The sequence below is a fragment of the Pseudomonas moorei genome (genome assembly GCF_008801475.1).
Taxonomy (GTDB): Bacteria; Pseudomonadota; Gammaproteobacteria; order Pseudomonadales; family Pseudomonadaceae; genus Aquipseudomonas; species Aquipseudomonas moorei.
This window is the reverse complement of record NZ_VZPP01000004.1, coordinates 226,871-341,105: the sequence shown is the minus strand read 5'-3', so window position 1 is coordinate 341,105 and position 114,235 is coordinate 226,871. Positions and strand designations below refer to the sequence as shown.

General features: G+C 60.1%; 106 protein-coding genes, 1 tRNA gene and 3 pseudogenes (2 of these 110 cut by a window edge). 57 read left to right on the top strand and 53 right to left on the bottom strand.

The window, feature by feature from the left end; all coding sequences use genetic code 11:
* From xdhB to guaD, 3 genes are all read left to right on the top strand, one after another.
* Window positions 1–1,911, top strand: partial view of a xanthine dehydrogenase molybdopterin binding subunit gene (gene xdhB, locus F7R06_RS09395; RefSeq protein WP_090323939.1) — the 3' portion only. The gene continues 489 nt to the left of window position 1, outside the view; the window shows 1,911 of its 2,400 coding nt (coding positions 490–2,400); its start codon lies beyond the left edge, outside the window; the stop codon is at window positions 1,909–1,911.
* A 139-nt stretch (window positions 1,912–2,050) separates the two neighbouring features.
* Entirely contained in the window at window positions 2,051–2,908 is an 858-nt protein-coding gene (xdhC, locus tag F7R06_RS09390; protein ID WP_090323940.1) for a xanthine dehydrogenase accessory protein XdhC, read from the top strand.
* 25 nt (window positions 2,909–2,933) lie between these two features.
* A complete protein-coding gene (guaD, locus tag F7R06_RS09385) occupies window positions 2,934–4,238 on the top strand; it encodes a guanine deaminase (RefSeq protein WP_090323942.1) in 1,305 nt (434 codons plus the stop codon).
* A gap of 79 nt (window positions 4,239–4,317) precedes the next feature.
* Here the strand turns inward: guaD and F7R06_RS09380 are convergent, their stop codons facing one another.
* Window positions 4,318–5,082 carry a GntR family transcriptional regulator gene (locus tag F7R06_RS09380; RefSeq protein WP_090323944.1) on the bottom strand — a complete coding sequence of 255 codons (765 nt, stop codon included), beginning with the start codon at window positions 5,080–5,082 and terminating at the stop codon, window positions 4,318–4,320.
* A 356-nt stretch (window positions 5,083–5,438) separates the two neighbouring features.
* On the opposite strand from F7R06_RS09380, the gene F7R06_RS09375 reads away from it, so the two are divergent.
* Window positions 5,439–6,632, top strand: coding sequence for a benzoate/H(+) symporter BenE family transporter (locus F7R06_RS09375; RefSeq protein ID WP_090323945.1), 1,194 nt, complete (start codon window positions 5,439–5,441; stop codon window positions 6,630–6,632).
* A 124-nt stretch (window positions 6,633–6,756) separates the two neighbouring features.
* Here the strand turns inward: F7R06_RS09375 and F7R06_RS09370 are convergent, their stop codons facing one another.
* Window positions 6,757–7,101, bottom strand: a complete 345-nt coding sequence (locus F7R06_RS09370; protein WP_007941073.1) for a YggL family protein — start codon at window positions 7,099–7,101, stop codon at window positions 6,757–6,759.
* Between the two features lie 232 nt (window positions 7,102–7,333).
* On the opposite strand from F7R06_RS09370, the gene dacB reads away from it, so the two are divergent.
* The gene (dacB, locus tag F7R06_RS09365) at window positions 7,334–8,794 is read left to right on the top strand and encodes a D-alanyl-D-alanine carboxypeptidase/D-alanyl-D-alanine endopeptidase (RefSeq protein WP_090323947.1); all 1,461 of its coding nucleotides are present in this window, start codon (window positions 7,334–7,336) and stop codon (window positions 8,792–8,794) included.
* Window positions 8,795–8,908: 114 nt separating this feature from the next.
* On the opposite strand, the gene F7R06_RS09360 is transcribed toward dacB, so the two are convergent.
* Both F7R06_RS09360 and rlmKL read right to left on the bottom strand, forming a co-directional pair.
* Complete coding sequence (locus F7R06_RS09360) at window positions 8,909–11,320, bottom strand: sensor domain-containing diguanylate cyclase (RefSeq protein ID WP_090323948.1); 2,412 nt, start codon at window positions 11,318–11,320, stop codon at window positions 8,909–8,911.
* Between the two features lie 201 nt (window positions 11,321–11,521).
* The gene (gene rlmKL / locus F7R06_RS09355; RefSeq protein WP_090323950.1) at window positions 11,522–13,792 is read right to left on the bottom strand and encodes a bifunctional 23S rRNA (guanine(2069)-N(7))-methyltransferase RlmK/23S rRNA (guanine(2445)-N(2))-methyltransferase RlmL; all 2,271 of its coding nucleotides are present in this window, start codon (window positions 13,790–13,792) and stop codon (window positions 11,522–11,524) included.
* Between the two features lie 531 nt (window positions 13,793–14,323).
* On the opposite strand from rlmKL, the gene rmf reads away from it, so the two are divergent.
* Window positions 14,324–14,539 carry a ribosome modulation factor gene (gene rmf, locus F7R06_RS09350; RefSeq protein WP_003223300.1) on the top strand — a complete coding sequence of 72 codons (216 nt, stop codon included), beginning with the start codon at window positions 14,324–14,326 and terminating at the stop codon, window positions 14,537–14,539.
* Between the two features lie 154 nt (window positions 14,540–14,693).
* Here the strand turns inward: rmf and F7R06_RS09345 are convergent, their stop codons facing one another.
* Entirely contained in the window at window positions 14,694–15,713 is a 1,020-nt protein-coding gene (locus F7R06_RS09345; protein ID WP_090323951.1) for a quinone-dependent dihydroorotate dehydrogenase, read from the bottom strand.
* A gap of 229 nt (window positions 15,714–15,942) precedes the next feature.
* Here F7R06_RS09345 and F7R06_RS09340 point away from each other — a divergent pair, with 229 nt between their 5' ends.
* From F7R06_RS09340 to cobA, 7 genes and pseudogenes are all read left to right on the top strand, one after another.
* Window positions 15,943–17,154 carry a CmpA/NrtA family ABC transporter substrate-binding protein gene (locus F7R06_RS09340; protein ID WP_090323953.1) on the top strand — a complete coding sequence of 404 codons (1,212 nt, stop codon included), beginning with the start codon at window positions 15,943–15,945 and terminating at the stop codon, window positions 17,152–17,154.
* Between the two features lie 15 nt (window positions 17,155–17,169).
* Window positions 17,170–17,745, top strand: coding sequence for an ANTAR domain-containing response regulator (locus tag F7R06_RS09335; RefSeq protein WP_090323954.1), 576 nt, complete (start codon window positions 17,170–17,172; stop codon window positions 17,743–17,745).
* 326 nt (window positions 17,746–18,071) lie between these two features.
* On the top strand, window positions 18,072–19,283 hold the full coding sequence (locus F7R06_RS09325) for a nitrate/nitrite transporter (RefSeq protein WP_090323956.1): 1,212 nt from the start codon (window positions 18,072–18,074) through the stop codon (window positions 19,281–19,283).
* A 7-nt stretch (window positions 19,284–19,290) separates the two neighbouring features.
* The gene (locus F7R06_RS09320) at window positions 19,291–20,958 is read left to right on the top strand and encodes a bifunctional protein-serine/threonine kinase/phosphatase (protein ID WP_090323957.1); all 1,668 of its coding nucleotides are present in this window, start codon (window positions 19,291–19,293) and stop codon (window positions 20,956–20,958) included.
* Window positions 20,959–21,249: 291 nt separating this feature from the next.
* Window positions 21,250–22,485, top strand: a pseudogene (locus F7R06_RS09315) (NAD(P)/FAD-dependent oxidoreductase); the annotation flags it as partial.
* 20 nt (window positions 22,486–22,505) lie between these two features.
* A complete protein-coding gene (locus F7R06_RS09310; protein WP_090323959.1) occupies window positions 22,506–25,223 on the top strand; it encodes a nitrate reductase in 2,718 nt (905 codons plus the stop codon).
* Between the two features lie 10 nt (window positions 25,224–25,233).
* Window positions 25,234–25,998: a uroporphyrinogen-III C-methyltransferase gene (gene cobA / locus F7R06_RS09305; protein WP_090323961.1), complete on the top strand. Its 765-nt coding sequence runs from the start codon at window positions 25,234–25,236 to the stop codon at window positions 25,996–25,998.
* 83 nt (window positions 25,999–26,081) lie between these two features.
* Here the strand turns inward: cobA and F7R06_RS09300 are convergent, their stop codons facing one another.
* From F7R06_RS09300 to ppsA, 8 genes are all read right to left on the bottom strand, one after another.
* Window positions 26,082–27,059: an OmpA family protein gene (locus tag F7R06_RS09300; RefSeq protein WP_090323963.1), complete on the bottom strand. Its 978-nt coding sequence runs from the start codon at window positions 27,057–27,059 to the stop codon at window positions 26,082–26,084.
* A gap of 107 nt (window positions 27,060–27,166) precedes the next feature.
* Window positions 27,167–27,757: an RNA polymerase sigma factor SigX gene (gene sigX, locus F7R06_RS09295; protein ID WP_075949123.1), complete on the bottom strand. Its 591-nt coding sequence runs from the start codon at window positions 27,755–27,757 to the stop codon at window positions 27,167–27,169.
* Between the two features lie 90 nt (window positions 27,758–27,847).
* Window positions 27,848–28,672 carry a mechanosensitive ion channel family protein gene (locus F7R06_RS09290; protein ID WP_008048604.1) on the bottom strand — a complete coding sequence of 275 codons (825 nt, stop codon included), beginning with the start codon at window positions 28,670–28,672 and terminating at the stop codon, window positions 27,848–27,850.
* Between the two features lie 2 nt (window positions 28,673–28,674).
* Complete coding sequence (locus tag F7R06_RS09285; protein ID WP_020801096.1) at window positions 28,675–28,923, bottom strand: hypothetical protein; 249 nt, start codon at window positions 28,921–28,923, stop codon at window positions 28,675–28,677.
* 63 nt (window positions 28,924–28,986) lie between these two features.
* Window positions 28,987–29,982, bottom strand: coding sequence for a zinc transporter ZntB (locus F7R06_RS09280; RefSeq protein WP_090323964.1), 996 nt, complete (start codon window positions 29,980–29,982; stop codon window positions 28,987–28,989).
* Between the two features lie 21 nt (window positions 29,983–30,003).
* Complete coding sequence (gene rraA / locus F7R06_RS09275; protein WP_090323966.1) at window positions 30,004–30,495, bottom strand: ribonuclease E activity regulator RraA; 492 nt, start codon at window positions 30,493–30,495, stop codon at window positions 30,004–30,006.
* Between the two features lie 137 nt (window positions 30,496–30,632).
* The gene (locus F7R06_RS09270) at window positions 30,633–31,622 is read right to left on the bottom strand and encodes an alpha/beta fold hydrolase (protein ID WP_090323967.1); all 990 of its coding nucleotides are present in this window, start codon (window positions 31,620–31,622) and stop codon (window positions 30,633–30,635) included.
* A gap of 196 nt (window positions 31,623–31,818) precedes the next feature.
* The gene (gene ppsA / locus F7R06_RS09265) at window positions 31,819–34,194 is read right to left on the bottom strand and encodes a phosphoenolpyruvate synthase (RefSeq protein ID WP_090323969.1); all 2,376 of its coding nucleotides are present in this window, start codon (window positions 34,192–34,194) and stop codon (window positions 31,819–31,821) included.
* 174 nt (window positions 34,195–34,368) lie between these two features.
* Between ppsA and ppsR the strand changes: the two genes are divergently transcribed.
* A complete protein-coding gene (gene ppsR, locus F7R06_RS09260; protein WP_090323970.1) occupies window positions 34,369–35,187 on the top strand; it encodes a posphoenolpyruvate synthetase regulatory kinase/phosphorylase PpsR in 819 nt (272 codons plus the stop codon).
* Window positions 35,188–35,319: 132 nt separating this feature from the next.
* Here ppsR and prpD read toward each other — a convergent pair whose 3' ends face one another.
* The 6 genes from prpD to F7R06_RS09230 form a co-directional block, all read right to left on the bottom strand.
* The gene (gene prpD, locus F7R06_RS09255; protein ID WP_090323972.1) at window positions 35,320–36,804 is read right to left on the bottom strand and encodes a 2-methylcitrate dehydratase; all 1,485 of its coding nucleotides are present in this window, start codon (window positions 36,802–36,804) and stop codon (window positions 35,320–35,322) included.
* Between the two features lie 116 nt (window positions 36,805–36,920).
* Window positions 36,921–38,111, bottom strand: a complete 1,191-nt coding sequence (gene prpF, locus F7R06_RS09250) for a 2-methylaconitate cis-trans isomerase PrpF (protein WP_090327472.1) — start codon at window positions 38,109–38,111, stop codon at window positions 36,921–36,923.
* A gap of 66 nt (window positions 38,112–38,177) precedes the next feature.
* Window positions 38,178–40,772, bottom strand: a complete 2,595-nt coding sequence (acnD, locus tag F7R06_RS09245) for a Fe/S-dependent 2-methylisocitrate dehydratase AcnD (protein WP_090323973.1) — start codon at window positions 40,770–40,772, stop codon at window positions 38,178–38,180.
* A gap of 194 nt (window positions 40,773–40,966) precedes the next feature.
* Window positions 40,967–42,094 (bottom strand): bifunctional 2-methylcitrate synthase/citrate synthase, encoded by a 1,128-nt coding sequence (gene prpC, locus F7R06_RS09240; RefSeq protein ID WP_090323975.1) that lies wholly within the window; start codon window positions 42,092–42,094, stop codon window positions 40,967–40,969.
* 238 nt (window positions 42,095–42,332) lie between these two features.
* Entirely contained in the window at window positions 42,333–43,223 is an 891-nt protein-coding gene (prpB, locus tag F7R06_RS09235) for a methylisocitrate lyase (protein WP_090323977.1), read from the bottom strand.
* Window positions 43,220–43,936 (bottom strand): GntR family transcriptional regulator, encoded by a 717-nt coding sequence (locus F7R06_RS09230; RefSeq protein ID WP_174552500.1) that lies wholly within the window; start codon window positions 43,934–43,936, stop codon window positions 43,220–43,222. The genes prpB and F7R06_RS09230 overlap by 4 nt, the downstream gene beginning before the upstream one ends.
* A 303-nt stretch (window positions 43,937–44,239) precedes the next feature.
* On the opposite strand from F7R06_RS09230, the gene rloA reads away from it, so the two are divergent.
* The 4 genes from rloA to pabB all read left to right on the top strand — a co-directional run bounded on the left by rloA (window position 44,240) and on the right by pabB (window position 48,910).
* Entirely contained in the window at window positions 44,240–44,776 is a 537-nt protein-coding gene (gene rloA, locus F7R06_RS09225) for a retropepsin-like aspartic peptidase RloA (protein WP_090323981.1), read from the top strand.
* A 5-nt stretch (window positions 44,777–44,781) separates the two neighbouring features.
* Window positions 44,782–46,317, top strand: a complete 1,536-nt coding sequence (gene rloB / locus F7R06_RS09220; RefSeq protein ID WP_090323983.1) for an osmotic stress tolerance membrane protein RloB — start codon at window positions 44,782–44,784, stop codon at window positions 46,315–46,317.
* Entirely contained in the window at window positions 46,317–47,303 is a 987-nt protein-coding gene (locus tag F7R06_RS09215; RefSeq protein WP_090323984.1) for an alpha-L-glutamate ligase-like protein, read from the top strand. The genes rloB and F7R06_RS09215 overlap by 1 nt, the downstream gene beginning before the upstream one ends.
* Before the next feature lie 263 nt (window positions 47,304–47,566).
* The gene (gene pabB, locus F7R06_RS09210) at window positions 47,567–48,910 is read left to right on the top strand and encodes an aminodeoxychorismate synthase component I (RefSeq protein WP_090323986.1); all 1,344 of its coding nucleotides are present in this window, start codon (window positions 47,567–47,569) and stop codon (window positions 48,908–48,910) included.
* Window positions 48,911–49,034: 124 nt separating this feature from the next.
* Here pabB and thrH read toward each other — a convergent pair whose 3' ends face one another.
* The gene (gene thrH, locus F7R06_RS09205) at window positions 49,035–49,652 is read right to left on the bottom strand and encodes a bifunctional phosphoserine phosphatase/homoserine phosphotransferase ThrH (RefSeq protein ID WP_090323988.1); all 618 of its coding nucleotides are present in this window, start codon (window positions 49,650–49,652) and stop codon (window positions 49,035–49,037) included.
* 163 nt (window positions 49,653–49,815) lie between these two features.
* Here thrH and F7R06_RS09200 point away from each other — a divergent pair, with 163 nt between their 5' ends.
* The 3 genes from F7R06_RS09200 (at window position 49,816) to F7R06_RS09190 (ending at window position 53,450) form a co-directional block, all read left to right on the top strand.
* Window positions 49,816–50,556 carry a phosphoadenylyl-sulfate reductase gene (locus tag F7R06_RS09200; protein ID WP_047531543.1) on the top strand — a complete coding sequence of 247 codons (741 nt, stop codon included), beginning with the start codon at window positions 49,816–49,818 and terminating at the stop codon, window positions 50,554–50,556.
* 567 nt (window positions 50,557–51,123) lie between these two features.
* Window positions 51,124–52,665, top strand: a complete 1,542-nt coding sequence (locus tag F7R06_RS09195) for an NCS1 family nucleobase:cation symporter-1 (RefSeq protein WP_090323989.1) — start codon at window positions 51,124–51,126, stop codon at window positions 52,663–52,665.
* 56 nt (window positions 52,666–52,721) lie between these two features.
* The gene (locus tag F7R06_RS09190; protein ID WP_090323991.1) at window positions 52,722–53,450 is read left to right on the top strand and encodes an aspartate/glutamate racemase family protein; all 729 of its coding nucleotides are present in this window, start codon (window positions 52,722–52,724) and stop codon (window positions 53,448–53,450) included.
* Window positions 53,451–53,478: 28 nt separating this feature from the next.
* Here F7R06_RS09190 and F7R06_RS09185 read toward each other — a convergent pair whose 3' ends face one another.
* The gene (locus F7R06_RS09185; RefSeq protein WP_090323992.1) at window positions 53,479–54,402 is read right to left on the bottom strand and encodes a LysR family transcriptional regulator; all 924 of its coding nucleotides are present in this window, start codon (window positions 54,400–54,402) and stop codon (window positions 53,479–53,481) included.
* Window positions 54,403–54,528: 126 nt separating this feature from the next.
* On the opposite strand from F7R06_RS09185, the gene F7R06_RS09180 reads away from it, so the two are divergent.
* On the top strand, window positions 54,529–55,275 hold the full coding sequence (locus tag F7R06_RS09180; protein WP_090323993.1) for a 3-oxoacyl-ACP reductase family protein: 747 nt from the start codon (window positions 54,529–54,531) through the stop codon (window positions 55,273–55,275).
* Window positions 55,276–55,325: 50 nt separating this feature from the next.
* Here F7R06_RS09180 and F7R06_RS09175 read toward each other — a convergent pair whose 3' ends face one another.
* From F7R06_RS09175 to F7R06_RS09140, 8 genes and pseudogenes are all read right to left on the bottom strand, one after another.
* Entirely contained in the window at window positions 55,326–56,021 is a 696-nt protein-coding gene (locus tag F7R06_RS09175) for an HAD-IA family hydrolase (RefSeq protein ID WP_090323995.1), read from the bottom strand.
* Window positions 56,022–56,169: 148 nt separating this feature from the next.
* On the bottom strand, window positions 56,170–56,349 hold the full coding sequence (locus F7R06_RS09170; protein WP_090323996.1) for a hypothetical protein: 180 nt from the start codon (window positions 56,347–56,349) through the stop codon (window positions 56,170–56,172).
* Between the two features lie 130 nt (window positions 56,350–56,479).
* Window positions 56,480–56,932 (bottom strand): glycine zipper domain-containing protein, encoded by a 453-nt coding sequence (locus F7R06_RS09165; protein ID WP_425530740.1) that lies wholly within the window; start codon window positions 56,930–56,932, stop codon window positions 56,480–56,482.
* Window positions 56,933–57,050: 118 nt separating this feature from the next.
* Entirely contained in the window at window positions 57,051–57,419 is a 369-nt protein-coding gene (locus F7R06_RS09160) for a bacteriocin (RefSeq protein WP_090323999.1), read from the bottom strand.
* 313 nt (window positions 57,420–57,732) lie between these two features.
* Window positions 57,733–57,921 carry a hypothetical protein gene (locus F7R06_RS09155; RefSeq protein WP_090327475.1) on the bottom strand — a complete coding sequence of 63 codons (189 nt, stop codon included), beginning with the start codon at window positions 57,919–57,921 and terminating at the stop codon, window positions 57,733–57,735.
* Window positions 57,922–58,062: 141 nt separating this feature from the next.
* A complete protein-coding gene (locus F7R06_RS09150; RefSeq protein WP_090324000.1) occupies window positions 58,063–58,383 on the bottom strand; it encodes a YbjQ family protein in 321 nt (106 codons plus the stop codon).
* A pseudogene (locus tag F7R06_RS31055) lies at window positions 58,380–58,523 on the bottom strand (6-aminohexanoate hydrolase); the annotation flags it as partial. The gene F7R06_RS09150 and the pseudogene F7R06_RS31055, both read right to left, overlap by 4 nt.
* Before the next feature lie 165 nt (window positions 58,524–58,688).
* Window positions 58,689–58,778: transfer RNA gene (locus F7R06_RS09140), tRNA-Ser, on the bottom strand.
* A gap of 308 nt (window positions 58,779–59,086) precedes the next feature.
* On the opposite strand from F7R06_RS09140, the gene F7R06_RS09135 reads away from it, so the two are divergent.
* From F7R06_RS09135 to F7R06_RS09125, 3 genes are all read left to right on the top strand, one after another.
* Window positions 59,087–59,776, top strand: coding sequence for a crotonase/enoyl-CoA hydratase family protein (locus F7R06_RS09135; RefSeq protein WP_090324002.1), 690 nt, complete (start codon window positions 59,087–59,089; stop codon window positions 59,774–59,776).
* Between the two features lie 214 nt (window positions 59,777–59,990).
* Window positions 59,991–60,713 carry a lysophospholipid acyltransferase family protein gene (locus F7R06_RS09130; protein ID WP_090324003.1) on the top strand — a complete coding sequence of 241 codons (723 nt, stop codon included), beginning with the start codon at window positions 59,991–59,993 and terminating at the stop codon, window positions 60,711–60,713.
* A 160-nt stretch (window positions 60,714–60,873) separates the two neighbouring features.
* Window positions 60,874–61,845 carry a magnesium and cobalt transport protein CorA gene (locus tag F7R06_RS09125; RefSeq protein WP_090324005.1) on the top strand — a complete coding sequence of 324 codons (972 nt, stop codon included), beginning with the start codon at window positions 60,874–60,876 and terminating at the stop codon, window positions 61,843–61,845.
* Between the two features lie 54 nt (window positions 61,846–61,899).
* On the opposite strand, the gene F7R06_RS09120 is transcribed toward F7R06_RS09125, so the two are convergent.
* The 3 genes from F7R06_RS09120 to F7R06_RS09110 all read right to left on the bottom strand — a co-directional run bounded on the left by F7R06_RS09120 (window position 61,900) and on the right by F7R06_RS09110 (window position 66,098).
* Complete coding sequence (locus F7R06_RS09120; protein ID WP_090324007.1) at window positions 61,900–62,628, bottom strand: amidotransferase; 729 nt, start codon at window positions 62,626–62,628, stop codon at window positions 61,900–61,902.
* Between the two features lie 95 nt (window positions 62,629–62,723).
* On the bottom strand, window positions 62,724–64,868 hold the full coding sequence (locus tag F7R06_RS09115) for a 3-hydroxyacyl-CoA dehydrogenase NAD-binding domain-containing protein (RefSeq protein WP_090324008.1): 2,145 nt from the start codon (window positions 64,866–64,868) through the stop codon (window positions 62,724–62,726).
* Window positions 64,869–64,892: 24 nt separating this feature from the next.
* On the bottom strand, window positions 64,893–66,098 hold the full coding sequence (locus F7R06_RS09110; RefSeq protein ID WP_090324010.1) for an acetyl-CoA C-acetyltransferase: 1,206 nt from the start codon (window positions 66,096–66,098) through the stop codon (window positions 64,893–64,895).
* Between the two features lie 602 nt (window positions 66,099–66,700).
* On the opposite strand from F7R06_RS09110, the gene F7R06_RS09105 reads away from it, so the two are divergent.
* Window positions 66,701–67,522, top strand: a complete 822-nt coding sequence (locus F7R06_RS09105; protein WP_090324012.1) for a c-type cytochrome — start codon at window positions 66,701–66,703, stop codon at window positions 67,520–67,522.
* Window positions 67,523–67,582: 60 nt separating this feature from the next.
* Here the strand turns inward: F7R06_RS09105 and F7R06_RS09100 are convergent, their stop codons facing one another.
* The 10 genes from F7R06_RS09100 to F7R06_RS09055 all read right to left on the bottom strand — a co-directional run bounded on the left by F7R06_RS09100 (window position 67,583) and on the right by F7R06_RS09055 (window position 76,522).
* Window positions 67,583–68,398, bottom strand: coding sequence for a transglutaminase family protein (locus F7R06_RS09100; RefSeq protein WP_090324014.1), 816 nt, complete (start codon window positions 68,396–68,398; stop codon window positions 67,583–67,585).
* Window positions 68,395–69,345, bottom strand: coding sequence for an alpha-E domain-containing protein (locus F7R06_RS09095; protein ID WP_090324015.1), 951 nt, complete (start codon window positions 69,343–69,345; stop codon window positions 68,395–68,397). The genes F7R06_RS09100 and F7R06_RS09095 overlap by 4 nt, the downstream gene beginning before the upstream one ends.
* Window positions 69,346–69,357: 12 nt before the next feature.
* On the bottom strand, window positions 69,358–70,767 hold the full coding sequence (locus tag F7R06_RS09090; protein ID WP_090324017.1) for a circularly permuted type 2 ATP-grasp protein: 1,410 nt from the start codon (window positions 70,765–70,767) through the stop codon (window positions 69,358–69,360).
* Window positions 70,768–71,131: 364 nt separating this feature from the next.
* Window positions 71,132–71,473 (bottom strand): ribonuclease E inhibitor RraB, encoded by a 342-nt coding sequence (locus F7R06_RS09085; protein ID WP_060541568.1) that lies wholly within the window; start codon window positions 71,471–71,473, stop codon window positions 71,132–71,134.
* Window positions 71,474–71,684: 211 nt separating this feature from the next.
* Window positions 71,685–71,918: a hypothetical protein gene (locus tag F7R06_RS09080; RefSeq protein ID WP_090327478.1), complete on the bottom strand. Its 234-nt coding sequence runs from the start codon at window positions 71,916–71,918 to the stop codon at window positions 71,685–71,687.
* Between the two features lie 130 nt (window positions 71,919–72,048).
* Window positions 72,049–72,924 (bottom strand): polyamine aminopropyltransferase, encoded by an 876-nt coding sequence (gene speE, locus F7R06_RS09075; protein WP_090324018.1) that lies wholly within the window; start codon window positions 72,922–72,924, stop codon window positions 72,049–72,051.
* Between the two features lie 234 nt (window positions 72,925–73,158).
* Window positions 73,159–73,350, bottom strand: coding sequence for a PLDc N-terminal domain-containing protein (locus tag F7R06_RS09070; protein WP_090324020.1), 192 nt, complete (start codon window positions 73,348–73,350; stop codon window positions 73,159–73,161).
* An 83-nt stretch (window positions 73,351–73,433) separates the two neighbouring features.
* On the bottom strand, window positions 73,434–73,964 hold the full coding sequence (locus F7R06_RS09065; RefSeq protein ID WP_090324022.1) for a hypothetical protein: 531 nt from the start codon (window positions 73,962–73,964) through the stop codon (window positions 73,434–73,436).
* 104 nt (window positions 73,965–74,068) lie between these two features.
* A complete protein-coding gene (locus F7R06_RS09060; protein WP_090324024.1) occupies window positions 74,069–74,587 on the bottom strand; it encodes an ankyrin repeat domain-containing protein in 519 nt (172 codons plus the stop codon).
* 96 nt (window positions 74,588–74,683) lie between these two features.
* Window positions 74,684–76,522 carry a long-chain-acyl-CoA synthetase gene (locus tag F7R06_RS09055; RefSeq protein ID WP_090324026.1) on the bottom strand — a complete coding sequence of 613 codons (1,839 nt, stop codon included), beginning with the start codon at window positions 76,520–76,522 and terminating at the stop codon, window positions 74,684–74,686.
* On the opposite strand from F7R06_RS09055, the gene F7R06_RS09050 reads away from it, so the two are divergent.
* Both F7R06_RS09050 and F7R06_RS09045 read left to right on the top strand, forming a co-directional pair.
* The gene (locus tag F7R06_RS09050) at window positions 76,485–76,748 is read left to right on the top strand and encodes a hypothetical protein (RefSeq protein WP_139204809.1); all 264 of its coding nucleotides are present in this window, start codon (window positions 76,485–76,487) and stop codon (window positions 76,746–76,748) included. The genes F7R06_RS09055 and F7R06_RS09050 overlap by 38 nt on opposite strands.
* A 118-nt stretch (window positions 76,749–76,866) precedes the next feature.
* Window positions 76,867–77,145, top strand: a complete 279-nt coding sequence (locus F7R06_RS09045; RefSeq protein WP_090324029.1) for a DUF3509 domain-containing protein — start codon at window positions 76,867–76,869, stop codon at window positions 77,143–77,145.
* Between the two features lie 95 nt (window positions 77,146–77,240).
* Here F7R06_RS09045 and mtnC read toward each other — a convergent pair whose 3' ends face one another.
* From mtnC to aroC, 5 genes are read right to left on the bottom strand one after another with little or no spacing between them, the layout of a single operon-like run.
* The gene (gene mtnC, locus F7R06_RS09040) at window positions 77,241–77,942 is read right to left on the bottom strand and encodes an acireductone synthase (RefSeq protein WP_090324031.1); all 702 of its coding nucleotides are present in this window, start codon (window positions 77,940–77,942) and stop codon (window positions 77,241–77,243) included.
* 4 nt (window positions 77,943–77,946) lie between these two features.
* Complete coding sequence (locus F7R06_RS09035; protein ID WP_090324032.1) at window positions 77,947–78,492, bottom strand: 1,2-dihydroxy-3-keto-5-methylthiopentene dioxygenase; 546 nt, start codon at window positions 78,490–78,492, stop codon at window positions 77,947–77,949.
* A gap of 19 nt (window positions 78,493–78,511) precedes the next feature.
* The gene (locus F7R06_RS09030; RefSeq protein ID WP_090324033.1) at window positions 78,512–79,138 is read right to left on the bottom strand and encodes a methylthioribulose 1-phosphate dehydratase; all 627 of its coding nucleotides are present in this window, start codon (window positions 79,136–79,138) and stop codon (window positions 78,512–78,514) included.
* Window positions 79,135–80,286 (bottom strand): MFS transporter, encoded by a 1,152-nt coding sequence (locus F7R06_RS09025; protein ID WP_090324035.1) that lies wholly within the window; start codon window positions 80,284–80,286, stop codon window positions 79,135–79,137. Before F7R06_RS09025 ends, F7R06_RS09030 begins: the two co-directional genes overlap by 4 nt.
* Before the next feature lie 28 nt (window positions 80,287–80,314).
* Window positions 80,315–81,406: a chorismate synthase gene (gene aroC, locus F7R06_RS09020; protein ID WP_090324037.1), complete on the bottom strand. Its 1,092-nt coding sequence runs from the start codon at window positions 81,404–81,406 to the stop codon at window positions 80,315–80,317.
* 86 nt (window positions 81,407–81,492) lie between these two features.
* On the opposite strand from aroC, the pseudogene F7R06_RS09015 reads away from it, so the two are divergent.
* Window positions 81,493–82,489 (top strand): annotated as a pseudogene (locus tag F7R06_RS09015) (alpha/beta hydrolase); the annotation flags it as partial.
* A 139-nt stretch (window positions 82,490–82,628) separates the two neighbouring features.
* Complete coding sequence (locus F7R06_RS09010; protein WP_090324041.1) at window positions 82,629–83,420, top strand: hypothetical protein; 792 nt, start codon at window positions 82,629–82,631, stop codon at window positions 83,418–83,420.
* Between the two features lie 129 nt (window positions 83,421–83,549).
* Here the strand turns inward: F7R06_RS09010 and prmB are convergent, their stop codons facing one another.
* Window positions 83,550–84,458, bottom strand: coding sequence for a 50S ribosomal protein L3 N(5)-glutamine methyltransferase (prmB, locus tag F7R06_RS09005; protein ID WP_090324043.1), 909 nt, complete (start codon window positions 84,456–84,458; stop codon window positions 83,550–83,552).
* 239 nt (window positions 84,459–84,697) lie between these two features.
* Here prmB and F7R06_RS09000 point away from each other — a divergent pair, with 239 nt between their 5' ends.
* From F7R06_RS09000 to F7R06_RS08980, 5 genes are all read left to right on the top strand, one after another.
* Window positions 84,698–85,288, top strand: a complete 591-nt coding sequence (locus F7R06_RS09000; protein ID WP_090324044.1) for a cysteine hydrolase family protein — start codon at window positions 84,698–84,700, stop codon at window positions 85,286–85,288.
* Window positions 85,289–85,419: 131 nt separating this feature from the next.
* Window positions 85,420–85,740 carry a hypothetical protein gene (locus F7R06_RS08995; RefSeq protein ID WP_090324046.1) on the top strand — a complete coding sequence of 107 codons (321 nt, stop codon included), beginning with the start codon at window positions 85,420–85,422 and terminating at the stop codon, window positions 85,738–85,740.
* A 76-nt stretch (window positions 85,741–85,816) separates the two neighbouring features.
* Window positions 85,817–86,374 (top strand): Smr/MutS family protein, encoded by a 558-nt coding sequence (locus F7R06_RS08990; protein ID WP_017339764.1) that lies wholly within the window; start codon window positions 85,817–85,819, stop codon window positions 86,372–86,374.
* Window positions 86,375–86,451: 77 nt separating this feature from the next.
* The gene (gene folE / locus F7R06_RS08985) at window positions 86,452–86,997 is read left to right on the top strand and encodes a GTP cyclohydrolase I FolE (protein WP_003204506.1); all 546 of its coding nucleotides are present in this window, start codon (window positions 86,452–86,454) and stop codon (window positions 86,995–86,997) included.
* A 103-nt stretch (window positions 86,998–87,100) separates the two neighbouring features.
* A complete protein-coding gene (locus F7R06_RS08980; RefSeq protein ID WP_090324048.1) occupies window positions 87,101–87,472 on the top strand; it encodes a glutathione S-transferase N-terminal domain-containing protein in 372 nt (123 codons plus the stop codon).
* Between the two features lie 79 nt (window positions 87,473–87,551).
* Here the strand turns inward: F7R06_RS08980 and F7R06_RS08975 are convergent, their stop codons facing one another.
* On the bottom strand, window positions 87,552–88,718 hold the full coding sequence (locus F7R06_RS08975) for an aminotransferase-like domain-containing protein (RefSeq protein WP_090324050.1): 1,167 nt from the start codon (window positions 88,716–88,718) through the stop codon (window positions 87,552–87,554).
* An 82-nt stretch (window positions 88,719–88,800) separates the two neighbouring features.
* Between F7R06_RS08975 and F7R06_RS08970 the strand changes: the two genes are divergently transcribed.
* The 3 genes from F7R06_RS08970 (at window position 88,801) to F7R06_RS08960 (ending at window position 91,639) form a co-directional block, all read left to right on the top strand.
* Window positions 88,801–89,247, top strand: coding sequence for a MarR family winged helix-turn-helix transcriptional regulator (locus F7R06_RS08970; RefSeq protein WP_090324051.1), 447 nt, complete (start codon window positions 88,801–88,803; stop codon window positions 89,245–89,247).
* A gap of 343 nt (window positions 89,248–89,590) precedes the next feature.
* Window positions 89,591–90,940, top strand: coding sequence for an NCS2 family permease (locus tag F7R06_RS08965; protein WP_090324053.1), 1,350 nt, complete (start codon window positions 89,591–89,593; stop codon window positions 90,938–90,940).
* Window positions 90,941–91,012: 72 nt separating this feature from the next.
* Window positions 91,013–91,639, top strand: coding sequence for a LysE family translocator (locus F7R06_RS08960; protein ID WP_090324054.1), 627 nt, complete (start codon window positions 91,013–91,015; stop codon window positions 91,637–91,639).
* A 187-nt stretch (window positions 91,640–91,826) separates the two neighbouring features.
* On the opposite strand, the gene uraH is transcribed toward F7R06_RS08960, so the two are convergent.
* Window positions 91,827–92,180: a hydroxyisourate hydrolase gene (gene uraH, locus F7R06_RS08955; RefSeq protein ID WP_008031462.1), complete on the bottom strand. Its 354-nt coding sequence runs from the start codon at window positions 92,178–92,180 to the stop codon at window positions 91,827–91,829.
* A 433-nt stretch (window positions 92,181–92,613) separates the two neighbouring features.
* Here uraH and puuE point away from each other — a divergent pair, with 433 nt between their 5' ends.
* From puuE to F7R06_RS08915, 8 genes are all read left to right on the top strand, one after another.
* On the top strand, window positions 92,614–93,540 hold the full coding sequence (puuE, locus tag F7R06_RS08950) for an allantoinase PuuE (RefSeq protein ID WP_090324056.1): 927 nt from the start codon (window positions 92,614–92,616) through the stop codon (window positions 93,538–93,540).
* On the top strand, window positions 93,537–94,052 hold the full coding sequence (gene uraD, locus F7R06_RS08945; RefSeq protein ID WP_090324058.1) for a 2-oxo-4-hydroxy-4-carboxy-5-ureidoimidazoline decarboxylase: 516 nt from the start codon (window positions 93,537–93,539) through the stop codon (window positions 94,050–94,052). The genes puuE and uraD overlap by 4 nt, the downstream gene beginning before the upstream one ends.
* A gap of 88 nt (window positions 94,053–94,140) precedes the next feature.
* Entirely contained in the window at window positions 94,141–95,136 is a 996-nt protein-coding gene (gene alc / locus F7R06_RS08940) for an allantoicase (protein ID WP_090324060.1), read from the top strand.
* Window positions 95,137–95,259: 123 nt separating this feature from the next.
* On the top strand, window positions 95,260–95,763 hold the full coding sequence (locus F7R06_RS08935; RefSeq protein WP_085716886.1) for an ureidoglycolate lyase: 504 nt from the start codon (window positions 95,260–95,262) through the stop codon (window positions 95,761–95,763).
* Between the two features lie 50 nt (window positions 95,764–95,813).
* A complete protein-coding gene (locus tag F7R06_RS08930; RefSeq protein ID WP_090324062.1) occupies window positions 95,814–97,115 on the top strand; it encodes a urate hydroxylase PuuD in 1,302 nt (433 codons plus the stop codon).
* Between the two features lie 169 nt (window positions 97,116–97,284).
* The gene (locus F7R06_RS08925; RefSeq protein WP_090324063.1) at window positions 97,285–98,637 is read left to right on the top strand and encodes a nucleobase:cation symporter-2 family protein; all 1,353 of its coding nucleotides are present in this window, start codon (window positions 97,285–97,287) and stop codon (window positions 98,635–98,637) included.
* Window positions 98,638–98,803: 166 nt separating this feature from the next.
* Window positions 98,804–99,589 (top strand): outer membrane protein OmpK, encoded by a 786-nt coding sequence (locus F7R06_RS08920; protein ID WP_090324065.1) that lies wholly within the window; start codon window positions 98,804–98,806, stop codon window positions 99,587–99,589.
* A 375-nt stretch (window positions 99,590–99,964) separates the two neighbouring features.
* Window positions 99,965–100,750: an outer membrane protein OmpK gene (locus F7R06_RS08915; protein ID WP_151149663.1), complete on the top strand. Its 786-nt coding sequence runs from the start codon at window positions 99,965–99,967 to the stop codon at window positions 100,748–100,750.
* A 98-nt stretch (window positions 100,751–100,848) separates the two neighbouring features.
* Here F7R06_RS08915 and F7R06_RS08910 read toward each other — a convergent pair whose 3' ends face one another.
* Together F7R06_RS08910 and F7R06_RS08905 are read right to left on the bottom strand one after the other, a co-directional pair.
* The gene (locus F7R06_RS08910; RefSeq protein WP_090324069.1) at window positions 100,849–102,000 is read right to left on the bottom strand and encodes a patatin-like phospholipase family protein; all 1,152 of its coding nucleotides are present in this window, start codon (window positions 101,998–102,000) and stop codon (window positions 100,849–100,851) included.
* Between the two features lie 160 nt (window positions 102,001–102,160).
* On the bottom strand, window positions 102,161–103,093 hold the full coding sequence (locus tag F7R06_RS08905; protein WP_090324071.1) for a lipid A biosynthesis lauroyl acyltransferase: 933 nt from the start codon (window positions 103,091–103,093) through the stop codon (window positions 102,161–102,163).
* Between the two features lie 118 nt (window positions 103,094–103,211).
* Between F7R06_RS08905 and minC the strand changes: the two genes are divergently transcribed.
* The 7 genes from minC (at window position 103,212) to F7R06_RS08875 (ending at window position 110,148) form a co-directional block, all read left to right on the top strand.
* A complete protein-coding gene (gene minC, locus F7R06_RS08900; RefSeq protein ID WP_090327481.1) occupies window positions 103,212–103,949 on the top strand; it encodes a septum site-determining protein MinC in 738 nt (245 codons plus the stop codon).
* Between the two features lie 200 nt (window positions 103,950–104,149).
* A complete protein-coding gene (gene minD, locus F7R06_RS08895) occupies window positions 104,150–104,962 on the top strand; it encodes a septum site-determining protein MinD (RefSeq protein WP_090324072.1) in 813 nt (270 codons plus the stop codon).
* Between the two features lie 3 nt (window positions 104,963–104,965).
* Window positions 104,966–105,220, top strand: coding sequence for a cell division topological specificity factor MinE (gene minE, locus F7R06_RS08890; RefSeq protein ID WP_007974947.1), 255 nt, complete (start codon window positions 104,966–104,968; stop codon window positions 105,218–105,220).
* A 191-nt stretch (window positions 105,221–105,411) separates the two neighbouring features.
* On the top strand, window positions 105,412–106,047 hold the full coding sequence (locus F7R06_RS08885) for an RluA family pseudouridine synthase (RefSeq protein ID WP_090324073.1): 636 nt from the start codon (window positions 105,412–105,414) through the stop codon (window positions 106,045–106,047).
* A 206-nt stretch (window positions 106,048–106,253) separates the two neighbouring features.
* Window positions 106,254–107,543, top strand: coding sequence for a M18 family aminopeptidase (locus F7R06_RS08880; RefSeq protein WP_090324075.1), 1,290 nt, complete (start codon window positions 106,254–106,256; stop codon window positions 107,541–107,543).
* Between the two features lie 194 nt (window positions 107,544–107,737).
* On the top strand, window positions 107,738–107,914 hold the full coding sequence (locus tag F7R06_RS30725) for a hypothetical protein (RefSeq protein WP_162842378.1): 177 nt from the start codon (window positions 107,738–107,740) through the stop codon (window positions 107,912–107,914).
* Between the two features lie 77 nt (window positions 107,915–107,991).
* The gene (locus F7R06_RS08875) at window positions 107,992–110,148 is read left to right on the top strand and encodes a mechanosensitive ion channel family protein (protein ID WP_090324077.1); all 2,157 of its coding nucleotides are present in this window, start codon (window positions 107,992–107,994) and stop codon (window positions 110,146–110,148) included.
* 11 nt (window positions 110,149–110,159) lie between these two features.
* On the opposite strand, the gene F7R06_RS08870 is transcribed toward F7R06_RS08875, so the two are convergent.
* On the bottom strand, window positions 110,160–110,873 hold the full coding sequence (locus F7R06_RS08870; protein WP_090324080.1) for a UTRA domain-containing protein: 714 nt from the start codon (window positions 110,871–110,873) through the stop codon (window positions 110,160–110,162).
* A gap of 372 nt (window positions 110,874–111,245) precedes the next feature.
* Here F7R06_RS08870 and F7R06_RS08865 point away from each other — a divergent pair, with 372 nt between their 5' ends.
* The 4 genes from F7R06_RS08865 to F7R06_RS08850 form a co-directional block, all read left to right on the top strand.
* Window positions 111,246–112,310, top strand: a complete 1,065-nt coding sequence (locus F7R06_RS08865; protein WP_090324082.1) for an ABC transporter substrate-binding protein — start codon at window positions 111,246–111,248, stop codon at window positions 112,308–112,310.
* 176 nt (window positions 112,311–112,486) lie between these two features.
* On the top strand, window positions 112,487–113,293 hold the full coding sequence (locus F7R06_RS08860) for an alkaline phosphatase family protein (RefSeq protein WP_090324084.1): 807 nt from the start codon (window positions 112,487–112,489) through the stop codon (window positions 113,291–113,293).
* Between the two features lie 5 nt (window positions 113,294–113,298).
* Window positions 113,299–114,135, top strand: coding sequence for an ABC transporter permease (locus F7R06_RS08855; RefSeq protein ID WP_162493946.1), 837 nt, complete (start codon window positions 113,299–113,301; stop codon window positions 114,133–114,135).
* On the top strand, window positions 114,122–114,235 hold the 5' end (the start) of the coding sequence (locus tag F7R06_RS08850; RefSeq protein ID WP_090324088.1) for an ABC transporter permease. It continues 687 nt past the right edge of the window; 114 of the gene's 801 nt are visible here — the first part of the coding sequence; it begins with the start codon at window positions 114,122–114,124; the stop codon falls past the right edge of the window. Before F7R06_RS08855 ends, F7R06_RS08850 begins: the two co-directional genes overlap by 14 nt.

Genomic DNA, 114,235 nt, shown 5'->3' with positions numbered 1-114,235 from the left:
GACAGCCACACTCATCAACGCGGTGATTCAGCCACTGCGCTGGCCACCGCCGAACATCGAATCCAGGGCACGCTGCACATCGGCGGCCAGGAGCATTTCTATCTGGAAACCCAGATCTCTTCGGTGATGCCGACCGAAGACGGCGGCATGATCGTCTACTGCTCGACCCAGAACCCCACCGAAGTGCAGAAACTGGTGGCCGAAGTGCTGGATGTGTCGATGAATAAAATCGTCGTCGACATGCGCCGCATGGGTGGCGGTTTCGGTGGCAAGGAAACCCAGGCGGCGAGCCCGGCGTGCCTGTGCGCGGTGATCGCGCACCTGACCGGACAGCCCACCAAGATGCGCCTGCCGCGCGTCGAAGACATGCTGATGACCGGCAAGCGTCACCCCTTCTATGTCGAGTACGACGTCGGCTTCGACAGCACCGGCCGCCTGCACGGCATCGCCCTGGAACTGGCCGGCAACTGTGGCTGCTCACCGGACCTGTCGGCCTCGATCGTCGACCGGGCGATGTTTCACTCCGACAACTCGTATTACCTGGGCGACGCGACCATCAACGGTCACCGCTGCAAGACCAACACCGCGTCGAACACCGCCTACCGTGGTTTTGGCGGTCCACAAGGCATGGTCGCCATCGAAGAAGTGATGGACGCCATCGCCCGTCATCTGGCCCTCGACCCACTGGCCGTGCGCAAGGCCAACTACTACGGCAAGACCGAGCGCAACGTCACCCACTACTACCAGACCGTCGAGCACAACATGCTCGAGGAAATGACCGCCGAACTGGAAGAAAGCAGCCAGTACGCCGAGCGCCGCGAAGCGATCCGCCGCTACAACGCCAACAGCCCGATCCTGAAAAAAGGCCTGGCGCTGACCCCGGTGAAATTCGGCATTTCCTTCACTGCCAGCTTCCTCAACCAGGCCGGCGCGCTGGTGCATGTCTACACCGACGGCAGCATTCACCTGAACCACGGCGGCACCGAAATGGGCCAGGGCCTGAACACCAAAGTCGCGCAGGTCGTGGCCGAAGTGTTCCAGGTGGAAATGGACCGCGTGCAGATCACCGCGACCAACACCGATAAAGTGCCGAACACCTCGCCGACCGCCGCCTCCAGTGGCGCCGACCTGAACGGCAAGGCGGCGCAGAACGCCGCCGAAACCATCAAGCAGCGCCTGGTGGAATTCGCCGCGCGGCAATACAAGGTCAGCGAAGAAGACGTGGAATTCCACAACGGCCACGTGCGGGTTCGCGATCACATCCTGACCTTCGAAGCCCTGATCCAGCAGGCGTATTTCGCCCAGGTGTCGCTGTCGAGCACCGGGTTCTACAAGACCCCGAAAATCTACTACGACCGCAGCCAGGCCCGTGGTCGTCCGTTCTACTACTTCGCCTTCGGCGCGGCGTGCTGCGAAGTGCTGGTCGACACCCTGACCGGCGAATACAAGATGCTGCGCACCGACATCCTGCACGACGTCGGCGCCTCGCTGAACCCGGCGATCGACATCGGCCAGGTCGAGGGCGGTTTCATCCAGGGCATGGGCTGGCTGACCATGGAAGAGCTGGTCTGGAACAACAAAGGCAAGCTGATGACCAACGGCCCGGCCAGCTACAAGATCCCGGCCGTGGCGGACATGCCGCTGGACCTGCGGGTGAAGCTGGTGGAAAACCGCAAGAACCCGGAAGACACGGTGTTCCACTCCAAGGCCGTGGGCGAACCGCCCTTCATGCTCGGTATCGCCGCGTGGTGTGCAATCAAGGACGCCGTGGCAAGCCTGGGCGACTACAAGCATCAACCGAAAATCGACGCACCGGCGACCCCGGAGCGCGTGTTGTGGGGCTGTGAGCAGATGCGCCAGTTGAAGGTGGCGAAGGCTGTCGAGGCTGAAACCGAGTTGGCTCCGCTCTAAGCCCGAGGCGCTGCCATCACTGGCAAGCCAGCTCCCACAGACAGGCGCTGAATCGCGCTTATGCGATCGACGCAAACCCTGTGGGAGCTGGCTTGCCAGCGAAGAGGCCCGAACAGACAACGAAGATGTCGAGGTGAACATGTACAACTGGATCGACGCCCTCGCCGACCTGAAAAACCGCGGTGAACCCTGCGTGTTGGTGACCATCATCGAAGAGCTCGGCTCGACGCCGCGCAATGCCGGTTCGAAGATGGTCATCAGTGCCAGCCAGACGTTTGACACCATCGGTGGCGGGCACCTGGAATACAAGGCCATGCAGATCGCCCGCGAGATGCTCGCCAGCGGCAAGCAGGACACCCATCTGGAGCGCTTCAGCCTCGGCGCGAGCCTGGGCCAGTGCTGCGGTGGCGCCACCGTATTGCTGTTCGAACCGATGGGCCAGGTCCAGGCGCAGATCGCCGTGTTCGGCGCCGGCCATGTCGGCCGCGCACTGGTGCCGCTGCTGGCCAGCCTGCCCTGCCGGGTGCGCTGGATCGACTCGCGGGATGCGGAGTTCCCCGAGCAGATCCCCCACGGCGTGCGCAAGATTGTCAGCGAAGAACCGGTGGACGAAATCGACGACCTGCCCGCCGGCAGCTACTGCATCGTCATGACCCACAACCATCAGCTCGACCTGGAACTCACCGCCGCGATCCTCAAACGCAATGACTTTGCTTACTTCGGCCTGATCGGCTCGAAGACCAAGCGCGTGAAGTTCGAACATCGCCTGCGCGACCGCGGATTCGACAGCAGCGTCGTGCAACGCATGCGCTGCCCGATGGGCATCGGCGAAGTCAAAGGCAAGTTGCCTGTGGAAATCGCCATCTCCATCGCCGGCGAAATTATCGCCACCTATAACGCCAATTTCGGCCAACAGACTGCCAACGCCGAACCGATTGCCAAACTGCTGCCCGTGTCGCGCCGCAGTCAGGCCACAAAACTGAAAGCCTCAAACTGATGAGCTTCATAAATAGAGAATGACCATGCCTTTGACTCGCAAAGCCTACCGCGCCGCCATTCTGCACAGTATTGCCGACCCCGCCGAAGTCGGGATCGAAGCCTCCTACGAGTATTTCGAGGACGGCCTGCTGGTGGTGGATAACGGCCAGATCAGCGCCCTTGGCCACGCCAGCGACTTGCTGCCGACCCTGCCGGCGGACATCGAGATCACCCATTACCAGGATGCCCTGATCACCCCGGGCTTCATCGATACCCATATCCACCTGCCGCAAACCGGCATGGTCGGCGCCTATGGCGAGCAACTGCTGGACTGGCTCAACACCTACACCTTCCCGTGCGAGAGCCAATTCGCGAACAAGGCCCACGCCGATGAGGTCGCGGACATCTTCATCAAGGAACTGCTGCGCAACGGCACCACCACCGCACTGGTGTTCGGCAGCGTGCACCCGCAGTCGGTGAACTCGTTCTTCGAAGCCGCCGAACAGCTGGACCTGCGGATGATTGCCGGCAAGGTGATGATGGACCGCAATGCCCCGGATTACCTGACCGACACCGCCGAGTCCAGCTACGTCGAAAGCAAGGCGCTGATCGAGCGCTGGCACGGCAAGGGCCGCCTGCACTACGCGGTGACCCCGCGCTTCGCGCCGACCAGCACCCCGGAACAACTGACCCTCGCTGGCCAGTTGCTGACCGAATACCCCGATCTGTACATGCAGACCCACATCAGCGAGAACCTCAAGGAAATCGAGTGGGTCAAGGAACTGTTCCCGGAGCGCAAGGGCTACCTGGACGTCTACGATCACTACCAGTTGCTGGGCGAGCGCTCGGTGTTTGCCCACGGCGTGCACCTGTGCGATGACGAGTGCGCGCGCCTGGCAGAAACCGGCTCGGCCATCTCGTTCTGTCCGACCTCGAACTTCTTCCTCGGCAGCGGCCTGTTCAATCTGCCGATGGCCGAGAAGCACAAGCTCAATGTCGGCATCGGTACCGATGTCGGTGGCGGCACCAGTTTCTCGCTGCTGCAAACCCTTAACGAAGCGTACAAGGTCATGCAACTGCAAGGTGCGCGCCTGAGCCCGTTCAAATCGCTGTACCTGGCGACCCTCGGCGGCGCCCGCGCCCTGCGCCTGGAAGACAAGATCGGCACCCTGCAGCCGGGCACGGACGCCGACTTCCTGGTGCTGGACTACAACGCCACGCCACTGCTGGGCTATCGCCTGAAGCAGGCCAATAACATCGCCGAGACGCTGTTTGTGTTGATGACCCTGGGGGATGACCGGACCGTGCTGCAGACGTATGCGGCGGGGAATCTGGTGCATCAGCGCTAGGTTTCACAGGCATAAAAAAATCCCCCGTGATCGTCAGATACCGGGGGATTTTTTGTGTCCTTGAGACCGCCTCGGTATTTCAGAGCTTTGCGGTGGAACGCCCAGGCTTCTTGGTCTGCAACAAATGTGAAAACACCGCATGCAAATCATCTGACGCGCTTTCTTCGTCGAGGTTGAGTTTGCTGTCGATGTGATCCATGTGATGCATCATCAGGTCCACTGCCAGTTCACCGTTGCGCGCCTCGATGGCGTCGATCAACTGGGTGTGTTCGTCGTAGGAACAGTGGGAACGGTTGCCGCTTTCGTACTGGGCGATGATCAGCGAAGTCTGGGACACCAGGCTGCGCTGGAAGCTGATCAACGGGGCGTTTTTCGCCGCTTCAGCCAGTTTCAGGTGGAATTCGCCCGACAGACGGATGCCCGCACCGCGATCGCCGCGGGAGAAGCTGTCGCGCTCGTCGTTGACCATCTGGCGCAACTCGGCAATCTGTTCGGCGGTAGCGTGTTGCACCGCCAGTTCGGTGATGGCGCGCTCTACCAGACGCCGTGCCATGAACACCTGGCGGGCCTCTTCGACACTCGGGCTGGCCACCACCGCGCCGCGATTCGGACGCAGCAGTACCACGCCTTCATGAGCCAGGCGCGACAGCGCACGACGAATGATGGTGCGGCTGACCCCGAAAATTTCCCCCAGCGCTTCTTCACTCAGCTTGGTGCCGGGCGCCAGGCGCTGTTCGAGGATCGCCTCGAAGATATGCGCATAGACAATATCGTCCTGGGTACCGCTGCGGCCGGCTTTGCCTGCTCGCGGTTGTTTCTTGAGGGGCTGCAACTGTTCGTTCATGGGCACTCGAGTCGGGAGAACTGCGGCGAATTGACCGTGACTGTAATACGGCACAGTGGGTCGCTGGCAAGTATCGCGTAAAAAACACTGCAATTGTACACAATGAATGGTGGCAACACGACTGTATGGCTGTTTGTCGCTTCCGCTGTATCGCAACGATTGGATACGTTTGAGTTTAGGCTTAATCGCAGAATCCGCCTTTGCACAGAATCCCTGTGGGAGCGAGCCTGCTCGCGAAAGCTGTCGCACATCCAACATGGATGCTGACGGACACACCGTTTTCGCGAGCAAGCCCGCTCCCACAATGGAGTTGTGGTGTGGCGGACATCTTTATCAGAACAAGGAATACCACCGTCATGAGCGATGCCACGCACACGCAACTGCGCCCATGGGCCGATACATCGCCTTCAGCCATCGTCGCCGGCTTCATCGCCATGATGACCGGCTACACCAGCTCCCTGGTGCTGATGTTCCAGGCCGGGCAAGCGGCGGGCCTGAGCAGCGGGCAGATTTCGTCGTGGATCTGGGCGATCTCCATCGGCATGGCGGTGTGCTCCATCGGCCTGTCGCTGCGCTATCGCACGCCGATCACCATTGCCTGGTCGACCCCTGGCGCCGCCCTGCTGATCACCAGCCTTGGCGGCGTGAGCTACGGCGAGGCCATTGGTGCCTACATTACCTGCGCCGTGCTGGTGACGATCTGCGGGCTGACCGGCAGCTTCGAACGCCTGATGAAAAAAATCCCGGCATCGTTGGCGGCTGCATTACTGGCGGGGATCCTGTTCAAGATCGGCAGTGAAATTTTCGTCGCCGCCCAGCATCGCACCGCGCTGGTGCTGGGCATGTTCTTCACCTACCTGGTGGTTAAACGCCTGTCCCCCCGCTATGCGGTACTGGGCGCGTTGCTGATCGGTACGGCGTTGTCGGGACTGATGGGGCTGCTGGACTTCAGTGGATTCCACCTGGAAGCGGCGACACCGGTCTGGACCACCCCGCACTTCTCCCTGGCCGCGACCATCAGCATTGGCATTCCACTGTTCGTCGTGGCAATGACCTCGCAGAACATGCCCGGCATCGCCGTACTGCGCGCCGACGGTTACACGGTGCCGGCCTCACCGCTGATCACCACCACCGGCATCGCCTCGCTGCTGCTGGCGCCGTTCGGCTCCCACGGGATCAACCTCGCCGCCATCAGCGCTGCCATCTGCACCGGGCCGCACGCCCATGAAGACCGCAACAAGCGCTACACGGCGGCTGTCTGGTGCGGGATTTTCTACGGGATCGCCGGGGTGTTCGGTGCGACGCTGGCGGCCCTGTTTGCCGCACTGCCCAAGGAACTGGTGCTGTCGATAGCCGCGCTGGCGCTGTTCGGCTCGATCATCAACGGCTTGAGCATTGCCATGAGCGAGGTGAAGGAACGTGAAGCGGCGCTGATCACCTTCATGGTCACGGCATCGGGGCTGACGCTGTTTTCCATTGGTTCGGCGTTTTGGGGGATTGTCGCGGGGGTGGTGACGCTGCTGATTCTGAACTGGCGCAAAGCCTTGTAGGAGCGAGCCTGCTCGCGATGGTCGTCAACGATAACGCTTGACACATGACGCCCCGCAGCGCTTTCAGGTTCATCGCGACGCTTACAAAAAAACGGCGACCCATGGGTCGCCGCTTTTCAGAACATCAAGCTACCGGATTGATCGGCTTTTCCGGGTACCACACGTCGATCAGCGGGCTGACAGTTGCTTCGGTCAGTTCGCTGCGGCCCTTGAGCCAGGCTTCAACAGCGGCGCGCTGAGCTTCAGTCACCGAACCACGCTTCTGCAGGCAAACCAGACCGAAGTCGTCGCCGCCCACATAGCCCAGACCGTTGGCTTCCATGGCTTCTTTCAGGAACGCGTCGAGGAAAGCATCAATGGCTTCATCAGCCAAATCTTCTTTGAAATCCAGGTTCAGCTCGAAACCCAGCTCTTGAAATTCATCGACGCACAGTTTTTTGCGCAGACGCTGGGAACGGTTAGTCGCCATTGGAACAATCCTCTTAAGTAATAACGGGCGGCACTTTAGCAGTTTAAGCCGCCGATTGCCCGCCTCTGAACGGCGCCAGGCCTGCCATTGGTAAAAAATAGCGGATTAGAGGGCCAAGGCACGGCACAAGCCACAACACCTTGGGGCATAATGCCGACACTTTCATGACCACTGAGGGAATTTGTTTTCATGCCCTCGTCTTTTCCCCCTCGGCTGTAGGGTTTTATTTCACATGATCAAATCGTTGCGTCCATTGCTCCTGGCCGGTCTTCTCCTTCCCCTGGCCCTCCCCGTCTACGCTGATCCGATCAACACCGCGTTATCGCCCAACGTTGAGAAAGCCCTCAAGGCCAGCAAATTGCAGGACAACGCCCTGTCGCTGGTGATGATTCCACTCACCGGCCCCGGCACCCCGACTGTTTTCAACGCTGATGTGTCGGTCAACCCGGCCTCGACCATGAAACTGGTGACCACCTACGCGGCCCTGGAAATGCTCGGCCCGAACCATCAGTGGAAAACCGAGTTCTACACCGATGGCACCCTCAGTGGCGGCATCCTCAACGGCAACCTCTACCTCAAGGGTGGCGGCGATCCGAAGCTGAACATGGAGAAACTCTGGCTGCTGATGCGCGACCTGCGGGCCAATGGCGTGACCCAGGTCACCGGCGATCTGGTGCTGGACAAGAGCTTCTTCGTGCAACCGCAACTGCCGGAGTTCAATGACGACGGCAACGACGAAAACAAACCGTTCCTGGTCAAGCCCGATGCGTTGCTGGTCAACCTCAAGGCCCTGCGATTCGTTGCGCGTAACGACTCGGGCAAGGTATTGGTTTCGGTGGAGCCACCGATTGCCACCATCCGCATCGACAATCAGGTCAAGGCCATCAATTCCAAACAATGCACCGGTGGTGTGCGCTACAACCCGGTGCCCCAGGCCGATGGCAGCGTGACCGTGACCGTGGGTGGCCAGTTGGGAGAAGGCTGCAGTTCGCAGACCTACCTGTCGCTGCTCGACCACGCGACCTACACCGCCGGCGCCGTGCGCGCGATCTGGAAGGAACTGGGCGGCAGCATCCAGGGCAAAGATGTCCTGGCGCCAACGCCCAAAGACGCCAAGGTGCTGGCACGGGCGTTCTCGCCGGACCTGGCGGAAATCATCCGCGACATCAACAAATACAGTAACAACACCATGGCTCAACAGCTGTTCCTGAGCCTGGGCCAGAAATTCCGTACCGACGCCGATGCCGACGACGCCAAGGCCGCCCAGCGTGTGGTGCGTCAGTGGCTGGCGAAGAAAGGCATCACCGCACCGCACCTGGTGATGGAAAACGGTTCCGGCCTGTCCCGCTCCGAACGCGTCAGCGCCCGGGAAATGGCCTCGATGCTGCAAGCCGCGTGGCACAGCCCTTACGCCGCCGAATACATCAGCTCGATGCCGATTGCCGGCACTGACGGCACCATGCGCAAACGCCTGAAAACCACGGCAATGCGCGGTGAAGCCCACGTCAAGACCGGTACCCTGAATACCGTGCGCGCAATCGCCGGCTTCAGCCGCGACGTCAACGGCAATACCTGGGCCGTGGTGGCGATCCTCAACGACAAGGCACCGTTTGGCGCCTCGTCGGTGCTTGATCAGGTGCTGCTGGACCTGTATCGCCAGCCAAAACTGGCGCAGACCGCCTCGGCGCTGTAATACGCCGCGAAACCCAGTGCAGGAGCGAGCCTGGTCGCGATGGTGTGTCAGTTGACAACTCTGTAGCTGATGCACCATCGCGAGCGGGCTCGCTCCTACAGGGATTGCGTCGGGTCAGTCCGCCTCGCCCTGCACTCGATCCCTCCCCTCCTGTTTCGCCACATAAACCCCCGAGTCCGCCCGCAGCAACAGCGCATCGGCGCCCTCGCCGGCCCGCCAACTGGCAATCCCGAAACTCGCGGTAACCACCCCCACTTCGTCGATCGGTGCACTGCGCAAGCTTTGCCACAATTCCAGCGCCAGCAGATAAGCCTGTTCACCGCCAATGTCCGGGCAAAGCACCATGAACTCTTCGCCACCCAGACGACAGAACACGTCCGTGCGGCGCAACCGCAGGCCGATGCGCTCGCACACCGCCTTCAACACCCGATCGCCGACGGCATGACCATACTGGTCATTGATGCGCTTGAAGTGGTCGATATCGAGCATGATCACCGAGAGTTCGCCACCACCGCGCTCGACCCGGGCCATTTCGCTGGTCAGGCGTTCCTGGAAATAGCGACGGTTGTGAATGCCAGTCAGGGAATCGGTGACAGACAGCGCGCGCAGCTCTTCTTCCACCCGCTTCAAATCGGAGATGTCCGAGATATAACCATGCCAGAGCACACCGCCGCCGGGCAGCTCCTCGGGGGTCGCCTCGCCGCGCACCCAACGCAGGCCGCGCTGGGGAAGCTGCACGCGGTATTCCTCGCGCCAGTGGCTGAGGGTCTCGGCAGAAGCCCGGATCGAGGCACGGACCCGGGTAGTGTCCTGGGGATGAATTCGCGTGAAGATCGCCTCGGCGTTGAGCAACAGCACGTCCGGATCGAGTTCGTAGATCTCGCGGATACCGTCGCTGGCGTAGATCACGCTGAAGCGACCGTCGAATTCCATCTTGAACTGGTAGATCCCGCCGGGCACATGGGCGCTGAGCTTTTTCAACAATACGTCCCGTGCCGCCAGCGCTTCATGCACGCGTTTGCGCTCGGTGATGTCGATGCAAACCGCCAGGTGTCCGACCCACAACCCCTGCTCGTCCAGCACCGGGGTCGCCAGCATGTTGACCATCAGGTGGCTGCCATCGCCCCGTACGAGCGTCCATTCCTGCGCTTCGTGGCCGCCCTCTACATTGCCTTCCACGCTGCCCTCGACCAGCATCGCGTGGCAGGTTGGCACCGGTTTGCCATAACGTGCGCTCAACTCCGCCGAACGTGCTTCCAGCTCCCGGGGCAGGTGCAGGTTTTCCAGGGTCATGTGCCCCACCACTTCGGCGGCGCGGTAGCCGAGCATCTGTTCGGCGCCAGCATTGAAGGTGCTGATGACCCCACGCAAGTCCGTGGCGATGATCGCTACCTGGGTCGCGGCATTCAGCACACCGCGCAGTTGGCCGTGGGTGCCGCGTAATTCCTGCTCGCGGGCGCGCAGTTCACCGGTGCGCTGCTCAACCAGCTTCAACGCGCGCTGACGCTGACTGACCAGCACATACAGCAAGGCACTGAGCAGCACACTGAGCAAACCGCCGAGTACCACCAGCGTGGTCACTGACGAATGATTGGCCAACAGGAAGGCCTCGCTGGGCTGGATATCGACCTGATAATCATGGTCAGCCAGGCGTAACAGGCGAGTCGTCGACAATTCACTGAGTGCCGGTGCATTGGGCGATTCGAACAGCACTTCATGCTGATCGTCTGTGGATAAATCGAGAATGCGCACCGACAGGTAGTCACGCTCAGCCTCGGGCAATCCGTCGGCCAGCAACTGGCGCATGCTGATCACCGCCATGACATAACCGAAGGGTTTGTTGTTTACCGCATCGGGGTCATCGCGCAACGTGACTGGCGCGACCAGCAGCACGCCCCGCGCATAGGCGGGTTCGATACTGACCAGATGCATGGGTTGCGACACCGCCATGCCGCGATGCTGATCGGCCCTCTCCAGGGTCGCGCGCCGCAAGGGCTGGGCCAGCAAGTCATAGCCAAACGGCGCACCGAGCTTGCTTTGCGTCTGGCTGTACAGCACCACCACGTACTCATCACGCTCGCCGGCCGGTTGCAGTTGACCATCAGCGTTGAGCTCGCGCACGGTGAAATTCGTCAGGCCCTCATCCCGCACTCGACGCTCGAACGCCTCCCGCTGGTCGCCCCTTATCCGCTGGGCGAACGAATAGGCCTGGGTACGGCGCAACAGCGGCTGTGTATAGCCGTTGAATTCTGCACGGGAGACCGCATCGGAATTGGTAAAGAAGCGGCGCAGGCCATCGAGGCGCTGCTCCTGATCCTGGAAACGTTCTTCAATACGGCTGTAACGCTCGCTGGCCAGCAGCTGGAAACGTTGCCGCAGTTGATGCTGAAACACATTCAGCGTCGACCAGGCCAGCAATCCCGTGAGGATCCCGCCGACGAGCAATACCAGAAGCGCGACCAGCCAGGCCGAAACGTCTTCGCTGATAAAACCCAGGATTTTTGGGCGCACGGCGTGCAACGACATAAACGCGACTCAAAACGCCAGGTGCAGGAAAGCCCTTTGGCCCTGAGTGGAGTTATAGCTATTAGCCACTAATTTGACCAGTGCCCCGCAGAAGCGAGCCGGCTTGCGATGGACTCCGATGTACCGCGTGCATTCAATAATGCACGCGTGATCGTTGAGGACCATCGCGAGCACGCCCGCTCCTACGAGTGGATCCGCGTATCAGCGGGCCATGATTTTCCAGGCACGGTGAATCTTGCCATTACGGGCAAAATCCGGATCGATGGTCTGGGCGGTGATTTCCTCGACCGCATAACGCTCGCTGAGGTTGGGTTCGAGCTCGAACTTGCGGAAGTTGTTGGAGAAGTACAGCACCCCGCCTGGCGCCAGACGCGCCATGGCCAGGTCAATCAACTGCACCTGGTCACGTTGCACGTCGAAGATCCCTTCCATGCGCTTGGAGTTGGAGAAGGTCGGCGGGTCGATGAAGATCAGGTCGTACTCTTCACGGGCATTTTCCAGCCAGGCCATCACATCGCCCTGCTCCAGGCGGTTCTTGTCGGAAAAACCGTTCAGCGACAGGTTGCGACGCGCCCAGTCCAGGTAGGTTTTCGACAGGTCAACGCTGGTGGTGCTGCGCGCGCCGCCCTTGGCCGCATGAACGCTGGCCGTCGCGGTGTAGCAGAACAGGTTGAGGAAACGCTTGCCGGCCGCCTCTTTCTGAATGCGCATGCGCATCGGCCGGTGATCGAGGAACAGACCGGTGTCGAGGTAATCGGTGAGGTTCACCAGCAGCTTCACGCCGCCTTCGTTGACCTCGACGAATTTGCCCTGCGCAGCCTGACGCTCGTACTGTTTGGTGCCGCTCTGACGCTCGCGGCGCTTGACCACCACACGGCTCTTGTCGATGTTCAAGGCCTGCGGAATCGCCGCCAGGGCATCGAACATGCGCGCCGAAGCCTTTTCCGGGTCGATGGATTTCGGCGCAGCGTATTCCTGAACGTGGACCCAATCGTGATACAGGTCGATGGCCATGGAGTATTCCGGCATGTCGGCATCGTAGACGCGGTAGCAATCGATGCCCTCACGCTTGACCCACTTGCCCAGCGCCTTGAGATTTTTTTGCAGGCGGTTGGCGAACATCTGCCCGCCTTCGCTCAGGCGCGGCTGCTCGATTACCGGAGCCGGTGCCGGAGCCGGTTTGATCGGATTGCCGTTTTTGTTGTACTTGCGCTCTTGCGGCTCGGTCGGCGCCTGATCATAGATCGCTTGCTCACGCTCGGCCTGACGCTGTTCCGGGGAACGACGCTCGCCGGTGACGAACTGGTCCGGCAGCACCTTGATCAGCAGCAGTTTGCACGGCAAGGCGCCGTTCCAGAACGAATACTGTTTGTGGCTGCGGATGCCCATGCGCTTGCCCAGGTCCGGCGCGCCGGTGAACACGGCCGCTTCCCAGTTCAGGCAGGCCTGACGCAGGCGTTCGCCGAGGTTCTGGTAGAGGTAGAGCAGGCTCGCCTCGTCGCCCAGACGCTCGCCGTACGGCGGGTTGCAGATCACCAGGCCTTTCTGGTTCTGGTCAGGGCGCGGCTCGAAGGTCGCGACTTCGCCCTGGTAGATCTTGATCCACTCGCTCAGGCCGGCACGCTCGACGTTGTTGCGGCCCGGCTGAATCAGACGCGGGTCGGCTTCGTAACCGCGAATCCACAGCGGCGGCTTGGCCAGACCGGCCGCGGCACGCTCGACGGCTTCTTCATGCAGTTTTTTCCAGAGCGCCGGCACGTGACCGAGCCACGCGGTGAAGCCCCACTGCTCGCGGCGCAGGTTCGGCGCCATATCGGCGGCGATCATTGCCGCTTCGACGAGGAATGTACCAACACCGCACATCGGGTCCGCCAGCGCCCCGCCTTCGGCTGCAATGCGTGGCCAGCCGGAACGGATCAGGATGGCGGCCGCGAGGTTTTCCTTCAGCGGCGCCGCGCCCTGCTGCAGGCGGTAACCGCGCTGGTGCAGGCTGTGACCGGACAGGTCGAGGGAGAGGATCGCTTCGCCACGGTCCAGGCGCAGGTGGATGCGCAGGTCCGGGTTGAGCTTGTCGATGGACGGGCGGTCACCTTGCGGGGTGCGCAGTTTGTCGACGATGGCGTCCTTGACCTTCAAGGCGCCGAAGTGGGTGTTGTCGATGCCCGAGCCGTGACCGCTGAACTCGACGGCCAGGGTGCCGTCGTTGAGCATGTGGTCTTGCCACTCGATATCGAGCACGCCGTGATAGAGGTCTTCGGCGTCCTTCATCGGGAAGCGCTTGAGCACCAGTAGCACGCGGTTCGCCAGACGCGACCACAGGCACAGGCGATAAGCGGTTTCCATGGTGGCCATGCCGCGCACGGCAGAGGTGTGCTCCCGTGCTTCCTCAAGGCCAAGCCCGACGGCTTCCTCGATGAGCAGGCCTTCAAGGCCTTTGGGGCAAGTGAGGAAGAGTTCGAAACGATCGGACATGGGAGTTCCAGAGCCTTTAGCTGAGTGAGCCGGCAACGCATTGCCGGCCCGGTTTTCAATCAGGCGCTTTTCTCGAAGAGCGCCCGCGTGGCACGAAGGTGTGCCGTTCCACCCCTGCTGCTCGGGTTAAAAGAGCTTAGATGCAAGGACAGATAAAAAAGTTGATGCAACAAAATGTCATAACTCGACCCTTCGTCGAATAATCCCGCGCTGCAACGCGAGGCATTCTCACCAAAGGATTAACCCCGGCATCCGGCGGGGGGCCGATCATACAGGGCTTTGATCAATAAATACGCGACAAACATCGTGTTACTTATGGCCATAGCATCTTTATGGTTACGTCCTTATGACAAAACGATCATTCCCTCGATGTGACGCATTGGTTAGAACTCAACTCAGGTTGGCGCCGCAATGACGCCAACACCTTGGCTCGCCACGCCGGCAGCGAGCCCCCCAACGGCAGAGTTTTTCTGCCTGACCTCGATTGAGGTCGACGCGATGAAAACAGTCAACAAGTGAGGGCTACACCCTATGAGAAGACTTAAGCGTGATCCGTTGGAAAGAGCGTTTTTGCGCGGATATCAATATGGCGTTGGTGGCAAATCCCGTGAGCTTTGCCCATTTACTCTACCGTCGGTACGCCAAGCCTGGATTAACGGCTGGCGAGAAGGACGCGGCGACAACTGGGACGGTATGACCGGCACTGCGGGAATCCACAGACTCAACGAACTTCACGCCGTCGGCTAACACAGGGCACACACTCCGACACGACAATCTGATTACGTAACGAATTAACCACGCACGTCCCATCCGGACGGCGGGCTCCGGCCCAGGGGCTCCTTCGAGGAGCCCTTTTTTATGCCTGTTCGTTCTGTCGGAACAAGCTCGCTCCTACAAAGGATCAGCGCAGGGCTGCGATAGCGTCTACCGACTCACGAATCAGCGCCGGTCCCTTATAAATGAAGCCCGAGTAGATCTGCACCAGGCTCGCCCCGGCGGTGATTTTCTCCGCTGCGTGCCTGCCTTCGGTGATGCCGCCCGCGGCGATGATCGGCAAGCGACCCGCCAGCTCTGCCGCCAGCACTTTCACGGTGTGGGTGCTCTTGTCACGAACCGGTGCGCCGGACAAACCACCCGCCTCGTCACCGTGCTCCATGCCTTCGACGCCTACTCGGCTCAAGGTGGTGTTGGTGGCGATGACCGCGTCCATTCCGGTTTCGATCAATGCCTGCGCGACCTGCGCGGTTTCTTCGTCGCTCATGTCCGGCGCGATCTTGATCGCCAGGGGCACGTGTTTGCCGTGGCGCAGCGCCAGTTCCGCCCGGCGCGTGGCCAGGTCGGCCAGCAGTTGCTTGAGCGAGTCACCGAACTGCAGGCTGCGCAGCCCCGGCGTGTTCGGCGAGCTGACGTTGACCGTCACATAGCTGGCATGGGCGTAAACCTTGTCCAGGCAAATGAGGTAATCGTCGACCGCACGCTCGACCGGGGTATCGAAGTTCTTGCCGATATTGATGCCCAGCACACCTTTGTACTTGGCCGCAGCGACGCGGGCCAGCAAGTGATCGACGCCGAGGTTGTTGAAACCCATGCGATTGATGATCGCCTCGGCCTCCGGCAGGCGGAACAGGCGTGGCTTCGGGTTACCCGGCTGTGGACGCGGGGTGACGGTGCCGATTTCGACAAAGCCGAAACCCAGCTGGGCAAAGCCGTCGATGGCCGCGCCATTCTTGTCCAGACCGGCCGCCAGGCCCACCGGGTTCGGGAAGTCCAGGCCCATGACCGTCACCGGCACCTTCGCCGGCGCCTTGCACAACAAGCCGTTGAGCCCCAGACGCCCGCCTGCGCCGATCAGGTCCAGGGACAGATCGTGGGAGGTTTCCGGGGAAAGTTTGAACAACAGCTGACGGGCCAGGGTGTACATGGGCGGGTTTGACTCTGGGCTATGAAAAGTGGCGGCGATTATAGCCGGGCAAGAGGCCCACAGGCGAGGCGCGCGACGCAATCAACAGACGATGGCATATGCCTTGCACCACTCCTGTCATCAGCACTCATGCCAACGGCGGGATAAGTGCCAGGACAATGGCGTCGTCATCCGGCCTTGCGCGTGCAAGGACGCGGGACGGCGCTTTTTTTTGCAAGGTGAAGACGCGATGAACGAACCATCAGCCTGCCCGCTGGCCTGGGTCAATGGCAGCGATGCCCCGGAAAAGTCCGAAATCAACCTCGGCTTCATGGCCCTGAGCGACTGCGCCTCAGTCGTGGTCGCCGCCACCCAGGGCTTCGCCCAGCCCTACGGCCTGACCTTGAACCTCAAGCGCCAGCCATCCTGGGCCAACCTGCGGGACAAACTGGTCAGCGGTGAACTCGACGCCGCCCATAGCCTCTACGGCCTGATCTACGCGGTACACCTGGGCATCGGCGGTGTGGCGCCCACAGACATGGCCGTACTGATGGGATTGAACCAGAACGGCCAGAGCATCAACCTCTCCCACGGTTTGCAGGCGCTGGGCGTGACCAGTCCTGAAGCACTGGACCGGCATGTGCACCAAAGTCGCCCAAAACTCACCTTTGCCCAGACCTTCCCCACCGGCACCCATGCCATGTGGCTGTATTACTGGCTCGCCAGCCAGGGCATTCACCCGTTGCAGGACGTCGACAGCGTAGTGGTGCCGCCGCCGCAAATGGTCGCGCACCTGCAAGCGGGACGCATCGACGGTTTCTGCGTCGGCGAGCCCTGGGCGGCCAGCGCGGTGCAACAGAACCTCGGTTTTACGATGGCAACCAGCCAGACCCTCTGGCCCGATCACCCGGAAAAAGTGCTCGGCTGCACCCGCGCCTTCGTCGAGCAATACCCGAACACCGCCCGCGCGTTGGTAATGGCGATTCTGCAGGCCAGCCGTTTCATCGAGCAAAGCAGCGAAAATCGTCGCAGCACCGCGCAATTGCTCAGTGCCACGCAATACCTTGATGCGCCGATCGAATGCATTGAACCGCGTTTGCTGGGCGACTACGACGACGGTCTCGGCCATCGCTGGCAGGATCCGCACGCCTTGCGCTTCCACGGCGAGGGTGAAGTCAATCTGCCGTACCTGTCCGATGGCATGTGGTTCATGACCCAGTTCCGGCGCTGGGGCCTGCTGCGCGACGATCCGGATTACCTCGCGGTGGCCCGCCAGGTTCAACAACTGGACTTGTATCGTGAGGCCGCCAGCGCCGTCGGCGTCGCCGCACCGGACAAGGAAATGCGCAGCAGCCAGTTGATCGACGGCAAGGTCTGGGACGGCTCGGACCCTGCCGGTTATGCCCGCAGTTTCAAACTGCACGCCATGAGCGACAGCTCGTACCGACTGGCCAGCCGCTGACAGGAGATTGCAAACATGCTGCGTATTCTGCTGATCAACGACACCGCCAAAAAAGTCGGACGCCTGAAGGCGGCCCTGACCGAGGCCGGGTTCGAGGTGATCGACGAGTCGGGACTGACCATCGACCTGCCCGAGCGCGTCGAAACGGTGCGTCCGGATGTGATTCTGATCGATACCGAGTCACCGGGCCGCGACGTGATGGAGCAAGTGGTACTGGTCAGTCGCGACCAACCACGACCGATCGTGATGTTCACCGATGAACACGATCCGGACGTGATGCGCCAGGCGATCAAGTCCGGGGTCAGTGCCTACATCGTCGAAGGTATTCACGCCCAACGCTTGCAGCCGATTCTCGACGTGGCCATGGCGCGCTTCGAAAGCGACCAGGCCCTGCGCGCTCAACTGCACGCCCGCGACCAGCAGCTCGCCGAGCGCAAGCGCATCGAGCTGGCCAAAGGGCTGCTGATGAAAATGAAGGACTGCAATGAAGAAGAGGCCTACACCTTGATGCGCCGCCAGGCCATGAGCCGCCAGCAGAAGCTGATTCAGGTGGCGGAGCAAATCATCGCGATGAGTGAATTGCTGGGCTGAAGCCCTGCGCCTGCGAGGGCAGCATCGCGAGCAAGCTCACTCCCACAGATGAATGTTGTGCCGCTCCTCTGTGGGAGCGAGCCCGCTCACGATGGCCTTCACTCGGTTTCACAGTGTTGGCACAAATCTCGCTAAGTAACTCCACAGGTAACCAACGGCGGTTGCCCCACCTACGACAAAGACGTCGCTCACCTCATTTGCCCCATGGCGAATCAGGTGGCGGCGTTTTTTTGTTTTGGCCCCATTGCCCGGGGCTGGTGGTGCAGCCCTCAAGGCGCCCCACCTGCATGACTCCCGTTCGAGACTCCTATCAGCTGAGGTGCGCGATGAATTCAAGCTTCTGGAAATCCGGCCATACCCCAACCCTTTTTGCCGCCTTCCTCTATTTCGATCTGAGCTTCATGGTCTGGTACCTGCTTGGCCCCCTGGCCGTGCAAATCGCCGCCGACCTGCACCTGACCACCCAACAACGCGGGCTGGTGGTGGCCACGCCTATTCTCGCCGGCGCGGTATTGCGTTTCATCATGGGCATGCTGGCTGATCGCCTGTCGCCGAAAACCGCTGGCCTGATTGGCCAGATGATCGTTATCTGCGCACTGTTCGGGGCCTGGAAGCTCGGCATCCACAGCTACGAACAAGCATTGGTCCTGGGCTTGTTCCTCGGCATGGCCGGCGCGTCATTCGCGGTGGCCCTGCCTTTGGCATCGCAATGGTATCCGCCGCAGCATCAAGGCAAGGCCATGGGCATCGCCGGTGCCGGCAACTCGGGCACCGTGTTCGCGGCGTTGATCGCGCCGGTTCTGGCGGCGGCGTTTGGCTGGAGCAATGTCTTCGGTTTTGCCCTCATCCCACTGATCCTGTCGTTGATCGTTTTCGCCTGGCTGGCCAAAAACGCGCCTGAACGGCCGAAAGCCAAGTCGATGGCCGACTACTTCAAGGCCTTGGGCGACCGCGACAGTTGGTGGTTCATGTTTTTCTACAGCGTGACCTTCGGTGGCTTCATCGGCCTGGCCAGCGCCCTGCCCGGCTATTTCAACGATCAATACGGCCTGAGCCCGGTGACTGCCGGCTACTACACCGCCGCCTGCGTGTTCGGTGGCAGCCTGATGCGCCCGTTGGGCGGCGCCCTGGCCGACCGTTTCGGCGGTATTCGCACCCTGTTGGCGATGTACACCGTGGCCGCGATCTGCATTGCCGCGGTCGGCTTCAACCTGCCGAGCTCCTACGCCGCGCTGGCACTTTTCGTCTGCACCATGCTCGGTCTCGGTGCGGGCAACGGCGCCGTGTTCCAATTGGTGCCACAGCGTTTTCGTCGTGAAATCGGCGTGATGACCGGTCTGATCGGCATGGCTGGTGGAATCGGCGGTTTTGCCCTGGCAGCCGGCATGGGTGCGATCAAGCAAAACACCGGCAGCTACCAAATGGCCCTGTGGCTGTTCGCCAGCCTTGGCGTCCTCGCCTGGTTCGGCCTGCACGGGGTGAAACGTCGCTGGAGAACCACCTGGGGTTCGGCCGCTGTGACCGCTGCGCGGGTCTGAGCCGGCGATGAGCCTGCAACTGAGCTTCGCCGAAGCGAGCGCCATCGGCCCGCGCGAAGAAAACCAGGATGCGTTGCGGCTGGTCACACCGGCACCGGCGCTGGCGGCGAGCAAGGGTTGCCTGTTCGCCATCGCCGACGGCGTCAGTCAGTGCGCCGACGGTGGGCTTGCCGCTCGCTCTACCCTGCAGGCGCTGGCACTGGATTACTACGCCACCCCGGAAACCTGGGGCGTCGCCCAGGCACTGGATCGTCTGCTGCTGGCGCAAAACCGCTGGCTGCAGGCCAACGGCGGTGGACAACCGCTGCTGACCACGGTCAGCGCATTGGTCATGCGTGGCCGGCGGTTCACCCTGGCCCATGTGGGCGATTGCCGGGTGTATCGCTGGCATGCCGATCAGTTGCAGCGCATCAGCGAGGATCACGTCTGGGACCAGCCGGGCATGCAGCATGTGCTCAAACGGGCGATGGGGCTCGATCAGCACCTGGTGCTGGACTTTCTCGACGGCGAATTGCGTCTTGATGAAAGCTTTGTACTGCTTAGCGACGGGGTCTGGGCGGTCCTGGGTGACACGGCCATTGCCGCGATTCTGCGCGACCAACCGGATCTGCACAGCGCCGCACAAACCCTGGTCAATGCCGCGCACCTGGCCGGCAGCCAGGACAATGCCAGCGCCTTGCTGGTGCGGGTCGACGCCCTCGGTGAAACCAGCATCGGCGACGCGTTGATTCAACTGCAGCAATGGCCACTGCCGCCCGCATTGAAACCGGGTCAGGACTTCGAGGGCTGGCAGGTCGAAGGGATCGTCGGCCAGAGCCAGCAATCCCTGCTCTATCGCGTGCGTGACAGTCAGCGGCAAACCTGGTTGCTGAAAACCCTGCCCGCTCACTTGCGCGACGATCACCCGGCCGGGCAAGCGTTGTTGTCGGAAGAATGGTTTCTCAAGCGTGTCGCTGGGCGGCATTTCCCTGAAGTGCATGCCGTCAGTCAGCGTCAGCATTTGTACTACGTGATGCGCGAATATTCTGGATCGACCCTGGCACAACTGCATGAACAAGCCGGCCCCTTGCCGTTGGCGCAATGGCAAGACCTGGCCGAACGCCTGTTGCGAGCGGTGGGCATGCTGCATCGGCGGCAGATTCTGCACCGCGATATCAAACCGGAGAACCTGCTGCTCGGGGACGACGGCGAGTTGCGGCTGCTCGATTTCGGCCTCGCCTATTGCCCTGGCTTGTCCCTCGACGAACCCTCTGCCCTGCCCGGGACCCCCAGCTACATTGCGCCGGAAGCGTTTCGCGGAGACCCGCCGAGTGCGCAACAGGATTTGTACTCGGTCGGCGTGACCCTGTATGTCCTGCTCACCGGACATTTTCCCTATGGCGAAATCGAAGCTTTCCAGCGCCCACGGTTCGGCGTTCCGGTGAGTCCCAGCCGCTATCGTCCCGACCTCCCGGAATGGCTGATACAAACCCTGGAACGCGCGGTGGCGGCGGATCCGGCTCAACGCTTTGAAACGGCGGAAGAGTGGTTATTGCTGATGGAACAGGGCGAGCGACGCAGCTTGAGCGTACGCCCCCGGCCATTGCTGGAGCGCGAACCGTTGAAGGTGTGGCGGACCCTGGCGCTGATTTCGCTGGTGGTGAATCTGGTGCTACTGGTGTTGGCGCTCCATTAATGGGCGCCGCGCGTTGAATCGGTGCATCAAAACGTCATAGGCGCATGGCGAACGCCTGCACACACGCCGAACCATGGGGTCAGACCGACTTGGCACAACCACTGCATTAGCCTTCTCATCACACATAACGTGCAGGCTTCAACGACGAAGACTGTGCTTCCCGAGAGAACGGGACCGGACAAAGGCGTCCCCGTCAGGCAACTGGCGGGACGCCTTTTTTTGTTTGCGCGAAATTGTCGAGCAAGACCTGGAAAGCCTGAAGAGGCGGGTCTGTGTTCCCCGGAGGACCTGATGAAAAAACTCAAACTGGTGATGATCGGCAACGGCATGGCCGGCGTTCGTACCCTCGAAGAACTGCTGAAACTGAGCAACGAGCTGTACGACATCACGGTCTTCGGCGCCGAACCCCATACCAATTACAACCGCATCCTCCTGTCGCCGGTGCTGGCTGGCGAGCAGACCTTCGAAGAGATCGTGCTCAACGACCTGGACTGGTACCTGGAAAACGACATCAAGTTGCTGCTCAACCGCAAAGTCGTGGAAATCGACCGGGTCAGGCGCCGGGTCATCGCCGAAGACGGCACCGTGGCCGAATACGATCGCCTGTTGATCGCCACAGGCTCCAGCCCGTTCATCCTGCCGATTCCCGGCAACACGCTACAGGGCGTGATCGGCTACCGCGACATCGCCGACACCCAGGTCATGATCGACACCGCCAAAACCCATAAACACGCAGTGGTCATCGGTGGTGGACTGCTGGGGCTGGAGGCGGCCAACGGCCTGATGCTGCGGGGCATGCACGTCACCGTCGTGCACCTCGGCCAATGGCTGCTGGATCGGCAACTGGACAAGACCAGCGGGCAGCTGCTGCAAAATGCCCTGGAGGCCCGCGGCCTTCACTTTCGCCTCTGCGAGCAAACCCAGGCGCTGCACGATGCCGGTAATGGCCGGGTTGGCTCGGTCGAGTTCAAGAACGGCGACATTATTCCCGCCGATCTGGTGGTGATGGCCGCCGGCATCCGACCCAACATCGAACTCGCGGAACAATCCGGCCTCCCTTGCAACCGCGGGATTCTGGTCAACGATACCCTGCAAACCTACGACCCACGGGTCTACGCCATCGGCGAATGCGCCAGCCATCGCGGCATCGCCTATGGCCTGGTGGCGCCGTTGTTCGACCAGGCCAAGGTCTGCGCCAATCACCTCGCACAACTGGGCTTCGCCAGCTACAAAGGCTCGGTGACCTCGACCAAATTGAAAGTCACCGGCATCGACCTTTTTTCCGCCGGCGACTACATGGGCGGTGAAGGCACTGAAACCATCACCCTCACCGACCCCATCGGCGGCGTTTACAAAAAACTGGTGATCAAGGATGACGTACTGGTCGGGGCCTGCCTCTACGGCGATACGGCCGATGGTGGCTGGTACTTCCGGCAAATCCTTGAGCACCAGGTCATCGGCGAAATCCGCGATCAGTTGATGTTCGGCCATTCCTTTACCCTGGAACAGGCCTTGGCTGACGCCGGACCAACGCGGGAAGTCGCCTGATGAACCGCCAGATCACTGCGTCCACCTGTTGTTACTGCGGAGTCGGCTGCGGCGTGCTGATCGAGCATGACGGCGAGCGCATCCTCGGCGTCAGCGGCGATCCAGCCCATCCTGCCAACTTCGGCAAGCTGTGCAGCAAGGGCTCGACCCTGCATTTGACCGGTGACTTGAGTGCGCGGGCGCTGTATCCCGAATTGCGCCTGGGCAAAGGCCTGGCCCGCACTCGCACCGATTGGGACACCGCCCTCGATCACGCCACCAGTGTGTTTGCCCGCACCATCGCCGAACATGGCCCGGACAGTGTCGCGTTCTACATATCCGGACAGCTGCTGACCGAGGACTACTACGCCTTCAACAAACTGGCGCGAGCGCTGGTGGGCACCAACAACATCGACAGCAACTCTCGGCTATGCATGTCTTCTGCAGTGGTGGGCTACAAACGCAGCCTCGGCGCCGACGCACCACCGTGCAGCTACGAAGACCTGGAATCGAGCGATTGCGTGATGATCGTCGGCAGCAATATTGCCTACGCCCATCCGGTGCTGTTTCGTCGCCTGGAGGAAGCCAAATCCCGCCGTCCGCAGATGAAAGTCATCGTCATCGACCCGCGCCGCACCGACACCTGTGATTTGGCTGACCTGCATCTGGCGATTCTGCCGGGCACCGATGTCGCTTTGTTCCATGGGATTTTGCACTTGCTGCTGTGGGAAAACCGGGTCGACCGCGACTTCATCGAGGCGCACACCCAAGGTCTGACGGAACTCAAGCAACTGGTACACGACTACACACCGTCCATGGTTGCGCAGCTGTGCGGCATCAGCATTGAACAACTGCAGCAGTGCGCTGAATGGGTCGGCACTACCCCAAGTTTTCTGTCGCTGTGGTGCATGGGGTTGAATCAGTCGACCGCTGGCAGCGCCAAAAACAGCGCATTGATCAATCTGCACCTGGCCACCGGGCAAATTGGCCGCCCCGGCGCAGGGCCTTTCTCCCTGACCGGTCAGCCCAATGCCATGGGCGGCCGTGAAACCGGCAGCCTGTCGAACCTGTTGCCCGGGCATCGTGAAGCCGCCAATGCCGACCACCGCGCTGAAGTGGCTGCTTACTGGGGCGTCGAACAGCTCCCGGCCAGTACCGGGCTTACCGCCATCGAACTGTTCGAGCAGGTGCGCAGCGGCAAGATCAAGGCATTGTGGATCGCCTGCACCAACCCGGCGCAATCGATGCCGGACCAGAACGCCGTGCGCGCTGCATTGCAAAACTGTCCGTTCGTGGTGTTGCAGGAAGCGTTTCGCACCACCGAAACAGCGGCGTTCGCCGACCTGCTATTACCCGCCGCCAGTTGGGGCGAAAAAGACGGCCTGGTGACCAACTCCGAACGACGCATTTCCCACGTCCGCCAGGCCATCGTCGCACCTGGTGAAGCGCGGCCCGATTGGGCGATCACCGTAGATTTCGCACAACGCCTCGAAAAACATCTGCGCCCCGGACAACCCAGCCTGTTTGCCTTTGAAACCCCGACGCAGCTCTTCGACGAATATAAACAAATGACCCGCGGTCGAGATCTGGACCTGTCCGGCATCAGCCATGGCCTGATCGACCGGATCGGCCCGCAACAATGGCCCTTCCCTACGAATGCCAGCGCAGGCACCGCCCGACTGTATGGCGACGGCGTCTTCCCCACCGCCAACGGTCGCGCGCAATTCGTCGCCGAACCATTCCGCGCCGCCAAGGAGCAGCGCGATGCACAGTTCCCGCTGACGCTGATCACCGGCCGCCTGCGTGATCAATGGCATGGCATGAGCCGTACCGGCACTGCCGCACAACTGTTCGGCCATGTGGGCGAAGCGGTATTGAGCCTGCATCCGCAGGATCTGCGCCAACATGACTTGCAGCCAGGCGACCTGGTCAGCCTGAAAAGCCGGCGCGGTGAAGTGATTGTGCCGGTCAGCAGCGACGACAACGTGCGTCCCGGCCAAGCGTTCCTGCCGATGCATTGGGGCGATCGCTTTCTCAAGGGCGGCGTGAACAGCCTCACCCTTCCCGCCTTTGATCCAATGTCCAAGCAACCCGAACTCAAGCACAGCGGCGTGCGCCTGGAGCCGGTGCAGTTGCCTTGGCGTCTGTTCGCACTGATCGAAGGCGATGTTCAACAGCATTTTGAGACGCTACGCACCCTCTGCGAGCCGTTTTCCTACGTAAGCCTAAGCCTGGCAGGCCGTGAACGCCCAGCATTGCTTATACGCGCCGCCAGCGCCTCAGCAGCGGACCCAAGCTTGCTACGGGAGATCGATCAATGCCTGGGGCTGCACGAAGGTACGGTATTGGCCTACGACGACCCACGGCGCTCCATCGGAAAGCGCGTGCGTATCGATAACGGCCGAATTACTGCGATTCGCCTGGCGGGCGAAACCCTCGCCCAGCACTGGCTGCAAAACCTTTGGCTGGAAGGTCGTACCGACGAAGAGCTGCGACGCTGGCTATTGGCGCCACTGAGCACGCCACCGGGCCACGGGGCTACGTCGATCGCCAGCAATCAAACCCTGTGCAACTGCAAGAACGTCAGTCAAAGCGCGGTCTGCGCCGGGATTGCCCGAGGGCTGGACTTGCTGGGGCTGAAAGAGCAATTGGGCTGCGGCACGCAATGCGGCTCGTGCGTCCCGGAAATCAAGCGTTTGCTGGTCGCCACTGCGCGCCCGGTCGCGGTCACCTCGTGAGGAAAATACTATGAACGCAAAAGTCTGGCTGGTAGGCGCGGGACCTGGCGATCCGGAATTGCTGACACTCAAGGCCGTTCGGGCGTTGAGAGAGGCTGATGTCGTGCTGATCGATGACCTGGTGAATGACGCCGTACTGGAACATTGCGCTGGTGCGCGGATCATCCCCGTGGGCAAACGCGGCGGATGTCGCTCTACCCCGCAAGCGTTCATTCATCGGCTGATGCTGCGTTACGCGCGCCAAGGCAAATGCGTGGTGCGACTCAAGGGTGGCGATCCCTGCATATTCGGGCGCGGCGGCGAAGAGGCAGCGTGGCTGCGTGAGCGCGGGGTCGAGATTGAACTGGTCAACGGCATCACGGCCGGACTCGCGGGCGCGACCCAATGCGCTATTCCTTTGACGTTGCGCGGTGTTGCGCGTGGCGTGACGCTGGTCACGGCCCATACCCAGGACGGCAGTCATCTGAACTGGCAGGCGCTGGCCCAAAGCGGAACGACCCTGGTGATCTACATGGGGGTGGCCAAGCTCGGCGAAATCCGCGAACAGCTGCTTGCCGGGGGAATGGCGACGGATACGCCAGTGGCGATGATTGAAAACGCGTCCTTGCCCCATCAACGGGAATATCGGAGTGACCTGACGGCGATGGAGGAAGATGCCTGCGCCTTCGAGCTCAAAAGCCCGGCCATTCTGGTCATAGGCACAGTGGCGGCCTGTGCAACGTCTTCTCAGTGGGAGCGCGGCTTGCCCGCGATGGTGGCCGATCAAACCGCCTGATCTGCCTGATTGCCCGTTTCTTCATCAAATCGCAGACAAAGAAAAGCCCGGCCTAAGCCGGGCTTTTCAGAGCTGCAAGCTAATTACTGAGCTTGAGCTTCAACCTTCGCTTCTACGCGACGGTTAACAGCGCGACCAGCTTCAGTGCTGTTGTCAGCAACTGGGCGGGATTCGCCGTAGCCAACCGACTGAACGCGGGATGGCGAAACACCGTACTGGCTGGTCAGAACTTGTTTAACGGCGTTTGCACGACGCTCGGACAGTTTCTGGTTGTAAGCGTCAGGACCGACGTTGTCGGTGTGACCTTCAACAGTAGTGGTGGTCGATGGGTACTGCTTCATGAAGTCAGCCAGGTTTTTGATGTCAGCGTAGCTGTTTGGCTTAACGACCGACTTGTTGAAGTCGAACTTGACGTCCAGCTCAACACGAACAACCTCAGCAACTGGAGCTTCTGCAACTGGCGCTGGCTCTGGAGCCGGTGCTGGAACTGGAGCTGGAGCAGGCTTGTTGCCGCCACCGAAATTCACGCCCAGACCTACGGACGGGATGTAGTCCCACTTGCCGTTGTCCAGCTTGTAGTCAGCTTCTACGCCAGCACGGGCGTAAACGTTCTCGAGGAAGTAGTACTTAACACCACCGCCAGCGGTCAGGAAAGTCGACTGGTCACGACCGGTGTGGCCATCAGCGGCTACGTTGGTCATGCTGCCGTGCTTAACACCACCTTGAACGTAGGGACGCAGAGCGTCGCCAGCGTTGTTGAAGTGGTACTGAGCGTTCAGACCGAACTGGTCGCCTTCGATTTTCTGATGGCCAGTACCGTTGTTCGAACGGGTGTAGTCATCGTTGTTGTAGGTCGCGTTCAACGACACGTCGTCGGTCAAGAAGTAACCGATGGAAGCGCCAGGAGTGTAGCCATCTTCAACGTTATTGACGCTGTCGTTGTACTTTTTCCCGTAGTTGAGCTCGCCTTCAACTGCGCCTTGGCCTTGTGCCAGAGCGCCGAACGAAGTAGCGGCAATAAGAGTACCAATGGCCAAGCCCAAGGTGTTTTTCAGTTTCATCCGTTAAATCCCCATCTGGTGATTGTGAAGCAGTCCCGCAAACCGGGGGACAACTCGGCGGCAAGTCTATCAGAACTTGCCTACACGTAAGAGATATTTGCGCTGAACTAAGTTTCAGCAATGCCTGCAAATTTCTCACGCAATTTATCTAGAGCGCGTTTGTACCGCATTTTTGTTGCACTCAAACCCATGTGCATGATGTCTGCGATCTCCTGAAACTCCAGCTCTGCGACAAATCGTAGCACCAGAATTTCGCGGTCAATCGGGTTCACATACACCAGCCAGCGATCGAGTCCACCCTTTTCCTCGGGTTTCGGCGCCTTTTCTTCGGACGCTTCCTCAAGGGGGTCAAGACTCAAGGCGTCCATCAAGCGACGCTTTCGCCGTTCCTTCCGATACTGTGTGATGCATTCGTTGTAAGTGATGCTATATAGCCATGTCTTGAACTTCGATTTGCCCTCGAAGTTCTTCAAGCCGTACAGCACCTTCAACATCACTTCCTGACAGACATCGTCTGCGTCGCGATCGTTCCCGAGATATCGTGCGCAGACGTTAAATAATGTTCGTTGGTAACGCCGCATCAACTCTTCGTAGGCGCGCGTCACGTGAAACAGCTCGGTGTGCGAGCGCGCGACCAACTCCTCATCAGAGAGCTCGCGGGGGTCGTAGCGCATGGATAGCGATTGGGCTTTATTCAAAACAAGTCGGGCCGACAGTCAGGTCAATGTCCGCCGCAGCCAGCATCAGCTGGCATTTTGCGGCGGCATACATTAGCAGGGTTTGCCGGGTTAGCGGCTACTCACATGCTGCTCAAGCAGGATCCGATTGGAAAGAGAGACTAGCTCACCCTCATCGGTCAGCAATGTGGTTTTAACCGTGCCGATCTCTTCGATCTGGCCTTCGACCTCGCCAACACGTACTTGTTGCCCAACCTGGTACAACTCACGCACATAGATTCCCGCAAGAATCTGACCGGCAATTTCCCGGCTTCCCAATCCCATGGCCAGCGCAACCGCCAGACCAACGGTAATCAAAACAATCACAATCACATGGTTGAGCAGGTCAGTCTTGACCTCCAACTGGCTGATCGCGACCGAAATACTGATGATGATGACCAGTCCCTGGGCAATTCGCCCCAGGCCGGAAGCGTAGTCCAGGCCCACGCCTTCCGCCGCGCCGCGCACCAGCCCGTTGGCCAGTTGGGCCAGCAAGACCCCCACCAGCAACACCAGCGCTGCGCCAAAGACCTTCGGCAAATACAGCGCGAGCATGTCCAGCGTAGCTGAAACCCGCTCAAGTCCAAGGGATTCTGCGGCAGAAACCAGAAAAATCAGCAAAACGAACCAATAGACGATCTTGCCGATCAGCGTCGAGATTGGTACCTGAAGGCCTGCCCGAGACAGCAACTTGGTCAGACCGGTGCCGCCCATCAGGCGATCGAGGCCCAGTTTGGCCAGTAATTTGGAGAGCAGCGTGTCCAGCAATTTGGCCACGACAAAACCCAACAGCAGCACGACCAGTGCGCCAAACAGGTTCGGAATGAAGTTCGCAACCTTGGTCCATAACGCAGTCATTGCAGTGACGAGGCTCTGAGTCCAGAGATCAAGTTCCATATTCAATCAGCCTTATCAGCAGTGCGAGCGGTAGGTTTACGTAGGCGGGATACCGGCGCCACATGGGCCGATCCGTTATTAAGGGCAATCATCAGCGCGGGCAACCAACGGCCCAGCAGGCTGAACAAATCACCGGCGCCGACCTGGCGATTGGCGGTTTTCAGTACACGACCAAGGCAAGCATCGTCGTCCCGGGTGGACGGAGACGCCTTGAGCATGTCACGCAAAGACTGTTCAAACGGATCGTGCATACGCACCTCTCGTGATGTCTGTGAAAGACGCGATCAAATTTGCCCGGGTCACATGGCTCACTTTCAAACCCAGCGCAAACGGCGGAACAACCACCACTGCCCCAATGCCACCACGACCATTATCATGCAGGCAATAAGGAACCCGTAAGGGCTCGCAGAGAACGGGATTCCGCCGACGTTGATACCCAGCAGACCGGTCAGAAAACTCATCGGCAAAAAAATCCCGGTGATGATCCCGAAGCGGTACATCGTGCGGTTCATGCGCACGCTCAAACGCCGGTCTTCAGCCTCCAGGACCAGCCCCACCCGCTCCCGGGTCAATTCCAGCTCTTCCAGATAGCGGGTCAGGCTGTTGTTCAATTCGTTCCAGTAATCACCATCGTCGTCGACGAACCAGGGCAATTTGATCCGTGTCAGTTGACCAAAAATATCCCGCTGCGGAGCGAGAAACCGCTTCAACGCAGCCGCCCGCCGACGGATCTGTAAAATCGCTCCATGCTCGGGCGTGTACCGTTCGTCGGCATCGAGTTTTTCTTCTTCCTCATCGACCACTTCCGAGAGGTCGCTGACCAGATCCTGCACCTTGTTGGTCAAGTACTGCGCCATATACAGGATGAGTTCGGAGGCCGTTTTTGGTCCTTTGCCATCCGCCAGTTGCACCAGCAACTCATCCGTGGCGCGCAACGGGCGCAAACGCAAGGAAATGACGCGCTGGGCAGACCCGAAGATCCGCACCGAGACCATGTCTTCAGGCTCGGCACCCGGGTTCAGATTGACCCCGCGCAAAAATAGCAGCAGTTCGCTGTCTGAAAGCTGTAAAAGACGCGGTCGGGTGTTTTCTTCCAGCAGCAGATCGCAGCTGAACTCACTCAGACCACTGGAATTGCGCAGCCAGGTCTGGGTCTGCGGATGACTGCGATCCCAGTGCAGCCACAGGCTTTCATGGGCCTGCAGCTGCAATTCATCGAGTTCAGTCCGGGCTATCGAACGCGCGCCGCCTTTACCATCCAGTACCAGGGCATGAACCAGCCCCCATTGCGCGTTTTCTTCCTCAAACATCCGCATTCCTTCGGTCAAAGCTTACTCAGGCATTTTCAGCGGACTAGGCGAGATGATCACGCCGTTATTGTCCGCATAGATGTAATGGCCCGGATGGAAGGTCACGCCAGCAAAGGTCACGGCTACGTTCAGATCGCCGATACCGCGCTTGTCGGTTTTCATCGGGTGGCTGGCCAAAGCCTGAACCCCCAGATCGGTTTGTGCGATCACGTCGACGTCACGGATGCAACCGTAGATCACCAGCCCTTCCCAGCCGTTGTTCGCGGCTTTCTCGGCCAGCATGTCACCCAGCAATGCACGACGCAGGGAGCCTCCGCCATCGACCACCAGCACCTTGCCATTACCTTTGAGCTCGACTTGCTCCTTGACCAGCGAGTTGTCTTCGAAGCATTTGATGGTCACGATTTCGCCGCCGAAGGAATCCCGACCACCGAAATTGCTGAACATCGGTTCCAGCACCTGCACCAGCTCCGGATAGGCGTCGCACAGGTCAGGCGTGAGGTAATGGTTCATCGAGAAACTCCTGTTAAGAGGAAGACAGCACGAACATCACAGATGACTCAGTCATCGAAAATGACCAGAACAGCTCAATGCGTCATATCTTAGCCGCTAGCCGATCAGAGCGAAATGCCCTTGATAGAGCGGCCAATTCAAATCACCGCAGCCAAATCCGCTTCTGCACCCGGCAGAGGGGTTTGCTGGTCCGCCAGCCAACGGGCCACCAGCGGCCAGACTTCAGCCTGTGCGGCTTTGCTGACCAGCATTTCCACGTGGCCAAAATTGTCGGCAAAGCCCTGCTCGCGACCCAGATTGATAAATTGCTTGTGCTCTGAACCCAACTGATCGAACAGCTTGCGACAAGCCCAGGCCGGGTCCTGATGATCACCGGCGGCACTCACCGCCAGTACCGGCAATTTAACCTCGGCCAAACCCGCCCACCAGTTCTTGTCGGCATCACCAAAGCGCCCGAACAGGCCGTACCAGCGCATGCTTTCCAGGGCCAGGCCAATCGGCTCGTCCTCCGGGCCGCGCTTGAGCCGCGAACCCGACAGCTGGGCAAAACGCTTGAGAATGAAGCGCCCACTCCACTCCACCGGTGGAATCTTCAGTGGCCAGTAGGTCCGGCTGACCTGAGTGCCAAAGAACGCCGCAGACGCGACCACGGGCTCACCGATGTATTCACCGCCCAGCGCTGCCGCCAGGGTGATGCCACCCAGCGAGTGACCGATCCAGTGTGGCACCTGGCCGCTTTGCTCACGCACGAACGCGCCAATGGCCGGGAGATCGTAACGAGCGTAGTCGGCGACGCGGTTCTTGCGGTAGTTGCGGTTGCGCTGGGACAAGCCGTGACCGCGCATCTCCGGAATCCACACGTCGAAGCCCAGGCGCGTCAGATAGGCACCGAGACCCAGCCCTTTCGGAGAAAACCAGAAGCGTCGATTGGAAAAACTGCCGTGCAGCAGGATAACCGGCACGCCACGCACCGCCGGCTCATCGGCCATACCGAGGCGAGTCACCGCGATTTCGACGGTGCCGTCGGGGCTGTTGCCGGGTTTTAAACGATAAACATCTTCGCTCAGATCACCGCGCCGCTCGGCGCTGATCAGGGCGACAGGAAATAGGTTGCTGCTGCTTTGCATAAGCTCTTGCACAAAAAAGGGCGGCATCCGGAGGAGCCCGCCCTGCTTGAATCTCAAAACAAGCCCGCCCCCTGTAGGAGCGAGCTTGCTCGCGAAGAACTTCAGAACACCGCGTTTATCCAGGATAAACGCGTGATCGTTGACGTCCATCGCGAGCAGGCTCGCTCCTACAAGAGAGCGGCCCGTTCACACCGGATCAAGCTTGCGCCTGACCCTCAGCCAGGAAGAACCAGGTTTCCAGTACGGAATCAGGGTTCAACGACACGCTTTCGATGCCTTGTTCCATCAGCCATTTGGCCAGGTCCGGGTGGTCCGAAGGGCCCTGACCGCAAATGCCGATGTACTTGCCGGCCTTGTTGCACGCGGCAATGGCGTTGGCCAACAGCTTCTTGACCGCCGGGTTACGCTCGTCGAACAGGTGCGCGATGATCCCGGAGTCGCGGTCCAGGCCCAGGGTCAGCTGGGTCAGGTCGTTGGAGCCGATGGAGAACCCGTCGAAGAACTCGAGGAACTCTTCAGCCAGGATGGCGTTGGACGGCAGTTCGCACATCATGATGACGCGCAGACCGTTGTCGCCACGGGCCAGGCCGTTTTCCGCCAGCAGGTCCACAACCTGGCTCGCTTCGCCCAGGGTACGGACGAACGGCACCATGATTTCGACGTTGGTCAGGCCCATCTCGTTGCGAACGCGCTTGAGAGCACGGCATTCGAGTTCGAAGCAGTCACGGAACGATTCGCTGATGTAACGCGAAGCGCCACGGAAGCCCAGCATCGGGTTTTCTTCTTCCGGCTCGTAGAGCTTGCCGCCGATCAGGTTGGCGTATTCGTTGGACTTGAAGTCCGACAGACGCACGATGACCTTCTTCGGCCAGAACGCCGCCGCCAGGGTGCTGATGCCTTCAACCAGTTTCTCGACATAGAAACCGACCGGATCGTTGTAACCGGCGATACGCTTGTCGACGCTTTCCTTGATGTCCAGCGGCAGACCGGCGTAGTTCAGCAGTGCCTTGGGGTGCACGCCGATCATGCGGTTGATGATGAACTCCAGACGGGCCAGGCCCACACCGGCGTTCGGCAGCTGTGCGAAGTCGAAGGCACGGTCCGGGTTGCCGACGTTCATCATGATCTTGAACGGCAGCTCCGGCATGGCGTCCACGGAGTTCTTCTTGATGTCGAAGCCCAGTTCGCCTTCGAAGATGAAACCGGTGTCGCCTTCTGCGCAGGAAACGGTCACGCCCTGGCCGTCTTTCAGCAGCTGGGTGGCGTTACCGCAACCGACCACGGCCGGGATACCCAGTTCACGGGCGATGATCGCCGCGTGGCAGGTACGGCCGCCACGGTTGGTGACGATGGCGCTGGCACGCTTCATGACCGGTTCCCAGTCCGGGTCGGTCATGTCGGAAACCAGCACGTCGCCTGGCTGGACCTTGTCCATCTCGGACACGTCCTTGATGATGCGGACCTTGCCGGCGCCGATGCGCTGGCCGATGGCACGACCTTCCACCAGCACGGTGCCGGTTTCTTTCAACAGGTAACGTTCCATGACGTTTGCCTGGGTGCGGCTCTTCACGGTTTCCGGACGGGCCTGCACGATGTACAGCTTGCCGTCGTCACCATCCTTGGCCCATTCGATGTCCATCGGGCACTTGTAGTGCTTCTCGATGATCATCGCCTGCTTGGCCAGTTCGCTGACTTCGGCGTCGGTCAGGCAGAAACGCGCGCGATCGGCCTTGTCGACATCGACGGTCTTGACCGAACGACCGGCCTTGGCCTCGTCGCCGTAGATCATCTTGATGGCCTTGCTGCCCAGGTTGCGGCGCAGGATTGCCGGACGACCGGCGGCCAGCGTGCCCTTGTGCACGTAGAACTCATCCGGGTTCACCGCGCCTTGCACGACGGTTTCACCCAGGCCGTAGGCGCCGGTGATGAACACCACGTCACGGAAACCCGATTCGGTATCGAGGGTGAACATCACGCCGGCAGTGCCGGTTTCGGAACGGACCATGCGCTGCACGCCGGCCGACAGGGCAACCAGCTTGTGGTCGAAGCCCTGGTGCACGCGATAGGAAATGGCGCGGTCGTTGAACAGCGAGGCGAACACCTCTTTGGCGGCGCGAATGACGTTTTCGACGCCCCGGATGTTCAGGAAAGTTTCCTGCTGGCCGGCGAAGGAAGCGTCCGGCAGGTCTTCGGCGGTCGCGGAAGAACGCACGGCCACGGCCATGTCAGGGTTGCCCGCGGACAACGCGGCGAACGCCGTGCGGATTTCGGTATTCAGTTTTTCAGGGAACTCGGCTTCCATGATCCATTGACGGATCTGGGCACCGGTCTTGGCCAGGGCATTCACGTCGTCGACGTCCAGGGCATCAAGGGCGTCGTGAATCTGCTGGTTCAGGCCGCTCAGTTCCAGGAAATCACGATAAGCCTGAGCGGTCGTGGCGAAGCCACCGGGCACCGATACACCGGCACCCGCAAGGTTGCTGATCATCTCGCCCAGGGATGCGTTCTTGCCCCCCACATGCTCCACATCATGGACGCCGAGCTTATCGAGGGAAACTACGTACTCTACCAAGGTGATCTCTCCACTAACTGTGTTGGAAAAGCTCAGAAGCCGGCTGCTCGGAAGAGCGTTTGCCAGCTGTATGGCCTGGACCTGGAAAATAAGTGAGAATGCGGGCCATTGGCGGCCGACAAATCGCGCCTATCATATCCAAGATTCGTCACTAGCTTAAGGCCCAAGGTGCAAATGAAACGATCTGCTTTCTTTATCTCCGATGGCACCGGCATTACCGCCGAAACCCTGGGTCAAAGCCTCCTGGCGCAGTTCGAAAACATTACCTTCAGCAAATTCACGCGGCCGTACATCGACAGCGCGGATAAAGCCCGGGCCATGGTACAACAAATCAACAAAGCCGCCGAAACCGACGGCTTCCGTCCGATTATCTTCGACACCATCGTCAATCAGGACATTCGTGAGATCCTCGCGACTTCCAATGGTTTCATGATCGACATCTTCTCGACCTTCCTGGCGCCTCTCGAACAGGAACTGACCGAGCATTCTTCCTACACCGTCGGCAAATCCCACTCCATCGGCTCCAACACCAATTACATGGAGCGGATCGAGGCGGTGAACTTTGCCCTCGACAACGACGACGGCGCCCGCACGCATTATTACGACAAGGCCGACCTGATCCTGGTGGGCGTGTCACGCTGCGGCAAGACCCCCACCTGCCTGTACATGGCCATGCAGTTCGGTATCCGCGCCGCCAACTACCCGCTGACCGAGGACGACATGGAGCGCCTGCAACTGCCAAGTGCCCTGCGCGCCCACCAGCACAAGCTGTTCGGCCTGACCATCGACCCGGATCGCCTCACAGCGATCCGCAACGAGCGCAAGCCCAACAGCCGCTATTCGAGCTACGCCCAATGCGAGTTCGAAGTGCGCGAAGTGGAGAACCTGTTCCGCCGCGAGAACATTCCGCACATCAACTCCACGCATTTTTCCGTTGAAGAGATCTCGGCGAAGATCCTCGTGGAAAAAGGCGTCGAGCGGCGCTTCAAATAATCATGCGGCGTCTGATCTGACGCCTTCGCGGGCAAGCCCGCTCCCACAGGGTTATCTGGCGGATGCAGATCTTGCATTCACAATAAAACCCTGTGTGCGAGCCTGCTCGCGATTGAACGATAACGCGGTCTCCTAGATAACAAACAAATCCACAAACCGATTCACAGGCGTTGCTTCAAGCCTCGCCTGATCCTTGCACAACTCAAAAATCTCCCCACTGCGCTGCCCCGTGAATCGTGTCAGCAGGTTCGCCCTGAATTTGTCCTCCAACAAAGGAATACCCTCGACACGGCGCCGCCGATGCCCAATCGGGTACTCCACCACCACGTTCTCGGTGCTGGTGCCGTCCTTGAAAAACACCTGAATGGCATTGGCGATCGAACGCTTGTCGGTCTCCAGGTACTCACGGGTGTACACCGGGTTTTCGACGATGACCATTTTCTCGCGCAACACATCGATGATCGGATGTGCCTTGTGGAAGTCATCTTCGTAATGCTCGGCCACCAGGTTGCCGAAGACCAGTGGCACCGCGGTCATGTACTGGAGGCAGTGATCGCGGTCGGCGGCATTGGCCAAGGGGCCAACCTTGGAAATGATACGTATTGCAGATTCGTGGGTGGTGATGACGATCCGGTCGATTTCGTGCAGGCGGTTTCGCACCTGCGGATGCAGGGTCACCGCGGCCTCACAGGCTGTTTGTGCGTGGAACTCGGCGGGAAAACTGATCTTGAACAGCACGTTTTCCATCACATAACTGCCGTATGCCCGCGAGAAGCCGAAAGCACGTTTGTCTGCGGGCTTGAGCGCCAGATCGTTGTTGGTGTGACTGAACAACACGTCGTAAAAGCCCCATTGTTTGGCACTCAACACACCAGGAATGCCCATCTCGCCGCGCATGGCGATGTCCGCCAGACGAACACCACGACTGGACGCATCCCCCGCCGCCCAGGATTTGCGCGAGCCGGCATTCGGTGCATGGCGATAGGTGCGCAGCGCCTGGCCGTCGGCGAAGGCATGGGACAACGCCGAGAGCAACTGCTCGCGATTGGCGCCCATGAGTCTGGCGGTAACCGCCGTCGACGCGACTTTCACCAGAATGACGTGGTCGAGGCCTACGCGATTGAACGAATTTTCCAGCGCGATCACGCCTTGTATCTCATGGGCCATGATCATCGCTTCCAGCACCGTGCGAATCGTCAACGGCGCGTCACCCTGGGCCAGGCGCTTTTGCGACACGTGATCGGCCACCGCGAGTATGCCGCCGAGGTTGTCCGACGGATGGCCCCACTCGGCCGCGAGCCAGGTGTCGTTGTAGTCGAGCCAGCGGACGATGCAGCCAATGTCCCAGGCGGCCTTGACCGGATCGAGGCGGTAGCTGGTACCGGGCACGCGAGCGCCGAACGGCACGACGGTGCCTTCGACGATTGGCCCCAGGTGTTTGGTGCATTCGGGAAAACGCAGGGCCAGCAACCCGCAGCCGAGGGTGTCCATCAGGCAGTTGCGGGCGGTGTCTAGCGCCTCTTTGGATTCGATCTTGAAGTTGAGAACGTAATCGGCAATGTCCTGCAGGACCTTGTCGTAGTCGGGACGGTCGTTCTGATCGACGTTAGCACTCATGTTCGATTCACCTGTAGGAGCTGGCTTGCCAGCGAAAGCGATGTGACAAATAACAATAGTGTTGAATTTGACGTCCTCTTCGCTGGCAAGTCAGCTCCTACAGTGGGCGGCGTCGGTCAGAACGAATCACCCGGTACGCGAACGTAACCTTCCATCAACACCCGCGCACTGCGGCTCATGATGGCTTTGTTCACGGTCCACTCACCATTCACCTGACTGGCTTCGGCGCCGACGCGCAAGGTGCCGGACGGGTGACCGAAGCGCACCGCATTGCGTTCCACGCCGCCCGCCGCAAGGTTGACCAGGGTGCCGGAAATCGCCGCCGCGGTACCGATGGCGACAGCCGCCGTGCCCATCATCGCGTGGTGCAACTTGCCCATCGACAACGCACGCACCAGCAGGTCCACATCACCCGCCGCAACCGTTTTGCCGCTGGACGACACGTAGTCAGCCGGCTTGGCCACGAACGCCACTTTCGGCGTGTGCTGGCGCTTGGCGGCTTCGTCGATGTTGGCAATCAGGCCCATGCGCAGCGCGCCGTAGGCACGGATGGTTTCGAACATCAGCAAAGCTTTTGGATCGCCGTTGATCGCGCCCTGCAACTCGGTGCCCTTGTAGCCGATGTCTTCGGCATTGACGAAAATCGTCGGGATGCCGGCATTGATCATGGTCGCCTTGAGGGTGCCGACGCCGGGCACTTCCAGATCATCGCTCAGGTTGCCGGTCGGGAACATCGACCCGCCACCGCCCTCTTCTTCCGCAGCCGGATCCATGAATTCGACTTGCACTTCAGCGGCCGGGAAGGTCACGCCGTCGAGTTCGAAATCGCCGGTTTCCTGCACTTCGCCGTTGGTGATCGGCACGTGGGCAATGATGGTCTTGCCGATGTTGGCCTGCCATACGCGCACCACGGCCACGCCGTTGTGCGGAATGCGGCTGGCGTCCACCAGACCGTTGCTGATGGCGAACGAACCGACCGCCGCCGACAGGTTGCCGCAGTTGCCGCTCCAGTCCACGAAAGGCTTGTCGATGGAGACTTGGCCGAACAAGTAGTCGACGTCGTGATCGGCCTTGATGCTTTTCGACAGGATCACGGTTTTGCTGGTGCTCGACGTCGCGCCGCCCATGCCGTCGATTTGTTTGTCGTACGGGTCGGGACTGCCGATCACACGCAGCAGCAAGGCATCGCGGGCCGGACCTGGAACCTGTGCGGCTTCAGGCAAGTCTTGCAGGCTGAAGAACACGCCTTTGCTGGTGCCGCCACGCATGTAGGTGGCGGGAATCTTGATTTGCGGTGCGTGAGCCATGGTGCTCATTACTCCTGATCTGGAAAAAGACACGGGACTCAAAGTCCCGTGTCCGTGCAGCGCGTGTTAAACGGCAACCGCCGATTCTTCGAGGAAGTCCTGGGCGAAGCGTTGCAGCACGCCGCCGGCCTCGTAGATCGACACTTCTTCGGCGGTATCAAGACGGCAGGTCACCGGCACTTCGACGCGCTCACCGTTCTTGCGATGGATCACCAGCGTCAGCTCGGCGCGCGGTGTACGGTCACCGACGACGTCGTAGGTTTCGCTGCCGTCGATGGCCAGGGTGTGGCGGTTGGTGCCCGGCTTGAACTCCAGCGGCAACACGCCCATGCCCACCAGGTTGGTGCGGTGGATGCGCTCGAAACCTTCAGCGGCAATCGCCTCCACGCCCGCCAGGCGCACGCCCTTCGCCGCCCAGTCGCGGGACGAGCCCTGACCGTAGTCGGCACCGGCGATGATGATCAGCGGCTGCTTGCGGTCCATGTAGGTTTCGATGGCTTCCCACATCCGCATGACCTTGCCTTCCGGCTCCACGCGAGCCAGCGAGCCCTGCTTGACCTTGCCGTTTTCCTGAACCATTTCGTTGAACAGTTTCGGGTTGGCGAAGGTCGCGCGCTGCGCGGTGAGGTGGTCGCCACGGTGAGTCGCGTAAGAGTTGAAGTCCTCTTCCGGCAGGCCCATTTTCGCCAGGTATTCACCGGCGGCGCTGTCGAGCATGATCGCGTTCGACGGCGACAGGTGGTCGGTGGTGATGTTGTCCGGCAGCACGGCCAGCGGGCGCATGCCCTTGAGCGGACGGGCGCCGGCCAGCGCGCCTTCCCAGTACGGCGGACGGCGGATGTAGGTGCTCATCTCGCGCCACTCATACAGCGGTGCGACTTTCGGCCCGGTGTCTTCGTGGATGGCGAACATCGGGATGTACACCTGACGGAACTGCTCCGGCTTCACCGAAGCCTTGACCACCGCGTCGATTTCTTCGTCGCTCGGCCAGATGTCTTTCAGGCGGATTTCCTTGCCGTCGACCACACCCAACACATCCTTCTCGATGTCGAAGCGGATGGTGCCGGCGATGGCGTAGGCGACCACCAGCGGCGGCGACGCGAGGAACGCTTGCTTGGCGTACGGGTGGATCCGTCCGTCGAAGTTGCGGTTACCGGACAGCACAGCGGTGGCGTACAGGTCGCGGTCGATGATCTCTTGCTGGATCACCGGGTCCAGCGCACCGGACATGCCGTTGCACGTGGTGCAGGCAAAGGCGACGACGCCGAAACCGAGTTGTTCCAGTTCGCTGGTCAGGCCGGCTTCGTCGAGGTACAGCGCCACGGTTTTCGAACCCGGGGCCAGGGACGACTTGACCCATGGCTTGCGGGTCAGGCCGAGCTTGTTGGCGTTGCGCGCCAGCAGGCCGGCAGCGATCACGTTGCGTGGGTTGCTGGTATTGGTGCAACTGGTGATGGCCGCGATGATTACCGCGCCGTCAGGCATTTGGCCCGGTACATCGTCCCACTGGCCGGAGATGCCTTTGGCCGCCAGATCCGACACCGCGACACGGGCGTGCGGGTTGCTCGGGCCGGCCATGTTGCGCACCACCGAGGACAGGTCGAACGTCAGGCCGCGCTCGTATTGCGCGCCTTTCAGGCTGTCAGCCCAGAGGCCCGTGGTCTTGGCGTAGTTCTCCACCAACTGCACCTGCTCGTCTTCACGGCCGGTGAGCTTGAGGTAGTCGATGGTCTGCTGGTCGATGTAGAACATCGCCGCCGTGGCGCCGTATTCCGGGGCCATGTTGGAGATGGTCGCGCGGTCGCCAAGGGTCAGCGCGGCGGCGCCTTCGCCGAAGAACTCCAGCCATGCGCCGACGACTTTTTGCTTGCGCAGGAACTCGGTCAGCGCCAGCACCATGTCGGTGGCGGTGATGCCCGGCTGCAGCTTGCCAGTGAGTTCAACGCCGACGCTTTCCGGCAGACGCATCCACGATGCGCGACCGAGCATGACGCTTTCCGCTTCCAGACCACCGACGCCGATGGCGATCACGCCCAGCGCATCGACGTGCGGGGTGTGGCTGTCGGTGCCGACGCAGGTGTCGGGGAATGCCACGCCATCACGCACCTGGATCACCGGAGACATTTTCTCCAGGTTGATCTGGTGCATGATGCCGTTGCCCGGCGGAATCACGTCGACGTTCTTGAACGCCTTCTTGGTCCAGTTGATGAAGTGGAAACGGTCTTCGTTGCGACGATCTTCGATGGCGCGGTTCTTTTCGAACGCTTCCGGATCGAAGCCGCCGCGCTCGACGGCCAGGGAGTGGTCGACGATCAATTGGGTCGGCACCACCGGGTTCACTTGCGCCGGGTCGCCGCCTTGCAGGGCGATGGCGTCACGCAGGCCGGCGAGGTCGACCAGCGCGGTCTGGCCGAGAATGTCGTGGCACACCACGCGGGCCGGGAACCACGGGAAGTCGAGGTCGCGCTTGCGCTCGATGAATTGCTTCAGGGATTCGGTGAGCGTGGCCGGGTCGCAGCGACGCACAAGGTTTTCCGCCAGCACGCGGGAGGTGTACGGCAGGGTGTCGTAGGCGCCCGGCTGAATGGCTTCGACAGCCGCACGGACGTCGAAGTAATCCAGATGACTGCCAGGCAGCGATTTGCGAAATTCTGTGTTCATCGTCAGGACTCGGTCACGGTAATTACAAAGGGTGGGGCTGGCACCGGGCATGAAGTAAACACTGTCCACTGTGGGAGCGAGCTTGCTCGCGATGGTGTGTCAGTCGACACCAATGTGAATGACATTCCATCGCGAGCAGGCTCGCTCCTACAGGGATCGATGCGTTATTCAGATCCCTGCGTCGCCCCGACCATTCAGCGTTGTTCGATTGGCACGAACTTGCGCTGTTCGACGCCGATGTACTCGGCGCTCGGGCGGATGATGCGGTTGTTGGCGCGTTGTTCGTACACGTGGGCGGCCCAGCCGGTCAGGCGCGAGCAGACGAAAATCGGTGTGAACAACTTGGTCGGGATGCCCATGAAGTGGTACGCCGAGGCATGGTAGAAGTCGGCGTTCGGGAACAGCTTCTTCTGTTCCCACATGGTGGCGTCGATGGCTTCGGAAACCGGGAACAGCACCTTGTCGCCCACTTCGTTGGCGAGTTTTTTCGACCAGCCCTTGATCACTTCGTTACGCGGATCGTTGTCCTTATAGATCGCGTGGCCGAAGCCCATGATCTTGTCCTTGCGCGCCAGCATGCCGAGCGTGCCTTCGACCGCCTCTTCAGGCGAGGAGAAGCGCTCGATCATTTCCATCGCCGCTTCGTTGGCGCCACCGTGCAGCGGACCGCGCAGCGAACCAATGGCTGCAGTGATGCAGGAATACAGGTCGGACAGGGTCGATGCGCAAACCCGTGCGGTGAAGGTCGAGGCGTTGAATTCGTGCTCTGCGTAGAGGATCAGCGACACGTTCATCACTTTGACATGCAACTCGCTCGGCTTCTTGCCGTGCAGCAGGTGCAGGAAGTGGCCACCGATGGTCGGCTCGTCGCTCACGCAATCGATGCGCTTGCCTTCGTGGCTGAAGCGATACCAGTAGGTCATGATCGCCGGGAACGCGGCCAGCAGACGGTCGGTCTTGTCGTGTTGCTCGGAGAAATCCAGCTCTGGTTCCAGGTTACCCAGGAACGAGCAACCGGTGCGCATCACATCCATCGGGTGAGCATCGGCGGGGATGCGCTCAAGCACTTCTTTCAAGGCTTGTGGCAGATCACGCAGCTTGCTCAGCTTGGTGATGTAAGCCGCCAGCTGCGCCTTGGTCGGCAGTTCGCCGTACAGCAGCAGGTAGGCGACTTCTTCGAATTGTGCGTCAGCCGCCAGTTCGCGAACGTCGTAGCCGCGATAGGTCAGGCCTGCGCCCGACTGGCCCACGGTGGACAGTGCGGTTTGTCCGGCGACCTGGCCACGGAGCCCGGCGCCACTGAGTACTTTTGCTTCGGCCATTGCTGTCTCCAGTTTTCTTGAATTTGTCAGAGATTCTTTGTCTGCCTACCTGGTTGCCGGACTGTCTGATCGCATGATCGCTGGATTCCCTGTAGGAGCTAGCTTGCTAGCGATGATAGACGCTGCACTGCGGGGCATCAGGCTCCCCCGCGTTATCGTTGACGTCCATCGCGAGCAAGCTCGCTCCTACAGGTACCATTGCAGTCTCGGCTGCAGGTTTACAGGTACAGGGTGTTCATTACTTCTTCGCCGCAAACAACGCATCGAGCTTCTGCTCGAAGGTGTGGTAGTCGATGCGATCGTAAAGTTCCATGCGAGTCTGCATGGTGTCGATGACGTTCTGCTGCGTGCCGTCGCGACGGATCGCGGTGTAGACGTTCTCGGCAGCCTTGTTCATGGCGCGGAAGGCCGACAGCGGGTACAGCACCAGCGACACATCGGCACCTGCCAGTTGCTCGGTGGTGTACAGCGGCGTCGCGCCGAATTCGGTGATGTTGGCCAGGATCGGCGCTTTCACGCGGCTGGCGAACAGCTTGTACATCTCCAGTTCGGTGATAGCTTCCGGGAACACCATGTCGGCGCCGGCCTCGATGCACGCGGCGGCACGATCCAGGGCAGATTCCAGACCTTCCACTGCCAGGGCGTCGGTACGGGCCATGATCACGAAGCTGTCATCGGTACGGGCATCGACGGCGGCCTTGATGCGGTCGACCATTTCCTGCTGCGAGACGATTTCTTTGTTAGGACGGTGGCCGCAACGCTTGGCGCCGACCTGGTCTTCGATGTGAATCGCCGCCGCGCCGAACTTGATCATCGACTTGACGGTACGGGCGACGTTGAACGCCGAGGAGCCGAAACCGGTGTCCACGTCCACCAGCAGCGGCAGGTCGCAGACGTCGGTGATGCGACGCACGTCGGTCAGCACGTCATCCAGGCCGGTGATGCCCAGGTCCGGCACGCCGAGGGAGCCCGCAGCCACCCCACCACCCGACAGGTAGATCGCCTTGAAACCGGCGCGCTTGGCCAGCAGCGCGTGGTTGGCGTTGATTGCGCCGACCACTTGCAATGGATGCTCGCTGGCGACCGCATCGCGGAAACGCTGGCCTGGAGTGCTCTTGTTCAAACTCATGACTCACCTCGTTTGGCTGTCGGGTTGGCGCCGTCCTGGTAATGACGGGCGATATTGCGTTTGGAAGCGCCGATGTGGCGGCGCATCAACAACTCGGCCAGTTCACCGTCACGGTCGGCGATGGCATCGAGAATTCGGTGGTGCTCGGCGAATGCCTGGTGTGGCCGATTGGGCGTGGTGGAGAACTGGATGCGGTACATGCGCACCAATTGATACAGCTCGCCGCAGAGCATTTGCGTCAGCGTACGGTTGCCGCTGCCCTGGATGATTCGGTAGTGGAAGTCGAAATCGCCTTCCTGCTGGTAGTAGCCCCGACCCGCCTGAAACGCCTCGTCGCGCTCGTGGGTTTCAAGGACCCGACGCAGCTCGTCGATTTCTTCGAGGGTCATACGCTCGGCGGCCAGGCGACAGGCCATGCCTTCGAGGGACTCACGGATTTCGTAAAGCTCGAGCAGCTCGGCATGGTTGAGCGACACCACCCGCGCACCGACGTGCGGCACACGCACCAGCAGGCGCTGGCCTTCGAGGCGGTGGATGGCTTCGCGCAACGGACCACGGCTGATGCCGTAGGTACGCGCCAGCTCGGGTTCGGAGATTTTGCTGCCCGGGGCGATCTCACCCTTGACGATGGCCGCCTGAATGCGCCGGAAGACGTTCTCGGAAAGTGTTTCCGAATCGTCCTGGGCAATGATCGGGGGATCGAGTTGATCCAGCATATTGTCGACACCTTGAAAGCCAATGCCGCAAAAACTAGCGAATCAAGGCGCCTTAGTCAAAGGATAATTAGATATTGTCGACAATCGTCTAATAACCGTCTGCACCATAACAAAGCAGAAACCTCTGTTTATAGCCGCCGGCCAGCGCTGGCGCCATAAAACCACCGTGCTAGAATGCCGCCCGCATTTGTTTGCCACATCTGCACGGCTTGTCATAAATAGCTGATAGGCATACGAGGGAGCTTGCGCAGTGATGCCAGGGCCTTGAATCGAAGTACGGACCGCTGCGCACCAGGATTTATGAGACTCAAGCCCTTCCCCACACTCCTTTATTTTCTCTGTCTGCCCGGTTTTGCCGCAGCGGGGGAAAAGACCGTGTACGGCCTCAATGAATACGCGTCCCTGGGCGGTATCGACCTGGAAGTGGCGGCCAAACTCGACACCGGGGCGAAAACCGCATCCCTGAGTGCCCGCGACATCAAACGCTTCAAACGCAACGGCGAGTCGTGGGTGCGTTTCTATCTGGCCATCGACGCTGCCCATTCGCACCCGATCGAACGACCGCTGGCCCGGGTCAGCAAGATCAAGCGTCGGGCCGGCGACTACGACCCCGAAGAAGGCAAGAAATACACCGCCCGCCCGGTGATCGAACTGGATATCTGCATGGGCTCGGCCCTGCGCAGCATCGAAGTGAACCTGACCGACCGCAGCGCTTTTCAATACCCGCTCCTGATTGGCTCCGAAGCACTCAAACGCTTCGACGCGCTGGTCGACCCCAGCCTCAAATATGCTGCCGGCAAACCCGCCTGCACCACCGACGCTCATACCGCAGAGTAATTTAAATGCGCTCTCTTACCCTTCACCTGAAACTGCTGATCGCCATTCTGGTGGTGCTGGGCATTTCAGTTACGGCCTATCAGATCTTCGTGCTCGGCATTCCCGTGACCGAAGACGCCACCGACGACTTGTGGAACATCGACGCCAAGGTCGAGTTCGTCGCCAATGCCAAGGACCCGGTCAAGATCCAGATGTTCGTGCCACCCCTGAGCCGCGACTTCGTCAGCCTCAATGAGAGCTTCATCTCCAACAACTACGGCGTGGCGGTGAACCGCGTCGACGGCAACCGCAAGGTCACCTGGTCCGCGCGCCGCGCCAAGGGCAACCAGACCCTGTATTACCGCCTGGTGCTGACCAAGCGCTATTCCGGCGAAAAGTCCAAGGTCAAGGGCCCGACTTTCCGCGACAGCATCGCCATCGAAGGCCCGGAAAAAATCGCCGCCGAAGCCCTGCTCGCACCAATCCGCCAACACTCGGCCGACGTCGAGACGTTCATCGGCGAAGCCATCAAACGTGTCAACAATCTCAACGATGACAACGTGAAGTTGCTGCTGGCCGGTGATCCATCCACCGTGCACAAGGCCCGGATCGTCGAACTGCTGCTGTCCATCGCCCACGTGCCCATCGAGAAAGTCCACACCATTCGCCTGGTAGCCGATCAGCCACAAACCCCGGAACTCTGGCTGCGCAGCTTCAACGGCACCGACTGGTTGTACTTCAACCCGGAAACCGGTGAACAAGGCCTGCCGACCGACCGCCTGCTGTGGTGGACGGGTGACGAAAACCTGATCACCGTCGATGGCGGCAAGAAGGCCAACGTGACCTTCAGCCTGAACAACAGCGAAATGAACGCCATTCGCCTGGCGAAGCTGACCGACGAAAACACCGACGCCAACTTCCTCGAATACTCGTTGTACGGCCTGCCGCTGCAAACCCAGCAGACCTTCATGATCATGGTGATGATCCCGATCGGCGTGCTGGTGATCCTGATCCTGCGCAACCTGGTCGGCCTGCAGACGCTGGGTACCTTTACCCCGGTGCTGATCGCCCTGGCCTTCCGCGAGACCCAGCTCGGTTTCGGCATCGTGCTGTTTACCATCATCACGGCGCTGGGGCTGTCGCTGCGTTCCTACCTTGAGCACTTGAAGCTGCAGATGCTGCCAAGGCTGTCCGTGGTGCTGACATTCGTAGTGGTGTTGATCGCCGCAATCAGCCTGTTCAGCCACAAGCTTGGCCTGGAGCGCGGGTTGTCGGTGGCGCTGTTCCCGATGGTGATCCTGACCATGACCATCGAACGCCTGTCGATCACCTGGGAAGAACGCGGTGCCAGCCACGCCATGAAAGTGGCGATCGGCACGCTGTTCGCGGCCTCCCTGGCCCACCTGATCATGACCGTGCCGGAGCTGGTGTACTTCGTCTTCACCTTCCCGGCAGTCCTGCTGATCATGGTGGGCTTCATGCTGGCGATGGGGCGTTATCGCGGCTATCGACTGACCGAACTGGTGCGTTTCAAGGCCTTCCTGAACAAGGCTGACAGCTGATGTTCGGCTTCTGGAAGACCTGGAAGGCCCTGGAAGCCCGCGGCATCATGGGCATCAATCGGCGCAATGCGGACTACGTGCTCAAGTACAACAAGCGCAGCCTGTACCCGATCGTCGACGACAAGATCATTACCAAGGAACGCGCCATCGCCGCCGGCATCCACGTGCCGGAAATGTATGGCGTGATCTCCACCGAGAAAGAAATCGACAACCTCGACAGAATCATCGGCGATCGCAACGACTTCGTGATCAAGCCGGCCCAGGGCGCGGGCGGCGACGGCATCCTGGTGGTCGCTGACCGCTTCGAGGGCCGCTTTCGCACGGTGTCCGGAAAAATCATCAGCCGGGAGGAAATCCAGCATCAGATTTCCAGCATCCTCACCGGCCTGTATTCGCTGGGCGGGCATCGCGACCGGGCACTGATCGAATACCGGGTGATCCCGGACCAGATCTTCAAAAGCATCAGTTACGAAGGCGTACCGGACATCCGCATCATCGTGCTGATGGGTTACCCGGTCATGGCCATGCTGCGCTTGCCGACCCGCCAGTCCAGCGGCAAGGCCAACCTGCACCAGGGCGCCATCGGCGTCGGTGTCGACCTGGCCACCGGCCTGACCCTGCGCGGTACCTGGCTGAACAACATCATCAACAAACACCCCGACACCACCAACGCCGTTGACGGCGTGCAATTGCCTTACTGGGACGGTTTCATGAAACTCGCCGCCGGTTGTCATGAGCTGTGCGGCCTGGGTTACATCGGTGTCGACATGGTGCTGGACCAGGAAAAAGGTCCGCTGATCCTGGAGCTCAACGCCCGGCCGGGCTTGAACATCCAGATTGCCAACCACTGCGGTTTGACCCTGCGCACCCATGCGGTCGAAGCGCGACTGGAAGACCTCAGGGCTCGCGGCGTGACCGAAACCGTCGAAGAGCGCGTGGCGTTTGTGCAGGAGATGTTCGGGCATGTCCCGACCGTCGAGGGCTGATTCCCACTCCGTCAGGGATATTCATTGCTTTTGTGGCGAGGGAGCTTGCTCCCGCTCGGCTGCGAAGCAGTCGCAAAACCAGAACACTCGGTGGGACAGAAGAAACCAAGGGGGCTGCTTCGCAATCCAACGGGAGCAAGCTCCCTCGCCACAGGTTTTGCGTAACGGACTCCAACCAGCCATTTTCCGACATCCCCTCTAGGACCAAATCCTGCAGGGGACTACAATCCCCACCCCGCCTCAACGGCCGATCGCCCTCACCCATGTTGACCTGCTCCGTACACCCGCTTCCCTATCGCGCCAACCCCGCCGATTACTTCGCGGCCATCCGCCATGCCCCCGGTGCCGTGCTGCTCGACAGCGGCCGACCGAGCGCCGAACGCGGTCGCTATGACTTGCTCAGCGCCTGGCCACTGGAACAACTGACGGTATTGCCCGACGAAAGCGGTGCTGATTTCCTGCAACGCCTGCGGGAAAATCTGACGCGTCTCGGCGATGCCGCCATGCCTGACAACTGTGAACTGCCCTTTGCCGGCGGTTTGATCGGTTACCTGAGCTACGATTTCGGCCGTCATCTGGAACACCTGCCGAGCCAGGCCCTGGACGACCTGCAATTGCCGGATGCGCGCTTCGGCCTGTACGACTGGGCGCTGATCAGCGATCACCAGCGGCAGACCACTCAGTTAGTGTTTCATCCGGTGCTGCCGGACAGCGAGCGCGAGCGTTTGATTCAGCTCTTCGAGCAGCCAGCGGTTGAATCGGTGGAGGCTTTCAAACTGCAAGCGCCGATGAATGCCGACCTGAGCGCCGATCAATATCGCCACGCCATCGAGCGCATTCAGCAATACATCCAGGCCGGCGACTGCTATCAGGTCAACTTCGCCCAACGCTTCCGCGCCCCTTGCCAGGGTGATCCATGGACCGCGTACTGCGCGTTGCGGGCGGCGTGCCCGACACCCTTTTCCGGCTTCCAGAGCCTGCCCGACGGCGCCGCCGTGCTGAGCCTGTCGCCGGAGCGCTTCGTCAAAGTCAGCGAGCGGCTGGTTGAAACCCGGCCGATCAAAGGCACTCGCCCTCGTGGTGTCACACCCGCCGAAGACGCGGCCAACGCCGCCGAACTGTTGGCCAGCCCCAAGGATCGCGCGGAAAACCTGATGATCGTCGACCTGCTGCGCAACGACCTCGGTCGGACCTGCAGAACGGGTTCGGTACGGGTACCGGAATTGTTCAGTCTGGAAAGCTACCCCAACGTGCATCACCTGGTGAGCAGCGTGACCGGCCAATTGGCCGATGATCGCGACGCGCTGGACTTGATCGCCGGCAGCTTCCCGGGCGGCTCGATTACCGGGGCGCCGAAAATTCGCGCGATGCAGATCATCGATGAGCTGGAACCGACCCGGCGCGGGCTGTATTGCGGTTCGTTGTTGTACCTGGACGTGCGCGGCGAGATGGACAGCTCCATCGCCATTCGCAGTTTGCTGGTCAAGGATGGGCAGGTGTGTTGCTGGGGCGGTGGCGGGATTGTCGCGGATTCGCAGTGGCAGGCCGAGTATCAGGAATCGATCACCAAGGTGAAGGTGCTGCTCGATACCCTGCAAAACCTCTGATTAACACCGCTCCCTGTGGGAGTGAGCCTGCTCGCGATGAACTTGAAGACCCCGCTCGCTTTCAGACTGAACGCGTGATCGTTGACGTCCATCGCGAGCAGGCTCGCTCCTACAGGGGGTCGCGTTACAGGCTCAGGGCGCGGTTGGAGGCCTTGATGAATTCCTGCTTCAGGTCTTCAAAGGTGTGCACCGCCGGGAATTGCGGGAACTCACGGATCACGTTGTCCGGTGCATGGAACAGAATGCCGGCATCGGCCTCGCCCAGCATCGTGGTGTCGTTGTAGGAATCACCGGCGGCAATGACCCGGTAGTACAGGCTCTTGAAGGACAATACCGACTGGCGCTTCGGGTCTTTCTGACGCAACTGATAGCTCGTCACCCGTCCGGCATCGTCGGTAATCAGACGATGGCACAGCAAGGTCGGGAAGCCCAGCTGGCGCATCAGCGGCTGGGAAAATTCGTAGAAGGTGTCCGACAGAATCACCACCTGGAAGCGCTCACGCAGCCAGTTGACGAATTCAATGGCGCCGTCCAGCGGCTTGAGCGTGGCGATCACTTCCTGGATATCAGCGAGCTTCAGGTTTTGTTCGTCGAGAATCCGCAGGCGCTGCTTCATCAACACGTCGTAGTCGGGAATGTCCCGGGTGGTGGCCCTGAGGGATTCGATCCCGGTTTTTTCGGCGAAGGCGATCCAGATTTCCGGGACCAGCACACCTTCAAGGTCCAGACAGGCAATTTCCACAAGACACTCCCATTTGTATTGTTTATTGAGTCGAGCGAGCCCGAACTCTAGCGATTACTCCCCCACCACGCAACGCAGAGGACACCCCGACCGGCGCAGCTTTTTGTTACCATCGGCCCAATATAGAGCGCCCAGCGCCAATGACCTGTAGGAAGCCGCCCTGATGAGCCCAACGTTCGACGTCGTGGAACTCGCCACGACCTATGCCAACAAATCCGCCCAGGACATCCTGAAACTCGCGTTCGCCGAGTTTGGCGATGACCTGTGGATATCTTTCAGCGGCGCCGAGGATGTGGTGCTGGTGGACATGGCCTGGAAGCTGAACAAGAACGTCAAGGTGTTCAGCCTCGACACCGGTCGCTTGCACCCCGAGACCTACCGCTTCATCGATCAAGTGCGCGAGCACTACAAGATCGACATCGAACTGGTGTCGCCGGACTACACCAGACTTGAACCGTTCGTGAAGGAAAAGGGCCTGTTCAGTTTCTACAAGGACGGCCATGGCGAATGCTGCGGCATCCGCAAGATCGAACCGCTGCGCCGCAAGCTGTCAGGCGTGAAAGCCTGGGCCACCGGCCAACGCCGCGATCAGAGTCCCGGCACTCGCAGCGCGGTCGCTGTGATGGAAATCGACGGCGCGTTTTCCACCCCGGAGCGCACCCTGTACAAATTCAACCCGCTGGCACAAATGACCAGCGAAGAGATCTGGGGCTACATCCGCATGCTGGAGCTGCCATACAACAGCCTGCACGAGCGCGGGTTCATCAGCATCGGCTGCGAACCCTGCACCCGCCCGGTACTACCGAACCAGCACGAACGCGAAGGCCGCTGGTGGTGGGAAGAAGCCACGCAGAAGGAATGCGGGCTGCACGCGGGCAATATCATCAGCAAGTCCAAAGCGTAAACCCACTGTAGGAGCGAGCCTGCTCGCGATGGTCGTTAACGATAACGCTGGGAACCTGACACCCCGCAACGTTCTCGGGTTCATCGCGAGCAGGCTCGCTCCTACAGGATTCGTGACCCACCCAAAAATGTGTACACAGAAACGTCACCATCGGTGCCATTTCTGTGTGCACTTTTAGTTTCCTCGCCCGAAAAAGTTACATCCTGCCTTTCCGACCACCTGGGTCGACTCTTCCCACAAAGCCTGTCGAAAAATAAATACCTGTTCGAACGGTCAATTTATATCGCCTTTTTTCAGGCACTTAGCATCAACCCATAACAAAATGAAATGAGCAGCTGACTTTATAGATTCCTGGCTGGCATGGATCTGGCAAAGGTGCATACATGTTTTGTATACAATAATCTCAAAACATACACACACATTAGATCCGCAAGCCTGAAGCGCCCTATCCCGTACAGGCTGCAGATGCCCCGTAACCAATGATATTCGCCACCCGCGACGAAGATTTGTCGAGCCCTTGCGCTCATGCACAGTCATCGCGGCGTCGAGCATCAGGAGCCTGCCGGAATGCGTACAAGTCTCTCCAATAACACTATCGCGCTGGATCTACCCTCCTCCCACGTCACGCACACACCTGGTGACCCAACCCTGCAATCCCCCGTGGCACTCAGCCCGCGCCTGCATAACAAGGACCTGGCACCGACCAAGGCCGAAGGCCGGCGCTGGGGTCGCTACAGCATCTTTGCCCTATGGACCAACGACGTTCACAACATCGCCAACTATTCGTTCGCCATCGGCCTCTACGCCCTGGGCCTGGGTGGCTGGCAGATTCTGCTGTCCCTGGGGATTGGCGCGGCGCTGGTGTATTGCTTCATGAACCTTTCCGGCTACATGGGCCAGAAGACCGGGGTGCCCTTCCCGGTCATCAGCCGCATCAGTTTCGGTATTCACGGTGCGCAGATTCCCGCGTTGATCCGCGCCGTCATCGCCATTGCCTGGTTCGGCATTCAGACATACCTGGCCTCGGTGGTGTTCCGCGTCTTGTTGACCGCCGTCCACCCCGGATTCGCCGACTACGACCACAACTCGATCCTCGGTTTGTCGACCCTGGGCTGGGTGTGCTTCGTGGCGATCTGGTTCGTGCAGCTGGCGATCCTCGCCTATGGCATGGAGATGGTGCGACGCTACGAGGCCTTTGCCGGGCCGGTGATCCTGCTGACTGTCGCGGCACTCGCCGCGTGGATGTACACCCAGGCCAATGCGACCATCGCCTGGTCGATCCGCGACCCCCTGACCGGTGGCGAGATGTGGCGCAACATCTTCGCCGGTGGCGCGCTGTGGCTGGCGATCTACGGCACGCTGATCCTGAATTTCTGCGACTTCGCCCGTTCTTCGCCGTGCCGCAAGACCATCAAGGTCGGCAATTTCTGGGGCCTGCCGGTCAACATTCTGGTGTTTGCCTCGATCACGGTGCTGCTGTGCGGCGCGCAATTCCAGATCAATGGCCACATTATTGAAAGCCCTACAGAAATTATCGCCTCGATCCCCAACACCTTCTTCCTGGTACTTGGCTGTCTGGCGTTCCTCATCGTCACAGTCGCGGTCAACATCATGGCCAACTTCGTCGCCCCGGCCTTCGTACTCAGCAACCTGGCGCCGAAATACCTGACGTTCCGTCGCGCCGGGCTGATCAGCGCGACCATCGCCGTGCTGATCCTGCCCTGGAACCTCTACAACAGCCCGCTGGTGATCGTGTACTTCCTGTCAGGCCTCGGCGCCCTGCTCGGGCCGCTGTATGGCGTGATCATGGTCGACTACTGGCTGATACGAAAAGGTCAGGTCAACGTGCCGCAGTTGTACAGCGAAGACCCGAACGGCGCCTATTACTACAGCCGAGGGGTCAACCTGCGCGCCGTGGCGGCGTTCATTCCTGCTGCCCTGATCGCCATCGTCCTGGCACTGGTGCCGGGCTTCCACCTCGTGTCGCCGTTCTCGTGGCTGATCGGCGCCGGGATTGCCGGGATGCTCTACCTGATCATCGCCAAACGCCAACCGCACTACGCCGATGTCAGCGGCGAAGCGATCGCGGTCGACAACGTCAGTCATTAATCACCCGGCGGCCCGGCATGCCCGGGCCGCGAATCACCGCGCAATAAGGACTCCCCATGCGAATTCTCGTGGTCAACGTCAACACCACCGAATCCATCACCCAGGCCATCGCCCGCTCGGCCCAGGCCGTTGCCTCCCCCGGCACGGAAATCGTCGGCCTGACGCCGCACTTCGGTGCCGATTCCGTCGAAGGCAACTTTGAAAGCTATCTGGCGGCCATTGCGGTGATGGATCGGGTGATGTCCTACGACCAACCCTTCGACGCCGTCATTCAAGCCGGCTACGGCGAGCACGGCCGCGAAGGCCTGCAGGAACTGCTCAACGTGCCGGTGGTGGACATCACCGATGCGGCGGCGAGCACCGCGATGTTTCTCGGCCATGCCTATTCGGTGGTCACGACCCTCGACCGTACGGTGCCGCTGATCGAGGATCGTCTCAAACTCTCCGGGCTCTGGGATCGTTGCGCGTCGGTGCGGGCCAGTGGTCTGGCGGTACTGGAGCTGGAGCACGAACCGCAACGCGCACTGGAAGCTATCGTGCATCAGGCCGAACTGGCGGTGACCCAGGACAAGGCCGAGGTGATTTGCCTCGGCTGCGGCGGCATGGCCGGGCTGGATGAACAGATTCGCCGACGCACCGGAGTGCCGGTGGTGGACGGTGTGACGGCGGCGGTGACCATTGCCGAATCCCTGGTGCGTCTGGGGTTGTCGACATCGAAAGTGCGGACTTACGCGACGCCACGGCCGAAAAGGATTATTGGCTGGCCGGGGCGGTTTGGGCAGTAGACCGCGTCATCGTTCATCGCGAGCAGGCTCATAAAGCACTAAACCTCTGCGTCAGCCCCTGCTCGGCAAACTGCTCAATAATAAAATCCACAAACGCCCGAGTCTTGCCCGGCAGCAATTTATGCTCGGCGTAATAGATAGAAATATTGCCGTCGTCGACATACCAGTCCGGCAACACCCGCTGCAAGGTCCTCGCTTCCAGATAACCCGAGGCGAACGGCATGCTCACCAGCGCAATGCCCAAGCCCTGGGTGGCCGTTGCGCAGGCCGCTTCAGAATCGCTCATGGTCATTCGCGCTTTGAGCACCAATGGACTGTGTTGCTGGCTACGACTGGTCAACTGCCAGGAACGCACCCGGCCGGTCTGCGGCGAGCGAATCAGGATGCCGTCGTGAAGTTTGAGATCGTCGGGCCCGGCAATGGCTTCATGTGCTGCCAGGTAGTCGGCGGACGCCACCAGCACACGGTGGGCCGGGGTCAGCTTGCGCGCCACCACGCCTTGGGGCAGCTCGAATCCGCCACCAATCGCAGCATCGAAACCCTGGCCGATCAAGTCGACCTGACGATTATCGAAATGCCAGTCGGGGTTGATCGCCGGGAAGCGCCTTAGAAACTCCCCAAGCAAGGGTACGACATACAGACGCCCGAACACGGTGCCCATGCTGACTTTCAGCGTCCCCGCCGGTCGCCCCTCGGCACTGGCCAGATTGGCCACGGCGTTCTGGATGGTGTGCAGACTGGCACTGACTTCATCGAGAAACAGCTGACCGGCCTCGGTGAGCGTCAGGCGGCGAGTGCTGCGCTGGAACAACCGGACGCCCAGCCGGGCTTCGAGTTTGGCCACGCTTTTACCTACTGCCGCCGGCGTCAGGCTCAAGCGCCGTGCAGCCTCGGCGAAACTGCCGACCTCGGCACTGCGTACGAAGCATTCGATACTGCTGAAGGTTTCCATAGTCGCCACTATAAACTTTTGGTTTACACAGACTATCGCAATGGCGGTCTACTCAGCCTGTAATCCCGAATCAATACTAGGCTCCATCAACCAAGGCAATCTCGCCTCGGGACTTTGGAGATCGATATGACTACTCAGAACCTCAGCGGCAAAGTGGCTTTGATTCAAGGCGGTTCCCGCGGCATCGGCGCGGCCATCGTCAAGCGCCTGGCGGCTGAAGGCGCGGCAGTCGCCTTTACCTACGTCAGCTCCACGGCCAAGGCCGAAGAGCTGCAGAACAGCATCATTGGGAACGGCGGCAAAGCCCTGGCCATCAAGGCTGACAGCGCCGACGCCGAAGCCATTCGTGGCGCGGTGACCGCCACCGTGGAAGCCTTTGGCCAACTGGATATCCTGGTCAACAACGCAGGCGTGCTGGCCGTTGCGCCACTGGAAGATTTCAAGCTCGAAGACTTCGACCAGACACTGGCCATCAACGTGCGCAGCGTGTTCATCGCCACCCAGGCCGCCGCCCGGCACATGACCGCAGGCGGTCGCATCATCAACATCGGCAGCACCAACGCCGATCGCATGCCCTTCGCCGGTGGCGGCCCGTACGCGATGAGCAAGTCGGCACTGGTCGGCCTGACCAAGGGCCTGGCCCGCGATCTTGGCCCGAAAGGCATCACCATCAACAACGTGCAACCGGGGCCGGTCGACACGGACATGAACCCGGCCGACGGTGATTTCGCCGACAGCCTGATTCCACTGATGGCCGTCGGCCGTTACGGCAAAGCCGAAGAAATTGCCAGTTTCGTCGCCTACCTCGTCGGTCCCGAGGCCGGCTACATCACCGGTGCGAGCCTGACCATCGACGGTGGTTTCGGCGCTTGATGAGTTAGAGGTCAATCAAATGTGGGAGCTTGCTCCCACATTGTCCGTTGTCAGGCCCATTCGAGGGCCGGCAAACCACAAGCACTTGGCTTGAACGCTTTCAGCGTGCGAAGAATGCCATCGGCGTGTGCGTATTTTTCGTCAGCCATGGCCGCATCGGGAATCGCAATCGCCGTCATCCCCGCCGCTTTCGCCGCCGTGACGCCAAAGGGTGAATCTTCGAACACGAGGCAATCTTGCGGGGCGACACCCAGGCGCCGGGCTGCGGTGAGGAAAATATCCGGCGCCGGTTTGGCTGCGCCGACTTCCGGGTCATCGGCCGTGACGATGATGTCGAACAGCGCGAACCAGTCGCGGTGCAAGGTGGTTTTCTGGCCGAATGACTGGCTCGAAGAGCTGGTACCCACCGCAATGGGGATGTTATTGGCCTTCAGATGCCGTACCAGTTCCTGTGCGCCAGGCATGGCCTGAGCGGTAGGAAAACGCTCGCGCATCAGGGGTTCGCGGATCACCAGGAACTCTTCGGCACTCATGGGCAGGTCCAGCGCCTTGACCACATAGCGCGCCAGATCACCCGCACCACGACCGATGATGTTCTGCTTGATGCTCCAGTCGAACGTGCGCCCATAGCGCTCGGCAATGATCGACGTGACCTCGGTGTAGATGCCCTCGGTGTCCAGCAACAAGCCGTCCATATCGAATATCACAGCCTTGATCGGGCCGAACTCATCCAGCGCTGCACTCATCGCATCTGATCCGTTTTCAACATCATCCCAGGCGGCTCGATTGCGGCCGGCTCGATGACTGATTAAAGGTTTCAGCAGCATAACGAGCGCAGCCGGCTCAGGGCAACGGGCACCTGATGTTTCAATACACAGATAATCGCGACGCCGCTCAATCCTGGTCGTCCTCATCCTCAAACTCGGTGTTGCCCACGTCGCCCGCGTCATCCGAATCGTTGAGCGGCACCGTGGCGTCATCCATCAGAGAACCCGGATCTTCATTACCGGGATCATTGATGAACGGCAGTCCACTTGGGCCCTTTTCTTCCTTGCCTTCGGTTTCCGGAGTCATGGCATGCCTCGCATTGTTCTGGGGGGTGTATCACGTTCGAGGCGACGCTCAGTCAAACGTTCCAGCGCCCTGCCGACGGAAACGAAAAACCCGGCGCGCGTCCGGGTTTTGGGTGGAGTGCGACACCCCGTCAGTGATGTTTGTTTCCGTGTTTATTCTTGTGTTTATGACCGCCACCGGAATGGGAGCCGCCATTGTCGCTGCCCAGATTGTTGCCGACCGCACCACCCGCTGCCCCGCCCAGGCCTGCGCCGATGGTCGAACCGGTAGACCCACCGAGGCTGTTGCCGATCACCGAGCCCCCTGCGGAGCCCAGCCCACCGCCAATCGCGGCTTCCGTACGACTGCCCTTGGGTGCGCCGACCGCACTACCGGCGGCACCACCCACACCGGCACCAATCGCGGCACCCGTGCTGCCACCCATTTGTCCGCCGACCACATTACCCAGCGCGCCGCCAAGGCCACCGCCGACCGCCGCCGTACCATCACCGGCCGCCATCGCCAGCGGTGTGAGCAACAGGCCTAAAACCAGCGCAGGCAACGTCAAACAGCCGGACATCTTCACTTCCTTGCTTTTAGTCATGGGGGCCATGGCATGCCTCGTATTCAATGGGCTTATCACTTGGAGGCAACGCAGAGAAAATCGTTCATAAACGAAAAAGCCCGGCGTCGAGCCGGGCTTTTTGAGTCGCCGATCAGAATCAGTGACGCTTGTGACCATTGGCCAGGTTGCTACCAACGCCGCCGCCCAATGCACCACCCAGACCTGCACCGATAGTCGAACCGGCCTTGCCGCCCAGGCTGTTACCGATCACCGAACCACCGGCCGCGCCAACGCCACCGCCGATAGCGGCGCTGGTGCGATGGCCTTTCTTGGCTGCAACGGCACTGCCCGCCGCGCCTGCTACGCCAGCACCGATCGCTGCGCCAGTGCTACCACCCATGCTCTGGCCCACGACGTTACCCAGCGCGCCGCCCAAACCGCCACCAACGGCAGCAGTGCCGTCGCCAGCCATTGCACCTTGAGCAACCAGAAGACCCAGAACCAAAGCAGGCAGAGTGAAACGCATGACAAAAACCTCAACAAAAAGGGTGTAAATCGAAAGGGGCGAGATTGAATGCTTTAGAGACGAAAAAGTCCAGACATGCGTGTGCTCAACCTCGTTATTGGCGACGGTTGGACAGCATTTATCGAAAAGGTTTTATGCCGGACAAAAAAAAGCCCGCTGGGGAACGGGCAGGGTGTTGCTTTCTAACGGATGAGTTGAGCCTACGTAAGGCGCTGTGAAAACTTTGTGAAAGATAATTCGCAGAAACAAACGGTTAAATAATCCGCCAGACATAAAAAACCCCGTTCAATGACGGGGTCTGCTGGCGGTTGAATCACTTCCTGACCGGTGCCGCTATCCTGGGTAAAAATTTGGCTTTCAGCACTCGGCGTGCCCTGGATTTGATCCTGTCGACCTCGGTCTGATCTTCACCGAAACTCGCCACATAGACCGTTTGTCCACACTGCACGCAATTGTTGATCGGAAACTCTGCCCCGTCGTCTTCGATATACGGATCAGCCATCTCTTCACCCCCTCTCAAATGCGTGATCGATACCGGCAAGCCCTTTGCCTGAAAAATACCCATCACCAAGCGTTTGAGACTAGCCGGTCATTACTGGACTTGATATTCAGTTTGCCAAATGCCCGACGAATGGCCCACGCGTCATCTCAGCTTCACCGCCGTCCCGGTGACAAACACCACGACCATTCCACCCTTCCCGGCCGGCATGCTGATCTCATAATTGAGTCCCACCAGCGCATCCGCTTGAAGCGCCCGGGCCCGCTCCTTGATTTCGTCAGTGGCCTGGATTCGCGCTTCCTGCAGCGCACGCTCCAGGGTCTGGGAGCGCCCACCGAAAAAGTCACGCATCCCGGCGAAGACATCACGCACAACATTGACGCCCTGTACCGACTCGGCGCTGACGATATTCAGGTAGGCGGTGATTTGACGGCCTTCGATGGCGTGGGTCGTGGTGGTGATCATTGGTTTTCCTTCCTGCTCAGGTATTGAGCCAGCGCGTCGAATGCCGGCAATGTCACAGGATCATTGGCGGAGTTGCTGGCAACCGGATGCGATGCGTAGCGAACGATTACCATCTCGGCCTTCGGGTCGATAGAGATACGTTAGTTGCATCGATTTTCCAAACTGACATATCACACGTCAGCCCCTTGTCCTCCATCAAACCGAAAGCACCTTTGCTTGAAGCCATGCCCCGTCAGAAATTGACCCGCCAAAAACACAAAACCCCCGGCTTCTTTCGAAACCAGGGGTTTTGTTTACATCGAATGTGGCGGTGAAGGAGAGATTCGAACTCTCGATACAGTTTCCTGTATACACACTTTCCAGGCGTGCTCCTTAAGCCACTCGGACACTTCACCGTATCTCTTCAAACATGTTCTGTCTGTCGAGGCGCGCTAATGTAGTCGAAAGCTTTTCTGTTGGCAAACATTTTTTTGAGAATTTTCATGCGCTTAACTCGATCGGGGGTTTCGAACCGATGAAGGCAATGGCAAACCGGCCATTCTCCGGCTCCGGCCGCCCTTCTATATAGAGGGCAATGCATGGCGGGCGTGGCGCAGCCTGCTTGCCGGGCACGCAAAGCGTGACTGGCGGGTCAGTCACGGCGCTTTACCTGGCCTGTGACGGTGAGTAACGTCTGCCCAACTTTATTAAAAGGACTAGCGTCATGAGTGAGTTGATTTCCTACCATCTCGAAGACGGTATCGCGACCCTGACCTTGAGCAATGGCAAGGTGAATGCCATCTCTCCGGACGTGATTGCTGCGTTTAACGCTGCGCTGGATCAGGCGGTGACTGATCGGGCGGTGGTGATCATTACCGGTACGCCCGGGATTCTCTCGGGCGGTTACGACCTGAAAGTGATGACGTCCGGCCCCAAGGAAGCGGTCTCGCTGGTGACTGCCGGCTCGACGCTGGCCCGTCGCCTGTTGTCGCACCCATTCCCGGTGATTTTGGCGTGCACTGGTCATGCGGTGGCCAAGGGTGCCTTCCTGCTGTTGTCGGCCGACTACCGTATCGGTACGGACGGCCCGTTCAGCATTGGCCTGAACGAAGTGCAGATCGGCATGACCATGCACCACGCCGGCATCGAGATCGCCCGTGATCGCTTGAGCAAATCGGCGTTCCCGCGTTCGGTCATCAACGGTGAGATGTTCAACCCGAAGAGCGCCGTGGATGCCGGCTTCCTCGACGTCGTGGTGTCGGCCGAAGAACTGCAAGGCGCAGCATTGGCTGCGGCTCGTCAGTTGAAGAAGATCAACATGACGGCGCACAAGAACACCAAACTGAAAGTGCGCAAAGCGTTTTTGGAAGCCCTGGATAACGCAATCATCCTGGATCAGGAACATCTGGGCTAATCCAAGCCGGCAATAACGAAGAGCCCGACCGTCGCGTCGGGCTTTTTCGCACCTGCTCCGTTGAAAAAGCCTGCAACCGCTCTGGCATGCGTCTGACCCATCAGTCGGAAACATGCGCTCAAACATCGTCTATCTCCTACCTATATAACGGCAATTGCCGAAAACAGTGCACATCCGTACACTGCGCCACCTTTTGTCCCGGTGGGGCCTGCAAATGCTGTTTGCTTTACGTATGTCATTGATGGGCCTGCACTTTATCCTGGCAGGTATGTTGGGTGTGGTGCTCGGCCTGTGCCGCCCGTTCAATCCGGACAACAGCCGTTTATGCGCGCGCCTCTATTCATGGCCAGCAATGTGCATTTTGCGCTTGCGGGTAAAAGCCGATGTCGGCCCCTTGATGAACAAACCCGACAGCTGCGTGATCATCGCCAACCACCAGTCCAACTATGATCTGTTCGTGTTTGGCAACGTGGTGCCCCGGCGCACCGTATGCATCGGCAAAAAGAGCCTGAAATGGGTTCCCCTGTTCGGCCAGTTGTTCTGGCTGGCCGGCAATGTGCTGATCGATCGCGGCAATGCGCAGAAGGCGCGCCAATCGATGCTGACCACCACGCACACCCTGCAAAACGAAGACACCTCGATTTGGGTCTTCCCGGAAGGCACACGCAATCTGGGCGAAGAGCTGTTGCCGTTCAAGAAAGGCGCCTTCCAAATGGCGATCGCTGCCGGGGTGCCGATCGTGCCGGTGTGTGTCAGCAGTTACGTCAATCACATGCGATTGAACCGCTGGCGCAGTGGGAAAATTCTGATTCGCTCGCTACCGGCCATTCCCACGGCGGGTTTGAGCCTGGATGACATGCCCATGCTGATGGCCCAATGCCGAGAGCAGATGCGTGAATGCATCGACTCGATGGACCGACAACTGCAAGCCGCCTGAAAGAAACCCGCCTTGTGCGGGTTTTCTTTTGACTGCGAACTTTTGCCTGCGAACTCAGCAGATTTCACTGACTCTCAAGCAGTAGAGAGGATTAAGCTGATCACTGCCTGCCACGGCCATTTGCCAATAGATTGCTGCCAATAAGAAGTGAAAAAACATCATGGGTAGAGTTGTTGCTGCTGCGGTTTACAGCGCCGGGAAGAAAGTCACCAATATCACCCTCGATGAAGGCGCGGCCTGGGCTGCAAAGCCCGGTCACTTCGTCTGGATCGGCCTCGAAGAGCCGAACGAAGAGGAACTGTATAACCTGCAACGCCAGTTCAACCTGCACGAACTGGCGATTGAAGATGCCCTGGAGAAACACAGCCGGCCGAAACTGGAAACCTTCGGCGATGCACTGTTCATCGTCACCTATTCCCCCATCATGGAAGACGGCAAACTCAAGTTTATCGAGACTCATATCTTTGCCGGCAAGGGCTACATCATCACGGCCCGCAACGGACATTCGGCGTCCTACGCCTATGTCCGACAACGGTGTGAGGCGCGTCCGCTGTTGCTGGAGCACGGGGAAGATTTCGTACTCTATGCCATCCTCGATTTCGTCATCGAGAACTACCAACCGATGGGCGAAGCCATTCATGCCCGTATCGATGAGTTGGAACGCAACGTCCTGTGCGGCTCGCTGAATGAGCGCGACATCCAGAACCTGCACAGTCTGCGCCGGGACGTATTGCGGCTGCGCCGGTACGCGGCACCGATGGTGGAGATAGGTGAGGAACTGCAAAAGCTGAACTTCCCGTTCATCGACAAGAACATGCGCCCGTACTTCCGCGATGTGCAAATCCATGTCACCCGACAGCTGGAAGACCTGACGACCCTGGCCGATATTGCCAGCCAGACCATCGAGGTCGGGGTATTGCTGGAGGCTTCACGCCAGAGCGTGGTGCAGCGCAAGTTCGCGGCATGGGCGGCGATTCTGGCGTTCCCGACGGCGGTGGCGGGGATTTACGGGATGAACTTCCAGAACATGCCGGAGCTGAGCTGGCACTACGGGTATTTCGCGGTGCTGGGATTTATTACGGTGGGGTGTGTGGGTTTGTGGGCGAGTTTCAAGAAGTCAGGCTGGCTTTGACAAACGCTGTGGCGAGGGAGCTTGCTCCCTCGCCACAGGTGTGATGCCGCCGTCTTACACCGCCTGATTTTCCGGCTTGTGTGCCACAAATCGCATCATCCACTCGGCCACCGTGGTGCCGTGGTGTTCATGCTCCAGGCTCTGGATACCTTTAGAGAAAATCTCTTCTCCCAGCGCTTGCTGGCGAATTTCCAGCAGTGCCCGCGAATAGTCGTGGATGAACTCGGGGTGGCCCTGGAAGCACAGCACTTGATCGTTGATGTGGTACGCGGCAAACGGGCAGAAATCGCTGGAGGCAATCACCGTGGCGTTTTCCGGAAGCGCTGTGACCTGATCCTGGTGGCTGATCAACAACGTCAGCTCTTCCTTCAGCGGACTCATCCACGGCGCCTTGGCTGCGAGTTTGTATTGATGGGTGCCGACGCCCCAGCCCTGGATGGCGCGCTCACTCTTGCCGCCCAGCAACAGGGCCAGCAATTGATGACCGAAGCACACGCCCAGCAGCTTGTCGCCACGTTCGTAGCGGGTCAGCAGGTAGGTCTTGAGGGTCTGGATCCAGGGGTCGGTGCCGAAGGAATCGGCCTTGCTGCCGGTGACCAGGTAAGCGTCGAAGGTCAGCTCATCGCTCGGGTACTCACCCTGCATCACGTTGTAGACGGTGAACTCGGCGGCGATGGGTTGCTGCGAAAACAGGCGCTTGAACATCTGCCCGTAGCCCTGGTACTGGTCAACCAATTCCGGACGCAGGATGTCGGTTTCCAGAATGCAGATGCGTAACGACATAAAAAATACCTGACACGTGATGGGAATAATGCACACCCCAGAGCCTGCCTTGAAACACAGTGGCAAGGCAAGCCCCGGCATGCATCAATCCCCCCTTAAAACGCCTCCCCCTTGGCGGCTTTCTCCAGCAGCAGTGCCGGCGGCGCGAAGCGTTCACCATATTGTCCGGCCAGGTACTGGGCACGGGCAACAAAGTCTTGGACCCCGTATTGATTGATGAACTGCAGTGCCCCGCCGGTCCACGCCGCGAAGCCGATGCCGAAGATCGAGCCGACGTTGGCATCCGCCGTCGACGTCAGCACGCCCTCCTCCAGGCAGCGCACGGTTTCGATGGCCTGCACGAACAGCAGCCGATCGCGCACGTCCTTGGGTGAAATCTGTCCGTCAACCTTCTCAAACCGGGTTTTCAACCCTGGCCAGAGATGCTTCTGGCCGCCTGCGGGATAGTCGTAGAAACCACCTCCTGCGGCCTTGCCCGGGCGCTTGTACTCATTGAGCAGCAGGTCAATTACAGCGAAGGCCGGATGCTCGACCAGCGGTTTGCCTTCGGCTTGCAAGTCTTTGGCGGTTTGCTGGCGGATATGGCTCATCAGACTGAGGGAAACCTCGTCAGAGATCGCCAACGGACCGATGGGCATGCCGGCCTTGCGCGCTTCGGTCTCGATCATCGGCGCGCTGATGCCTTCACCGAGCATGGCGATGCCTTCATTGGTGAACGTGCCGAACACCCGCGACGTGAAGAAACCACGACTGTCGTTGACCACAATCGGGGTTTTCTTGATTTGCAGGACGAAGTCAAACCCGCGAGCCAGGGTTTCATCGCTGGTGTTGGCCCCCTTGATGATTTCCACCAGGGCCATTTTGTCCACGGGACTGAAGAAATGCAGGCCGATGAACTTGCTCTGGTCCGGCACCGCCGTGGCCAGGCCGCTGATCGGTAGGGTCGATGTGTTGGAAGCGATCACCGCGTCCGGGCCGACGACCTTTTGCGCAGCCAGGGAGACTTTGGCCTTCAGTTCGCGGTCTTCAAACACCGCTTCAATGATCAGATCGCAACCGGCCAGATCTGCATCGTCTTCAGTGGTCTGAATGCGCGCCAGAATGCCTTCTCGCTGCTCGGCACTCATTTGCCCGCGTGCGACTTTCTTGTCCAGCAGCGCCGCCGAATGCGCCTTGCCCTTCTCTGCTGCCGCGAGGTTGATGTCCTTGAGCACCACGTTGATGCCGGCAGAGGCGCTGACAAAGGCAATGCCCGCGCCCATCATCCCGGCACCGAGCACCCCGACCTTCTGCGTGACGTACGGGGCAAAGCCCTGGGGTCGCGAGCCACCGGCATTGATTTCATTGAGCTGGAACCAGAAGGTGCCGATCAGGTTCTTCGAGACCTGGCCGGTGGTCAGCTCGGTGAAGTAGCGCGTTTCGATCAGATGCGCGGTGTCAAAGTCGACCTGGGCGCCTTCCACGGCGGCGCAGAGGATTTTCTCCGGCGCCGGCAGGCAGCCCTGGGTCTTGCTGCGCAGGATCGACGGCGCAATGGCCAGCATCTGCGCAACTTTCGGGTTCGATGGCGTACCACCGGGAATCTGATAACCCTTCACGTCCCAGCGTTGCAGCGCTACCGGGTTAGCGACAATCCAGGCTCGCGCCTTGGCCATCAGTTCTTCGTGATCGGCTGCCAACTCGTCGATCAACCCCACCTGCATTGCCTGCTGTGGCCGTATTTTTTTGCCTTCGAGCAGATACGGCAGGGCTTTTTCCAGGCCGAGCATGCGCACCATGCGCACCACCCCGCCGCCGCCCGGCAGCAGACCCAGGGTCACTTCCGGCAAGCCGAGTTGGACCGACGGATGATCCAGCGCCACGCGATGATGGCAGGCCAGGCAGATCTCCCAGCCACCGCCCAATGCCGCGCCGTTGATCGCGGCGACCACCGGTTTGCCAAAGGTTTCCAGGGTGCGCAGTTGTCCCTTGAGGGTCAGCACCATTTCGTAAAAGGCTTTGGCCTCAGGCTTGCCGACTTTGATCAGCTCATTGAGATCGCCGCCGGCGAAGAAGGTTTTCTTGGCTGAGGTGATGATGACGCCGGCGATGGCGTCCTTGCCGGCGACCAGACGGGCGACGCAGTCTGCCATGGCTTCACGGTAAACCGCGTTCATGGTGTTGGCGCTCTGGCCCGGCATGTCGATGGTCAGCACGACGATCCGGTCCTGGCCTTTTTCATAACGTATGGCTTGGGTCATGTCACTTGTCCTTGAATTCGGGGCTCAGAGGCGTTCGATGATGGTGGCAATGCCCATGCCGCCGCCGACACACAGGGTCGCGAGGCCATAGCGCAGGCGCCGGCTTTCCAGTTCATCGAGCAAGGTGCCGAGAATCGCGCAGCCGGTGGCGCCCAACGGATGACCCATGGCGATGGAGCCACCGTTGACGTTGACCTTGTTCGGATCGACGGCCATGTCCTTGATGAACTTCAACACCACCGAGGCAAACGCCTCGTTGACCTCGAACAGATCAATGTCTTCCACCCGCAGCCCGGCCTTGGCCAGTGCCTTTCGGGTGGCGGGCGCAGGGCCGGTGAGCATGATGGTCGGGTCGGTACTGGTCACTGCCGTGGCGACAATCCGCGCCCTGGGCTGCAAGCCCAACGCCCGGCCCTTGGCCTCCGAGCCGATCAGCATCAACGCCGCGCCATCGACGATCCCGGAACTGTTGCCGGGTGTATGCACGTGATTGATCCGCTCCACATGGCTGTAGACCCGCAGCGCGGTGGCATCGAAGCCCATCTGCCCGATCATCTCAAAACTGGGCTTGAGTTTGCCCAGGCCCTCGAGGGTCGAGTCGGCACGGATGAACTCATCGTGATCGAGCAGGATGATGCCGTTCTGGTCCCGCACCGGCACCAGCGATTTGTTGAACGAGCCATTGGCCCGCGCCCGCGCGGCTTTTTGCTGGGAATGCAGCGCATAGGCATCGGCGTCCACGCGGCTGAAGCCTTCAAGGGTCGCGATCAGATCGGCACCCACGCCCTGGGGCGTGAAGTGGCTGTGCAGATTGGTCTGCGGGTCCAGTGCCCAGGCCCCTCCATCGCTGCCCATCGGGACTCGGGACATGGACTCGACTCCACCGACCACCACCAGGTCTTCAAAACCGGAACGAACCTTCATGGCCCCGAGGTTCACCGCCTCCAGCCCCGACGCGCAGAAACGATTGATCTGCACCCCCGCCACGCTGACGTCCCAATCCGCCACCTGAGCGGCGGTTTTGGCGATATCGGCGCCTTGATCGCCGACCGGTGTCACACAGCCAAGCACCACGTCATCGACCTGACGGGTATCGAGGTCGGTTCGCTGTTGCAGCGCCGTGAACAACCCGGCCACCAGGTTCACCGGTTTGACACTGTGCAAGGCGCCATCAGCCTTGCCTTTGCCACGGGGCGTGCGTATCGCGTCGAAAATCAAAGCTTGGGTCATGACGTCCTCGAACCGCAGTGCAGGTGAGTAAACACAGAGCCCCCACTCTTGTCCCCGGACGCAAGGGATTCAATGACCGCAGCGCTCACTGGCGTTGACGGACACGCTCAGACGGACGGTAGTCCGCGACACAATTGGCTGCTTGCGGACACGCAAGCGTCTAGCAAAAGGCCGCCCAAGAAGCTGGCAATAGGCCTCATGCCTTTTTAATAGCATCTAGTTGGATTTCCATACGAAATGGATCTAAATCAAGCGAGACGCGGGCTCTAAGGTGAAGTTATACGAAGTTGTCGTCGGGTTTTGCCGAGGCGCTCGTCCTACAGGAAGTGCAACGCTTGCCGTCATGGAGATATGTAGGCAGGCATCAGGAAATAACAAAAAAGGCGGTCAAGCCATGTTCAAACAATCGAAAGTTCGTCAAGCCGGGCTCATTCTTTTCGCCACCACATTGCTGTTGATTTTGCCGAACCTGACCAAGGTGATCGGCTAGTCGGTCATCAAACAATACGGCACCAGAGTTTTAGATCGCCACGTTAAAAAATGTGACTGGCTCGCTACCCGGGCCAGCGTGGCTGTGCCAACCTTTGTGGCACTTCCACGACATGGACGGCGATCCCTTGAAAACGCTCATTCTGTTCGGGGCCTTGCTCATCAGCACGCCCCTGTATGCCGCACAGCTGAACCTTGAGCTGGGCGCGAGCAATCGCACCTGGCAGACCGAGGAGCTGCTCAAGCATCCTCAAGCCCAGACCATCACGATCACCAACGACGTTTCCTATAAACGGGACATGAGCTATCGCGCCGTGCCCCTGTCTGTACTGCTGACCGGCATACAGCCGGACGACCATCTGCAAGCCGTGGCCCTGGACGGTTTCGCCGCCGAGATGGCCGCTGCGCCGCTGCTCAATACCCAAGGCGCGCGCGCCTGGCTGGCGATCGAGGATCCGGCCAAACCCTGGCCGCCGCTGTCCGAAGGCAAGCCCAGCGCCGGGCCGTTCTACCTGGTCTGGACCAACCCGCAAGCGGGCAATATCAGCCCGGAGCAGTGGCCGTTCGAAGTCGCGAGCATCAAGCGCATGGCTCCGGTGGCCGAACGCTTCCCTGCCCTGCTACCCGATCCTGCGTTGAAGGCGGACGATCCGGTCAACAAGGGTTTTGCGCTGTTTCAGAAAAACTGCCTGGCCTGTCATCGCCTCAATGGTGCCGGTGACGCGCAATTCGGACCGGACCTGAATATTCCCTACAACCCGACCGAGTACTTCGGCGCGGACTTCCTCAAGCGCTATATCCGTGATCCGCAGAGTTTGCGCCAGTGGCCGCAAGCGAAGATGCCCGGATTCTCGGCCGAGGTGTTGCCGGATGAGGATCTGGGCATGCTGGTGGGGTATTTGAAGCATATGGTTGGGCGCAAGGTGAAGCCCTGATCACATTCCCCTTGTAGGAGCTGGCAAGCCAGCTCCTACAGAGATGTGCGCTGTTGCTATTTATTGTTGTTGCACTGAGATAACCGGCGCCAGCACCGGCGTCGGTGAAACAAACACCTTGGCATGCATCTGTTCACAGCCGCCGCCACGGCGCATCCCGCGCACCGGGCACGCATCCAGATAATCCAGGCCCACCGCCAGTTTCAAGTGGCGCTCAGGCCGGGCCAGTTCATTGGTCACGTCAAAACTGTACCAGCCGTCATCGAGCCAGGCTTCGGCCCAGGCATGGCTGGCCAGGTGTTCGCTGTTTTCGCTGTACAGGTAGCCCGAGACATACCGCGCCGGAATCCCCAGGCTGCGGGCACAGGCGAGGAACGCGTGGGTGTGGTCCTGGCACACGCCCGAACGACCCGCGAAGGCCTGGGCCGCGCTGGTGTCCACTTCGGTGGCGCCTGGCGTGTAGGTCATGTGCTGGTTCAGGCCATGCATCAAGTCGATCAGCGCCGTGCGATCCCGACGTTGCTTGCACTCCTTTTCGGCAAACGCGCGCAGGGCTGCGTCGGCTTCGGTCAGGCGCGTGAAGCGCACGAACGGCAGCGCTGACTGGCTTTCGTGCTCGGCTTCGCGCAACTCGTCGATGTCGACCTGACCACGGGCGCCGATGATGATCGCTTCGTGCGGTTCGTCCATCGTCAGCACGTGCAGGATGTTGCCGAACGGATCGAGTTGCGCGCGCACCGGCCGCGGCAGGTCAAGCTGCCAACTGAGCACGTGCTGACGCTCGCTGTCATGGGGGGTCAGTCGCAGGTACTGGATGCTCGCCCGCACCTGATCTTCGTAGTGATAGGTGGTCTCGTGGCTAATCGAAAGTCTCATGCCGCCTCCAGATAAGAACTGTGAATCGCGTTACCCAGCTGGCGCACCAGTGGGATGAACTCGGTGAGCCAGGCGTGCAGGCCTTCGTTGAGAATTTCGTTGATGCCGGTGTAGCGCAGTCGCGCGTCCATTTCCGCAGCCAGGCGCTGCGCGGGACGACCGTTGGCCCCTGGCAACTGGGCAAGGATCTGGTCGATTTCTTCGGTGCACGCCCGCAGGGAGCGCGGCACATCCGCCCGCAGCAACAGCAACTCGGCCACATGCCGGGCGCCGGGGGCGTCGCGATAAATTTCGGTGTAGGCCTCGAATGACGACAAGGCCCGCAGCAAGGCACTCCACTGGTAGTACGCGTGGGCCGTGCCATCGCTGACCGCTTCGGCCTGATCACCCGCCATCTCGTAGCGGGCATCGAGCAGGCGCAGCGTGTTGTCGGCGCGCTCGATGAAGGTCCCCAGGCGAATGAAGCGGAACGCATCGTTACGCATGATCGTGCCGTAGGACGCGCCCCGAAACAGGTGGGAACGTTCCTTGATCCACTCGCAGAAACGGCTCATGCCGTAGCGACTCAAGCCTTGCTCGGCAATACCGCGAATTTCCAGCCAGGTCGCGTTGATGTTTTCCCACATGTCAGCGGTGATTCGGCCACGTACCGCGTGGGCACTGGCCCGCGCGGCACCGAGGCAACTGTAGATGCTGGCCGGATTGGCCGCATCCAGGGCGAAAAAATGCAGCAGTCGTTCGGCGTGCAATTCGCCGTGGCGTTCGAGGTAATCATCCAGGGTGCCGGTGATCAGCAGCGGCATGGCCAGTTCGTGCAGGCCGTCACCGCGTCCATCCTGTGGCATCAGCGACAGCGAATAACTGATGTCGAGCATCCGTGCGAGGTTTTCCGCCCGCTCCAGGTAACGCGACATCCAATACAGATCCGAGGCAGTTCTACTTAACATGACAGGCTTCCTTCAATCCTCGACCACCCAGGTGTCCTTGGTTCCGCCGCCCTGGGAGGAGTTCACCACCAGGGAGCCTTCGCGCAGGGCGACACGGGTCAAACCACCGGGCACGACCCGGGTTTCGCGACCAGACAATACAAACGGACGCAGGTCGATGTGGCGTGGCGCGATGCCGCTTTCGACAAAGGTCGGACAGGTCGACAACGACAGCGTCGGTTGCGCGATATAGGCATGGGGCTTGGCAATGATCCGCGCGCGGAAGGCTTCGATTTCCGCCGCCGTCGCCGCCGGCCCCACCAGCATTCCGTAGCCGCCGGAGCCCTGGGTTTCCTTGACCACCAGTTCCGGCAAATGGGCCAGTACGTGGGAAAGTTCCGAGGGATTACGGCACTGCCAGGTTGGTACGTTCTTCAGGATTGGCTCTTCATCCAGATAGAAACGAATCATGTCGGTAACGAACGGGTACACCGACTTGTCGTCCGCCACCCCGGTGCCGATGGCATTGGCCAACACGACATTGCCGGATCGGTACGACGACAGCAGCCCTGGCACGCCGAGCATCGAGTCCGGATTGAATGCCAGCGGGTCGAGGAAGGCGTCGTCGAGGCGGCGGTAGATCACATCGACGGCTTTTGGCCCGTCAGTGGTGCGCATGAACACCTTGTCGTCACGCACGAACAGGTCCGCGCCCTCCACCAGTTCCACGCCCATTTCCCGCGCGAGGAACGCATGTTCGAAAAACGCGCTGTTGAAGCGCCCCGGCGTCAGCACCACGACGCTCGGGTTGTCGATCGGGCTGGAGCTTTTCAGGGTATCGAGCAGCAGGTTCGGGTAGTGGTCGATGGGGGCGATGCGTTGCGCCGCGAACAGTTCGGGGAACAGCCGCATCATCATCTTGCGGTCTTCGAGCATGTAGCTGACGCCACTCGGCGTACGCAGGTTGTCTTCGAGCACGTAGTACGTGCCATCGCCATCGCGCACCAGATCGACGCCCGAGATATGCGAGTAGATATCGCGGTGCAGATCCAGCCCTTGCATTGCCAACTGGTATTGCTCGTTGGCCAGCACCTGCTCGGCCGGAATGATGCCGGCCTTGATGATGCGTTGCTCGTGATAGAGGTCGGCGAGAAACATGTTCAACGCCTTGACCCGCTGGATGCAGCCGCGCTCGACAATGCGCCATTCACTGGCGGGAATGCTGCGGGGGATGGTGTCGAAGGGAATCAGTCGCTCTGTCCCTTGCTCATCACCGTAGAGCGTGAAAGTAATCCCGGCGCGATGAAACAACAGATCGGCCTCGCGTCGCCGTTGTGCCAAAAGCTCGTCAGGCGTTTCGGCCAGCCAACGGGCAAACTCCCGATAATGCGGGCGGACCTGGCCGCCGGCATCGTACATCTCATCAAAATAGGTGCGGATCATGCCGTACTCCTTGTCACCCGGACATACAGGCCTTCGCAAGGCCCGTGCCATCGGCAGAAACGCTTTGATATCAATCAGTTGGATAATCACCCCGCACGCACCGCACCAATCCTGTGCGGCAAATGCCCCAACCCGATCGCCTCCGCTTCATTGCAAGGCGCTGTTGGCGCCTGTCACCAGCATAGTCTGTTGGTTGCGGCTTGTCGGTGAAGTGGTTTTTAGTCATGTGGTGCGCTCGGGGACGCCTTCGCTGGCAAGTCGGATCGCCGCACCGTAGCGCCTTGTATTCAACTTCCGATCCGCTCAAACGAAAACGGCCAACCCGAGGGTCAGCCGTTAGTGATGCTTGCTGCTGTTCATAAGCTTATGCGAGTCGCCCTCGTACCTCCTGTTTGACACCCCAGCCTTCAATGATGCCGCCCAATGGCTCGACCACAGCTTCGAAACCCTGTTCGAAATCGCCGATGTCATCGTAAGTGGCGTACATGACCTTGCTCAGTTCAAGTGCCCATGCGCCGTCATCGCGCACACTGATTTGCGCATTCAGGGATTCACCACGGTAATGACCTGCCGCCCTGCGTGCCCGCTCCTCGTCCGGGAAAATGGCGTAGAACTCGATGGGATGGAACCGTGAAAAGTCGAAACCGCCTTCTTTCATGCGGCGCAGAACGCTGCTGCTGATATCTTCTTGATAGGCTGTGCTCATGAAACGTCCTCCTCAAACTGATGGATAGACTTTCCGTACTCCCAGCGTGCGCAACCGAACGGTGCGAACGACGGCATCCGGTGTGCCGACGGGAAACAAGCATGGAGCTGACAAGACCAGACCTTAGCGATCCATTCGCTGATCTCGCTTGCAGATTAGCCCCAAGATAGAGCCGCTGCCAAGGCCTGGTTGAGAATGTGACAGGAGATATTCAGATTGGCGTGATGCCGAGGATTTGAATGCTGTTCTGGGCCCTGAGACTTTTGACAGTCGCATCGGCGGTTCGCCCTTCCAAATCGTTCAGATCCAGTTCGGCGGCGACGGGGAGCAACCGGGCCTTGATGAGTTTGGCCGCGTGTTCGTTATCCGGGCACTCGTCGCACTCAAAGACTTCGTCGACAGTTTCACCGTGATCATCCACGAAAGTGATTTTCCACTTTTGCATCAGTGCCTCCTCGATAAAACCCATGGATGGGCCTCTATCCATCTCGACCTTGATAGCTGGCTAATCGTTCCGCCAATCCACACGATCGATCTGCAGGAGCAAGCTTGCTCACTCCTGCATGAGTGCATCATCAGTCGTTGCTGGGCTTGTTCACCGCCTGCAATACGTATTGCGGCAAGGCAAAGGCGCCGATGTGGATTTCCGGATTGTAGTAGCGGGTGATGATGCCACTGCCGGCAAAACGCTGTTGCAGGGTTTCGCGGGACAATTTGCGATAAGCGGTATTGGTCGCGCCCCAGGCGAAGGTCATCGCCCCGCCGATGTAAGTCGGCACGGCGGCCTGATAGAAGTGCCAGTCCGGGAACAGGCTGCGCAGGCGACCGGCGGTGGTTTTGACTTCCTCGATCTGCATGAACGGCGTGCCGTTCTGCGTGACCAGGATGCCGCCTTCGTTCAGGCAGCGGTGACAGGCCTGATAGAAGTTTTCCGAAAACAGCACTTCGCCTGGCCCGATCGGGTCGGTGGAGTCGGAAATGATCACGTCGAACTTTTCAGTGGTGGTGGCGACGAAACGCATGCCATCGTCGATGACCAGGTTCAGGCGTGGATCGTCGAACGCGCCCTTGGAGTGATTCGGCAGGAACTCCTTGCACATGTCGACCACGGTACCGTCGATCTCGACCATGGTGATGTGCTCGACGCTGCGGTGCCTGGCCACTTCACGCAACATGCCGCCGTCACCACCACCGATGATCAACACGCGCTTGGCGGTGCCATGGGCGAGGATCGGCACGTGGGTGAGCATTTCGTGGTAGATGAATTCGTCGGCTTCGGTGGTCTGGATCACGCCGTCCAGCGCCATGACCCGGCCCATGCGCGGGTTCTCGAAAATCACCAGGTGCTGGTGTTCGGTGCGAACTTCGTACAGCAGTTTTTCCATGCGAAAGCGCTGGCCATAGCCTTCGTAGAGGGTTTCCAGGTAGTCGTTGGTCGGGGTGGTGCTCATGGGAAGCGCTCCGATGATTGCGGATGGCAACGGACGGTTACCCGCGCATGATGGCCAATCGATCGGCTCGATTGCCCGGGAAAGGCGCGCATTTTACGTCGCGGAAGATGACAGGTCGAACCTCACTCGATGGCTCGCCAGAATGCCCGCGCCAGGGTCGCCGCGGTGTGACTCACAGACCGCGGTGCCTGCATCGCGGGCAAGCCACGCTCCCACAGGGAAATGTGGCGCTCGTCAGAGCCGTACGTTTCCCCGTGGCCCGGCGATCGCCCAGATGATCAGCCCCAAAACCGGCAGCAACAGGATCAACAGCACCCAGAGGACTTTCATCCCGGTTTCGGCGCCACTTTTCAGTACGTTGATGATGGCCCAGATGTCCAGGGCAAGGATGATCAGGCCTACCAGGCTGTTGAACGTGGAACCCATGGTGACGCTCCTGAAGAGTGATTGGCCCTCTTAGGATAGCTGCCCAAGGCCAGGGTTCCGTTTTTATTGACAGCTTTGGCGTTTCAGACGTGGATGGCGACTTTCAAGGCTTCCAGGGACGGTGCAGCGGCGATTCCCACTTCGGCGCACAACTCAAGCACCCGAGGCACGTCGTTGCCATAGACCAGCACCACTTGCAGTTCGTCGTCGAGCAACTGGCTGAAGTTCATCAGCACATAGCCACCGTTTTCCTTGTTCAGGCTGCTCATTTGCACCTGGATGCGATTGAGCGCGGTCAGGACTTCAGTCTTGGCCAGTTGTTTGGGCTTGAGATTGAATTCGACACCCGGCCCGAAGGAGGCAACGATCTGCGCAAACAGGTCCATGTAGGTGTCGGCCTGGAACAGCACGGTCTCCGGCAGGCTGCCGACCACTACCCATTCGCCCAGCGGGATCGGGAAGGTGTCGTCGTAATTGATGTCAGGGTTGGCCGCCAGAAAAGCCTCTGGGTCCGCGTATGCCTGGGCCGCCTCGTCAGCGACCTTGAGGATTTCGTCATCGCCCATGCACCCGGAGCTGATTTTGCTGATGAGTTCGACGAGTGCGGCTTTCATGGGGGCAGATCCTGTAGCGAGGGAATTTTGAGGGCGCGAAGGATAACGCATTCAAGATGACAGTGTGGCGAGGGAACTGGCTCCCTCGCCACAGAAGTACAGCGTCAGCCCGGCAGTTTTTCCAGTTGCGCAACGGTATCAACCGCCCCCATGGTCCTGGCGGCCTCCAGCGCGGTGATGCCATTGGCGTCCTTGGCTTTCGGATCGGCACCCTTGCTGATCAGGTAGTCGACGATGGCGACGCGGTTGAACATCGCCGCCATCATCAGCGCGGTACGACCATCGAAAGACGAGCCTTCGACTTGCGCCCCACCTTCCACCAACGCCGTGACTACTGCCAGGTCACCCTTGAAGGCGGCACCGGCAATCGGGCTCTGGCCGTTGTCGTTGCGGATTTCCGGATCGGCCTTGTGTTCGAGCAAGACTTTTACCGTGTCCAGATGACCATGGTAAGCGGCGAGCATCAGCAAGGTGTCGCCCTTGTGATTGCGCAGGTTCGGCGGCAGGCCCTTGGTCAGCAGCGCAGCCATCATGGCCGCATCGCCCTCGCGTGCCTTGTTGAATACCTGCTCGGCAAATTCGGCCGCTTCTTCGGGGGTCATCTGGCGGCTTTTGTCGGACATTGAACGCTCCACTTTCAGTTATTCGCAAAGCCGACAGTTTCCCGAGCAGCCCCGGCACTGTCACTTCTTTTTTCTGAAACGGGGCCATAGGCACACTCAATATCGATATCGACCGCCGTGAATATCCTTTAGCACCTGCTCGGTCACCTGCACGTACGTTTCGGTTCCCGGCAGCCAGGCGTAGATCGGGTCAGCGCCGGTCCGGGTCGGGTCGAACGCTTCATCCTTGAGCCGGGTTTTCTGGTATTTGAACGTCCCGGTGGTCTCCATTTTCACTTTCACCCGCAGGAATAACGGCACGGCGTAGGCCGGCATCTGTTGCCGGGCAAAGGCCAGCAGTTCGGTGAAATCCAGGGTGGCCAGGGATTCGGCCGGCGTGATGGCGGCCATCCCGGCGCGACCATTGGTATCACGGACTTCCACGCCATAGGCCACGGCTTCGGAGATTTGCGGGTGTCGCAGGAGGATGTTCTCGACCTCGGTGGTCGAAACGTTTTCCCCCTTCCAGCGATAGGTATCGCCCAGTCGATCAACAAACTGCGCATGGCCAAACCCAATGTTGCGCAGCAGATCGCCCGTATTGAAGTAGCGGTCGCCTTTGACGAACACGTCGTGGAGCACGACTTTTTCAGTCTTTTGCGGATCGGTGTAACCGTCCAGCGGCGCCTTGTCGTCTATTTTGGCCAGCAACAAACCCTGCTCACCCTTGCCGACCTTGCGCATGAAGCCGTTGGCCTGGCGAATCGGCGCGCCGCTGTCGTGATCGTAAACCGCCAACTCCCAGGACATCAGGGAAAAACCGACGGTGTTGTCGAAATTCAGAATGTTGGTGAAACCGATGTTGCCGTCACTGGCGGCGTACAGCTCGCAAATGTGACGCACGCCGAAACGTGTCTTGAATTCGCCCCATGCGCCAGGGCGCAGGCCATTGCCGATCATTTTGGTGACAGCGTGCTTGCGGTCGTCGGCACTGCGCGGTTGATCGACCAGATAACGGCACAACTCGCCGACGTAACCGAGGGTGGTCGCGCGGTATTTGCGCACATCGTTCCAGAACTGACTGGCGCTGAACTTGCGGCGGATGGCGAATCCCGAGGCACCGCTGATGGCCGAGCCCCAGCACACACAAAGCCCGGTGGCGTGATAGAGCGGCAAGCTGCAATAGACGATATCGTCCGGGCGCATATCCAGCGCGATCATGCCGAAGCTCGCCGAGCTGCGCATCCAGCGCCCATGCTTGAACACCCCGGCCTTGGGCAGCCCGGTGGTGCCCGAGGTGTAGATATAGAAACAGGGGTCGTCGAAAAACACCTGCTGAGTGCTGACGGGGTTGTCGCCGGGGCTGTCGATGCTGGCGGTCATCAGGTTGATGAAACCCTCGGGAGCAATGCCAGGATGGCTGTAGGTATCCCGATCAGCGACAAACCAGGTACGAAGCCGCGCAATCGAAACCCGCTCGCGCACCGCCAAATACGCCGCGACCAATTCTTCGCCGACGACGATGGCCGCCGGCGCGACCAGATTCAGGCTATGCACCAGGGTATCGCGGGTCTGCGAGGTATTGAGCAAGGCGCTGATCGCACCGACCTTGGCCACCGCCAATATCGTCACCAGCAGCTCCGGACGGTTCTCGATGAATAACGCCACCACATCGCCCTTGCCGATGCCTTGGGCGATCAAGTGATGGGCGATGCGATTGGCCCACTCGTTGACCTGTGCATAAGTCAGCACCACCTCGCCGAACAGCAAGGCCGGGCCCTGGGGATTGCGCAAGGTGGCTTGTTCGAAACTCCAGCCCAGGCCACACGCTTGGGTCGGGTCCTTGACGTTAGCCACCTTCATCCCCTTCACCACCCGTGGAATGGCTTTGGCAATGGTCGGCAGCTTGCGGAGCATCATGCCCCAGGTGATCGTGTCGCTTGGCGTGCGGCTCATGATTGCTCCCGTTCTGTCTTCTTATTGTCGGGCGGCGTTGATTGAGCCCGAAAATACGTCAACGGTTCTTGAGCTGTACACGCGGTTTTTGAAATGTTTTGTATCCGCCACAGCGATGTTGGAAATCATGAGCATCTGCACGCGCAATGGTTCCATCGAATCGCCGACGACCACGCAAAATGCAGGATGCACGATGGCCATTCATGCAAATTGCACGGAAGAATAAATCAGTAAAAATCTTAACTTACTGATTTATATAGAATTTTAGTTAATTGGCGTACTGGCACAATCACTGCAACTACCTCCTCATGCTTGCCATTCCAGAGCTAACGGAGCCGAAAGACATGAGCCTGATCCAAGAAAAATTTTCGTCCTTGTTCTCCAACTTCGAAGTCACCACCCAGGCACGACCTGACGGCGGGATTCTGCTGACCCTGCGCGGTGGCGAAGACAAAGTGTTCAAGCGCTCGATTTCCTACCAGCAATTGCACAACGGCGATCAACTGTCGTGGGTCATCAGCGCGATTCGCCGAGACCTCGCCGAACAGGCCAGCGAATTGCCGCAAATCTCGATGCTCCAGAGCCAGCAGCGGTTTGCCTTGCCAACCTATCATTCGCTGTAAAGCCTGAAACAACTGTAGGAGCGAGCCTGCTCGCGATGGTCGTCAACGATGACGCGTGTGGTCTGGTTAACGGTCCATCGCCAGCAGGCTGGCTCCTACGGGTTATGTGTGGCCTGGAACGAAGCGGGATCGATCCGCGCAAAACTGTCCACCGTGACATGCCCCGCCAAAGCCCCGCCCTCACGGGCCAGTCCGCACGTGGCCATCCCCGCTGTGCGCGCCGCATTCAGCTCTTCGACGATGTCCGACAGAAACAGAACCTGCGAGGCTTGCACGCCAATGGCCTGGGTGATGCGGGTGTAGGACTGCGCTTCGCGCTTGGGTCCTGATGTGGTGTCGAAGTAGCCGCTGAACAGCGGCGTCAAATCCCCTGCCTCCGAGCAACCGAAAATCAGGCGCTGGGCCTGGATCGAGCCCGAGGAATACACAAACAGTTGATAACCATCCTGATGCCAGCGTTTCAGCGCTTCGACGGCGTCCGGGTACACATGACCTTTCAACTGACCAGCCTGATAACCCTGCGCCCACACCATCCCTTGCAAGGCCTTGAGCGGCGTGGCCTTGCGGTCTTCGGCAATCCAGCCCAGCAGAATCCCGATCACCCGCTCGACGTCGGCATCCGGCTCGTTGCTGTCGCGGCGCACGCTGGCCAGTTGTTCGGCGACGTCGTTGCGCCCGGCGTTCTGACGGACAAAATCGGGCAGGTGTTTCGCGGCATAGGGGAACAGCACGTCAAACACAAAACTCACCGCGCTGGTGGTGCCTTCGATGTCGGTGAGAATTGCTTTGATCGGCATCGTTTCAATCCTCAAGACGCGGGAAGCGGCCAGCGATGTCATCGCCGGTGAAATTGGCCACCCAGCCTTCCGGGTTGTTGAACAGGCGAATCGCGACGAAATGCGGATGCTCGCCCATGTCGAACCAGTGCCTGGTACCGGCGGGCACCGAGATCAGGTCGTTTTTTTCGCAGAGCACGGCGTAGACGTAATCGTCGATGTGCAGGGTGAACAAGCCACGGCCGGCGACGAAAAAGCGCACTTCATCCTCGGCATGACGGTGCTCATCAAGGAATTTGGCGCGCAATTCGGCTTTTTGCGGGTGATCGCTGCTCAGGCTGATTACGTCGACTGTGATGTAACCGCGCTCGGTCATCAGCCGGTCAATCTGCTCTTGATAAGCGGCGATCACTTCTTCCTGACTGGCGCCCGGCTGGATCTTCGCCGCCGCTTGCCAGCGATCAAACCGCACGCCCTGCTCGGCCAGGGTCGAGGCGATGTCTTCGAAATGGGTCAGCACCTTGTTTGGAATGTCAGGGCTTGAGACGTGGTAGACGGACAGGCTGCTCATCAGGCAACTCCTAAACGGTTCATGCTTTACGGTTAGAGAGCGAGCGGGTTTTCAACTCGCACTCGAACAAGAATTCAAAGGCCTCGATCTGCCGCAGGGCGTCGCTCATGCGCGCGCCCCAGGTGTAGAGACCATGGCCGCGAATCAGGTAGCCGACACAATCGGGATGAGCGTCGAGCCAAGGCTGCACCTTGGCGGCGAGGCGCGCAATGTCCTGATCGTTATCAAAAATCGGCACCCGCACCCGCGTCTCGTGGGTGGTCACGCCACTGAAGGCTTTTTGCAGTTCGTAATCTTCGAAATCGATGAAGTCTTCAGGCGTCAGGCGCGACAGCACCGTGGCGTTCACCGAATGAGTGTGCAACACCGCGCCGATCTCCGGGCGCCAGCTGTAGAGCTGAGTGTGCAGCAGGGTTTCGGCGGACGGCTTCTTGCCGGGCTCCAGACTGTTGCCGGACAGATCCGTGGCCAGCATATCGTCCAGGCCCAATTGGCCCTTGTGCTTGCCCGACACCGTCAACAGCACTTCGGTTGGCGACAGGCGGGTCGAATAATTGCTGCTGGTGGCGGGCGACCAGCCGCGGCCATACAGAAAACGTCCGGCGTCGATGATTTCCCGGGCGAGGTGTTCACGGGTAAGGCTCATGGCCTGTCCTCTTGCATGCACGTGGCAATGATAACGGCAGCCGCCAGGGCTGCGAGGCTGGCAATACTAAAGGTCAATGCGGCGCCCAGGACGTTCCAGCTGTAGCCGGAGTACAACGCGCCCAAGGCGCCGCCGGTCCCGGCCAACGCGGCGTACAACGCCTGGCCCTGGCCTTGTTGGCGCGCACCGAAGCTACGTTGCACGAATGAAATGGCAGCGGCGTGAAAGCTGCCGAATGTCGCCGCGTGCAGCACTTGGGCAAACAACAATACCCAGAGAAACTCGGCCAGCGACCCCAGCAACAACCATCGCAACGCCGCCAGCAGAAAACTCGCCAGCAGCACCCGGCGCAACGAGAAGCGCGCAAGGATTCTGCTCATGGCCATGAACATCAGCACCTCGGCCACCACACCGACAGCCCAGAGCATGCCGATCACCCCGCGGCTGTAACCCAATCGCTCGAGGTGCAAGGTCAGAAACGTGTAGTACGGACCATGGCTCATCTGCATCAGCGCCACGCACGCGTAAAAAGCCAGCACGCCGGGGCTGCGCAGCTGCTTGAGGAATCCCTCCCCCACTACCCGGTGGCCCGGCGCCGGTTGCGCGTTCGGCACCCACAGGCTGCTGAGCACGATCCCGGCCATGATCAGCACCAGCGCCGCCGGGTAGATGTCCAGACTCAGCCATTCGAACAACCGGCCCAGCGCGACCACGGTGATGATGAAACCGATGGAGCCCCACAGGCGAATCTGGCTGTAGCGCGACGTCTGGCCCTGCAGATGTGCGAGGGTGATGACCTCGAATTGCGGCAACACGGCGTGCCAGAAGAACGCATGCAAGGCCATGACCATCGCCAGCCAGGCGTAGGTCTTGCTGACGAAAATCAGCGAAAAGGTCAGCAGCGTGCAGACCGCGCCGAATCGCACGATGGCCAGTCGCCGGCCGGTGTAATCCCCCAGCCAGCCCCAGATGTTCGGCGCCACGCATCGCATCAGCATCGGGATCGCCACCAGCTCGCCGATGCGCGCAGCGGAAAACCCCAGGTGATCGAAGTACAGCGCCAGGAACGGCGCCGTCGAACCGAGCAAGGCGAAATAGAACAGATAGAAACTGGAAAGCCGCCAGTACGGCAGCGCCGCCGCAGCCATCAGACTGCAGCGGCTATCAGGTCAGCCATTAAAGCTGACCCAGCACCGGGGTGCTCACGCGCACATCGGCGTTCTGCCCACGGTGACGCAGCAGGTGATCCATCAACACGATGGCCATCATCGCTTCGGCAATCGGCGTGGCGCGAATGCCGACGCACGGGTCGTGACGGCCCTTGGTGATAACGTCCACCGGGTTGCCATGGATGTCGATCGAACGGCCCGGCGTGGTGATGCTGGATGTTGGCTTCAGGGCCAGGTGCGCGACGATCGGCTGGCCGGAAGAGATGCCACCGAGAATGCCGCCAGCGTTGTTGCTGAGGAAACCTTGCGGGGTCATTTCATCGCGATGCTCGGTGCCACGCTGGGCGACGCTGGCGAAACCGGCGCCGATTTCCACGCCCTTGACCGCATTGATGCTCATCAGCGCATGGGCCAGTTCCGCGTCGAGGCGATCGAAAATCGGCTCGCCGAGGCCCGGCATCACGCCTTCGGCGACCACGGTGATCTTGGCGCCGACCGAATCCTGGTCGCGGCGCAACTGGTCCATATAGGCTTCCAGCTCCGGCACTTTGTCCGGGTCCGGGCTGAAGAAAGCGTTCTGCTCGACCGAGTCCCAGGTCTTGAACGGGATTTCGATCGGACCGAGCTGGCTCATGTAGCCGCGAATGACGATGCCCTGGGTCGCCAGGTATTTTTTCGCGATCGCGCCAGCGGCAACGCGCATGGCGGTTTCACGGGCCGAACTGCGGCCACCGCCACGGTAATCGCGCTCGCCGTATTTATGGTGGTAGGTGTAGTCGGCGTGGGCCGGGCGGAACAGGTCCTTGATCGCCGAGTAGTCCTTGGACTTCTGGTCGGTGTTGCGGATCAGCAGACCGATCGAGCAACCGGTGGTACGACCTTCGAACACGCCGGAGAGGATTTCGACTTCGTCGGCTTCCTGGCGCTGGGTGGTGTGGCGACTGGTGCCAGGCTTGCGCCGGTCGAGATCGCGCTGCAGATCTTCCAGCGAAATCTCAAGGCCCGGCGGGCAGCCATCGACAATGGCGACCAACGCCGGACCATGGCTTTCGCCAGCGGTGGTGACAGTGAACAGCTTGCCGTAGGTATTGCCGGACATGCAGGACGCTCCGTGAAATGAACCTGAATACGTAATGCGCGCCAGTATACGCAGGCTACCCAAGTAGTTCATCCTCGAACCTTCCGGGTGCCGGCGAGTCCAAACGGCATCTTCGTTCATGATGGCGTGATGATGCTGCGAGTTCTAGCCTTGAGCCTTACCCTGTTTACCGGTTTCGTCCAGGCCTCCGTCCTGCAAAGGCCGATCACGCTGGATACCGGCAACGGCGAGCTTTTCGGCTCGCTGTTGCTGCCCAAGTCCGACACCCCTGTGCCAGTTGTCCTGATCATTTCCGGCTCCGGCCCAACCGATCGTGACGGCAACAACCCCGACGGCGGGCGCAACGACAGCCTGAAACGCTTGGCCTGGGTGCTGGCCAAACACAACATCGCCAGTGTGCGTTACGACAAACGCGGCGTTGCGGCGAGCCTGGCGGCGACCCCCGATGAACGCAATCTGACGCTGGAGGCCTATGTTTCCGATGCTGAAGCCTGGGGCCAGAAGCTCAAGGCCGATCCACGCTTCGGCCAGCTGATTTTGCTGGGGCACAGCGAGGGCGCCTTGATCGCCAGCCTCGCGGCACCGAGTGTCGATGCGGCCGCGGTGATTTCCTTGTCCGGCAGCGCGCGGCCGATCGATCAAGTGGTGCGCCAACAACTGAGCAATCACCTGCCACCTCCACTGATGCTGCGCAGTAACGAACTGCTCGACAGCCTCAAGGCCGGGAAGACCGACGACAACGTGCCACCGCCCTTGCAGGCAATATTTCGCCCGAGCGTGCAGCCGTACCTGATTTCGCTGTTCCGCCAGGACCCTGCGGCGGCGTTCGCGAAGTTGAAAATGCCGGCGCTGATCATCCAGGGCAGCAACGATATCCAGGTCGGCGTCAATGACGCCAGAATGCTCAAGGCCGCCAAACCGGACGCCGAACTGGCAGTGATCGAAGGCATGAACCACGTCATGCGCATCGTGCCCAACGACGTGAAACGGCAATTGGCTTCCTATAAGGATCCGCAATTGCCCCTGGCGGCAGAACTGGGCACTCGAATCCTCGGGTTTATTGACGGACTTCGCGCCAGTTGAGCGCTTTAGGCGACAACGTGGCGTGAAAACCGGTCGAGAACGTCCCCTGGCCCTCCAGTCCTGAAAAAAACGGCCGATAAGCCTTTGTCGCCAGCGCACTGGCTGGCGACAAGCAGAGCTTGGACAGGATCTCGCCGTTATGACTGATACCCAGACTTCACCCGACACCACCGCTGAACAAGACACACCGCCAGTGGTCGAGCTGCCTTGGGCGGACGTCCGCGTCGAGCACCACAAGATGCTCCGTCTGGCGCCGTTGCAGACCGACCGCAATACCGGCGGGCGCCCCCTGCGCTTTGTCGAGTTCGGTTATGCCGAGCGCAACGACAAGCAGCGCAGCCTGATGCGCATGAACATCACCCTGCCCGGTCAACGCGTGCGCAAGGAACAGAATCAGCTCGACGTGTGGGTCGACCACAGCGAAAAGCGTGTGCATTTCGGGCCCGACAGCGGCCTGCAAATCGAACCGCTGAACCGCGGTATCGGTCGTTTCATGGCGGCCCAGGGCATTACCTGGGCGAAGAAGAGATGGCCCGGCTACACCGTCGACGGCACTGACCTGAACAACAAGGACGCGCTGAACGAAGACACCCGCCTGCGTCGCGACCACTTTTTGCGAGTACACGGTTTCGACGTGGTTTACGCCGACGCCCAACATTTGAAGGGCAGCGTGAAGGCAGTCCAGGTCGGCGACCTGTCGGGTGACTGGAACACGGAAAAATTGCAGGTCGTGGAAATTCTCGAGGCGGCGCAAATGCTCCAGCAAGCCGAGCACAACCTGGCCGAGCAGGAAGTCAAACTCAAGAAACACGAAGAAAAAGTCAGCAAGTACAAACGCGAAGACGCCGGGCTGCGCTTCACCATCACCTGCCTGGTGGCGTTTGCGGTGTTTCAGGCGGGCTTGTTGATCTGGATTGCGACGCACCGTTGATGGTCTGAGACCACGGCGCCCCTTGTAGGAGCGAGCTTGCTCGCGATGAACTTGAGAGCGATGTGTTTAACCAGAAAACACGCGTTATCGTTGACGTCCATCGCGAGCAAGCTTGCTCCCACACAAGGATCAGACGCGGGAGGCGAATAGCGCCTGATGATTCCGGCACTGTTCTGCCGACAGCATGAACACCCCATGCCCGCCGCGCTCGAATTCCAGCCAGGCGAAATCGACTTCAGGGTACAACGCCTCGACGTGTACCTGGCTGTTGCCCACCTCGACGATCAACAACCCCTTCTCGGTCAGGTGATCGGCCGCTTCGGCGAGCATGCGCCGTACCAGATTCAAACCATCCTCGCCGCAGGCCAGGCCCAGCTCCGGTTCATGCTGGTATTCGTCAGGCATGTCGGCGAAGTCTTCGGCATCGACATAAGGCGGGTTTGACACGATCAGGTCGAAACGCTGCCCCGGCAAACCGTCGAAACCATCACCCTGCACGGTGTAGACCCGTTCATCGACACCGTGACGCTCGATGTTCTGGTTCGCCACCTCCAGCGCTTCGAACGACAGGTCGGCCAGTACCACTTCGGCATTCTGGAACTCATAGGCGCAGGCGATACCGATGCAACCGGAGCCGGTGCACAGGTCGAGAATTCGCGCAGGCTCGTGGGCCAGCCAGGGAGTGAAGCGGTTTTCGATCAGCTCGCCAATCGGCGAACGCGGGATCAGCACGCGCTCATCGACAATGAACGACATGCCGCAGAACCAGGCTTCACCCAGCAGGTAAGCAGTCGGCACGCGTTTTTCGATCCGGCGCTTGAGCAGGTGCTGCAAATGGACGATTTCGTCTTCTTCCAGATTGCAGTCCAGGTAGCTATCGGAGATTTCCCACGGCAGATGCAGCGCGCCCAACACCAGTTGACGGGCTTCGTCCCAGGCATTGTCAGTGCCATGGCCGAAAAACAGATCCTCCCCATGGAAGCGACTGACGGCCCAACGGATATGGTCACGCAGGGTACGAAGGCGGGAAGTGATCACGACGGCAAACTCCAGAAAAATCGACGGGCGATTCTATCAGCCAAACGCCGTCGCGACGACGCAGGAAAACCACCGGTGCAAATGTAGGACCCTTCTCTTTTTTCCGCTTGGGGTTGAACAAAACGGCCCACTTGACAACGCTGCACGCCAGTAACGACGGTGCCTGCGATGGTAGCGATTCACAGAAGCGCTCAGCCAGAGGAGAATGTCGCAAAAGCCCCACTCAAAGGAGCCCCAGAATGTCCGTTCCAAAAACGATGTTTCAACTCAGCGGCCGCGGTTACGCAGCAGCCAATCTGAGCCACGCGACACTTGTGATCATCGATGCCCAGAAAGAATACCTCAGCGGTCCATTGGCCCTGAGCGGCATGGACGCTGCCGTCGCGAACATCAAGCAATTGCTGGCCGCGGCCCGTGCCGCCGGCCGCCCGATCGTGCATGTACGCCACCTCGGCACCGTCGGTGGCCTGTTCGACCCACAAGGCGAGCGCGGTGAATTCATCCCGGGGCTCGAACCACAGGGCGACGAAACCATCATCGGCAAATTGCTGCCGAGCGCGTTCCACGGCACCCCGCTTGAAAAACGCCTGCAGGATCTTGGCGCCCTCGACTTGATCGTCTGCGGTTTCATGAGCCATTCCAGCGTCAGCACCACCGTACGCGCCGCGAAGAACCTGGGCTTCCGTTGCACCCTGGTGGAAGACGCCTGTGCCACCCGCGACTTGCCCTACAAGGGCGGCGTCCTGAGCGCCGAGCACGTCCAGCAGACCGAAATGGCGATCATGGCGGACAACTTCGCCACCCTCGCGCTGACTCGCGATCTGATTTGATCGACGTTCAATGAGCGGTCTAAAGCGCCGCTCATCCGCAAAAGCCTCTCGTTAGCCGTAATTGTCTTAGCCTCAGGAACATCCCGGTCAACTCCCGGTCGAAGGGCCGATACCCATTGAGGAAGGTCGGAATGAAGTTATCCGATGGTTTTGACGCTCGCCGCTTGCGGCCCAAAGGCCGAAGCAACTGGCGTTATCGAATCGGCGCGACGATTGCCGCGTTGCTGGCCATGTCTGGCGTGCTGCTGATCATGGCCGGCATTGCCAGCCTCCTCGGCCACGCACCCGCCCTGGGCGAAATGAACACCAACCGCGCTGGCGCCGCTGTGATTCTGGCGATTGGCCTGGTCGTGCTGTACGTCGGTGTCTGGTTGTGGCGGCGCTGCCGTCGTCGCGCACGCCAGTCGCGGGAGCTGGCCATGTCCCCGCATTTGATGAAAAAACACGACTGAGCCGAAGGTCGCGCGTTTTGTCGCGCGCCCATTCGCTTCGAGTTGGGTAAACTGGCCGCCCTTCGCGGAGGCTGACATGCAAGACGACGATTTTTCCCTGTTCAAAAGCGCGATCCAAGGCGTCAAGCCGATCAAGCACGATCGCGCCGAAACCGGCAAACCCAAGGCTGACCGCGCGCAGATCGCCAAGCTGCGTCAGGCCGCCACCGTGCGCACCGACGCCACTACCGTAGACGGACTGTCGGATCAATTCGTCATCGATGTCGGTCCGGAAGACGAGCTGATGTGGGCGCGCGACGGTGTGCAGGAAAGCCAGATGCGCAAGCTCAAGATCGGTCAGATTCCGTTCGAAGGCAGCCTCGACCTGCATGGCATGAGCGTGGAAAAGGCCCGGGAAACCCTCTGGGCCTTTCTCGCTGAAGCCACCAAATTCGAAATTCGCTGCGTGCGCGTCACCCACGGCAAGGCCGTGCGCCTGGACGGCAAGCGGCCGATGATCAAAAGCCACGTCAACACGTGGTTGCGCCAGCATTCGCAGGTACTGGGCTTCACCTCGTGCCAGGCCAGGCACGGCGGTGCCGGCGCCGTTTATGTGATGCTCAAACGAACCATGATGGAAGGTCGGGACGAGTAAAGCTGATGCGTCATGCTTGCAGCGACGTGTCCGCCACCGTACCCTTGCCCTTTGCGTAAAATCCCACAGGTAGTTTCATGTCCCTGGAACAGAATTACACCGCGATTCTCGGCCAACTGGGCGAGGACGTCTCCCGCGAGGGCCTGCTCGACACGCCAAAACGTGCCGCCAAAGCCATGCAGTACCTCTGCCGCGGTTATGAACAGACGCTCGAAGAAGTCACCAACGGTGCCTTGTTCAGCTCCGACAACAGCGAAATGGTGCTGGTCAAGGACATCGAGCTGTACTCGTTGTGCGAGCACCACCTGCTGCCGTTCATCGGCAAGGCCCACGTCGCCTACATCCCGAGCGGCAAGGTCCTGGGGCTGTCGAAAGTTGCGCGGATCGTCGATATGTACGCCCGCCGCCTGCAGATCCAGGAAAACCTCAGCCGCCAGATCGCCGACGCGGTCCAGCAAGTCACCGGCGCCCTGGGCGTTGCAGTGGTGATCGAGGCCAAGCACATGTGCATGATGATGCGCGGTGTGGAAAAGCAGAATTCGTCGATGATCACCTCGGTGATGCTCGGCGAGTTCCGCGAGAACGCTGCGACTCGCAGTGAATTCCTCAGCCTCATCAAGTAATTCGCAGCACGAAGAAAACCGGCATTCATCGCCGGTTTTTTTTCGTCCGCGAAAATCAGGTAAGCTGCGCGCCCTTCATTTTTCGCTCCGTGAGGCTTTCAACGTGTTCGTAAAAGCGCTTCGTGTCGGCCTTGGCCAACTGATCATCTTCATCGACTTCATCACCCGCCCAGGCAAAAAGCAGCGCCCGGCCGAGGCTCAGGCCCAGGTCAACAGCGCCGCCAAGGACCTGACCCTGTATCAATTCCACGCCTGCCCGTTCTGCGTGAAAACCCGCCGCACCCTGCGCCGCCTGAATGTGCCGGTGGCCTTGCGCGATGCGAAGAACAACGAACAGGATCGCCAGACCCTGCTGGAGCAAGGCGGCAAGATCAAGGTGCCGTGCCTGCGCATCGAAGAGAACGGCCAGACCACCTGGATGTATGAGTCCAAGGTGATCATTGATTATCTGGACAAGCGCTTCGCTGCGGCCTGAAAAACTTCAGCGGGGCCGCTACAGTCACCACACATCTTCAGGCAAAAATAAACCGGCCCTTGCGCCGGTTTATCTGTTTTCAGGCGGCTTGCGCCGCTTGCGCCTGACGCACCACCGCCGCCAACCGCTTGAGCCCCTCATCCAGCCGCGCCGGGTCGATGTGGCTGAAATTCAACCGCAGATGACCGGGGTTGTTGTCCGGATCCGGGAAGAACGGCTCGCCCGGCATGAACGCCACATCATTGGCCAATGCCGCGTGCAGCAAGGTTCGGGTATCCAATGGCTGCTTGAGGGTGAGCCAGAAAAACAGCCCGCCTTGCGGCACATGCCAATCCGCCAGGTCGGCAAAATGCGTCTCCAGGGCCGATTGAAACGCGTCGCGACGCCCCCGGTAGAAGTCGCGCAATTTACTCAAATACTCCCGGAATTTTTCGCTGCCAATCCACTGCTGCGCTTGCCACTGGCCGACGCGGTTGGTGTGCAGATCCGCCGATTGCTTGAGTTTCAACAAATGCGGAAACAGATCCGCGCTGGCTATCAGATAACCGACGCGCAACCCCGGCAGCAAGGTTTTCGACACGGTGCCGGTGTAGATCCAGCTGGATTTTTTCAAGCGACTGACAATAGGTGTCGCACTGCCACCGTCGAAGGTCAGTTCGCGGTAAGGCTCATCTTCGATCAGGGTCACGCCGAACTCGTCGAGCAACGCCGCCACGGCATCGCGCTTGGCTTCGCTATACCGCACGGCCGATGGATTCTGGAACGTCGGGATCAGGTAGATGAACGCAGGACGGTGCTTTTCCAGGCGTACGCGCAATTGCGCCAGGTCCGGGCCATCGCCTTGTAGCGGCACGGTCAGGCATTCCGCACCGAACAGCTGGAAGATTTGCAGTGCCGCCAGGTAGGTCGGCGCTTCGAGCAGGATCTCAGTGCCCTTGTCGATGTAGAGCTTGGCCGCCAGATCGAGGGTCTGCTGTGAACCACTGACCACCAACACCTGACTCGCCTCGCAGGGCACGCCCAGCGCCCGGGCCTCGGCTGCCAACATCTCGCGCAACGCCGGTTCGCCCTCGCTCATGCCGTATTGGCCCATGGTCAGCGGCATCTGATCCCATTCGACCTTTGGCAACATGGCTTCGGCCGGTAACCCGCCGGCGAACGACATCACTTGCGGGCGCTGGGCAGCGGCAAGGATTTCACGGATCAGAGAACTTTTAAGGCGCGAAACACGTTCGGAAAAAGCCATGGGGATCACCGGTAGCGAGGCCAGAGGAAAATGAGTCAAACTTGTTGACCGAAATTACGTCAGCCCGAGCGGATACGTCAATATGCTTGACCTTAAAAACCCGACATCCCAGCAGCAAGCCATGGAAGCGTTTTTCTTCGGCTACCAGGCCTTCACCGCCAAGGCCGATGAAATGCTTGAACGCCGAGGCTTGAGCCGTGTGCACCAACGCATCGTGTTTTTCATCGCCCGTTACCCGAACTTGAGTGTGAAAGAGTTGCTGGCCTTGCTGGGCGTAAGCAAGCAGGCGCTGAACATGCCACTGCGCCAATTGCTGGAAATGCATCTGGTGAACAGCATTGCGTCCGAGACAGACAAGCGTAAACGCCTGCTGGAGCTGACCGACGAGGGGGCGCGCTTCGAGCAGGCGCTGCGTCGTGAGCAGGTGAGATTGCTGGAGCGGGTGTTTGCCGAGGCCGGGGAAACGGCGGTGAATGGGTGGTTGGCGGTGAATCTGGCGCTGGGGAAAAGCCAAGTGGCCGCTGACTGAATATTTGATCCGCAACAGATGTATCGATTGATCTGACGTCATCGCGGGCAAGCCGCGCTCCCACAGATTTTTTGTCATTCACAAGGTCGGTGAACGACACAATTCCTGAGGGAGCGTGGCTTGCCCGCGATGGCACCCTTCCCGGCGATATACCGCTATCGTCATTTTTTTCGTCTACAAAACAAAAAACAATATTTGCTTTATTTGTACACAAAAGCATAATCCACCTCGTGCGAGTTCCTGACCAAGCGGTCAACAAAATCGCAAGTGCCTCAAAGGGCTGCTGCCACCCTCTCGGGTCCGGCCCTGGAAATAACAATAAAACTCTTGAGGAGTATTCGCTGTGGAAAGCCGCAAATCCGAAGCATCGACGCTGGATCTCTCGCCGCCTTTACGCAATGGCTGGCTGGAGCGCATCTTTAAACTCAGCTTGCATGGCACCACGGTGAAGACCGAGTTGATTGCCGGTCTGACAACCTTCATCACCATGGCCTACATCATCTTCGTCAACCCCAACATCATGGCGGACGCCGGGATCGATCACGGTGCGGCGTTCGTCGCCACCTGCATCGCCGCCGCACTGGGTTGCCTGCTGATGGGCCTGTACGCCAACTGGCCGGTCGGCCTGGCGCCGGGCATGGGCCTGAACGCCTTCTTCACCTATACCGTGGTCGGCACCATGGGCTACAACTGGGAGACCGCCCTCGGTGCAGTGTTCGTGTCCGGTGTGCTGTTCATGATCCTGACCTTCTCTCGCGTCCGCGAATGGCTGCTCAACAGCATTCCGGTGAGCCTGCGCTTCGCCATGGGTGCGGGTGTGGGCCTGTTCCTGGGCCTGATCGGTTTGAAAACCGCCGGCATCATCGTCGACAGTCCGGCCACCTTGATCAAACTGGGCTCCCTGCGCGAGCCAGCCCCGCTGCTGGCCGCCATCTGCTTCCTGATGATCGCCGTACTCAGCTACCACAAGGTCTTTGGCGCCATCCTCATTAGCATCATCACCGTAACCCTGGCCGGTTGGGGCCTGGGCCTGGTGCATTACGAAGGGATCATGTCGGCACCGCCGAGCCTGGCCCCGACCTGGATGGCGATGAACCTCGCCGGCGTGTTCAACGTCAGCATGATCAGTGTGGTGCTGGCCTTCCTCTTCGTACACATGTTCGACACCGCCGGCACCTTGATGGGCGTGGCGCAGCGCGCCAATCTGGTCAACGCTGACGGCCGCATCGAAAACCTCTCCCGCGCCATGAAAGCCGACAGTGCCTCCAGTGTATTCGGCGCGATCGTCGGTGTTCCTCCTGTCACCAGCTATGTGGAAAGTGCCGCGGGTGTAGCGGCGGGTGGTCGGACTGGTCTTACCGCAGTGACCGTAGGTGTGCTATTTATTGCAGCCATGTTCTTCGCTCCACTGGCCGGAATGATTCCCGCCTACGCCACCGCAGGCGCACTGATTTACGTGGCCATGTTGATGATGGGTGGCATGAAGCACATCGAGTGGGACGAAGCGACCGACAGCATTCCGGCGATCGTCACCGCCATCATGATGCCCCTGACCTTTTCGGTCGCCGACGGTATCGCGCTGGGCTTCATCACCTATGTGGTCCTGAAGGCCGGCACTGGCAAGTACAAGGAAATTTCCGCGAGTCTGTGGGTGCTCTGCGCGATCTTCATCGCCAAGTTCATCTTCTTGTAAACCTTAGGCGGTACGCGCTTCAAACCAGCCTCACCCCGTCGGGTGAGGCTTTTGTGCAAATGGAGGAAAGTGATGAGTCTGGAAACCTGGCTGCTGTTCAGCGGCGCTGCGCTGGTGGTGATCCTGATCCCGGGGCCACTGTCTTTGCTGATGATCAGCAACAGCTTGAATTACGGTCTGGTGCGTTCCTACCCGGCCTTTCTCGGTGGCGTGACTGCCTCGATTTGCCTGCTGAGCGCTTCGGCGCTGGGTCTGGGCGCGCTGCTGCTGGCGTCGGAGCAATTGTTCAGCGCATTGAAGATCGTCGGTGCGCTGTACCTGTTCTACCTCGCCTGGCAGAGCTGGCAGCAATCGCGTCAACCGGCCCATGGCGCCGAAGTGCCTCAAGCGGCCCCGGCGCCACGCTTTCGTGCCCTGTTCGGGCGCGCCTTCATGCTGGGTGCGAGCAACCCGAAAGACATTCTGTTCTTCGCCGCCTTCCTCCCGCAGTTCCTGAGCGCCGAACAGCCATTCCTCCCGCAGTTGCTGGTGATGATTGCCACCTGGACCGTGCTGGACCTGCTGTGCAAATTGGCTTACGGGCTGGGTGCCCATGGTGCGGCGCGGTATCTGCGCAGTGGCAAGGGGCAGAGCTGGTTCAACCGGATCAGTGCCGGGTTGTTCAGTGGAGCCGGGGCAGCGTCCCTGCTCAGCCGTTAACAGCTTCGCTGGCAAGCCAGCTCCCACAGGTCGTGCGAATCACCTTGTAGGAGCCGGCTTGCCGGCGAAAGCGCCAGCACAGGCACCACTTTTCTCCAGGCGAAAAAAAGCCCGCAGTGTGAGCGGGCGAAAGACCAAAGAAGCTATATGCGCAGTCGCTTCCAGGTTGAGGCAGCTGCTTGGGGGATCAGCTGCCGCGATACGTGGAGTAGCTGTACGGCGAAATCAGCAAGGGCACGTGATAGTGGTCCTGCTCCGCAGAAATGCCAAAACGCAGCACCACTACATCCAGGAACGCCGGTTCCGGCAGTTGAACGCCACGGGCGCGGTAGTAATCGCCCGCATGAAACTGAACCTGATAGACCCCGGTACGGTAGTCATCACCTTGCAACAACGGTGCATCGACACGGCCATCGCTGTTGGTTATCGCGCTGGCGACCAATTCCAGCTGCGAACCTTCAACACGGTACAACTCGACCTTGATCGAGCTGCCCGGGCAGCCATGTGCAGCGTCCAAAACATGTGTAGTCAAACGTCCCATTGATTCTGCGCGCCTGCCTGCATGAAGCAGTCAGACCTCGCGCCTCCCGAAGTCAGTTAAAAGGAGACCGCACCGTTTCGGAGCACGAAAAGCTGCGGCGAGCGACTAATTAAGACACTTTTCAAAAAAATTGTACACAATAAAAACGACATTTTTACCGCGACCAGCGCCATCCATGGATTTCCCGGCGATTAACGGCTGAACCGCGGACTTGTTGAACCCTCCAGCCATTAGCTGACCTATCAGGCAGGTTTCTTGCAGGACCGGGTCAAGCACACGAAAAGATGACCGTTAAAGAAAAATGCAAAAAATCAGGCTTACAAATTGAATATAAAGTTGTATACAATCAGCCCATCGCTGTGACGCCAGCCTGCCATCGAGTTTTCAGCTGCGTCGCACCAACCGTCATCATCGAATAAGAAGGAAGCCTGCAGTGAGCGCTGACTACCCACGCGACCTGGTCGGTTACGGCAGTAACCCTCCTCACCCACACTGGCCGGGCAATGCCCGCATCGCCCTGTCGTTCGTACTCAATTACGAAGAAGGCGGCGAGCGCAACATCCTGCACGGCGACAAGGAATCCGAAGCCTTCCTGTCTGAAATGGTCTCGGCGCAGCCGCTGCAAGGCGCGCGCAACATGAGCATGGAATCGCTTTACGAGTATGGCAGCCGTGCCGGTGTCTGGCGGATTCTGAAACTGTTCAAGGAATTCGACATTCCGCTGACCATCTTCGCCGTCGCCATGGCCGCCCAGCGTCACCCGGACGTGATCCGCGCCATGGTCGAAGCCGGCCACGAGATCTGCAGCCACGGCTACCGCTGGATCGACTACCAGTACATGGATGAAACCCAGGAACGCGAGCACATGCTCGAAGCGATCCGCATCCTCACCGAAATCACCGGCGAACGCCCATTGGGCTGGTACACCGGCCGCACCGGCCCGAACACCCGTCGCCTGGTGATGGAAGAAGGCGGTTTCCTCTACGACTGCGACACCTACGACGACGACCTGCCCTACTGGGAACCGAACAACCCGACCGGCAAGCCGCACCTGGTGATCCCGTACACCCTGGACACCAACGACATGCGCTTTACCCAGGTCCAGGGTTTCAACAAGGGCGACGATTTCTTCGAATACCTCAAAGACGCGTTCGACGTCCTGTACGCCGAAGGCGCCGAAGCACCGAAGATGCTGTCGATTGGCTTGCACTGCCGTCTGATTGGCCGTCCGGCGCGTCTGGCCTCGCTCAAGCGCTTTATCGAATACGCTAAAAGTCATGAACAGGTGTGGTTCAGCCGTCGCGTCGACATTGCACGCCACTGGCAAGCAACCCACCCGTACCAAGGGGCTGCCAAATGAGCACCTTTCAATCCATCAAGCCATCGACCCTGAGCCGCGACGCTTTCGTCAGCGCGTTCGCCGATATCTACGAACATTCGCCATGGGTGGCCGAAAAAGCCTTCGAGCTGGGCCAGGACGCTTCGATCGACGAGATCGAAACCCTGCACCAGCGCATGAGCGACATCCTGTTGAGTGCTGATCAGCAAAGCCAACTGGCCCTGATCAATGCTCACCCGGACCTGGCCGGCAAAGCCGCCGTCCAGGGCGAGTTGACCGAAGCCAGCACTAATGAACAGGCTGGCGCCGGTATTCACCAATGCACGGCCGAAGAGTTCCAGCGCTTCACCGAGCTGAACGACGCCTACAAAGCCAAGTTCAAGTTTCCCTTCATCATGGCGGTAAAAGGCAGCAACCGGCATCAGATCCTCGCGGCGTTCGAAACGCGCATTCACAACTCGGTCGACACCGAATTCAAGTGCGCGCTGGCGGAGATCAACAAGATCGCCCTGTTCCGTTTACTGACCCTATAGCGACCTTGGCCCGAGCGTAACTGAACGCACAAATCGCCCAGGGCCCTGAGAGCATCCCAAGCCAACTTATTAAAGGCAGACAAGAAGAATGAAAGCTTACGCCGTACCTTTCGAGAAGTTCGTCAACCTGGCCGACGCCCGCCTGGGCACCAAAATCATCTCGGTCACCGATGACTGGTTCGCAGACGCCAATCGTCTGTTCCAACCGACTCCGGCCGTCTGGAAGGAGGGCGTGTTCGATGACAACGGCAAGTGGATGGACGGCTGGGAATCGCGCCGCAAGCGCTTCGAAGGCTACGACAGCGCAGTGATCCGCCTGGGCGTGCCTGGCTCGATCAAAGGCGTCGACATCGACACTTCATTCTTCACCGGTAACTTCCCGCCGTCGGCCTCCCTGGAAGCCTGCTTCCTGGCCGAAGGCGAGCCGAACGAAAACACCCAGTGGACTGAAGTGCTGTCCGCCGTGGAGCTGCAAGGCAACAGTCACCACTACCACGAAATCAACAACGACCAGGCCTTCAGCCACCTGCGCTTCAACATCTACCCGGACGGCGGCGTTGCCCGTCTGCGCGTGTACGGCATTCCGTTCCGCGACTGGTCCGCTGTGGGCGACAACGAGCAAGTCGACCTGGCTGCAGCCCTCAACGGTGGCCGCGCCCTCGCCTGCTCTGACGAACACTTCGGCCGCATGAGCAACATCCTCAACCCGGGCCGTGGCATCAACATGGGCGACGGCTGGGAAACCGCGCGTCGCCGTACACCGGGCAATGACTGGGTGATCGTCGCACTGGGCCACCCGGGCGAAATCGAGAAAATCATCGTCGATACCCTGCACTTCAAGGGCAACTACCCGGACAGCTGCTCGATCCAGGGCGCCTTCGTCAAGGGCGGTACCGACAGCCAGATCGAAACCCAATCGCTGTTCTGGCGCGAACTGCTGCCAAGCCAGAAGCTGGAAATGCACGCCGAGCACACCTTCGCCGAGCAGATCAAGGCACTGGGCCCGATCACCCACATCCGCCTGAACGTATTCCCGGATGGTGGTGTGAGCCGCCTGCGTGTTCTGGGCAAGGTCGCGAAATAAGCGTCGCCCCTAATCGCGGGCAAGCCCGCTCCCACAAGGAATTGTGGTGTACACACAACCTGTGGGACTGGCTTGCCAGCGATGACGATAGAACCAACAACACAGAATTCGGATAAGAACAGCATGCGCACACTGACGATTGAACCTTTGACCAAAGAAGCCTTCGCCCCTTTCGGTGACGTTATCGAAACCGACGGCAGTGATCACTTCATGATCAACAACGGTTCGACCATGCGCTTTCACAAACTGGCGACGGTGGAAACCGCCACGCCAGAGGACAAGGCGATCATCAGCATCTTCCGCGCCGACGCGCAGGACATGCCGCTGACCGTCAGCATGCTGGAGCGCCATCCGCTGGGCAGCCAGGCTTTCATTCCGCTGCTCGGCAACCCCTTTCTGATCGTGGTCGCGCCACTTGGCGATGTGCCTGTATCAGGCTTGGTCCGCGCCTTCGTTACCAACGGCAGGCAGGGCATCAATTACCATCGCGGCGTCTGGCACCACCCGGTGCTGACGATCGAAAAGCGGGATGACTTCCTGGTGGTTGATCGCAGTGGCACAGGCAATAACTGCGATGAGCATTTTTTCAAAGAGGATGAGCGTTTGATCCTCGCCCCCCACCAATAAGAGAAGGTCTGATCACTCGACAAAAGAGTGACAGGCGAGAGGTAAAGACTGTGGAAGCACATCTGTTGGAATGGCTGAACCTGAGCGTGCGCTGGGTTCATATGATTACTGGTGTGGCCTGGATCGGCGCATCGTTCTACTTCGTCTGGCTGGAAAACAACCTCAATCGGGTCAACCCGAAAAGTGGCCTGGCCGGTGATTTGTGGGCGATCCACGGCGGCGGTATCTACCACCTGGAAAAATACAAACTGGCCCCACCGACCATGCCGGACAACCTGCACTGGTTCAAATGGGAAGCCTACTTCACCTGGATGTCGGGGATCGCGCTGCTGTGCGTGGTGTTCTACTCCAACCCGACGCTCTACCTGCTGGCTCCCGGCAGCACCCTGAGCGGTCCTGAAGGCGTCGCCATCGGTATCGGCTCGCTGTTCATCGGCTGGTTCGTCTACTCCTTCCTGTGCGACTCGGCCCTGGGCAAACGCCCTGCCCTGCTCGGCTTCATCCTGTTCGTGTTGATCATTGGCGCCGCTTACGGCTTCAGCAAGGTGTTCAGCGGTCGTGGTGCGTACCTGCACGTCGGCGCAGTCATCGGCACCATCATGGTCGGTAACGTGTTCCGCATCATCATGCCGGCGCAGCGGGCACTGGTGGCGGCGATTGCCGAGAACCGCACGCCGGATCCGGCGCTGCCAGCCAAAGGCTTGCTGCGTTCGCGTCACAACAACTATTTCACCTTGCCGGTGCTGTTCATCATGATCAGCAACCACTTCCCGAGCACATACGGCAGCCAATACAACTGGCTGATCCTGGCCGGGATCGCGGTACTGGCAGTGTTGGTTCGTCACTACTTCAACACCCGTCACGACAGCCACAAGTTTGCCTGGACCTTGCCAGTGGCAGCGGTCGGCATGATCAGCCTGGCCTACGTCACCGGCCCTGCGCCGACGACCAGCCCGGACGTGGCCAAGGCACCTGCGAAGATCGAATACCAACCGCTGCCGGAAACGGCATTGGGTGGTGGTTTGAAACCCGCTGAAGCAAAACCCGCCGAGACGCCTGCTGCCGCTCCGGCACAAGCATCGAATGCAGGTCCTGGCTTCGACAAGGTGCACAGCGTGATTCAGGAACGTTGCGCGGTTTGCCACTCGGCCAAACCGACCAGCCCGCTGTTCAGCGCGGCCCCGGCCGGTGTGATGTTCGACACCCCCGAGCAGATCCGCCAGAACGCTGCGCGGATTCAGGCTCAGGCCGTAGCCAGCCAGATCATGCCCCTGGGCAACATCACCAAGATGACCCAGCAGGAACGTGACCTGATCGGCGCCTGGATTGTTCAGGGAGCCCAGACCAATTAATCGTTAAAAGCATCGCTGGCAAGCCAGCTCCCACAGGGTTTTGCACTGCCTGTGTGGGAGCTGGCTTGCCAGCGATTGGCCGCAACGCGGTTTACCTGATGCAAAGAAACAGCTGTGAGCAACCCGGCAGCTGTTCAATCACAAGAATAAAAAAGATCCGAGGTGTTGCATGTCCGAGCTCTCCAAAGCGCGCATCCCCGACGCACCCGCCATTCAGCGTTTGCCCCTTTTGCAACTGATCCTGGTCGGTCTGCAACATGTTCTGCTGATGTACGGTGGTGCCATCGCGGTGCCGCTGATCATCGGACAGGCCGCTGGCCTGAGTCGTGAAGAAATCGCCTTTCTGATTAACGCCGACCTGCTGGTGGCTGGCATTGCCACCATCGTTCAGTCACTCGGCATCGGCCCCGTGGGCATTCGCATGCCCGTGATGATGGGCGCCAGTTTCGCCGCCGTCGGCAGCATGGTCGCCATGGCCGGCATGCCCGGTATCGGTTTGCAAGGAATCTTCGGCGCCACCATCGCCGCCGGGTTCTTCGGCATGATCATCGCCCCGTTCATGTCCAAGGTCGTACGCTTCTTCCCGCCCCTGGTGACCGGCACGGTCATCACCTCGATCGGTTTATCGCTGTTCCCCGTGGCCGTGAACTGGGCCGGTGGCGGTGCTGCCGCCAGTCAATTCGGCTCGCCGATTTACCTGACCATCGCCGCACTGGTGCTGGGCACCATTTTGCTGGTGCATCGCTTCATGCGCGGCTTCTGGGTCAATATTTCCGTGCTGATCGGCATGTGCCTGGGCTATGTGCTCTGCGGCCTGCTCGGCATGGTCGACCTCAGTGGCATGGCCCAGGCGCCGTGGCTGCAGTTCGTCACCCCCCTGCATTTCGGCCTGCCGAAATTCGAACTCGCGCCGATCCTGTCGATGTGCCTGGTGGTGGTGATCATCTTCGTCGAGTCCACCGGGATGTTCCTGGCCCTGGGCAAGATCACCGGCCAGGAAGTCTGCCCGCGCATGCTGCGTCGCGGCTTGTTGTGCGACGCCGGCGCCTCGTTTGTCGCCGGATTCTTCAACACCTTCACCCACTCCTCCTTCGCCCAGAACATTGGCCTGGTGCAGATGACCGGTGTGCGCTGCCGCTCGGTGACCATCGTGGCCGGCGGCTTGCTGATCGTCCTCAGCCTGTTGCCGAAAGCCGCCTTCCTGGTGGCCTCGATTCCGCCAGCGGTGCTCGGCGGTGCCGCCATTGCCATGTTCGGCATGGTCGCCGCGACCGGCATCAAGATTCTCCAGGAAGCCGATATCGGCGACCGGCGCAACCAGTTGCTGGTGGCGGTCAGCATCGGCATGGGCCTGATCCCGGTGGTGCGTCCGGAGTTTTTTGCCCACCTGCCGGTGTGGATGAGCCCGATCACCCACAGCGGTATCGCCATGGCCACGCTCAGCGCGCTGACCTTGAACCTGCTGTTCAACATCCTCGGCGGCGCCGAACGCGCAGCCATTAACGACTGCCACGCTCACTGACAGGTAACCATCCCCCCTGTAGGAGCGAGCCCGCTCGCGATGGACTCGAGACACCGCGTTTATCCAGGTAACACGCGTAATCGTTGACGACCATCGCGAGCAGGCTCGCTCCTACAGGGCAGGGGTTGCCTGCGCCTTAAACAATAAGAACAAGAAGGAGCAACAGATGATCCGCACACACGCAAACCTGTTGTTGGGAGGCGGTCTGATGGCTGCCACTCAAGCCATGGCTGGCGATTTACTGCTGTGGCAAACCAACAGCCTGAGCTATCTGTACGGCAAGGATTTCGCGGTCAATCCGCCGATCCAGCAGACGGTGACCTTCGAGCACGCCGACCGCTGGAAGTACGGTGACAACTTCCTGTTTGTCGACAGTACCTACTACAACGGCAAGGGAGATCGAAACAAAGGCGCTCATGCCTATTACGGCGAGTTCAGTCCCCGCCTCTCTTTCGGCAAGATTCTCGATCGTCGTTTCGAATTCGGCCCGATCAAAGACGTGCTGCTGGCCATGACCTACGAGAATGGCGAAGACGACACCGAGGCCTATCTGATCGGCCCTGGTTTCGATCTCGCGGTACCGGGCTTCAATTTTTTCACTCTGAACTTCTACAACCGCCACACCGAAGGCTCGCGTCCCGGAGATGACGTCTGGCAAATCACGCCGGCGTGGTCCTACACCCTTCCACTGGGTCGTTCGAGCCTGTTGATCGATGGCTACATCGACTGGGTGGTGGACAACGACCAGAACTCACACGGCACCTATCACGCCAACCTGCACTTCAACCCGCAGATCAAGTACGACCTGGGCAAAGCCCTGGGTTGGCGCGAAAAGCAGGTGTATGTCGGCGTCGAGTACAGCTACTGGAAAGACAAATACGGCATCGAAAACAACGCCAATCTCGACACCCATGAAAACACCACCAGCCTGCTGGTGAAGGTGCATTTCTAAGATGACCCGCAACCGTGCCCCAAACCTGTCGTCGGTGCGCTGTTGCGGGGCACTTGAGACCTGGCCGAGGAGTCAGTATTCTCCGCGGCCGCCTGAATCCGCTTTAAAAAAAAGCCCGGATTTAATTCCTGACCAGAAAGCCAACTTATCCCGGCTCTGGACGGTACCAAGGCATCCCCAACCCCCTCTCAATCGACTGTTCTTGAGCAGCCGAGCGGGAGTTTTTTTGCTTTTCGAATGCCTTGGCGCAGCTCTTGCTAACAGCACTAAAGCTGACCGAATGGATGATTTTTTATCGCAACAGAAAAAGGCGCCACACCAGAGCGCCGACCTTAAAAAATGACGTGGAACCACCTACTTTTTGGGAGCAACCGAATGAAACGTACGTGCACTAGCCTGATGCTGGCGGGGATGATGTTGGCGGGGGGCCAGGCCATGGCCGGCGACTTGCTGCAATGGCAGAACAACAGCCTGACTTATCTGTATGGCAAGGACTTCCAGGTCAACCCGACCATTCAGCAGACGGTGACCTTTGAACACGCCGACGGCTGGAAATACGGCGACAACTTCATGTTCGTCGACAAGATTTTCTACAACGGCAAGGACGACGCCTACGCCGGCTCGAACACCTACTACGGTGAAATCAGCCCACGACTGTCGTTCGGTAAAATCTTCGACAAGAAGCTCGAGTTCGGGCCGGTCAAGGACGTATTGCTCGCCATGACTTACGAGTTCGGTGAAAACGATACCGAGTCCTATCTGATCGGTCCTGGTTTCGACCTGGCGATCCCCGGCTTCGACTACTTCCAGTTGAACTTCTACAACCGCCACACCGAAGGCAGCCGTCCGGGCGACAACATCTGGCAGATCACGCCTGTCTGGTCCTACACCATTCCCGTGGGCGATTCGAGCATCCTGATCGACGGCTTCATGGACTGGGTGGTCGACAACGACACCAATGCCAAGGGCACCTACCACGCCAACCTGCACTTCAATCCGCAGATCAAGTATGACCTGGGCAAAGCGCTGAATATCGGTGCGAAGCAGCTATACGTGGGCGTCGAGTACGATTACTGGAAAAACAAGTACGGGATTGAAGACAGCGAGTCCTTCAAGACCGATCAGAGCGCGACCAGCCTGCTGGTGAAATTCCACTTCTGATCTTGCAGGCGCGAGCCTGCTCGCGATGGATCAGAGAGCGCCACGGGGTGTCAGGCTCCCAGCGTCATCGTTAACGTCCATCGCGAGCAGGCTCGCGCCTACAACCCCAGGAACCGGCACAGCTCTTCCTTCTTGGCCAGCGCGTCCCGCCGCCCCAATTCGATCAATTCGCTGCAATACCCCGCCTCGAACAACAGATAACTCAGCACCCCCGCCCCGCTGGTCTTGGTCGCGCCCGGCCCGCGCAGGAACAGACGCAGTGCCGCCGGCAGCTCCTGGCGATGGCGTGCGGCAATTTCATCGATGGGCTGACTGGGTGAAATCACCAGCACTTCCACCGGCGCCACGCCCAAAGCCCGGGTTGGCGTACCGTCGGGCAACAGGTGGCTGAACTGGTTCAGACGCTGCAGCAGCTCGATGTCACCTTCCAGGCTATCAATGAACGTACTGTTGAGCAGATGCCCGCCGATTTGCGCCAGGGACGGTTGCTGACCGGTGTAGGCGCGTTGCAGTGGCTGCTCCGGGTCGAAACCCCGCGGGTTGCCGCTGACCCCCACCACCAGCACTCGACTGGCCCCCAGGTGCAGCGCCGGGCTGATCGGTGCCGATTGGCGCACCGCACCATCGCCGAAATACTCGTCGCCGATTTTCACCGGGGCGAACAGCAGCGGAATGGCCGAACTGGCGAGCAAATGTTCAACGGACAATTGGGTTGGAATGCCGATTCTCCGATGACGCAGCCAGGCGTCAATCGTGCCGCCCCCTTGATAGAAGGTGACGGCCTGACCCGACTCATATCCGAACGCGGTGACGGCTACCGCATGCAACTGCTTTTGCGCGATGGCTTCGGCAATGCCGTTCATCTGCAATTTGTTGTTGAGCAGCCTGCGCAACGGCGAGCTATTGACCAGCGCCACCGGGACCCGGGCGCCCAGTCCGAGCAAGCTGTGGCTGACAAAGCGGCTGGCCTGGTGGATCACCCCCGGCCAATCGCTGCGCAACACCAGGTGGCTGCGAAAACCCTGCCAGAACGCGGTCAGGCGCTCGATGGCCGCGCGAAAATCCGTCGCTCCACTGGCCAGGCTGACGGCGTTGATTGCCCCGGCGGAAGTGCCGACAATCACCGGAAACGGATTGTCCGCGCCCAACGGCAACAGCTCGGCAATCGCCGCCAGGACGCCGACCTGATAAGCCGCCCGCGCCCCGCCGCCGGAAAGAATCAACCCTGTAACCGGTTCCTTTGGACTCATGCACAACGCTCCATGGTGCTTGATGGGATGTCACTGTAGGAGCGAGCCGGCTCCGGGCGGCGTTCCGACGAAGGTCGTCAACGGTAACGCCGGGCGTCTGACACCCCACAGCGCTCTCAGCTTTTTTGCGAGCAGGCTCGTTCCTACAGGGGATCGTGGCTCAACCGCGTTTGGCGTACAGCTTGGGCTCACCGGGTGGACGGCTCTTGAAGCGGCGATGGGCCCAGAGGTATTGCTCAGGGTGTTCGCGCAAAACGCCTTCGATCCACTGGTTGATACGCAGGCAGTCGGCCTCTTCGGTTTCGCCGGGAAAGCCTTCAAGCGGCGCGTGAATCACCAGGCGATAACCGCTGCCGTCCGCCAGGCGCTCTTGAGTAAACGGCACCACCCATGCCTTGCCCAGTCGTGCGAACTTGCTGGTGGCGGTGACCGTGGCCGCCTGGATGCCGAACAACGGCACAAAGATACTTTGCTTGGCGCCGTAGTCCTGATCCGGCGCATACCAGATCGCCCGGCCTGAGCGCAGCAATTTGAGCATGCCGCGCACGTCCTCGCGCTCGACCGCCAGCGAATCGAGGTTGTGCCGCTCGCGGCCACGGCGCTGGACGTAATCGAACAACGGGTTTTTGTGTTCGCGGTACATGCCGTCGATGGTGTGTTGCTGGCCGAGCAGCGCCGCGCCGATTTCCAGCGTGGTGAAATGCAGCGCCATCAGGATCACGCCCTTGCCCTCGCGCTGGGCCTGCTTCAAATGCTCCAGCCCTTCGACGTGGGCCAGTTTCGCCAGGCGCTTGCGCGACCACCACCAGCTCATGGCCATTTCGAAAAAGGCGATACCGGTGGAGGCGAAGTTTTCCTTGAGCAGGCGCTTGCGCTCGGCAGCGGTTTTTTCGGGGAAACACAGTTCCAGATTGCGCTTGGCGATGCGCCGTCGGTCGCCGGCCACGCGATACATCAAGGCACCCAGCGCACGACCGATCCACAGCAATGCCGGATATGGCAACTGCACAATCAGCCACAACAGCCCCAGGCCGCACCACAGCGGCCAGAAGCGTGGAGAAAGAAAGGTTGTTCGAAAACGCGGGCGATCCATTAAAGGTTCCGAAATGACAATGGCCGCGCATTCTACATCGTTCGACCCGGCTTGCGGCCTGCGGGCGTTCTCGTTATAAGTCTCGGCACTTTTAGTGACAAGTCGCTGTATGCCAACCATGAGCCAAACCGAACCGCTAGACCAAGATCCCGTGTTCCAGCTAAAGGGCAGCATGCTCGCCATTACGGTGATGGAACTGGCCCGTAACGACCTCGAAAGCCTTGACCGGCAACTGGCCGCCAAGGTCGCCCAGGCGCCGAACTTCTTCAGCAATGCGCCGCTGGTACTGGCCCTGGACAAACTGCCGGCCACCGAAGGCGCGGTCGACCTGCCCGGCCTGATGCGCGTTTGCCGCCAACATGGTTTGCGCACCCTGGCGATCCGCGCCAGCCGCATCGAAGACATCGCGGCCGCGATTGCCGTCGATCTGCCGGTGTTGCCGCCCTCCGGCGCCCGCGAGCGTCCGCTGGACCTGAACGAAGGGGTGGTAGCGAAAAAACCGGAAAAACCACCGGAGCCGACCATCAAGCCGACGAAAATCATCACCTCACCGGTGCGCGGCGGTCAGCAGATCTATGCCCAGGGCAGCGACCTGGTGGTGATCTCGTCGGTCAGCCCGGGGGCGGAACTTCTCGCCGATGGCAACATCCATGTATACGGCCCGATGCGTGGCCGTGTGCTGGCCGGGGTCAAAGGCGACACGAAAGCCAGGATTTTCTGTCAGCAAATGAGCGCTGAACTGGTTTCCATCGCCGGTCATTACAAGGTTTCCGAAGACCTGCGTCGCGATCCTCTATGGGGTTCGGGCGTACAGGTGAGCCTGTCGGGCGATGTGTTGAACATCATTCGGCTTTAACGGATACTGCCGCATTTTCCAAGCATCTCTAAAACGTAGCGAAAACGGCTCAAACGAAGTAGGGAAAAGGTCGAAAGCAGTGTTTACCGGGGGTAAACGCCGCCAGGGACCGGGTTCCAGCCAAGGCTGTCCGACTGCAGTAGTTTTCAAGAGATGTTTTTCAGGGGCTAAAAGTCCTTTTTCCTTAGGGGTGAAACACCTTGGCCAAGATTCTCGTGGTTACATCCGGCAAGGGTGGTGTGGGTAAGACCACCACCAGCGCCGCTATCGGTACCGGCCTCGCTTTGCGCGGTCACAAAACAGTTATCGTCGACTTCGACGTCGGCTTGCGTAACCTCGACTTGATCATGGGTTGCGAGCGCCGCGTGGTGTATGACTTCGTCAACGTCGTCAACGGCGAAGCCAACCTGCAACAGGCCCTGATCAAAGACAAGCGCCTGGAAAACCTCTACGTGCTGGCCGCCAGCCAGACCCGCGACAAAGACGCGCTGACCGTTGAAGGCGTGGAAAAAGTCCTGATGCAACTCAAGGAAGACTTTGAGTTCGTGGTCTGCGACTCCCCGGCCGGCATTGAAAAAGGTGCCCACCTGGCCATGTACTTCGCTGACGAAGCGATTGTCGTGACCAACCCGGAAGTGTCCTCGGTTCGTGACTCCGACCGCATGCTCGGCCTGCTGGCCAGCAAGTCCCGTCGTGCCGAACAGGGCCAGGATCCGATCAAGGAACACCTGCTGATTACCCGTTACCACCCGGAGCGTGTCAGCAAAGGCGAAATGCTCGGCGTAGAAGACGTCAAGGAAATCCTCTCGGTGACCCTGCTCGGCGTGATCCCGGAATCCCAGGCGGTGCTCAAGGCATCCAACCAGGGTATTCCGGTCATTCTCGACGACCAGAGCGATGCCGGCCAGGCCTACAGCGATACCGTTGACCGCCTGTTGGGCAAGACCGTGGAACATCGTTTCCTCGATGAAAAGAAGAAGGGATTCTTCGAGCGCCTGTTTGGAGGCAACTAAGCAATGAACCTTTTTGACTTCTTTCGTGCCAACAAAAAGCAAAGCACCGCGTCGGTAGCGAAAGAGCGTCTACAGATCATCGTGGCGCACGAACGCGGCCAACGCAGCACCCCGGACTACCTGCCGGCCTTGCAGAAGGAACTGGTCGAGGTGATCCGCAAGTACGTCAATATCGGGTCCGATGACGTGCACGTCGCACTGGAAAGCCAGGGCAGCTGCTCGATTCTGGAACTCAACATCACCCTGCCCGATCGCTGAGTCGATCCGGCAGGAGCCACGGCGGCTCGATCATTCGAAACGCCTTCCCTGTGGGAGCTGGCTTGCCAGCGATAGCATCAACGCGTTGTGACAGTCAGACCGCGTTGCCTGCATCGCCAGCAAGCCAGCTCCCACAGAGAGGGGCGTATGAATGATCGAACCGCCGTTGGCGTTTGTAACGAGGCTGTTTAATGCCGCTGTCCAATATCCATATCATTCATCAGGACGCCGCCGTGCTGGTGGTGAACAAACCGACCCTGTTGCTTTCCGTCCCCGGCCGGGCCGACGACAACAAGGACTGCCTGATCACCCGCCTGCAAGAAAATGGCTACCCGGAAGCGCGAATCGTCCACCGACTGGATTGGGAAACGTCCGGCATCATTCTGTTGGCCCGCGACCCGGACACGCATCGCGAATTGTCTCGGCAGTTTCACGACCGCGAGACCGAAAAAGCCTACACCGCACTGTGCTGGGGTCAGCCGGAACTCGACAGCGGCAGCATTGACTTGCCGCTGCGCTACGACCCGCCGACCAAGCCACGCCATGTGGTCGACCATGAATTCGGCAAACATGCCTTGACGTTCTGGCGCGTGCTGGAACGTTGCGGTGACTGGTGCCGCGTCGAACTGACGCCGATCACCGGTCGCTCGCATCAACTGCGCGTGCACATGCTGTCCATCGGACATCCGCTGCTGGGCGACGGGCTCTACGCCCACGAACAGGCACTCGCCGCCTGGCCGCGACTGTGCCTGCATGCCAGCATGCTCAGTTTCACCCATCCCCAAACGGGCGAACGCCTGCGCTTCGAGTGCCCGGCACCGTTCTAATCCACAGGCGCAAAACCTGTGGGCGAGCTTGCTCGCGATGAGGCCGGCACATCCAGCGGGATGCTGGCTGACACTCCATCATCGCGAGCAAGCTCCCACAGGGTTCTCCTCCAGATTCAATATCTGCGCCCGCCTCAACCATCAGTGCGACGCCATTTACCAGGCCAATACGTTAAACTGGCGCCATTGCTGTCTGGAGTTAACACATGCGCGAAGAGTTGAACCAAGGCCTGATCGACTTCCTCAAGGCCTCCCCCACCCCGTTTCATGCCACTGCCAGCCTGGTTCAGCGTCTGGAAGCGGCGGGCTATCAACGTCTCGACGAGCGCGAGCCGTGGAACACCGAGGCCAATGGCCGCTACTACGTCACCCGTAACGACTCCTCGATCGTCGCGGTCAAAATGGGCCGTCATTCGCCACTGCACGGTGGTATCCGCCTGGTTGGCGCCCACACGGACAGCCCGTGCCTGCGGGTCAAGCCGCAGCCGGAACTGCAGCGCCAGGGTTTCTGGCAGCTGGGTGTCGAAGTCTATGGCGGCGCGCTGCTGGCGCCCTGGTTCGACCGCGACCTGTCCCTGGCTGGCCGCGTGACGTTCCGCCGCGACGGCAAGGTCGAAAGCCAGTTGATCGACTTCAAGGCACCGATTGCGATCATCCCGAACCTGGCCATTCATCTCAATCGCGAAGCCAACATGGGCTGGGCGATCAATGCCCAGACCGAGCTGCCACCTGTGCTTGCGCAATTTGCCGGCGACGAACGCGTGGATTTCCGCGCCGTGCTCACCGACCAACTCGCCCGCGAACACGGGCTGAACGCCGACGTCGTGCTCGATTACGAGTTGAGCTTCTACGACACCCAAAGTGCTGCCGTGATCGGCCTGCATGGCGACTTCATCGCCGGCGCGCGCCTGGACAACCTGCTGTCGTGCTACGCAGGCCTGCAAGCGCTGCTGAACGCCGACACCGAAGAAACCTGCGTATTGGTCTGCAACGATCACGAAGAAGTCGGTTCCTGTTCGGCCTGCGGCGCCGATGGCCCGATGCTGGAGCAGACGCTGCGCCGCCTGTTGCCCGAAGGTGATGAATTCGTACGGACCATTCAGAAATCCCTGCTGGTTTCGGCCGACAACGCTCATGGCGTGCACCCCAACTACGCCGACAAGCACGACGCCAACCACGGCCCGAAACTCAATGCCGGCCCGGTGATCAAGGTCAACAGCAACCAGCGTTACGCCACCAACAGCGAAACCGCCGGGTTCTTCCGTCACCTGTGCATGGCAGAAGAAGTGCCGGTGCAAAGCTTTGTGGTGCGCAGCGACATGGGCTGCGGCTCGACCATCGGTCCGATCACCGCCAGTCATCTGGGCGTACGCACCGTGGACATCGGCCTGCCGACCTTCGCCATGCACTCGATCCGTGAGCTGTGCGGCAGCCATGACCTGGCGCATCTGGTCAAGGTGCTGAGCGCGTTCTACGCCAGTCGCGAGCTGCCGTAACCCTTGAAAAACATCTCGAACAAGCCCGCGCCCACAGGAATTCGCATTAACCTGTGGGAGCGGGCTTGCCCGCAATCACATCAGCCAATTCAGCGCAAAGTTCATGATTGCAGTGATCCATTTCTGATACACCTCACTGCGCCCCATCAAAAGCCGCCTAAACTTTAACCATCCCTTTCGACAAGGCAGTCGCCATGATCTCGCTCTCCTCGTTCCACGCCATGCTGGTCCCGATTCTGGTCGGAATGATCCTGCTGGCCATCGGTTTCAATTTTCGCGACAAGAATCTCGGCGTGTTCGCCATGTGGATCGGCATGCTCACCATCCTCGCCACCGTGGTGTTCAAGATCCTCGCCAAACTCAACGAATAAATCCTCACCCCGACTCGCATTGAATTTCACGGGCTCGTACACTCGATCGACCCGCTCATCCCGAGGTTGACCGCCTAGTGTTCGCTCGCCTGTTCGCCCTACCGTGCCTGTTTCTTGTCTGCCTCATGACGCTGCTGCCGATGGCGCCTGCCCAGGCGGTCGGTTTGCCGGGCCTGCTCAACAGCTCGGGGAAGACCCAGCCCGAGGCGCAAGTGCCCTTGGGGCAATCCCTGGACGAAGTGATCAAGTCACTGGAGAACGATCAACAGCGCACCCAGTTGCTGGCAGACCTGAAGAAGCTGCGCGATGCCACGAAAAAGGCACAACCCACCGCGGAAGAAGGCGTGCTGGGGCTGATTGGCGGGACCCTGGCCAGTTTCGAAAAACAGTTTTCCGGCGTCGACAGCCCGATCACTCGCTGGTCCGACGAGTTCGACCTGGCCAAGGACGAACTGACTGCACTGGTGCTGCCGGCCAGTGAGTGGCTGCCGATGGTCTTCGCCTTCGCCATGATCCTGATGGTCTGGAGCCTGTTGGCGGCGGCGCTGATCTGGGTCAGCCATCGGGTGCGCATGCGCTTCGGCCTGACCGAAGAACTGCCGCAACACCCCAAGGCCCTGGACATGTTGCGTTTCGCCCTGCGCAAACTGGGGCCGTGGCTGATAGCCCTGGTCATCACGGTGTACATGAGCTACGCGCTGCCTTCGTCGTTGGGCAAGAGCCTGGCCATGGTGCTGGCGTATGCGCTGGTGGTCGGCACCTGTTTTTCGGCGATCTGCGTGATCGCTTTTTCCTTGCTCGACGGTCCCCACCGCCACCGCGCCTTGTACATCCTCCGGCATCAGGCCTTTCGGCCGTTATGGCTGATTGGCAGCTTCGCCGCGTTTGGCGAGGCGTTGAACGACCCACGCCTGATCGACGGCCTTGGCGTACACCTGGCGCATACCGCCGCGACCGTGGCCAACGTATTGGCGGCGCTGTCCACCGGGTTGTTCATCCTGCGTTTCCGCCGGCCGATTGCCCACTTGATCCGCAATCAGCCACTGTCCCGGCGCCTGACCCGCCGTGCCCTCAGCGATACCATCGATATCCTTGGCACCTTCTGGTACGTGCCGGCGCTGGTGCTGGTGGGGATTTCCCTGTTCGCCACCTTCGTCTCGGCCGGCGATACCAGCACCGCGCTGCGACAGTCGCTGATCTGTACCGTGCTGCTGGTGTTGTGCATGGTCATCAACGGGCTGGTGCGCCGCCATGCCCTCAAGCCGCAACGCGGGGGCAAGCGTCACGCACTGTACTCGGAACGCTTGAAAAGCTTCTGCTATACCCTCGCCCACCTGCTGGTGTGGCTGGCGTTCATCGAACTGGGTCTGCGGGTCTGGGGCATGTCGCTGATCCGCTTCACCGAAGGCGACGGGCATGAGGTCAGCGTCAAACTGTTCAGCCTCGGCGGCACCCTGATCTTTGCCTGGCTGATTTGGATTCTCAGCGATACCGCCGTGCATCACGCCCTCACCCGCTCGCGCAAAGGGCTGGCCAATGCCCGTGCACAGACGATGATGCCGCTGATCCGCAACGTGTTGTTCGTGGCGATTTTCATCATTGCGCTGATCGTCGCCCTGGCGAACATGGGCATGAACGTCACGCCGCTGCTGGCCGGTGCCGGTGTGATCGGCCTGGCGATCGGTTTCGGCGCCCAGTCGCTGGTGGCCGACCTGATCACCGGGCTGTTCATCATCATCGAAGACTCCCTGGCCATCGATGACTACGTTGACGTCGGCGGTCACCTGGGTACCGTCGAAGGCCTGACCATTCGAACCGTGCGCCTGCGGGATATCGATGGCATCGTCCACACCATTCCGTTCAGCGAAATCAAAAGCATCAAGAACTATTCCCGGGAATTCGGCTACGCGATCTTCCGGGTCGCGGTGCCTGCCAGCATGGACATCGACAACGCGATCAAACTGATGCGCGACGTCGGGCAGAAAATGCGCACCGATCCGCTGCAACGGCGCAACATCTGGTCGCCACTGGAAATTCAGGGCGTGGAGAGTTTCGAGTCCGGCAACGCGATTCTGCGCGCCCGGTTCAAGACCGCGCCGATCAAGCAGTGGGAGGTTTCGCGTGCCTTCAACCTGTCACTCAAACGCCATCTGGATGAAGCGGGCATGGACCTGGCGACACCGCGAATGAGCGTGCAAGTCATCACTGCTGGCGGCGGCCCGCAGAAGGAATAGCCCCCAACGTCTCAGACCACATCCACACCGACATGAATCGCATCATGTCGCCAGAACTCCAGATCGCAGTCGATCAGGCGTTCATGCTGATCGTAATTGACCCGCGCGATACGCAAGCCCGGGCTACCCACCGAAACGCGCAAAGCCGCCGCCGCATCGGCCGACAATGCGGTGGGCACAATCTCGAAGCGCACCCGGCCGTAGTGCAAATCGTAGTGTCGCGCGTACAACTCAGTGATCGACTGATTCAGATCGAACCCCAGAATCCCCGGAAAATACTGCGGGTTGAGGTAGTGCTCCACGTACAGCACCAACCGCCCATCGATACGCCGCGAGCGACAAATCTGAATCACGCTCGACAATGCCGGCAGCTGCAACCAGGCACAGACCGCCGCTGACGCCGGTTGCAATCGCGCCGAAATCACCTCGGTAGACGGCACCCGCCCCTGGGCGCTGACCATCGCGTGAAAGTGACTGCGCTGCATCAGGTTGTAGGCCAGGCGCGGCGGCGAGACGAACCAGCCACGACGCTCCTCGCGATAGATCTGCCCCTGGGCTTCCAGTTGCAACAAAGCCTCACGCACGGTGATCCGCGTGGTGCCGAACAGCTCACTGAGCTTGCGCTCGGCCGGCAACTTGCTGCCGGGAGCCAACAGCCCATGGTCGAGCTGCTCCTGAAGCACCTGGCCAATGGCTGTCACCGCTTTTACTGCCTCATCGCGCATCAATGTTACCTATCTGGACTAGACCAGCACTGTTTCGGGGCGGAACCGCACGACAAATCGGCTCGATCAACGTTCTGCAAGCGTAGGCAGTGCAGATGACTGAGAGATGACAACCTACCGAACGGTCATTCCGAACGTTATCCAAGGGTCGATTGGAAACCTGCAATTCACCGGCCAAGTCCCCTGTCCAGCGGGCCTTTGCCCATGGTCTACGCTTACCGGGCACCCTCCAATATCGGCCACATAAAAGTCTTGTCGGGCGACGAACGACATCAAAGTGTCATCGAGCCCCCTTAAATTGGCTCAGGTATTGCTGACCTAGACCAACACAACCGCAATCGCAGCGTTGAAAACGCCCATAGGAGCTTCGGAATGAAACAGCTTTTCCTGGCATCACTGTTAGGCTCGACCATTGCCATGTGCACCGCCGCCATGGCGGCTGATGATTTGAAAACCCTGGAAGCCGCTGCGAAAGCGGAAGGCGCAGTCAACAGTGTCGGTATGCCCGATGACTGGGCCAACTGGAAAGGCACCTGGGACGACCTGGCCAAGACCTACGGCCTGAAACACATCGACACCGACATGAGCTCGGCGCAGGAAATCGCCAAGTTCGCCGCTGAAAAAGACAACGCCAGCGCCGACATCGGCGACGTCGGTGCCGCCTTCGGCCCGATCGCGGTCAAGCAAGGCGTGGTGCAACCGTACAAACCTTCGACCTGGGACCAAGTGCCTGACTGGGCCAAGGACAAGGACGGCAACTGGGCACTGGCCTACACCGGTTCCATCGCCTTTATCGTCAACAAGAAGCTGCTGCACGGCTCCGATGTGCCAACCAAGTGGTCCGACCTCAAGGACGGCAAATACAAGGTTTCCATCGGTGACGTGAGCACCGCCGCCCAGGCCGCCAACGGCGTTCTGGCCGCCGCACTGGCCAATGGTGGTGACGAGAAAAACCTGCAACCTGCCCTGCTGATGTTTGCCGATATCGCCAAACAGGGCCGCCTGTCGATGGCTAACCCGACCATCGCCACCATGGAAAAAGGCGAGATCGAAGTCGGCGTGGTCTGGGATTTCAACGGCCTGAGCTACAAAGCCAAGATGGCCAATCCGGATGACTACGTGGTGCTGATCCCGTCCGATGGCTCGGTGATTTCCGGCTACACCACCATCATCAACAAATACGCCAAGAACCCGAACGCCGCCAAGCTGACCCGCGAGTACATCTTCAGCGATGCCGGCCAAACCAACCTGGCGCGCGGCAACGCCCGTCCGATCCGCGCCGAACACGTGAAACTGCCGGATGACGTGAAGGCCAAGCTGCTGCCTAACGAGCAGTACAAAAACGTCACGCCGATCAAGGACGCGGATGCGTGGGAGAAGACTTCCAAGGCACTGCCGCAGAAGTGGAACGAAGAAGTCATTGTCGAAATGAAGTGATGCTGTAGCCCGCCAGTTGACGGGCCAATGGAAATCCCTGTAGGAGCGAGCCTGCTCGCGATAGCGCACTTGCATTCAACACACTTGTTGACTGGCAGGGCGCCTTCGCGATCAGGCTCGCTCCCACAGTGGACCGAGTGAGTTCCGAATTCCCGTTTCACGGAGTCATTGCCCCTATGAAGCACAACGTCATCCTTGTCGTGCTCGACGGCCTCAGCTACGAGGTTGCCCGGCACGCCATGGGGCACCTGCAGGCTTATGTCGGCGCAGGACGCGCAGCGCTCTACAAATTGGAGTGCGAGCTACCGGCCCTGTCCCGACCGCTCTACGAATGCATCCTGACCGGTGTCGCGCCGATCGACAGCGGCATCGTGCACAACAACGTCTCGCGCCTGTCCAGCCAGCGCAGCATCTACCACTATGCCAGGGATGCCGGCCTGAAGACCGCCGCGGCGGCCTATCACTGGGTCAGCGAGCTGTACAACCGTTCACCGTTCGTGCCTGCCCGGGATCGCCATACCGACGACCCGGATCTGCCGATCCAGTACGGCCACTTCTACTGGAACGATCACTACCCCGACTCGCACCTGTTCGCCGACGCGGAAAACCTGCGCTTGCGCCATGCGCCGAATTTTCTGTTGATCCACCCCATGAACATCGACGATGCCGGGCACAAGCACGGTCTCGACACCCCGCAGTACCGCAACAGCGCCCGTTCGGCCGACATCATCATCGCCGACTACCTGCAAGGCTGGCTCGACGCCGGTTACCAGGTACTGGTGACGGCGGATCACGGCATGAACAACGACCGTTCCCATAACGGCCTGTTGCCAGAAGAACGCGAAGTACCGCTGTTCGTGCTCGGCGATGCCTTCAGTTTCAATGCCGACGCGGCACCGAAACAGACGGATATTTGCGGCACGGTCTGCGAGCTGCTGGGCGTGCCCCATGACAAACCCGTGTGCCGGGAGCTGCTCAAGTGAATGCCATGACTCGCGGCAAATGGCTGGCAGCCTTGTGCCTGGTGCCTTTCGCACTGTTCTTTATCGTGTTCGAAATCGCCCCGCTGGCATGGGTGATGATCAACAGCCTGGAATCGGAAGAGTTCGGCTGGGGCCTGGCCAACTTCAGCAAAATCTTCAACTCGAAGTTCTACCTGCAGGCGATCCAGTACAGCCTCGAGATCAGTTTCTGGTCCAGCGTATTCGGGATCATCATCGCCGTGCTCGGCGCGTATTCGCTGCGGCGGGTCGACTCGAAACTGCGCAACTTCGTCAACGCGTTCGCCAACATGACCAGCAACTTTGCCGGCGTGCCCCTGGCCTTTGCGTTCATCATCCTGCTGGGCTTCAACGGCAGCTTCACCATCATGCTCAAGCAGGCGGGGATCATTCAGGATTTCAACCTGTACTCGAAAACCGGGCTGATCATTCTCTACACCTACTTCCAGATTCCCCTTGGCGTGCTGCTGCTCTACCCCGCCTTCGATGCCCTGCGCGAAGACTGGCGCGAGTCCGCGGAACTGCTCGGGGCGAACGGCTGGCAATTCTGGCGCCACATCGGTCTACCGGTACTGACACCGGCACTGCTCGGCACCTTCGTGATCCTGCTGGCCAACGCCCTCGGCGCCTACGCCACGGTGTACGCCCTGACCACCGGCAACTTCAACGTGCTGCCGATCCGTATCGCGGCGATGGTCTCGGGGGATATCTCCCTCGATCCGAACCTGGCCAGTGCCCTGGCCGTGGTGCTGGTGGCCTTGATGACCCTGGTGACCATCGTGCATCAGCTGCTGTTGAAGAGGAGCTACCATGTCTCGCGCTGAATTGGGCCCCGTGGGCATTTACCATCGGGTAGTGGTGTACCTGCTGTTTGCGATCCTGTTGTTGCCGTTGCTCGGTACGTTTATCTATTCGATTTCCAGC

Bases quoted from the DNA above. Each gene is read 5' to 3' on its own strand.
- xdhC (WP_090323940.1), top strand. From the start codon at position 2,051: ATGTACAACTGGATCGACGCCCTCGCCGACCTGAAAAACCGCGGTGAA.
- guaD (WP_090323942.1), top strand. From the start codon at position 2,934: ATGCCTTTGACTCGCAAAGCCTACCGCGCCGCCATTCTGCACAGTATT.
- F7R06_RS09380 (WP_090323944.1), bottom strand. From the start codon at position 5,082: ATGAACGAACAGTTGCAGCCCCTCAAGAAACAACCGCGAGCAGGCAAA.
- F7R06_RS09375 (WP_090323945.1), top strand. From the start codon at position 5,439: ATGAGCGATGCCACGCACACGCAACTGCGCCCATGGGCCGATACATCG.
- F7R06_RS09370 (WP_007941073.1), bottom strand. From the start codon at position 7,101: ATGGCGACTAACCGTTCCCAGCGTCTGCGCAAAAAACTGTGCGTCGAT.
- dacB (WP_090323947.1), top strand. From the start codon at position 7,334: ATGATCAAATCGTTGCGTCCATTGCTCCTGGCCGGTCTTCTCCTTCCC.
- F7R06_RS09360 (WP_090323948.1), bottom strand. From the start codon at position 11,320: ATGTCGTTGCACGCCGTGCGCCCAAAAATCCTGGGTTTTATCAGCGAA.
- rlmKL (WP_090323950.1), bottom strand. From the start codon at position 13,792: ATGTCCGATCGTTTCGAACTCTTCCTCACTTGCCCCAAAGGCCTTGAA.
- rmf (WP_003223300.1), top strand. From the start codon at position 14,324: ATGAGAAGACTTAAGCGTGATCCGTTGGAAAGAGCGTTTTTGCGCGGA.
- F7R06_RS09345 (WP_090323951.1), bottom strand. From the start codon at position 15,713: ATGTACACCCTGGCCCGTCAGCTGTTGTTCAAACTTTCCCCGGAAACC.
- F7R06_RS09340 (WP_090323953.1), top strand. From the start codon at position 15,943: ATGAACGAACCATCAGCCTGCCCGCTGGCCTGGGTCAATGGCAGCGAT.
- F7R06_RS09335 (WP_090323954.1), top strand. From the start codon at position 17,170: ATGCTGCGTATTCTGCTGATCAACGACACCGCCAAAAAAGTCGGACGC.
- F7R06_RS09325 (WP_090323956.1), top strand. From the start codon at position 18,072: ATGAATTCAAGCTTCTGGAAATCCGGCCATACCCCAACCCTTTTTGCC.
- F7R06_RS09320 (WP_090323957.1), top strand. From the start codon at position 19,291: ATGAGCCTGCAACTGAGCTTCGCCGAAGCGAGCGCCATCGGCCCGCGC.
- F7R06_RS09310 (WP_090323959.1), top strand. From the start codon at position 22,506: ATGAACCGCCAGATCACTGCGTCCACCTGTTGTTACTGCGGAGTCGGC.
- cobA (WP_090323961.1), top strand. From the start codon at position 25,234: ATGAACGCAAAAGTCTGGCTGGTAGGCGCGGGACCTGGCGATCCGGAA.
- F7R06_RS09300 (WP_090323963.1), bottom strand. From the start codon at position 27,059: ATGAAACTGAAAAACACCTTGGGCTTGGCCATTGGTACTCTTATTGCC.
- F7R06_RS09290 (WP_008048604.1), bottom strand. From the start codon at position 28,672: ATGGAACTTGATCTCTGGACTCAGAGCCTCGTCACTGCAATGACTGCG.
- F7R06_RS09285 (WP_020801096.1), bottom strand. From the start codon at position 28,923: ATGCACGATCCGTTTGAACAGTCTTTGCGTGACATGCTCAAGGCGTCT.
- F7R06_RS09280 (WP_090323964.1), bottom strand. From the start codon at position 29,982: ATGTTTGAGGAAGAAAACGCGCAATGGGGGCTGGTTCATGCCCTGGTA.
- rraA (WP_090323966.1), bottom strand. From the start codon at position 30,495: ATGAACCATTACCTCACGCCTGACCTGTGCGACGCCTATCCGGAGCTG.
- F7R06_RS09270 (WP_090323967.1), bottom strand. From the start codon at position 31,622: ATGCAAAGCAGCAGCAACCTATTTCCTGTCGCCCTGATCAGCGCCGAG.
- ppsR (WP_090323970.1), top strand. From the start codon at position 34,369: ATGAAACGATCTGCTTTCTTTATCTCCGATGGCACCGGCATTACCGCC.
- prpD (WP_090323972.1), bottom strand. From the start codon at position 36,804: ATGAGTGCTAACGTCGATCAGAACGACCGTCCCGACTACGACAAGGTC.
- prpF (WP_090327472.1), bottom strand. From the start codon at position 38,111: ATGGCTCACGCACCGCAAATCAAGATTCCCGCCACCTACATGCGTGGC.
- acnD (WP_090323973.1), bottom strand. From the start codon at position 40,772: ATGAACACAGAATTTCGCAAATCGCTGCCTGGCAGTCATCTGGATTAC.
- prpC (WP_090323975.1), bottom strand. From the start codon at position 42,094: ATGGCCGAAGCAAAAGTACTCAGTGGCGCCGGGCTCCGTGGCCAGGTC.
- prpB (WP_090323977.1), bottom strand. From the start codon at position 43,223: ATGAGTTTGAACAAGAGCACTCCAGGCCAGCGTTTCCGCGATGCGGTC.
- rloA (WP_090323981.1), top strand. From the start codon at position 44,240: ATGAGACTCAAGCCCTTCCCCACACTCCTTTATTTTCTCTGTCTGCCC.
- rloB (WP_090323983.1), top strand. From the start codon at position 44,782: ATGCGCTCTCTTACCCTTCACCTGAAACTGCTGATCGCCATTCTGGTG.
- F7R06_RS09215 (WP_090323984.1), top strand. From the start codon at position 46,317: ATGTTCGGCTTCTGGAAGACCTGGAAGGCCCTGGAAGCCCGCGGCATC.
- pabB (WP_090323986.1), top strand. From the start codon at position 47,567: ATGTTGACCTGCTCCGTACACCCGCTTCCCTATCGCGCCAACCCCGCC.
- F7R06_RS09200 (WP_047531543.1), top strand. From the start codon at position 49,816: ATGAGCCCAACGTTCGACGTCGTGGAACTCGCCACGACCTATGCCAAC.
- F7R06_RS09195 (WP_090323989.1), top strand. From the start codon at position 51,124: ATGCGTACAAGTCTCTCCAATAACACTATCGCGCTGGATCTACCCTCC.
- F7R06_RS09190 (WP_090323991.1), top strand. From the start codon at position 52,722: ATGCGAATTCTCGTGGTCAACGTCAACACCACCGAATCCATCACCCAG.
- F7R06_RS09185 (WP_090323992.1), bottom strand. From the start codon at position 54,402: ATGGAAACCTTCAGCAGTATCGAATGCTTCGTACGCAGTGCCGAGGTC.
- F7R06_RS09180 (WP_090323993.1), top strand. From the start codon at position 54,529: ATGACTACTCAGAACCTCAGCGGCAAAGTGGCTTTGATTCAAGGCGGT.
- F7R06_RS09175 (WP_090323995.1), bottom strand. From the start codon at position 56,021: ATGAGTGCAGCGCTGGATGAGTTCGGCCCGATCAAGGCTGTGATATTC.
- F7R06_RS09170 (WP_090323996.1), bottom strand. From the start codon at position 56,349: ATGACTCCGGAAACCGAAGGCAAGGAAGAAAAGGGCCCAAGTGGACTG.
- F7R06_RS09165 (WP_425530740.1), bottom strand. From the start codon at position 56,932: ATGACTAAAAGCAAGGAAGTGAAGATGTCCGGCTGTTTGACGTTGCCT.
- F7R06_RS09160 (WP_090323999.1), bottom strand. From the start codon at position 57,419: ATGCGTTTCACTCTGCCTGCTTTGGTTCTGGGTCTTCTGGTTGCTCAA.
- F7R06_RS09155 (WP_090327475.1), bottom strand. From the start codon at position 57,921: ATGGCTGATCCGTATATCGAAGACGACGGGGCAGAGTTTCCGATCAAC.
- F7R06_RS09150 (WP_090324000.1), bottom strand. From the start codon at position 58,383: ATGATCACCACCACGACCCACGCCATCGAAGGCCGTCAAATCACCGCC.
- F7R06_RS09135 (WP_090324002.1), top strand. From the start codon at position 59,087: ATGAGTGAGTTGATTTCCTACCATCTCGAAGACGGTATCGCGACCCTG.
- F7R06_RS09130 (WP_090324003.1), top strand. From the start codon at position 59,991: ATGCTGTTTGCTTTACGTATGTCATTGATGGGCCTGCACTTTATCCTG.
- F7R06_RS09125 (WP_090324005.1), top strand. From the start codon at position 60,874: ATGGGTAGAGTTGTTGCTGCTGCGGTTTACAGCGCCGGGAAGAAAGTC.
- F7R06_RS09120 (WP_090324007.1), bottom strand. From the start codon at position 62,628: ATGTCGTTACGCATCTGCATTCTGGAAACCGACATCCTGCGTCCGGAA.
- F7R06_RS09115 (WP_090324008.1), bottom strand. From the start codon at position 64,868: ATGACCCAAGCCATACGTTATGAAAAAGGCCAGGACCGGATCGTCGTG.
- F7R06_RS09110 (WP_090324010.1), bottom strand. From the start codon at position 66,098: ATGACCCAAGCTTTGATTTTCGACGCGATACGCACGCCCCGTGGCAAA.
- F7R06_RS09105 (WP_090324012.1), top strand. From the start codon at position 66,701: ATGGACGGCGATCCCTTGAAAACGCTCATTCTGTTCGGGGCCTTGCTC.
- F7R06_RS09100 (WP_090324014.1), bottom strand. From the start codon at position 68,398: ATGAGACTTTCGATTAGCCACGAGACCACCTATCACTACGAAGATCAG.
- F7R06_RS09095 (WP_090324015.1), bottom strand. From the start codon at position 69,345: ATGTTAAGTAGAACTGCCTCGGATCTGTATTGGATGTCGCGTTACCTG.
- F7R06_RS09090 (WP_090324017.1), bottom strand. From the start codon at position 70,767: ATGATCCGCACCTATTTTGATGAGATGTACGATGCCGGCGGCCAGGTC.
- F7R06_RS09085 (WP_060541568.1), bottom strand. From the start codon at position 71,473: ATGAGCACAGCCTATCAAGAAGATATCAGCAGCAGCGTTCTGCGCCGC.
- F7R06_RS09080 (WP_090327478.1), bottom strand. From the start codon at position 71,918: ATGCAAAAGTGGAAAATCACTTTCGTGGATGATCACGGTGAAACTGTC.
- speE (WP_090324018.1), bottom strand. From the start codon at position 72,924: ATGAGCACCACCCCGACCAACGACTACCTGGAAACCCTCTACGAAGGC.
- F7R06_RS09070 (WP_090324020.1), bottom strand. From the start codon at position 73,350: ATGGGTTCCACGTTCAACAGCCTGGTAGGCCTGATCATCCTTGCCCTG.
- F7R06_RS09065 (WP_090324022.1), bottom strand. From the start codon at position 73,964: ATGAAAGCCGCACTCGTCGAACTCATCAGCAAAATCAGCTCCGGGTGC.
- F7R06_RS09060 (WP_090324024.1), bottom strand. From the start codon at position 74,587: ATGTCCGACAAAAGCCGCCAGATGACCCCCGAAGAAGCGGCCGAATTT.
- F7R06_RS09050 (WP_139204809.1), top strand. From the start codon at position 76,485: ATGCCCCAGGTGATCGTGTCGCTTGGCGTGCGGCTCATGATTGCTCCC.
- F7R06_RS09055 (WP_090324026.1), bottom strand. From the start codon at position 76,522: ATGAGCCGCACGCCAAGCGACACGATCACCTGGGGCATGATGCTCCGC.
- F7R06_RS09045 (WP_090324029.1), top strand. From the start codon at position 76,867: ATGAGCCTGATCCAAGAAAAATTTTCGTCCTTGTTCTCCAACTTCGAA.
- mtnC (WP_090324031.1), bottom strand. From the start codon at position 77,942: ATGCCGATCAAAGCAATTCTCACCGACATCGAAGGCACCACCAGCGCG.
- F7R06_RS09035 (WP_090324032.1), bottom strand. From the start codon at position 78,492: ATGAGCAGCCTGTCCGTCTACCACGTCTCAAGCCCTGACATTCCAAAC.
- F7R06_RS09030 (WP_090324033.1), bottom strand. From the start codon at position 79,138: ATGAGCCTTACCCGTGAACACCTCGCCCGGGAAATCATCGACGCCGGA.
- F7R06_RS09025 (WP_090324035.1), bottom strand. From the start codon at position 80,286: ATGGCTGCGGCGGCGCTGCCGTACTGGCGGCTTTCCAGTTTCTATCTG.
- aroC (WP_090324037.1), bottom strand. From the start codon at position 81,406: ATGTCCGGCAATACCTACGGCAAGCTGTTCACTGTCACCACCGCTGGC.
- F7R06_RS09010 (WP_090324041.1), top strand. From the start codon at position 82,629: ATGACTGATACCCAGACTTCACCCGACACCACCGCTGAACAAGACACA.
- F7R06_RS09000 (WP_090324044.1), top strand. From the start codon at position 84,698: ATGTCCGTTCCAAAAACGATGTTTCAACTCAGCGGCCGCGGTTACGCA.
- F7R06_RS08995 (WP_090324046.1), top strand. From the start codon at position 85,420: ATGAAGTTATCCGATGGTTTTGACGCTCGCCGCTTGCGGCCCAAAGGC.
- F7R06_RS08990 (WP_017339764.1), top strand. From the start codon at position 85,817: ATGCAAGACGACGATTTTTCCCTGTTCAAAAGCGCGATCCAAGGCGTC.
- folE (WP_003204506.1), top strand. From the start codon at position 86,452: ATGTCCCTGGAACAGAATTACACCGCGATTCTCGGCCAACTGGGCGAG.
- F7R06_RS08975 (WP_090324050.1), bottom strand. From the start codon at position 88,718: ATGGCTTTTTCCGAACGTGTTTCGCGCCTTAAAAGTTCTCTGATCCGT.
- F7R06_RS08970 (WP_090324051.1), top strand. From the start codon at position 88,801: ATGCTTGACCTTAAAAACCCGACATCCCAGCAGCAAGCCATGGAAGCG.
- F7R06_RS08960 (WP_090324054.1), top strand. From the start codon at position 91,013: ATGAGTCTGGAAACCTGGCTGCTGTTCAGCGGCGCTGCGCTGGTGGTG.
- uraH (WP_008031462.1), bottom strand. From the start codon at position 92,180: ATGGGACGTTTGACTACACATGTTTTGGACGCTGCACATGGCTGCCCG.
- uraD (WP_090324058.1), top strand. From the start codon at position 93,537: ATGAGCACCTTTCAATCCATCAAGCCATCGACCCTGAGCCGCGACGCT.
- alc (WP_090324060.1), top strand. From the start codon at position 94,141: ATGAAAGCTTACGCCGTACCTTTCGAGAAGTTCGTCAACCTGGCCGAC.
- F7R06_RS08935 (WP_085716886.1), top strand. From the start codon at position 95,260: ATGCGCACACTGACGATTGAACCTTTGACCAAAGAAGCCTTCGCCCCT.
- F7R06_RS08925 (WP_090324063.1), top strand. From the start codon at position 97,285: ATGTCCGAGCTCTCCAAAGCGCGCATCCCCGACGCACCCGCCATTCAG.
- F7R06_RS08920 (WP_090324065.1), top strand. From the start codon at position 98,804: ATGATCCGCACACACGCAAACCTGTTGTTGGGAGGCGGTCTGATGGCT.
- F7R06_RS08915 (WP_151149663.1), top strand. From the start codon at position 99,965: ATGAAACGTACGTGCACTAGCCTGATGCTGGCGGGGATGATGTTGGCG.
- F7R06_RS08910 (WP_090324069.1), bottom strand. From the start codon at position 102,000: ATGAGTCCAAAGGAACCGGTTACAGGGTTGATTCTTTCCGGCGGCGGG.
- F7R06_RS08905 (WP_090324071.1), bottom strand. From the start codon at position 103,093: ATGGATCGCCCGCGTTTTCGAACAACCTTTCTTTCTCCACGCTTCTGG.
- minC (WP_090327481.1), top strand. From the start codon at position 103,212: ATGAGCCAAACCGAACCGCTAGACCAAGATCCCGTGTTCCAGCTAAAG.
- minE (WP_007974947.1), top strand. From the start codon at position 104,966: ATGAACCTTTTTGACTTCTTTCGTGCCAACAAAAAGCAAAGCACCGCG.
- F7R06_RS08885 (WP_090324073.1), top strand. From the start codon at position 105,412: ATGCCGCTGTCCAATATCCATATCATTCATCAGGACGCCGCCGTGCTG.
- F7R06_RS08880 (WP_090324075.1), top strand. From the start codon at position 106,254: ATGCGCGAAGAGTTGAACCAAGGCCTGATCGACTTCCTCAAGGCCTCC.
- F7R06_RS30725 (WP_162842378.1), top strand. From the start codon at position 107,738: ATGATCTCGCTCTCCTCGTTCCACGCCATGCTGGTCCCGATTCTGGTC.
- F7R06_RS08870 (WP_090324080.1), bottom strand. From the start codon at position 110,873: ATGCGCGATGAGGCAGTAAAAGCGGTGACAGCCATTGGCCAGGTGCTT.
- F7R06_RS08865 (WP_090324082.1), top strand. From the start codon at position 111,246: ATGAAACAGCTTTTCCTGGCATCACTGTTAGGCTCGACCATTGCCATG.
- F7R06_RS08860 (WP_090324084.1), top strand. From the start codon at position 112,487: ATGAAGCACAACGTCATCCTTGTCGTGCTCGACGGCCTCAGCTACGAG.
- F7R06_RS08855 (WP_162493946.1), top strand. From the start codon at position 113,299: ATGACTCGCGGCAAATGGCTGGCAGCCTTGTGCCTGGTGCCTTTCGCA.